The following is a 113,147-nucleotide window of genomic DNA, read 5'->3' as shown; positions in this document are numbered from 1 at the left end:
ACAACCTCTACACCCTGCTCGTCCGCGGGGCGGACGGCGACGCGCCGCGGGTGGTGGGCTCCTTCCTGGAGGCGCTGGTCATCCCGGAGGAGCCGGAGCGCGTGCTGGACCGTATGCTCGACCCGCGCGTCCGGATCGTCACGCTGACCGTCACGGAGAAGGGCTATTGCCAGGACGCCGCGACCGGCGCGCTGGACGAGGCGCATCCCGCCATCGTCGCCGATCTGGCCGGCACCACGGCGCCGCGCAGCGTTCCGGGCCTGCTGGTCGAGGGGCTGAAGCGGCGCTGCGACGCAGGCATGGAGCCCTTCACCGTGCTGTGCTGCGACAACCTTCCGCAGAACGGCAAGACGGTGCGCCGCATCGTCACGCGCTTCGCGGAGCTGCGCGACCCGGTGCTCGGGCGCTTTATTGCGGAACGCGTCGCTTTTCCCTGCACCATGGTGGACCGCATCACGCCGGCCACCCGCGACGAGGACAAGGTGGCGGTCGCCGCCGCGCTCGGCTGCGAGGATGCGTGGCCGGTGGTGACCGAGCCCTTCCGGCAGTGGGTGATCGAGGATGACTTCCCGCTCGGCCGCCCGCGCTGGGAGGAGGTCGGCGCCCTGCTGGTGGAGGATGTTCACGCCTATGAGGTGATGAAGCTGCGCTGCCTGAACGGCGCGCACACCGCGCTCGCCTACCTGGGCGTGGTGTCGGGCATCGAGACGATCTCCGATGCCATGCGCGACCCGCAGCTGCCATCGGTCATCCGCCGGCTGTGGGACGAGGACCTGATCCCGACCCTGCCGCCGATCCCCGGCGTCGACCCGGCGCGGTACACCGCGGCGCTGGAGGAGCGGTTCCGCAACCCCGCGCTTCGCCACCGCACCATCCAGATCTCGTCCGACGGTTCGCAGAAGCTGCCGCCTCGCCTGCTGGAGGCGGCGCTGGAGCATGTCCGCGGGGGACGCACGCCGCGCTTCATCGCGCTGGCCGTCGCCGCCTGGATGCGCTTCACGCTGGAGGAGACGGAGAAGGGCGCGGCCTACGAGATCGCCGATCCGCTGGCCGCCCGCCTGAGGGCCGCCGTGGCGTCGGCCGGGCGCGACGCCACGGCGCTGGCCGGCACGCTGTTCGCCATCGACGACATCTTCGCCCCCGAGTTGGTGGCCGACGCCGGCTTCGGCCTGGCAGTCGTGGCGGCGCTGGACAGCCTGCTGACGAAGGGCTGCCGGGCGACGTTGGCGGACATGCTGGGCTGACGGTTGGGGGTGCGCCGCACTGACGCGGCGCTGCCGAAAAAATGCGTGCGCCGCAAAAAAAGCGGGTGGTGACCCTCGCGCCGGCATGGTTATATACCTGCCATATATAGCGCCTGAGGCCATCCCGCATGCCGCCGCCCAAGCCCATCCATCCGCAGGTCTCCCTCGCCGGAGGCGGCGCTTCCCCGATCGGGGGCGAGCGCATCCGGCTGCTGGAGGCGGTGGGGCGCGAGGGCAGCATCTCCGGCGCGGCGCGTGCGGTCGGCATCACCTACAAGGCCGCGTGGGACGCCGTCGACGCCATGAACAACCTGTTCGGCCAGCCGCTGGTCGAGGCGCAGGCCGGCGGCCGGCGCGGCGGCGGCACGGCGCTGACTCCGGCCGGGCTGCGGCTGGTCGCCGCCTTCCACCGGCTGGAGGGGGAGATGGCGCGCGCCTTCAAGGCGCTGGAACCGGACCTGGACGGCACGGGGCTGTCCGCGGCCGGGCTGATGTGGGGGTTCTTCATGCGCACCAGTGCACGCAACGCCCTGCGCGGAACGGTGACCGCCATCGAAGACGGCGCGGTCAACGCGGAGGTCACGCTGACCCTGTCGGAGCGGACGGCCATCACCGCCGTCATCACCCGCGACAGCGTGCGCGAGCTGGGCCTGATCCCCGGGCGCGAGGCGACGGCGCTGATCAAGGCTCCCTTCGTCATTCTGGCCCCGGCCGACGAGGCCCGCCGCACCTCCGTCCGCAACCGGATCGAGGGCACGGTGACCCGGCGGGAGGACGGCGCGGTCAACAGCGAAATCACGCTCGACATCGGCGGCGGCAAGACGCTGACCGCCATCATCACGCGCCACAGCGCGGAGGACTTGGGACTCGCCGTCGGCGGCCCGGCCTGCGCGCTGATTGATGCGTCGCACATCATTCTTGCCGTCGATTGATTCAGTCATGGGGGTCAATGGAATGAAGCGCCTTCTGCTCGCCACCGTCGCGCTGCTGTCGGTCACCGCCACCACCGCCCGGGCCGGTGAAACCAACGTCGCGGTCGCCGCGAACTTCACCGCCCCGGCGAAGGAGATCGCCAAGGTCTTCGAGGAGAAGACCGGGCACAAGGCGGTCCTGAGCTTTGGCGCGACCGGGCAGTTCTATGCGCAGATCAAGCAGGAGGCACCCTTCACCGTCCTGCTGGCCGCCGACGACGAAACGCCGCGGAAGGCGGTGGAGGAGGGGCTTGCGGTCGCCGACAGCCGCTTCACCTACGCCATCGGCCGGCTGGTGCTGTGGAGCAAGAACCCGGCGACGGTCACCGGCGAGGACACGCTGAAGACTGCGTCCTTCGAGAAGGTCGCCATCGCCAACCCGGCGCTCGCCCCCTACGGCGCCGCGGCGGTGCAGGCCATGAAGAAGCTGGGCGTCTACGATGCGCTCCAGCCCAGGATCGTTCAGGGCAACACCATCGCCCAGGCCTACCAGTTCGCCGAGACGGGCAACGCGGAGGTCGGTTTCGTCGCCCTGTCGCAGGTGATCGAGAAGGGCGAGGGCTCCCGCTGGGTCGTACCGGAAAGCCTGCACGAGCCGATCCGCCAGGACGCCGTGCTGCTGAAGAAGGGCGCGTCGGACGAGGCGGCCAAGGCCTTCGTCGCCTTCCTGAAGGGGCCGGAGGCCGGCAGGGTGATCGCCAAGTTCGGCTACGGCACGGCCGTGTCGAACTAAGCCGGCCCGTCATGAACTGGCAGCCCATCGTCCTGACCTTGCAGCTGGCGACGCTGACCACCGCGATCCTGCTGGTGGTCGGCACGCCGCTGGCCTGGTGGCTGGCGCGGTCGCGCGCCTGGTGGAAGGAGGCGGTCGCCACGGTGGTGGCGCTGCCGCTGGTCCTGCCGCCGACCGTGCTGGGCTTCTACCTGCTGACCCTGCTGGGGCCGGACGGGCCCGGCGGCTGGGTGGCGTCGCTGTGGGGGGCGCGGTCGCTGGCCTTCACCTTCGAAGGGTTGGTCATCGGCTCCGTCCTGTACTCAATGCCCTTCGTGGTGCAGCCGATCCGCAACGCCTTTGAGGCGTTCGGCGACCGCCCGCTGGAAGCGGCGGCGACCCTGCGCGCCTCCCCGCTGGACATGTTCTTCACCGTGGCGGTGCCGCTGGCCCGCCGCGGCTTCCTGACCGGCGCGGTGCTGGGCTTCGCCCACACCATGGGGGAATTCGGCGTCGTCCTGATGATCGGCGGCAACATACCCGGCAAGACCAAGGTCCTGTCGGTGGCCATCTACGACCATGTCGAAACCCTGCAATGGGCGGAGGCGCACTGGCTGGCCGGCGGGATGCTGGTCTTCTCCTTCACGGTGATCCTGGCGATGATGACGCTGGAGAAGCGCATCGGGCAGGCGCGCCGATGAGCCTGACCGCGCGATTCCAGGGGACGCTCGGGCGCTTCGCGCTCGACGTCGCGTTCGAGGCGCCGGGGCGCGGGGTGACCGCCCTGTTCGGGCCGTCCGGCTGCGGCAAGACGTCGGTGCTGCGCTGCGTCGCCGGCCTGCAAAGGCTGGGCGGGCGCATGGCGCTGGACGGCGACGTCTGGCAGGACGAGCGCCACTTCCGCCCGACGCACAAGCGGCCGATCGGCTATGTCTTCCAGGAGGCGAGCCTGTTCCCGCACCTGTCGGTGCGCAGCAACCTGCTGTTCGGCCACCGCCGCACGGTCGGGCGCGGCGTGCCGGAGAGCATCCGCCTGGACGACGTGGTGGACCTGCTGGGGCTCGCGCGCCTGCTCGACCGCTCGCCGGAGCATCTGTCGGGCGGGGAGCGGCAGCGCGTCGGGGTGGGACGGGCGCTGCTGTCGCAGCCACGCCTCCTGCTGATGGACGAGCCGCTGGCGGCGCTCGACCGCTTCAGCAAGGAGGAGATCCTGCCCTACCTGGAACGGCTGCACGGCGTGCTGCCGGTGCCGGTGCTCTACGTCAGCCACGACATCGCGGAGGTGGAGCGGCTGGCCGACCATCTGGTGCTGCTGCGGGAAGGGCGGGTGGTCGCCGCCGGGCCGATGCAGGACCTCCAGGCCGACCCGTCCCTGCCCATCGCCCGCATGCCGGAAGCCGGCGTGACCCTGCCCGCGGTGGTGGAGGGGCATGAGGAGGCCTACGGCCTGACCGCGCTGCGCCTGGAGGGCGGGCGGCTGCTCGTGCCCGGGAACCTGGGCGCGGTGGGGGCCGGACGCCGGGTGCGCATCGCGGCGTCGGACATCAGCCTCGCCCGCCAGCCCTCGACCGGCAGCACCATCCTGAACTCCCTGCCGGCGCGCATCGTCGCGGCGGAGCGGCAGGACGAGGTGCAGATGATGGCGGTCGTGGCGCTGGGCGCCGAGGGGCAGGGCGCGCGCCTGCTCGCCCGCGTCACGCGCAAGTCGTGGGACGCGCTGGGGCTCGCCGCCGGGCAGGACGTCTTCGCCCAGGTGAAGGGCGTCGCGCTTGTCCAGGATGGGCTTCAGGCGGAGGGCTGATCCGGCGCCGGGTAGGTCCGCCCCTTCCACTGGCCGCCGCGGCCGCGCCAGTGGCGCAGCGCGGAGTCCAGGGTCATCAGGCTGTAGGCCAGCCCGGCCAGCGGCAGCAGCGCGCCGAGCAGAGCGGGTTGCCCGTAGAGCCGCAGGGTCGGCCGGAAGCTCACGATCATCAGAACCCACGCGGCGGCCCCGGCCAGGGCCGTACCCGTGCTGCCGTGCAGCGGCCAGGAAAGCACGGCCAGTGGCGGCACCAGATATGTCACGACCATGCCCAGCGTGGCGCCGGCCAGTTGCCAGGGCGAGTGGTTCAGCTGGGTGTAGGCGGTGCGCGCCACCATGGTCCAGATGCTGGACAGGGAACGGTTGTCGCGCAGGCTCCGGGCGGAATCGGCGAGGCCCAGCCAGATCTTGCCGCCGGAGCGCTTGACCGCCGCCGCCAGCGTGCAGTCGTCGATCAGCGCGCCGCGGATCGCGGCGATCCCGCCGATCCGCTCCAGCGCCGTGCGGCGCACCAGCACGCAGCCGCCGGCAGCCGCCGCGGTGCCGCGCTTGGCGTCGTTGACCCAGCGAAACGGGTAGAGCTTCTGGAAGAAGAACACGAAGGCCGGGATCAGCAGCCGCGCCCAGGGGCCGCGGTGGTCCAGTTCCACCATCAGCGACACGAGGTCGAGATCCTCCCGCACCGCCTTGGCGAGCAGACGGCGCACCGTGCCGGGACCCAACTCGATGTCGGCGTCGGTCAGCAGCAGATAGTCGGTGTCGGGAACCGCGCGCTCGGCGCAGCGGATGCCTTCCGCCACCGCCCACAGCTTCCCGCTCCAGCCCGGCGGCAGGGGGGCGGTGCCGGTGACGATCAGCCGGCCGGGATTTTCGGCGGCCAGGTCTTCGGCAATAGCGCGAGTGCGGTCATGGCTGTGGTCGTCCACCAGGACGGTCGTGAGCGTCACGCCGGTCTGCGCGAGCAGCGAGGACAGGGCGCGGCCGATGCCGTCCTCCTCGTCGCGCGCCGGAACGACGGAGGCGATCCTGACGGAGAAGGACTCGTCGCAGTCCGGGGGGAGCCGCTGGTCAGCCCGCCAGAAGCCGCCGCGGCCGAGGACCAGCACCAGCCAGATCGCCAGGGAAAGAAGCGCCAGAATCACCGCTGCATCAGCCATCCGAGTTTCCCGCCCGCGCGGCGGTACCATCCATCATGTCCGCCGGTACGGCGGACTGCGGCATTCTGCCTTGGCGGTGGTGGATGGTCTAGAACTCCCTCTCCCGCCCCGGGAGAGGGAAGGGGCCCGCGCGAAGCGTGGGAAGGGTGAGGGTCATGCGAGGATCAGTCGCCTATTCTCGCATGACCCTCACCCGCCCGCTTCGCGGGCACCCTCTCCCCGGAGGGGAGAGGGACCGTGGTTACCGGGCCAGCCAGCCGCCGTCCACGGGGAGGATCGTGCCGTGGATGTAGTCGGCGGCTTCCGACGCCAGGAAGACCGCCGGGCCGCCCATGTCGGACGGCACGCTCCAGCGGCCGGCCGGGATTCGGCCCAGGATCTCGGCGCTGCGGTTCTCGTCGGCGCGAAGGGCCGCCGTGTTGTTGGTGGCGACGTAGCCCGGTGCGATGGCGTTCACGTTGATGCCCTTGCCGGCCCACTCGCAGGCCAGAAGCCGGGTGATGCCGGCCACGCCGCTCTTCGACGCCGTGTAGGAGGGGACGCGGATGCCGCCCTGGAAGGACAGCATGGAGGCGATGTTGATGATCTTCCCCTTGCGGCCGGCGTTGATCGCGTAGCGGCCGAAAGCCTGGCAGAAGAAGAACAGCGTCTTGATGTTGATGTTCATCACGAGGTCCCAGTCGGCCTCGGTGAAGTCCACCGCGTCGGCGCGGCGGATCAGGCCGGCGTTGTTGACCAGAATGTCGAGCTGGCCGTAGCGGCCGACGGCCTCCTCGATCAGGCCTGGAACCGGGGCGATGCTGGTCAGGTCGGCCTTCAGGCCGAGGAAGCGGCGCCCGGCCGCCTCCACGAGGTCCTGGGTCTCGTCGAGCGGAGCGACGTCGACCGCCGCGATGTCGGCGCCGGCCTTGGCGAGCGCCACGGCGATGCCCTGGCCGATGCCGGTGTTGGCGCCGGTGACCAGCGCCACCTTGCCCGTCAGGTCAAAAGGATTGATCATAACGTGTGTCTCCGCTCAGCGCATCGTGGCCAGGGGAATTTGGTCCATATCGTCGAAGGCCTGGTTGTCGCCGCCCATGGCCCAGATGAAGGTGTAGTTGTGCGTGCCCACGCCGCAGTGGATCGACCAGGGCGGGGAAATCACCGCCTCCTCGTTCGCCATGACGATGTGGCGGGTCTCCGTCGGCTCGCCCATGAAGTGGAAGACGCGCGCGCTTTCCGGCAGGTCGAAGTAGAAATAGACCTCGTTGCGCCGGTCGTGCGTGTGGCACGGCATGCTGTTCCACATGTTGTTCGGCTTCAGCATGGTCATGCCGAGCACCAGCTGCGCGGTCTTGCAGACGTCCGGGTGGATCATCTGGAAGATCGTCCGTTCGTTGGACGTGGACGGGTCGCCGAGGTGGCGCTGCTTGGCCTGCGCGATGGAGATCTTCATGGTCTCGAAGCGCGCGTGGGCCGGCGTGCTGTTCAGGTAGAACTTGGCGGGGTTCCGGCGGTCCAGGCTTTCGAAGCGCACGTCCTCGCTCCCCATGGCAACATAGAGGCAGTCGCGGGTGTCCAGATCGTAGACGGCGCCGTCCACCGTGACGCGGCCGGGGCCGCCGACGTTGACCGCGCCCAGCTCGCGCCGGTCCAGGAAGTTCGGGGAGCCGATCTCCTTCGGGGCTTCGAGCTTCAGGGGGCCGGCGACCGGCATGGCGCCGCCGACCACGAAGCGCTCGATGTGGCTGTAGGTCAGGACGATGTCGTCGGGCTGGAACATCGACGACACCAGGAAGTGGTCGCGCAGCGTCGCCGTGTCGTAGCCGCGGACGGCGTCGGGATGGGACGGGTGGCGAACGGAAATCTTCATGATCGGAACTCTCGTTTGTGCCGCATTCAGCCGACGGTGATCTGGATGGCTCATTCCGCGGGGGCGACGGTCAGGGAGGCCTTGGTCGCCTCCGCCGCCTTGTAGCGGGGCGACAGGACGCCGTAGCGGCGCGCCCACCAAGCGGTCAGGACCGGGGTCAGCAGGGAGGTGACGACCACGCAGGTGGCGACGAGCGCGGTGGCGGCCGGGGCGACCGGGGCGAAGTTCGGCTCGATGGAGGCGATGATCGGCGGGACCGTCACGGCGGCGCCGGCGGTGGAGGCGGCGCCGATGCCGGCCGTGCCGTTGCCCTTGGCCAGGAAGATGTCGGCCAGCACCAGCGTGAAGCCCGTCACCGCGATCACCGCGAGGCCGAGCACGATGCCGAGCAGGCCGGTGTTCATGATGGTCGTGAAGTTCAGGTTGTTGCCCAGCGCGAAGGCGAAGAAGGGCACCATCACCGACACGCCCTGGCTGAAGAAGGCGCGCAGGTCCTTGTCGAGGTTGCCGAGCGCGAAGCCGATGACGAAGGGCAGCAGCGCGCCGACCATCGTCTGCCAGGGGAAGCTGGCGAGACCGGCGATGCCCAGCGTGACCATGGTCATGAACGGTCCGGATTCCAGGCACATCAGGCAGAAGGCGCCGGCCTCCTCCTTGGTGCCGTACTGCTGCATCAGCGCCATGTACATGCCGCCGTTGGTGTCGTTCATGGCGGCGATGATGGCCAGCACCGACAGGCCGGTGAAGAAGCCCGACGTGATGCCGTCGGCCGGGATGAACAGCGAGGCGATGACGCCGGCGAGCGCCGCGGTGATGATCTTGACCGACACCAGGACGCCGCTCTTGCGCAGGACCAGGGGGGTGGCCTTCAGGCTGATGCTGGCGCCGATGCAGAAGAACCAGACGGACAGGATCGGCAGGGTGCCGGTGATCAGGCCGTTGGTGAAGGAACCGAAGAACTTCCCGGTGTTCGGCGCGAAGGTGTTCAGGCAGGCGCCAAGGAACAGGGGAAGGATCATCATCCCGCCGGGGATGCGATCGATGCGCTTTTTGATGTCCATTACCGGCACTCCTGGTGGGCGGCTCCCGGATTTTTCTGTGGGAGCGCTGTGGCCGCGTTGTTCGACCGGTTGCCGCGGGGTTCCGGCCGGGCTGGGCTTCGTGCCCGCCCTGGCTGCCTTCCCGTGGCGCCCGGCGCTGATCTCTGTAAGCTAGAATACTAGTATTACAGACCGAGCCACAGCGCTGCGATGGGATGGTGACAGTTTGCCGCAGGGGGCACCGCGTCCGGGGTGTGCGCGACGCGGGTGCGGTGTGGCCGCCAGAAGACGCTATCGCGGCCGGATCCCGCTGTTGTATCTGTTGCTTGGCATTCCGGAGCCGCCCCGCCCTGGACGGGACGCAAAGGCGGCGACCAACAACAAGGATCGGCCAGCCGGCCCTGGACACGGGACCGACCGGCGAAGGACGGCGATGGACACGAACATGACGACCGGTGACGGGATGGGCGCGGCGGGAACCGCCGACGCGGAATCGGCGGCCAGCCGTCGCCGCGCGCCGCATCCGTCGCGGGCATCCCGCGGGCGCGGGGCCACGGCGGCGCAGAGCATCTACCAGCAACTCCGCGCCGAGATCATGACCCTGAAGCGCAAGCCGGGGGAGCCGGTCATCGAGAAGGATCTGCTCCAGACCTACGGGGTCAGCCGGACCCCGGTGCGCGAGGCCGTGCGGCAGCTGGCCGGCGAAGGGCTGCTGGAGGTGTTTCCGCAAAGCGGCACCTTCGTCGCCCGCATTCCCCTGGCGAACCTTCCGGAATCCATGAGGCTCCGCACGGCGCTGGAGGAGACGACCGCCCGCTACGCCGCGCAACGCGCGACGCCGCAGCAGGTGGCCCGCCTGCAAGACCTGATCGCGCGGCAGCGCGTGGCCGCCGAAACCGGCGACGCCGAAGCCTTCCACCGCGCCGACGAGGAGTTCCACGCGGCCATCGCCGACGTCGCCGGGCTGCCCGGGGTCTGGACGCTGATCCAGCAGGTGAAGGTGCAGATCGACCGCTACCGCCGCCTGACCCTGCCCGATCCGGGCCGCATGGTGCGTCTGGTGGACGAGCATGCGACGGCCGTCACCGCCATCGCCGAGCATCGGCCCGACGCCGCGGAGGCGGCGATCAAGCTGCATCTGGAGAAGCTGGCGGCCGAGTTCGGGGAACGCAGCAAGCAGCTGCCCGACTATTTCATCGCCGACCCGTGACGCGCGCGGCGTGACGGCAACAAAAAAGGAAGGGGGCTTTCGCCCCCTTCCGTCTTTGTTGGTGCCGCTGGACTGTGATGGCGCTTACGCGCCCAGCAGCCCTGCCAGGGCGCCGCGCATGCCCTTGGCCTGGATGGCGGCGAGGTGGGCGGTGGTGCGGACGGCGAGGCCGGGGATGAGGGTCAGGTCCTCGCCCCACAGCTTTGCGTCGGCCAGAATCGCCTTCACCAGCGCCGCCGGGTCGTTGCCGTGCGCCGCCCAGGCCGCGGCCATGGCCGCGATCACCGCCGCGTCGTCTCGGATCGGGTAGGCGCCGGCGTCGCGCGTGCCGGTGTAGGCGCCGTCCGCCAGCGTGCCCTGGTAGAAGCGCAGCAGGGCGGCCAGGGAGAAGGACAGCCCCTCCGGCGCCTCGCCCTTGGCGGCCACCGCGTCCTTCAGGCTGGGCAGCACGCGCACCGCCCACTTCGAGACGGAGTTCAGGGCGATCGAGATCAGCTCGTGCCGGATGTAGGGGTTGCCGAACCGCTCCATGATCGTTCGGGCGTAGTCCTGGCGCTCGGCCTCGGGCAGCGGGACGTAGGGGACGATGTCCTCGAACATCACCTTGGACAGGTAGGCCGACAGGGTGGCGTCGTCCATCATGCCCTTGACCGTGTCGATGCCGGCCCCAAAGGCGGCCAGCGCGCTCGCCGTGTGGGCGCCGTTCAGGATGCGCACCTTGCGGCTGCGGTAGGGCCTCAGGTCGTCGGTCCACACCACGTTCAGGCCGGCCTTGTGCAGCGGGAACTCCTCGGCCAGAGCCGCCGGGCCCTCGATGACCCAGACGTGGAAGGGCTCGCCGGCCACGGCCAGCGTGTCCTCGTAGCCCCACTTGGCCGTGAGTGCCGCGGCCTCGTCCCGCGGGTAGCCGGGGACGATGCGGTCGACCAGCGTGTTCAGGAAGTGGTTGTGCGCCTCCACCCAGGCGGCGAAGCCGGACTCCAGGCCCCAGCGCTTGGCGTGGGCCAGCACGATGCGCTTCAGGTTGGCGCCGTTGGCCTCGATCAGCTCGCAGGGCAGGAAGACCAGGCCGGTCGCGGCCGTGCCGCCCAGCGCCTTGAAGCGTGCGTGCAGAAGGGCGGCGACCTTGGCCGGGAAGCTCTGCTGGCAGGCGCCGGGGGTGTAGGGCTCCTCCACGTCGGCGATGCCGGCCTCGGTGGTGTTGGACACGACGAAGCGCAGCTGCGGCGCCGTGGCGTGGGCGACCATCCGCTCCCACTCGGCGTAGGGATCGAGCGCGTCGGACACGCAGCTGACCACCCGGCGATCCTCCACCTCGCGGCCCTGCTCGATGCCGCGCAGCAGGACGGTGTAGAGGCCGTCCTGGGCCTTCAGCAGGCCGGCGATGCCCTGGGCGAGCGGCTGGGCCACGGCGACGCCGGCGCCCATCAGGCCACGGCCGTTGGCGACGTCGACCATCCAGTCCACGAAGCCGCGCAGGAAGTTGCCGTCGCCCACCTGCAGGATGGTGACGGGAAGCACCGGCGCGCCGGCGGTGTGCGCGACGTCGAGCGCGCCGCCGGCGAGGAGGTCACGGGAGAGCTGGGCCATGATGGGGTTCCTTATCGGGGAGTTGGCGTATTATATTAATATATCAGTTATGGAGGCAAGGGGTTCTGGTGACGGAGCGTGCCTGCGCGTGGCGCGGTTTTGCGGTGTTTTCGTCGTGAAGCCAGGGTGCGGCAGAATGGCGCGGCGGCGCAGAACTCCCTCTCCCGCCCCGGGAGAGGGTGGCCGCAACAGCGGCCGGGTGAGGGTACCGGCAAGGATCAGGGCTTATTCTCGCACGACCCTCACCCTTCCCACGCTGACGCGCGGGCCCCTTCCCTCTCCCCGGAGGGGAGAGGGAACAGCTGGGCGGAGACTCAGTGCGTGGCGACCGACGTCACCGCAAAGGCGTCGGAGGCTGCCAGGATCGTCTCGATCAGGCGGTGCACCTTCAGCGCCTCGCGGCCGGTCACGCGCGGGCTGCCGCCCTTATCCAGCGCGTCCAGGAAGTCGGACAGCACGGCGCGGTGGTGGGTGTTGGCGAAGGCCATGGGGTCGGCGCCGCCGCCGAGCGTTCCGGCCGTCTCCCCGGCGCGGATCGTCTCCCCGCTGTGGAGCTGAACCTCCAGGTTGTCGCCTGTGAGGATGGCGGAACCCTTGGTGCCGGCGATCTCGATCCGCTCGGGGAAGCCGGGGAAGGCGACCGTGGTGGCGTCGACCGTGGCGAGCATCCCGGTCTCGAAGCGCAGGGACGCCGTGACCATGTCCTCGGTGTCGATGGGGCGCAGGCCGCTGGTCGCCGCGAAGGCGGCGACATGGCTCGGCAGGCCGAACAGGCTGACGAACAGGTCCAGCGTGTGGATGGCCTGGGTCAGCAGGACGCCGCCGCCGTCGCGCGCCTTCATGCCGCGGCCGGGCTGGGCGTAATAGTCGCCGTCGCGCCACCAGCGGATGATGACGGAGGTGGTCAGCGGGTCGCCCAACACGCCGTCGCGCAGCAGGTCGGTCAGCCGCTCCGCCGCCGCACGGAAGCGGTGCTGGAGGACGACCCCCAGCGTCAGGCCGGCCTGCTCCATGGTCTCGACCACGGCGCGGGAGCCCTCCGGCGTGGCGTCCAGCGGCTTTTCCAGCAGGACGTGCTTGCCCGCGGCGGCGCAGCGCGCGACCAGGTCGGCGTGGCTGTCCGGCGGGGTCAGCAGCAGGATCGCCGACAGGGTCGGGTCGTCCAGCAGCGTCTCCATGCGATCCACCACCGGCAGGCCGAAACGCGCGGCAAAGGCGGCGCGCCGGTCGGCCGAGGGGCTGAAGCAACCGGCCACCTCCACCCGCTCCGCCAGGTCCAGCAGGCTCTGGGCGTGGGGCGTCGCCGCCATGCCCAGCCCGATCACGCCGACGCGCCGCCGCACCGACTCAGCCCTGTGTCGCGAGGGTGGAGGCCTCACGGGCGAGGCGCTCGATGTCGGCCCAGCGGCGCTCCTTGACGGCGTCGGCCGGGGTCAGCCAGGTGCCGCCGAGCGCGAAGACGTTGGGCAGGCTGAGGATCTCGCGGACGTTCTCCGCCTTGATGCCGCCGGTCGGGCAGAAGCGGATTTCCGGGAGCAGCGGGGCCATGCCCTTGAGCGCCGGGGCGCCGCCGTTGAGCATGGCGGGGAAGAACTTCAGCTCGCGGAAGCCGTGCTCGTAGGCGATCAGCGCCTCGGTCACCGTGGCGATGCCCGGCAGATAGGGCAGGCCGGCGGCCTTGGCGGCCTCGGCCAGCCGGTCGGTCAGGCCGGGGCTGACGACGAAGCGGGCGCCGACGTCGCGGGCCTGGGCAAACTGCTCCGGCCGGATCAGCGTGCCGAGGCCGACCAGAGCGCCCGGCACCTTGGCGGCGATGGCCTCGGCGCAGGCGAGCGCGCCCGGCGTGCGCAGGGTGATCTCCAGCGTGGTCAGGCCGCCGGCGACCAGAGCCTCGGCCAGCGGCACGGCCTCGGCCGGGTTGTCGAGCACCAGCACCGGGACGATCCGGGCGCCGGTCAGGGAGGGTTCAAGGCGGGGAACGGTCATGGCTTGGCCTCGGGAAGAGAGAAATAGAGGGGTGTGGCGTGCCGCACGTCGTCGATGGTCAGCAACAGGCCATCGATATGGGCGCTGAGAGCACCGGCGGCAGCCTCGGGATCGCCGGCGGCGATGGCGGCGACGATCGTCTCATGCTCCGCGATCACGGTGGACATGCGGCCGCGCACGGGCAGGGTCAGGCGGCGGCAGCGGTCGATCTGCACCTTCACCTGCTGCACGATCGGCCAGAAGCCGGGGCAACCGGCGATCTCTGCGATCAGCGCGTGGAAGCTTTCGTCGGCCTGGTGGAAGCCGTCGGCGTCGTCGGCGACGTCCACCTCCTGCTGCCGTTCCAGGTTGGCGCGCAAGGCCGCGATCTGGCTGCGCGTGGCGCGCTCGGCGGCCATGCGCGCCGTCTGCTGCTCCAGCGTCTTGCGGATCAGGCTGGCCTCGGGCAGCGCGGCGATGGGGATGCGGGCGACGAAGGTGCCGGACTGCGGGAAGACCTCGATCAGCCCTTCGTCGGACAGGCGCAGCACCGCCTCGCGCACCGGCGTGCGGCTGACGCCGGCCGCTTCGGCGATCTGCTTTTCCGAAATGGGCTCGCCGGGCTTGCGGCGCAGCGACACGATCTCGGTGCGCAGGTCGCGGTAGATCGCCGCCGCCGCCGTGGTGCCGCGTTGGGCGGCGCGGGGGAAGGGGGCGGGTCCCATGGCGTTACCCGGCGTCCTGGGCGAGCACGGCGTCCGTCGCTTCGCGGGGAATGATGGCGCCGCGGTGCTGGATGACGACGGCGGCGATGCGATGGGCCGACCGGGCGGCCTCCACCGGGTCGCGGCCTTGCAGGCGTGCGGCGAGGTAGCCGGCGGAGAAGCTGTCGCCGGCCGCGGTGGTGTCCACGACCTTCGCCACCTTCTGGCTGGGGACCTCCTTCTGGAGCCCGTCGGATGTGGCGACGATGCAGCCGGGCTGCTCCAGCTTCAGCACGATCTCCGGCACACCGGCGGCGCGCACGCGGGCCAGTGCCGCGGCGGCGTCGGTGTCGCCGTACAGGCCGCGCAGGTCCTCCACGCCGGGCAGGGCGATGTCGGCGCGCTGGAACATGGCGTCATAGGCGCGCTGCGCCGTCTCCTTGTCCGGCCACAGGCGCGGGCGCCAGTTGGTGTCGAAGGCGACGCGGCCGCCGCGCGCCCGCAGGCGGTCGAGCAGGGGGAACAGAACCTCGCGCCCGCGCTCGCCCCAGATCGCCAGGCTGATGCCGGAGAGGTAGAGCAGGTCGTAGTTTTCGAGGTCGGCGATGAGCGCCGGCGACTGCGGCAGCACGAACAGCTCGCGCGCCGGGGCGGCGTCGCGCCAGTAGAGGAAGCGCCGCTCCCCCTTGTCGTCGGTCTCGATCATGTAGAGCCCCGGCACGCGGCCGGGCACGCGCAGCACGTGGCCGGTGCCGACGCCCTCCGCGGTCCAGGCGGCGACCATGGCGTCGCTGTTCGGGTCGTCGCCCAGCGCCGTGACGTAGTCCACCGGAGCGCCCAGCCGGGCCAGATAGACAGCGGTGTTCAGCGTGTCGCCGCCGAAGCCCATGGTGAAGGCGCCGTCGGGACGGCGGACCATCTCCAACATGCACTCGCCGAGTGAAGCCACCCGCTTCGCGGAAACGCTCATGTCATCCTCCGTCCGCCGGTCCTTTGGGGTCCGTATCCGGCGCCTCGGATCAATATATTAATATATCACGCCGCCATGCAAGGGATATCGGCCGTTTTGGCCGCTATCCTCCCTCCGTTCAGGCCGCCGCGGGGGCCTGGGACGCGGCGCGTTCCTTCTGCCGGATCCGTTCGCGGTGCGCGGTGTAGACGCCGCTCGCGATGATGACGCCGGCGCCGACGAAGGTCCAGTGGTCCGGCATCGCGCCGAACACAAGATACCCCATCATCGACGACCAGACGATCTGGATGTAGGAGTAGGAGGCCAGGACCGACGCGTCTCCGTAGCGGTAGGCCTGGACCAGCAGCCATTGCGCGATGGTGGAGACCACCCCGATCAGGCCGCCGAGCGCGACTTCCCGCCAGGTCGGCACGGCGAAGTCAAAGGGCAGCAGGGCCGTCAGCACGGCAAGGCCGGTCAGCGCGGTCCAGATCAGCGTGGTGGCCGGGCGTTCCTGCCCGGTCATCTTGCGGGTCATGACCACGCCGGTCGCCCAGCTCATCGCCGACAGGATGGGGAAGACGGCCGCGGGCTGGAACGCGGCGCCGCCCGGACGGATCACGATCAGCACGCCCACCAGGCCGACCAGAACGGCCGCCCAGCGCCGCACGCCGATCTTCTCGTTCAGGATCAGGATCGACAGGATGGTAACGAAGACGGGCGAGACGTAGCTGGTGGCCGCCGCCTCGGCCAGCGGCAGGTAGCGCATGCCCATGATGAAGAACAGCGCCGATCCCAGCATACCGAGCCCGCGCAGGATTTGCAGGCCGGGGCGCGCCGTCCGCACGACCTGCGGCCCGCCGCGCAGCATCAGCGGGAGGAGCAGGGTCGAGAAGGCGACGTAGCGCATCCACCCGATTTCGATGGAGGGCAGGGTCTGGCTGAGATACTTCGCGGTCGCGTCGGAACAGGAGAAGAAGAACACCGCGACGACGACCAGCAGGATCCCGCGCAGCGGGTCGTCCCGGCGGGCGGGCGTGACGGTGGTCGTGGTCGCGGAGTCTGCGGACAGCGCGGCGGAGGCGGGGCGGGAGCAGTCGGGCATGGCGGGTCAAGTCTAGGCAGGGAAGGACGGCAGCGCACGGGCGAATCTTGTGCAATGCAGCATGGCTGCCATTCAAAGGTCGCCGCGCGGTGTGATCGTCCGAAAAGAAAAAGGCCACCCGGGGGGAGCCCTGGTGGCCTTGAAGTCGCTTTTGGAGAAACGCCAACCGGTCGGACAGCTTGAGGGCTGTGACGGCCGAATGGGCTTCAAAGGATAACCGAACGAAAAAAGCTATACTAGTATATCACATTCGATGCAAGCCCATTTTGCACGGGCTAACGAAAATGTGTGCGGTCGGACGGGTCAGTTCGTGCCGCCGCCGAAGCCGCGCGGCGGGGTGGTGCGCAGCGCGTGGATGCGGTCGCGTTCTTCCAGGAAGAGCGCCGTCCAGCGCGGCTCGTTGGCGCGCAGGTCGTCGAGCAGACGGCCCGCCTCGGCCAGCGCGTCGGCCGACGGGGCTCCGGAGGCCAGCAGCTGCATGCGGGCGTCGATGTAGGTCAGGGTGCCGGCGATCGCGGCGGCGGTTTCCGGATAGTCGCTCCGGTAGCCGATCGGGCCGGCGAGGATCGTGTAGGCCGCCAGCTCCGTCTCGCAGGACGCGCGGACCCGGTCGAGCGTTTCGGCCAGCCTGACCAGCAGGCGTTCCCAGCGCTTCTGTTCGACGGTGTCGAATCCGATGACCTCGCCCATCAGCGCGGATCCCCAAATTCCGGACTTACGATGCCCAAAATGCGAACCATCTGGCTCATGACACGGCTGTGCTCCTGTTGCAAGCGGCTGTAGGCCAGAAGTAGGTCCCGGCAGACCGGCTCCCAGCCGTCGCTGGGCGTTTCGCCCGCGGCCAGCCGCTCCAGCCACCGTTCGGCGTCGAAGGTGTCCAAGGCGTCGCCATTCGTTTCCATCGGCTTCATCATGGGACCTCGCGTGCTGGTCGTGTGACTACGGTTGCGGCGTGCGGCCGCTCAGTTGACGCGGCGCGCGAGGTGCGTCGGCGCGATCGTCAGCACGGTGCGGAACTCGTTCCAGTTCGGGTCCACGCCTTCGACGAAGAAGCGGCGGCCGTCGCTGGTGATGTGGGCGGACTGGTCCAGCGCGTAGGTCTGGTCGCTGGCGGTCTGCACGGCTTGGTCAAGGGTGTTGAACGACATGATCTTTGCCATCGTGTGAGGGTTCGGCCGGTCCTTCGCTCCCAAGGCGCATCAGCAAGGGGTGCACGGGGGAAGGGGCCGTGGGAAAAGGGGGATCGGCGTGATCCGCGTCGCTGGGCGGGCGTGTGTCGGCCCGGGCAGCGGCTGTTGTGGTCATACCAGTTTCGGTGGGACGGGCCCTGTGAGGAATCCGGTCTGCGTCGAGTTGCCGCGGTGTCCCGGCGACTATCCGGAAATCACCAGAAGCGCCCCGTAGGCCGAAATGTGCATTTCGGCCCGGACGAGCTTGCCGTCGACGCCTTTCCACCAGCGTCCCGGTGCTTCGAGGAACTTGAACCCGTTGCGCTGCAGGAACGGGATCGCGTCCTGCGCGCTCAGGAAGTGCATCGTTTCTATGGACATGACTGCGTCTCGGCCGGCCATCCCCGTCAGAGGAGGGCGAGCAGCATCCCGAGAAGGGCGGCGATGACGACGAGGAAGATCGGATCGCCGGTGTGGAGCGCGGCTTCGATGCGCCGCAGGAGAAACGCCTTGTTCGGGCCTTTGCCGTGCGTCGGATCGGGGCGGAAGGGATAGGGATAGTAGTGCATGATTCAGACCTTTTCGTTCAGGGATGGGCCGCACCGACCCAGTCGGCGCCGGGCCGGTCGAGAAGGAAGCCGTTGGTGATGCCGGCCTCCCCGACGCGCTCCGCCACGCGGGCGTCCGCGTCGGCGCCGGACAGGGCACCGTCGAGCACGGCGCGGAAGAGGCGCGCGACCTCCACCATGTCGACCGCGTGGGGCGACAGGCGGAAGCGGGACACGCCCAGGCTCCGCAAGCCGTCCAGCCGGTCGGCGAGGGAGAGATAGCGGCGCGACAGCGTTTGCAGGCCGTTGACGGCCAGGAAGGGTTCGCCGTCCAGCGTGTCGACGGGAAGGCCGTCGGCGTCCTGCCCGCAGACGAACTGGCAGCCGTCCTTGTACAGCCCGTGCGACCGCGCGTGGTAGCAGCGGGCCGAGATGGCGAGCGGGATGCGGCCGAAGACCTGGACCTCCACCGCCACGCCGAGCGGGGCCGCCGCGGCGGCGATGGCGCGGATGGAGGCCTCCGGCAGTTCGGCGGGCAGCGTCACCGACGTGGCGCCGCGCCCGGCCAGCCACGCCAGGGTGCCCTCGTTGTAGACGTTGACGTACGGCCCGACCGCGTGCGGGCGCCCGGCGAGGTGGAGCAGGGCGCCAGTGTCGTTCGCCTCGAACGCGACGCCGTCCATGGACAGCAACTCGCGGACAGCCGCCCGCTCCTTGTCGGTCGTCACCAGGATCGGGGTTGACAGCAGGACGCGCTTGCCCGCGGCGGTCAGCCGCTCGATCACGTCGGGCAGGTGGTCGGCGAAGAAGGGCGCGCGCTTGGAGCAGACGATCTCGCCCAGATGGACGGAGTCCACCGGCGCCTCGTCGGCAATGCGTGCGTAGAAGTCGTGCCAGGCGGCGAGCGGCCAGTTGAACAGCAGGGGGCCCAGGGTCAGCTGTGCGTCGTTCATGGTGGCGGTCATCTCAGGGGCTCCTTCAACGCCAGCCGCGGGTGTAGGCACCGGTGGTGTCGCGCCGGCCTTCGATGACGTCGGCGAGCGTTGGGGCCAATTGCGGCACCTCGGCCCGGCCGGTGCGGTCGAAGCTGTCCAGCGCCTGGCGGTAGGCGCCGACGACGGCGGCGATGTAGGCCTTGCCGCGCTGCCGCCCCTCGATCTTCAGCGCGCGGACGCCCGCGGCCTTCAACTCCGGCAGCAGGGCGATGGCGTTCAGGCTGGTCGGCTCCTCGAACAGGTAGGAGGCTTGGCCGCGCGCGACGAAGCGGCCCTTGCACAGGGTCGGGTAGCCCGCGGGCTCGCCATCCTCGAAGCGGTTGATGGTGAAGTCGCCGAGCCGCGACACCAGGGTCGTGCCGCGCGGCTCGTACCGGACATGGCTGGCCGGGGAGCAGACGCCCTGCCGGTTCGGCGACTGGCCGGTCGCGTAGGACGACAGGGAGCAGCGCCCCTCCGCCATGGGGCAGAGGCCGCCGAAGACGAAGACCTCCGTCTCCACGCCGGTCTCCGCGGTCAGCCGGGCGATGTCCGGCACCGTCAGCACGCGCGGCAGCACCACGCGGCGGACGCCGAAGACGTCGCGGTAGAGCGTCACGGCGTCGGCGTTGGCGGCCGATGCCTGCACCGACAGATGCAGCTTCAGGCGCGGGTGCCGGCGCGCGGCGTAGTCGAGCAGCCCATAGTCGGCGAGGATCACCGCGTCGGCGCCGAGCGACGCCGCCTGGTCCACCGCCTGGTGCCAGGGGCCGGGGTTGCCGGCCGTGGGGTAGGTGTTGATCGCGATGAACAGCTTGCGCCCGCGGCCGTGGGCGTAGGCGATGCCCTCCGCCATCTCCCGGACGGAGAAGTTGAGGCCGGGGAAGTTGCGCGCGTTGGTCGCGTCGCGGAACCCGCAATAGACGGCGTCGGCCCCGGCATCGACGGCGGCGCGCAGGGCGGCCGGCGTGCCGGCCGGGCAGATCAGTTCGAAGTGGGCCACGTCACGGCTCCCGGGATTCGACGCGGGATTCGACGCGGGCGACGCGGCGTTCCAGCGCGTCGAGGCGCCGGGCCTCGGGGCGCAGAAGGGCCGACCGCAGGCCACTCAGCGTTTCGGCAACACGGGCGGCGGTTTGGGCGGCGTGCTGGCGGGCCTTGGGGCCGAAGCGGCCGATGGGGCCGGCGGCGGCGTCGATCTCGGCGAGGAGGTCGATGTCCTCGCCGTCCAGGGCGTTGCGCAGGGCGACCACCAGCGCGGTGTCGCCGGCGATGGTCAGGTCGCGCCGGAAGAACAGCGCGTCGCCGTCGATCCGCCCCTCCGCAAGGTCGAGCAGGGCGCCGAAGCGTCCGCGCACCATGGCGTCCGCGGTGGTGGCGGCGGCATCGCACAGGCGCAGGCGCAGCCCGCCGGGGCCGAGGCGGAGCAGCAGGCCTGAGGGCAGGTCCGTCGGATCGACCAGCACGGTGGCGGCGGGCAATTCCGCCAACGCCTCCGCCGCGCGGGGATGGCGCCGGGCGAAGACCTGGGACAGCCGGTCGAGGACGGGGTTGCCGAGGCGCGGGCCGGCCACGCGGGCCAGCCGCAGGGCAAGCGCCGCGACGGCCGTTTCCAACGGGCGTCCGGAGCGGGAAGGGCCCGCGGCCTCGTCATGGCTCTGTATCAACATCGTGGGTCCTTTTGCGCTTGCGGGGCGTCGGAGGACGCGAGGGCCGCCGGGCGCGCAGTCGCGGGCGGAACAAGTTACGGGCGGAACACAGGGCTGCGGTGTGCAGGCGATGGCGGTTCCGCTCGACGTAGGCGGGGACTAATATATCAGTGCATCGGCGTCGAGGGGGACGCGTTAAGGTGTCGCAGGGGGGCGCGGGGAATGTTCCCCGTCCCGGCCGCGGCGATGGTGCATAAAGCGCATCCCCCCGGCGCGGGCCGTCCGCGCCTTCCGGTTCGATGAGCATACCGTGCGCCGTTGCGATGTCGTGGTGGTGGGCGGCGGGGCCGCCGCGCTGTGCGCCGCCATCGCCGCCCGGCGGTCGGGCGCCTCCGTCCTGCTGCTGGAAAGCGCGCCGAAGGATCTTCGCGGCGGCAACGCCCGGCATTCCCGCAACTTCCGGATCATGCACGACGGGCCGACGCCCTTCATCCAGGGGCGCTACGACGCCGACGACTACCGGTCCGACCTGCGCCGCGTGACCGGCGGGCGGATGGACGAGACGGTGGCGGACCGGCTGATCGGCGACTCCGCCGGGATCGTCGGCTGGCTGGAGGAGAACGGTGTCCGCTTCCAGGACGCGGGCGACGGGAACCTGCCCTTTTCCCGCAAGACGGCCTTCTTCCTGGGCGGCGGGAAGTCGCTGGTGAACGCGCTGTACGCGACGGCCGGGCGGCTCGGCGTCGAGGTCCGCTACGACAGCGAGGTGCGCCGGCTGGAACCGGGCGACGGGTGGGCGCCGTCGGTCACCGTGCGTTGCCAGGGGGGCGAACAGGTCCTGTGCGCAGGGGCCGTGGTGGCCGCGTCCGGCGGGTTCCAGGCCAACCGGGACTGGCTGCGGGAGTGTTGGGGCGCGGTTGCGGACCAGATCGTGACGCGCGGGACGCCCCACGCCACGGGGACGGTGCTTAAGGGCCTGCTGGACCTCGGGGCCGCGCCGGTCGGGGATGCGGGGTATGGGCACATGGTGGCGGTGGACGCGCGGTCGCCACGCTTTGATGGGGGGATCGTCACGCGGCTGGATGGGCTTGCGCAGGGGATCGTGGTGGACCGCGATGGATGCCGCTTCGCGGACGAGGGGTCGGACATCGGGCCGACGCGCTTCTCCGTCTGGGGCGACCGCATCGCGCGCTGTCCGGGGGGAGTGGCCTTTTCGATCTTCGATTCGGCGATCGAGCGGCGCTTCCGCCCGTCGATCTTTCCGACAATCCGCGCCGGGAGCGTCGGGGACTTGGCGGTGGCGCTGGGGATCGCACCGGAGGCATTGGAGCGGACGGTGAGCGCCTACAACGCCGCCATTCGAACCAGCGGCGGGAATACGGAGGGGCTCGACCCGCCGAAGAGCCGGGTGGCCGCGCCCATCGCCGTGCCACCCTTCGGCGCCTATCCGGTGCGGGCGGGGCTGACGTCTACCCATCTCGGCGTCCGCGTGGACGAGCGGGCGCGGGTGCTGGACCGGGACGGGATCCCGTTGGACGGGATCTTCGCCGCGGGCGTGATCATGGCGCCCAACGTCATCGGCCGGGGTTACCTTGCCGGCATCGCCATGACCATCGGCGCCGTCTTCGGGCGCATCGCGGGGCGGGAGGCCGCGGCCCATGCGCTGCGATGACGCCTCCGCCATGTGGGACCAGGCCCGCCGGGCGCTGGAGATCTGCAACGCCTGCCAGTTCTGCGACGGCTATTGCGCGCTGTTCGGGGCGCTGAAGGCGCGGCGGGATCTGTCCCTGGTGGACTTGGCGTTCCTGTCCAACCTCTGCCACAACTGCCGGGCCTGCCACCACGCCTGCCAGTACGCCCCGCCGCACGCCTTCCAGCTGAACCTGCCGCGCAGCCTCAGCCGCGTCCGGCACGGCACCTACCAGGACCATGCCTGGCCCCGGCCGCTGGGGCGGCTGTTCCAGAAAAATGAGCGGTTTGTCCTGGCCGTCACGCTGATTGCGGTGGCGGCGTGCCTGGCGCTTGGGATGTTGTGGGTGCCGCGGGAGGCGCTGCTGGGCGTCGGCGCGGAGCCGAAGGCCTTCTACCGGGTCGTGCCCTGGGGCGTCATCGCGGGAAGCGCCGGGGTAACGGCGGGCTGGTCGCTGCTGGCGATCGGGATGGCGGTGCGGTCCTATTGGCGCAGTCTTGGGCCGGTGCCGGGCGGTGCCCGGTGGCTGCCGGCGCTGCGCGACGCCCTGCGCGATGCGGTAACGTTGCGGAACCTCGGCGGCGGGGCGGGGTGCAGCGACCGGGATGAGCGCCTCTCGCGGGCGCGGAGGCGGTTCCATCACGCCATGGCCTATGGCGTGGCGGCCTGCTTCGCGGCGACGGCGGTGGCGACGGTGTTCGACCACGCGCTGGGCTGGGCGGCGCCGTACCCGCTGCTCAGCGCGCCGGTGCTGCTGGGAACGCTGGGCGGGGTGGGCATCCTGGTCGGGACCGCCGGGCTGGCGTGGCTGAAGCGCGGCGCCGATCCGGAACCCCTGGCGCCGGAACTGGCCGGGGCCGACTTGGCGCTGCTCGCCCAGCTGTTCCTGGTGTCGGCCAGCGGGCTGGCCTTGCTGGCGGTGCGGGAGACGGCGGCGATGGGGCCGCTGCTGCTGGTCCATCTGGGCAGCGTGCTGGGATTCTTCGCGACGCTGCCCTACGGCAAGTTCCTGCACGGCCCCTTCCGCGTCGCCGCCCTGCTGCGGGCGGCGCTGGAGCGGCATGCGGCCGATCGCTGAAATCAGTGGCAGCCGCCCCCGCCGTTCGGGCCGCAGCCGGTGCAGCGGCCACAGGGGTTCGGCGCCGGATCCGGCTTCGTTGTTCGCCGGAGGGTCGGTAGGAAGCGCCGCGCGAGCCAGCCCGCGGCCAGCGCGACGATCAGGTACACGATCAGGTCTTGTCCCATGGCTGTCCCCTCCGTCACAGAAGGCCGGAGGCGACGCGGAAGACCACGAAGGCCGCGCCGTAGGCGAGCGCGATCATGTAGGCGAACATCACGGCCGGCCAGAACCAGCCGTTCGTCTCGCGCCGCACGACCGACAGGGTCGCGAGGCATTGCGGGGCGAAGACGTACCAGGCGAGCAGGGCGAGCGCGGTCGGCAGGCTCCAGGATTCCGCTAGCGCGCCGGCGAGGGAGGCGTGCAGCGCCTCGCCGCTGCCGCTCAGCGCGTAGATGGTGCCCAGCACGCCCACCGCGACCTCCCGCGCCGCGATTCCCGGCACCAGCGCCACGGCGATCTGCCAGGGGAAGCCGATGGGGGCCAGCAGCGGCTCCAGCGCGTGGCCGATCATGCCGGCGGCGGAGTAGTGGATGGCCGGCTCCGTCGCGTCCGCCGGGGCGCCGGGGAAGCTGGCGAGGAACCACATGACGATCATCAGCGCGAAGATCGTCGTGCCGGCCCGCGTCAGGAAGACCTTCGCCCGCTCGAACAGGCCGAGTGCGATGTCGCGCGGGTTGGGCAGGCGATAGGCCGGAAGCTCCATCAGCAGCGGCTCGCGCGCGCCTTTGAAGACGGTGCGCTTCAGGACGAAGGCCACGGACAGGGCCGACAGGATGCCCGCCGCGTAGAGCGCGAACATGACCAGCCCCGGCAGCCCGACCATCCCGCCCAGCACCGGCTTGTCCGGCACGAAGGCGGCGATCAGCAGCGTGTAGACGGGCAGGCGGGCCGAGCAGGTCATCAGCGGCGCGATCATGATGGTCGCCAGCCGGTCGGCCCGGTTCTCGATGGTGCGCGCGGCCATGACGCCGGGCACCGCGCAGGCGAAGCTGGACAGCAGCGGGATGAAGGCGCGCCCGTGCAGCCCGACCCCGCCCATCAGCCGGTCCAGCAGGAAGGCGGCGCGGGCGAGATAGCCGGTCGCCTCCAGCACCAGGATGAAGAAGAACAGCACCAGGATCTGCGGCAGGAAGATGACGACGCTGCCGACGCCGGCGATGATTCCGTCGGTCAGCAGGCTGCGCAACGCGCCGTCGGGCAGGGTTGTGTCGACCCAGTCCTTCACCCCGCCGATGGCGCCGTCGATCAACTCCATCGGGGCCGCCGCCCAGGCGAACACCGCCTGGAACATCAGGAACAGGACCGCGAACAGGAAGAGCAGCCCGAAGACCGGGTGCAGCAGGATCGTGTCCACGCGCTGCGTCGCCAGCGGCGGCAGGCCGGCGTCGGTCACGCAGCGGGCGAGGATCGACTCCACCTCCTGGTGGTAGGCACGCAGGTCGCGCGAGGATGGCTCGCTCCAGGAACAAGGCTCCGCGCACTCGAATGCGGACGCGACCGTCCGGTCGATCTGGTTCAGCAGGCCGGCGACGCCACCGCTGCGGATGGCGACGGTCGGCACCACCGGCACGCCGAGCATGGCGGACAGGGTTGCCACGTCGATGCGGCAGCCGCGCTTGTCGGCCGCGTCCATCATGTTGAGCGCCAGGATGATCGGGCGGCCGAGCCGCTTCAGCTCGATCACCAGCCGCAGGTTCAGACGCAGGTTGGTGGCGTCGGCGACGCAGACCAGCGCGTCCGGCCCCTCCTCGTGCGCGAAGCGGCCGAGCACGACGTCGCGCGTCACCTCCTCGTCGGGGGAACGGGCGCGCAGGCTGTAGGTGCCGGGCAGATCGATCACCTGCACGCGGCGGCCGAGCGGGCTGACGGCGTGGCCGGTCTTCCGCTCCACCGTCACGCCTGGGTAGTTCGCCACCTTCTGGCGGGAGCCGGTGAGCGCGTTGAACAGCGCGGTCTTGCCGCAGTTGGGGTTGCCGACCAGCGCGATGCGCGGCGGCTCGATGCGCGGAGGTTGGGCGGCGGATGCCTGGACCGACATGGCCGGTCTCCTTGAATTTTCGGGGTGTGTGGCCGGGCCTCAGGCCAGGGGGGCCACGCGCACGGCGCGGGCCTCGGCCCGGCGGAGCGCCAGGGTGTGCTCGTTGACGCGGATGGCGATGGGATCGCGGCCGGGGAACCCTTCGTGCAGGATCACCACGCGGGAACCTTCGACGAGGCCCATTTCGATCATGCGCCGTTCCAGTTCCCCGGCGGGCAGGGTGGTGACGACGACGGACTCATCGACGCCGGTCACGGTGGCCGGCTGGCCTTTGCGAAGCTGGTGGAGGCGGAGATCCCCATCGGACGGGGATGGGAGGGTCATGATGGCACCTGAAGACAGCCGGAGTCCGAAAGGATGGCGGACTGCCACGGCGACGGCATGGTGTTGCGAATGGTTATCAATCGTCGATAGGGCGATGTGTCGCAGGTGCCGTAGGGCACGGAAAATCAGGAAGCGCAACGCGTTGGTATCGGAAAGAGGGAGAGGCGGCCCGCTGTGGCCGCCTCTCGCCCTTGCCCTGGGAAACCCGACCTTGCTCCGTTTCCGCAATGACTGCCGCGCTCGTGGACGAAGCTTGGTATGCCCGGACTGGCCGTGAGTCCGCCGAGATTGGAGCGCTATATATACTAGTATATTAGATTGAACGTTGTTGCAAGAGGGCGAGTTGGATGCTGAGGCAATTGCGATTGCAGCGCCGGGCCTTAGCCCCTCCAACCAAGCGCGACATTTTGTCCTTTGCCGGTACGACGGTCGGATCTTCCTTGCTTGCGAATCTAATATATTAGTATGCAGGAACGGAACCGACCAACGGTTCAGGAGGAATTGCGTTCCCGGAAGACGGGCGGCCCACCGTTCGCTCCGCAGCATGGAAAAGCAATGACCGATTCCGTTCTGGAAACCCAGTTTCTGCTCCGCGCCACCCTTGTGCTCGGACTGATGACCATCGGCCTTTGGTTCGCCTGACCGTTCGGTGCTTCCGCTGTTCGATGTCCGGGCAAGGCCGACCGGTGTTTCGCGCTCGCTTGAGGACTCACGCGATGTTTCAGGTTCGCATCCATGGCCGGGGAGGGCAGGGGGTGGTGACCGCCACGCGCAGGTCTATCCCAGCTTCGGGTCGGAGCGCACCGGCGCGCCGGTCGTCTCCTTCTGCCGCATCTCCGACCGGGAGATCCGGCTGCGCGAGCCGATCATGGAGCCCGACGCGATCATCATCCAGGACCCGCGGAGCGTGCCCGCCAGCGACATGGCGCGGCTGCACGTCGGCCGGCCGCTGCCCAACGCGGCGCTGCGGCGTGTGCGCCGCGGAATGCCCGTGCGGCGCCATCGACATGGTCGCCGAGGAGGTCTGAGGCCGGCATGACACCCGAACAGTGCCGCATGGCCTGCAATCTCCTGGACTGGAGCCTGGGCGACCTTGGTCGGCGGCCGTACGCCGACGGCGTGCCTTCGAGGCGGCGGGCGTGGAATTCGTGGGTTGGGGGGTCGGGGTCCGCCTGAGCTGAATGAAGGTGAGTTGAAATGGACGTCATCACCAACCTGCTCGTCGCGATGCCGCCCATCGCGCGGGTGGTCTTCATGCTGGGCGTGGTCTCCGCGGCCGGGCTGGCGCTGGGGCACATCCGCATCCGCGGTGTGGGGCTGGGCATCGGCGGGGTGCTGTTCGCCGGCATCGCCGGCGGGCACGTCGCCAACGTGACGGGGATCAGCTTCAACGCGGAGATGATGGACTTCATCCGCGACTTCGGGCTGATCCTGTTCGTCTACACCATCGGCATCCAGGTCGGCCCCGGCTTCTTCGCGGCGTTGCGCGCGTCGGGCCTGAAGCTGAACGCGCTGGCGCTGCTGATGGTGGTGCTGAGCGTCGCGGTGTCGGCGATGCTGGCGGTCAGCGGCGCGCTGCCGCTGGGGGTGACGCTGGGCGTCTTCGCCGGCGGCGTCACCAACGCCCCGGCGCTGGCCGCCACGCAGCAGGTGCTGACGGAGGTGGGGGCGGACGCCTCGGTGATGGTTTTGCCGGGCCTCGCCTTCGCGGTGACCTATCCTTTCGGCATCGTCGGCAACTTGCTGACCATGGCGCTGGTGCGCATCGTCTTCCGCATCGACCCTCAGCGCGAGGCGCAGGCCTTCGACGCGGAGCGGCGGCGGGAACTGGCGGAGCTGCACACCATGGACGTCGCCATCCGCAACCCCAGAATCGACGGGCTGGAACTCCGCCGGTTGTCGACCCTGCCCAGCCTGGGCGTGGTCGCCTCGCGGCTGCTGCGCGACGGCACGCTGGTGGCGCCGAAGCCGGAGACGGTGTTGCAGGTGGGCGACGTCGTCCATCTCGTGGGGCCTCGCCCGAAGCTGGAGGAGCTGTGCCGGCTGCTGGGTGAAGAATCGGGCGTGACGCTGACCACCAAGGGCACCGACCTGAAGTGGGAGCGGCTGGTGGTCACCGGCAACGCGGTGCTGGGCCGGCCGATCGCCGCGCTGAACCTCCAGGGCCTCTATGGCGTGGTGGTCAGCCGGGTGAACCGGGCCGGCGTGGAGCTGGTGCCGAACGACGCGCTGAAGCTGCAATTCGGCGACATCCTGACGGTGATCGGCCGCCCGGCCGGTCTGTCGTCGGTGGCGCAGCTGATCGGCAATTCGCCGCGCCGCCTTCAGCAGGTGGAGATGGTGCCGATGTTCCTGGGCATCGCGCTGGGGGCGATCGTCGGCTCGATCCCGCTGTTCCTGCCGGGCATGCCGGCGCCGCTGCGGCTGGGGCTGGCCGGCGGGCCGCTGATCGTGGCGATCCTCCTGGCGCGGCTGGGGCACCTGGGGCCGCTGGTGTGGTTCATGCCGCCGGCCGCCAATCAGGCGCTGCGGGAGATCGGCATCGTGCTGTTCCTCGGCGTGCTGGGCATCGCGTCGGGCGCCCGCTTTGTCGACACGCTGGCGAGCGGGGCGGGGCTGCCCTGGATGGCCTGGGGCGTGCTGGTCACCGCCATTCCGCTGGTCGTCACCGGCCTGCTGGCGCGCGGCGTGCTGAAGCTGAACTTCCTGACCATCTGCGGATTGCTGACGGGGGCGCAGACCAACCCGCCGGGCCTCGCCTACGCCAACGCGGTCGCCGTGTCGGAGGCGCCGGCGCTGGCCTACGCCACCGTCTACCCGCTTGCCATGTGCCTGCGCATCCTGGCGCCGCAGATCCTCGTGCTGATGCTGTGGTGACGCGCTCCGCTCCGCCTCGACCACGGTGAGCGTTCCGTCCGCGTCCGCCGGATGGGCGCCGGCCATGCGGGCGATCGACGCGCCGCGGTTCTGCTTCAGGAACTCGACGAAGGGCTCCGGGCCGCGGCCGTCGACACGGCCGGCCCATAGCCGCGGCGTATATGCCGGCGGCCCCAGCCGCCCCATCGCTTTTATACGGCTCTCCGCCCTTTTCTTGAGGGAACGGACACCGGCGGCTTTGCACCGCCGGTCCCGTGAACCCAGGAAGGGGATGGCGACCATGCTTCCACACTCCACGGCATCGCATCGGACGAACCGCAGTGCGATCAAGGGCCAGGCTTCCGTGCTTCCCGCTTGGCCCGCAACCGGGTCCGGGACGACCGGCCCGGTGCCCACACCCGGCGACGTGTTCGGGGAGATCGGGGTCGTGGTCGCCGTCTTCCTCACCCTGGCCTGTGCGGCGACGGTGCTGCTGGACGCCTTCGGCCTCTGACCGGGGCGTCCCGGCATATACGCCGCCCATATGGCGACGCCCCGGCGCGCCACCTCGAATCTATACGCGCCGGTGGCGCATCCTCCGACCGTGACGGACGCGCGGTGCCGCGTCCGCGCTTGATCCAGTTTAACGCGCGTTCCGCCGCAGCCGCAAAGCTGTGGCTCGGGACGCCGTCAGGAGAGCAACCATGCTGGACATCATCATGCTGGCGATCACCGCGGCCTTCTTCGCCGGGGCGATCGCCTATGTGCACGCCTGCGACCGATTGTGAGGACATGAAACATGATCCTCGATTACGCGACCCTCGATTACGCGTTGGGCGGCCTCGTGGCCGCCGGCCTGCTGGCGTATCTCGTCTACGCCCTGATCCACCCGGAACGGTTCTGAGGAGCCCCCGATGACCGTCAACGGCTGGATCCTGATCCTCCTGTTCGCCGCCCTGGTCGCCGCCGTCGCGCGACCGCTCGGCGGTTTCATGACGCGCGTCTTCACCGGCGAGCGCACGCTGCTGTCGCCGGTGCTCCGCCCCGTCGAGCGCGGCCTGTACCGGCTGGCCGGCGTGGACGAAAAGACCGAGCAGCACTGGGTGACCTACGCGGTTGCCATGCTGCTGTTCAACCTCGCCGGCATGCTGCTGCTCTATGGGATGCAGCGGGTGCAGGGGCTGCTGCCCTTCAATCCGCAGGGCATGGCGGCGGTGCCCGCCGACCTCGCCTTCAACACCGCCGCCAGCTTCACGACCAACACCAACTGGCAGAACTACGGCGGCGAAGGCACGATGAGCTATTTCGTGCAGATGGCCGGGCTGACGGTGCACAACTTCGTGTCCGCCGCCACGGGCATCGCGCTGGCCGTCGCGCTGGTGCGCGGCTTCGCCCGCGCGGGCTGCCGCACGGTCGGCAACTTCTGGGTCGACCTGACGCGTTGCACGCTCTACGTCCTGCTGCCGCTGTCCTTCGTCGTTGCGCTGTTCCTGGTCTGGCAGGGCGTGCCGCAAACGCTGGGCGCCGCTGTGGACGCGACCACGCTGGAAGGCGCCAAGCAGACCATCGCGCTCGGCCCCGTCGCCTCGCAGGAGGCGATCAAGATGCTGGGCACCAACGGCGGCGGCTTCTTCAACGCCAACTCCGCCCACCCCTTCGAGAACCCGACCGCGCTGACCAACCTCATCCAGATGCTGTCCATCTTCGCGCTGGGCGCCGGGCTGACCAACCTGTTCGGCCGCATGGTCGGGGACGAGCGCCAGGGCTGGGCCATCCTGGCCGCCATGGGCGTGCTGTTCTTCCTGGGGGTGACGCTGGCCTATTGGGCGGAGGCGCAGGGAAACCCGGCGCTGACCGCGCTGGGCATCGACACGGCGGCCGGCAACATGGAGGGGAAGGAGACCCGCTTCGGCATCGCGGCATCCGCCCTGTTCGCCGTGGTGACCACCGCCGCCTCCTGCGGTGCGGTCAACGCCATGCACGACAGCTTCATGCCGCTGGGCGGCATGGTGCCGATGATCAACATGATGCTGGGCGAGATCATCATCGGCGGTGTTGGCGCTGGCCTCTACGGCATGCTGCTGTTCGCCATCATCGCCCTGTTCGTCGCCGGCCTGATGGTCGGGCGCACGCCGGAGTATCTGGGCAAGAAGCTGGAGGCGAAGGAGGTCAAGATGACCATGCTCGCCGTGCTCTGCCTGCCCGTGATGATGCTGGGCTGGACGGCCTTAGCCGTGGTGCTGGACACCGGCACGGCGAGCATGGCGAACGCCGGGCCGCACGGCTTCTCGGAAGCGCTCTACGCCTACGTCTCGGCGGCGGCGAACAATGGCAGCGCCTTCGCCGGGCTGACGGGCAACACGCTCTGGTACAACCTGACGCTCGCCGTGGGCATGCTGGTCGGGCGCTTCTTCGTGATCGTGCCGATGCTGGCCATCGCCGGATCGCTGGCCGCCAAGACGCGCGCCGCCGCGTCGGCCGGCACCTTCCCGACCCACGACACGCTGTTCGTCGGCCTGCTGGTCGGCGTGATCCTGATCGTCGGCGGCCTGACCTTCTTCCCGGCCCTCGCCCTCGGCCCCGTGGTCGAGCATCTGGCGATGAACGCCGGCACCCTCTTCTGATCGGGGCGATCCAACCATGGAATCCCAAAAGAAAACCGGCCGCCGGTCGTCGGCCTCGACCATGCTCGACCCGGCCATCCTGGTGCCGGCGCTGGGAGATTCGGTCCGTAAGCTCGACCCACGGCTGATGGTCCGCAACCCGGTCATGTTCTGTGTCGAGGCGGTGGCGGCGCTGACCACGCTGCTCCTGCTGCGCGATCTCGCGACCGGGGCCGGCAACATCGGCTTCGCGGTGCAGATCGTCGTCTGGCTGTGGTTCACGCTGCTGTTCGCGAACTTCGCGGAGGCGGTGGCGGAAGGGCGCGGCAAGGCCCAGGCGGCCAGCCTGCGCAAGACCAAGACGGAGACGAACGCCAAGCTCCTGCCAAACAACGGTGAGGGCGGCACCGACCGCTGGCAGACCGTGCCGGCCACCCGGCTGAAGACCGGCGACCTCGTGCTGGTGGAGGCCGGGGACCTGATCCCGTCGGACGGCGAGGTGGTGGAGGGCGTGGCCTCCGTCAACGAGGCGGCCATCACCGGCGAATCCGCCCCCGTGATCCGCGAGAGCGGCGGCGACCGGTCCGCGGTCACCGGCGGCACGCAAGTGATCTCCGACTGGATCAAGGTGCGCATCACCGCGGCGCCCGGCTCCACCTTCCTCGACCGCATGATCGCGCTGGTGGAAGGCGCGCAGCGGCAGAAGACGCCGAACGAGATCGCGCTGAACATCCTGCTGGCCGGCATGACGATCATCTTCGTCATCGCGGTGGCGACGATCCCCAGCTTCGTCGCCTACGCCGGCGGTTCGGTCAGCGTGCTGGTGCTGGTGGCGCTGTTCGTGACGCTGATCCCGACGACCATCGGCGCGCTGCTGTCGGCCATCGGCATCGCCGGCATGGACCGCCTCGTCCGCTTCAACGTGCTGGCCATGTCCGGCCGCGCGGTGGAGGCGGCGGGCGACGTGGACACGCTGCTGCTCGACAAGACCGGCACCATCACGCTGGGCAACCGCCAGGCGTCGGAGTTCCTGCCCGTGTCCGGCGTGGCGGAGCGCGACCTCGCCGACGCCGCGCAGCTCGCCTCCCTGGTCGACGAGACGCCGGAGGGGCGCTCCATCGTGGTGCTGGCGAAGGAGAAGTACGGAATCCGCGGCCGGGACATGGCCGACCGGCACGCGCACTTCATCCCCTTCTCGGCGCAGACCCGCATCAGCGGCATCGACGCCGACGGGTCCGCGATCCGCAAGGGGGCGGTCGATGCGGTGCTCGCCCATGTGCGGGGTGCGGGACCAACGGTCGCCGCAAGCCGCGGCGGTGCCGTCGCGGCGATCCGCCCGAACGCGCTGGCCGACGCGGCGGAACGCGAGGTGACGGCAATCGCGGAGCGCGTCGCCAAGGCCGGCGGCACGCCGCTGGCCGTCGCGCGGGACGGGCGGCTGCTCGGCGTCATCCATCTGAAGGACGTGGTCAAGGGCGGCATCCGCGAGCGCTTCGCCGCACTCCGCCAGATGGGCATCAAGACGGTGATGATCACCGGCGACAACCCGATGACCGCCGCCGCCATCGCCGCGGAGGCCGGCGTGGACGACTTTCTGGCCCAGGCGACGCCGGAGGCGAAGCTGCAGCTGATCCGCGACGAGCAGGCCAAGGGAAAGCTGGTCGCCATGTGCGGCGACGGCACCAACGACGCGCCCGCCCTGGCCCAGGCCGACGTCGGGGTGGCGATGAACACCGGCACCATGGCGGCGCGCGAGGCCGGCAACATGGTGGATCTGGACAGCGACCCGACCAAGCTGATCGAGATCGTGGAGATCGGCAAGCAGCTGCTGATGACGCGCGGCGCGCTGACCACCTTCTCCATCGCCAACGACGTGGCGAAGTACTTCGCCATCATCCCCGCCATGTTCCTGGCCTTCTACCCGCAGCTGGGCGCCCTGAACGTCATGGGGCTGGCGAGCCCGGAGAGCGCCATCCTGTCGGCGATCATCTTCAACGCGCTTGTCATCGTCGCGCTGATCCCGCTTGCCCTGCGCGGCGTGCGCTACCGCCCGGTGGGAGCGGCCAGCCTGCTGCGCCGGAACCTGCTGGTCTACGGGCTGGGCGGCATCGTCATTCCCTTTGCCGGCATCAAGGCGATCGACCTGATCGTCAACGCCATCGGCCTCGTCTGAACGGCGGACAAAAAGGACATTCGTCATGATCAAGGAACTGCGCCCCGCCTTCGTGATGATCGTAGCATTGACGGTCATCACCGGGCTCGCCTACCCGCTGGCCGTCACCGGCATTGCCCAAGCCGTGTTCCCGCATCAGGCCAACGGCAGCCTGATCGAGCGGAACGGAACGGTGATCGGGTCGGCGCTGATCGGGCAGGGCTTCACCCATGATGCCTATTTCCACCCGCGGCCCTCGGCGACCACCGGTCCGGACCCGGCCGATCCGGCCAAGTCGGTGGCCCAGCCCTACAACGCCGCCAACTCCATGGGCTCCAACCTCGGGCCCACCTCCAAGGCGTTGGCCGAGAGGGTGCAGGCTGATGCGGAGGCGCTGAAGGCGGGGAATCCCGGCGCGCCCGTGCCGGTCGACCTGGTGACCACCTCCGGCAGCGGCCTTGACCCGCACCTGTCGCCCGCCGCCGCCGACTTCCAGGTGCCGCGGGTCGCCCGGGGCCGGGGAATGACGGAGGAGGCGGTGCGGCGGGTTGTTGCGGAGCACACGGAGACGCCCGCGTTGGGGATCCTGGGCGATCCCGTGGTGAACGTGCTGCGGCTGAACCTTGCCCTGGACGAGGCTGCGGGGAAGCATTAGCTGAAGTGTAGCAACGACTTGCCCCCACCCTCCCGCTCCGCGGGTCCCTCCCTCCCCCGCTGGGCGGGGGAGGGCCTGTTTGCGGAGCCTGCGGCAGTTCCCTCCCCTGCGCAGCGGGGGAGGGTTAGGGTGGGGGCAAAACCTCCGACGAAGAAACCACACATCCCATGCCCAGCGACCGCCCCGACCCCGCCCGTCCCTCGCCCGAGGCGCTGCTGCGCCAGGCGGCGCGGGAGGAGCGTGGCCGGCTGAAGCTGTTCCTCGGCGCAGCACCCGGCGTCGGCAAGACCTACGAGATGCTGACGACCGCCCAGGCCAAGCGGCGGGACGGCGTCGACATCGTGGTCGGCGTGGTCGAGACCCACGGCCGCAAGGACACGGAAGCGCTGCTCGCCGGGCTGGAGGTGATCCCGCGCCGCCACGTCGAGTACAAGGACCGCCGGCTGGACGAGATGGACCTGGACGCCATCCTCAATCGGCGTCCGCGGGTCGTGCTGGTGGACGAGCTGGCCCACACCAACGCGCCCGGCAGCCGGCACGCCAAGCGCTATCTGGACGTCGAGGAATTGCTCGCCGCGGGGATCGACGTCTACACCACGCTGAACATCCAGCATGTGGAAAGCCTGAACGACGTCGTCGCCAAGATCACCCGCGTCCGCGTGCGGGAGACGGTGCCGGACTCCATTGTGGACCGCGCCGACGACATCGAGGTCATCGACATCACGCCGGAAGACCTGATCCAGCGCCTGAAGGAGGGGAAGGTCTATGTCCCGCGCACGGCGGAGCGGGCGATCCGGCATTACTTCTCCGCCGGCAACCTGACGGCGCTCCGCGAACTGGCGCTGCGCCTGACCGCGCAGCGGGTTGACGACCAGCTGCTGACCCACATGCAGGCCCACGCCATCGCCGGGCCCTGGGCGGCCGGGGAGCGCCTCCTGGTCTGCGTCAACGAGCATCCGAGCTGCGCCGCCGTCGTCCGCTACGCGCGCCGGCAGGCGGAGCGGCTGCGCGCCCACTGGACGGCGATCCATGTGGAGACGACCCACGCGCTGCGCCTCAGCGAGGTGGAGCGCGACCGCATCGCCGACGCGCTGCGGCTGGTGGAGAAGCTGGGCGGCGAGGCGGTGACGGTGCCGGGCCGCGACGTGGCCGACACGGTGGTGGACTACGCCCGCGCCAACAACGTCACGCACATCGTCATCGCCAAGTCGAGCCGGCCGCGCTGGGCGGAGCTTCTGCACGGGTCGGTCGCGTCCGCCCTGATCCGCCGGGCGGGCGACATCAGCGTGCACGTCATCGCCGGCGATTCCGGCGGCCCGATCCCGCCGAAGACGGTGCGGACGGCGCCGCGGCGCGCCCCGGCGGTCGAGTGGTGGCCCTACCTCGCCAGCACCGGATGGGTCGCGGCGGCGCTGGTGGTCGGCAAGGTGCTGCAACAGGTGCTGGGCCTCAGCAACGTGGCGCTGGTCTTCCTGACCGCGGTGCTGACCAGCGCCGTCACCGGCGGTCTGCTGCCCTCGCTCTACGCCAGCCTGATCAGCGTGTTGGCCTTCAACTACTTCTTCCTGCCGCCGCTCTACACCTTCACGATCACCGAGCCGGAGAACATCGTCGCGCTGTTCTTCTTCGCCGTGGTCGCGCTGATCGCCAGCAATCTGACCGCGCGCGTCCGCGCCCAGGCCGTCGCCGCGCGCCGGCGCGCCAAGACGACGGAGGATTTGTACCAGTTCAGCCGCAAGCTGGCCGGCGTCGTCACCATGGACGACCTGCTGTGGGCAACCGCCTACCAGATCGCGGCGATGCTGAAGGTGCATGTGGTCCTGCTGCTGCCGGACGGGAACAGCGTTGAGGTGCGCGCCGGCTACCCGCCGGAGGACATCCTGGAGGACGCCGACCTCGCCGCCGCGACATGGACGTGGGAAAACAACCGCCCCGCCGGACGTGGCGCCGACACGCTGCCGGGGGCCAAGTGGCTGTTCCTGCCCATGCGCACGGGACGTGGTGCCGTCGGCGTGACCGGCATCGACACCGGCCGTCCCGGCGCCCTGCTGACACCGGACGAGCGCCGCCTGCTGGACGCGCTGATCGACCAGGCGGCGCTGGCCATCGAGCGGGTCAACCTGGCGGAGGACGTGGACCGGGCGCGGCTGGCCGCGGAGACGGAGCGGCTGCGCTCAGCCCTCCTCACCTCCATCTCGCACGACCTGCGCACGCCGTTGGCCTCCATCCTCGGTTCGGCGACCAGCCTGACCAGCTACGGGCCGATGCTGGACGAGGAGTCGCGCCGGGATCTCGCCTCCACCATCCAGGAGGAGGCGGAGCGGTTGAACCGCTTCATCGCCAACCTGCTGGACATGACGCGGCTGGAGTCTGGGGCGATCCGCCCGCGCACCAGCCCGGTCGATCTGGCGGAGCTGGTGGGCAGCGCCTTGGAGCGGGCGGGCAAGATTCTGGCCGGCCACACGGTGGAGGTGGATCTGGCCGCCGACCTGCCGATGCTGGAGGTCGACTCCGTCCTGTTCGAGCAGGTGCTGTTCAATCTGCTGGACAACGCGGCGAAATACGCGCCCGCTGGGTCGCGGATCGACGTCAGGGCTCATCAGGAGAACGGCCGGGTGCGCATCGAGGTGCTGGACGAAGGGGACGGGATCCCTGGGGCTGACGTGGAGCGGATCTTCGACAAGTTCTACCGGGTCCACGCCCAGGACCGGCAGCGGGCGGGGACCGGGCTCGGCCTCGCCATCTGCCGCGGCTTCGTCGAGGCGATGGGGGGAACCATCGTCGCCGGCAACCGCACCGACCGCCGGGGCGCCGTCTTCACGCTGTCCATCCCGGCGGCGGCGGAGCTGGCGCGCATCGACGAGGAGGCTGCGGAATGAGGTCGGAGTCCATGCCGCTGCGCGTGCTCGTCGTCGATGACGAGCCGCCGTTCCGCCGCTTCCTGCGCACCAGCCTGACCGCGCAGGGCTACGACGTCACGGAGGCGGAGGACGGCGCCAAGGCGCTGGAGGAGATGCGGCGCCGGCCGCCGGACCTGCTGGTGCTGGATCTCGGCCTGCCGGCCATCGACGGGCTGGAGGTGATCCGCCGTTTGCGCGGCGACGGCGTGACGGCGCCGATCATCGTGCTGTCGAGCCGGGTGGACGAGGCCGGCAAGGTGGAGGCGCTGGACCTCGGCGCCGACGACTATGTGACCAAGCCCTTCGGCATGGACGAGCTGCTGGCCCGCATCCGCACGGCCATGCGCCACCGCCTGCAGCAGCAGGGCGAACGGCCGCTGTTCCGCAGCGGCGACCTGACGGTCGATCTGGTCCGCCGCATCGTCACGGTGCGGGGGAACGAGGTGAAGCTGTCGCCGCGGGAATACGACCTGCTGCGGCTGCTGGTTGCCCACGCCGGCAAGGTGCTGACCCACCGCTTCATCCTGAAGGAGGTCTGGGGCGGCGAGACCGACGTGCAGTACCTGCGCATCTACATCCGCCAGCTGCGCCAGAAGATCGAGCCGGACCCGGAACGGCCCTGGCACATCATGACCGAGACCGGGGTCGGCTACCGCCTGCGCGCGCCCGAATGATTCAAAACCGGAATGACCTGGGTCCGGAACGATCCGCCTGCGGAATGGCGATATGAAATGGGCCGCCCCGTCGCGGAGCGGCCCAACTTCCACGGTCGGCGCCGGTCAGTGGAGCCTTTCGTGATCGATCTGCTCCTTCACGTAGAGCTTTTCCAGCTTAAGACGCTTCAGGGTCATGTCGTCGGGTCTCGGGCGGGCATACTCGGCGTGAAGCTGGGCTTCAAGTTCGGCATGCCGATGACGCAGGGAGGCGACCGCCTCCGTTTCCGATGTCTCCATGGAAGCACCTCTGGTCTGGATGTCCAGCGGGCCTGGTTTGGCCCACCCAAGAGGTAGGACCATCCGCCGGCAAGTCCACCGGCAGCTTCGCCGCGGGGCGCTTAATCCAGGTTAACGCGCGTCCGTGGGATTGGCGCGATACCCGTTCCGGGACATCCGCCATCACAAGAAACAGGAGGACCCCATGGCTGAAGCGAACGCGACGGACAAACCCAAACAGGGCATGACGTCCACGCCGGAGGAGGGACGCAAGGACGTCGCCTCCACGGGCACCTCCACAGGCGCCGCCGCCCGCGCGATGGCCGAGCGCAACCGGCATCCCCTCCTTACCTTGCGCGACGAGTTCGACCGGCTGTTCGACGAGGCGTCGTCCATGTTCCGGTTCCCGTGGAACCGGCGCTCCCCCTTCGACCTTGAACCGCTGCTGCGCTCGGACATGGAGCGCATGGCCTTCGCACCCCCGGCCGAGGTGGAGGAGCGCGAAGGCGAATACCGGGTGACCATGGAAATGCCCGGGATGGACGAGCAATCCGTCGACATCAGCGTCCAGGACGACGTCCTGTCGATCCGGGCCGAGAAGCGCGAGGAGACGGAGGAGAAGGGCGGCAACCGCTATTTCTCCGAACGGCGCTACGGCGTCTGCGCGCGCTCCTTCCGGCTGCCCGCCAACGTGGACCAGGACCGCATCGCGGCGACGATGAAGAACGGCCTGCTGACGGTCACCCTACCGAAGGCGGAGACGAGCCGGCGGTCCGGGAAGAAGATCGAGATCGGCAAGGCGTAGGGTGGAACGCCTGGATGGCACGCTGCGGACGCTCGCCACCTTCGCAGGGTTTCAGCGACCCTCTCCCGAATAAGCCTGTGTCCGGGGCTGGTCGGTGCTCCGGCGCGGAATACATGCCCACCCGATAGGGAGGAGCCGATGCAGCGTGCCATCCACGAGCAAGGCCGGGAGTTCGACGGCTATACGACCTTTGCGGTGGGGTTGCACTGGGTCATCGTTCTGCTGCTGATCGTGCAGTACGCGATCGGCTGGACGATGCCGGACATCCGCCGCGACATGCAGCCGGAAACGCTGATCAACCTGCACCTGTCCTTCGGCGCCGTGATCCTGGCCTTGCTCCTCCTGCGGCTGGTCTGGCGGATCACCCATGCCGTTCCGCCGCCGCCCGCCGGCCTGCCCGGGTGGCAGAACGCCGCGTCGTCGGCCATCCACTGGCTTCTCTACCTGCTGCTGATCCTCGTGCCCCTGCTCGGCTGGATGAACGCGTCGGCCCGCGGCTGGTCCATCACCCTGTTCCAGGTCGTCCCGTTGTTTCCGCTGGTGGAGAAAGGATCGTCCCTCGGCCGGTCGGCGGGGGACATCCATGTGGTGCTGAGCTACGCGCTGCTGGCCGCCGCGGGGCTGCACATCCTGGGGGCGCTCTACCACCGCTTCGTGCTGCGCGACGAGGTGCTGAGCCGAATGCTGCCGGGGGCGTGAGATCGCAGGGACGCGGGTGCCTACATCTGCACCGTGGCGCCGCCGTCCACCACCAGCACATGGCCGTTGACGTAGGACGCCGCGGATGATGCCAGGAAGACGGCCGCCCCGGCGATCTCCTCCGGCCGGCCCCAGCGGCGCAGCGGCGTGCGGTTCTCGAAATAGGCCGACGCCGCCGGATCGCCGGTGATTCCCGCGTTGGTCTCCGTGGCGAAGAATCCGGGGGCGATAGCGTTGCTGGTCAGCCCCTGCGGGCCGTATTCGACGGCGAGCGCGCGCACCATGCCGGTCAGCCCGGCCTTGGCGGCGCTGTAGACCGCGTCGTTCGCCTTGGCGACATGCCCGCCGGCGATCGAGGTGACGGTGATCAGCCGCCCGGACCCGCGCGGCAGCATCAGCCGCGCCGCCTCCCGCGCCAGGATCAGGGCCGAGGACAGGTCGACGTCCAGCAGCGCCCCGATTTCCGCGTCGGTGAAGTCGGCCAAGGGCTTGCGGTTGCGCTGGCCGACATTCTGCACCAGCACGTCCAGCCCGCCGTGGTCGCGCGCGATGCGGGCGAAGGCGTCGCGCACCGCCGCGCGGTCGGCGACGTCGAAGGCCAGGACGGACGCCGCGCCGCCCGCGGCCCGGAGGTCGGCGGCGCGGGCCTCCAGCCGTTCCGCGTCGCGGCCGTTCAGCAGGACATGCGCGCCGGCGCCGCTGAGCGCGCGGGCAATCTCCAGCCCCAGCCCGCGTCCGGAGCCGGTCACCAGGGCGACCTTGCCCTCCAGCGAGAAGGCGGACAGGGTGGGCAGGAACGAGCCGGTCATGGTCACCGCGGGCGGTCGGATGCGAAAGGGCGCACTATACAAGCACGCATTGGCCACCGGCGTAAATCACACGCGCGTGGGTCACAGGGCTCCGAACTTAGGTTAACGCTGGTTTACGGCTTGCGCGAAGCGTGATTCTCTGGATGGCCCTGATTCGGAGAAGCCGAGATGCCCGAGCCCGCTTCGGTTTTTGGTGAGAAGTCGCGCCTTCGTGCCTTGCTCGACCATTTTTCGGTGATCGATGATCCCCGCGAGCCCTGGCGGGTGGCGCACCCGTTGCCGGAGGTGTTGCTGCTGGTGGTGTGCGGCACGATCGCAGACTGTGACGATTACGATCACATCGCCGCCTGGGGGGAAGCGCATCTGCCATTCCTTCGAGAGATGCTGCCCTATCATCATGGCGTGCCGGGGGGCCGTTGGCTGACGCTGCTGATGAACCGGATCGATCCGGGGCTGTTTTCGAGTTGCTTTACCGCTTGGGTGCGCGCGACATGGCCCGAGCGGCCCGAATTTGTCGCCATCGACGGCAAGACATCGCGGCGCAGCCATGACCGGGGCCATGGCCAAGCACCGGTGCACCTGGTGTCCGCCTTCGCCACCACGGCGCGTCTGGTGCTCGGCCAGGAAGCGGTCAGCGACAAATCCAACGAGATCACCGCCATTCCGGTCCTGCTGGAGCGCCTGTCAGCCAACGGCGGCCTGACGGGTGCAACGGTGTCCATCGACGCGATGGCCTGCAACGCGACGATCGCCGGCGCCATCACCGCGGCCGGGGCGCATTACCTGCTGGCGGTGAAGGCCAACCAACCGACCCTGCGCGCGGAGATCGAGGCCTACTTCGCCACGGCTCCGGCGGAGGCCGTCTGCGTCGCCAGCGACCTCGACAAGGGCCATGGCCGTATCGAGGAGCGCACAGTCTGGATCAGCCGCGAGACCGACTGGCTGGCCGGAGACCGCCGGTTTCCGGGCGAACTGCGCCTTCCCGGCGCCACGACCATCGTCAAAGTCTGTTCGCGCACCGAACTCAAGGACCGCTGCCGCACCGACACCCGCTACTACATCTCCTCCGCCGCCCTGACCGCGCAAGCGGCGGCCGACGCGGTGCGCGGTCACTGGGGCATCGAAAACCGGCTCCACTGGGTGCTCGACGTCGTCTTCGGCGAGGATCAAGCCCGGCTGCGCACCGGGCACGGCGCCAAAAACATGGTCGTCGTCCGCCACTTCGCCATCAACCTCGTCCGCGCCGTAACCGACAAAAAGAGCATCAAGCTCAGACGCAAGGCCGCGGCATGGGATGCCCGCTATCTCGCCTCAATCCTGGGCCTCTCCACTCGTTAACCTGGATTCGGAGCCCTGGCGTGGGTCATAGGACGATCCTCCGGATTCTGCCGATGGTTTTGCCCTGTGGTTTTGCCCTGTGGTTTTGATGGTGCAACGGAACCCGGCTGTGTCAGACTGTCGCGGTGGAGAGGCATCGAGGGGCGTCCGGATGGAGAGCCGTCGCAATCAGCCGCAGAGACACATCGTTCTCGCCTCGCATCCCGGTGGCGCAAAGCCGCGCTATACACCGGTCCATTGGGGGGCGGCCACGGCCGCGGAGCGCGGACCGGTGGTGGCCTCGCTGTCCGACCCGGCCCACCGCAACTCCATCGGCGCGCACGCCGGCAGCTACGCCGTCTACCGCGCGCTGGCGGTCGCGGCCGGACAGCTCAGCGCCTACCATGTGCCGGACCTGACGAACACATCGCCGGCCGAGGCGATCGGCCCGCACCCGCAGTGGTTCGACCCGGACAAGATCGTCTCCATGGACCCGTTCGGCCACATGGTCAGCGAGCTGTTCGGCGACCATCTGGAGCGCGGCGTGGACGTGCGGCCGACCGTCGCCGTCACCAAGGCCCGCATCAAGATGCCGGAACTGATGGACGCGATGAAGGCAGGCCGGCTGTCCGCCGACGGGTCGATCCTGCTGGAGAGCGGCGACGCCAAGGTCACCAAGGTCGCCATCGAGCCGGTGTGGTTCCTGCCCGGCATCGCCAAGCGCTTCGACATCGCGGAGAGCGCGCTGCGCCGCGGCCTGTTCGAGCATACCGGCGGCATGTTCCCGGAGTTGGTGACGCGGCCCGACCTGAAGGTCTTCCTGCCGCCGATCAACGGCCACACCATCTACATCTTCGGCGACGTCGCGGCCATCACCGACCCGGCGCGCAAGGTCGCCTGCCGCGTCCACGACGAGTGCAACGGATCCGACGTGTTCGGGTCGGACATCTGCACCTGCCGCCCCTACCTGACCCACGGCATCGAGGAGTGCATCCGCACCGCGCAGGAGAACGGCGTCGGGCTGGTCATCTACAACCGCAAGGAAGGCCGGGCGCTGGGCGAGGTGACCAAGTTCCTGGTCTACAACGCGCGCAAGCGCCAGCCCGGCGGTGACCGGGCGGACGCCTATTTCGAGCGGACGGAGTGCGTGGCCGGCGTGCAGGACATGCGCTTCCAGGAGCTGATGCCCGACATCTTCCACTGGCTGGGCGTCACCCGCATCGACCGCATGGTGTCGATGAGCAACATGAAGTCCGACGCCATCCGCCGCGCCGGGATCGAGATCGTCGAGCAGATCCCGATTCCCGACGAGCTGATCCCCGACGACGCCAAGGTGGAGATGGACGCCAAGAAAGCCGCCGGCTACTTCACGCCCACAGTTCCGACCGCGGAGGAACTGGCAACCGCCAAGGGCCGGGGGCTGAAGGATTGAGCGCCGCGAAGGACGCCGCGAAGGGGACGGACAGTGCGGCGTGGCTGCTGTCCGCCCAGGCGGTGCGGGAGCGTGCGCACGCGCTGCTCGCCGACGCCGAGCGCGGCAAGCTCGACCATTTCGAGCTGAAGCCGAAGCGGCTGGCGGACGCCGCCGACCTCGTGGCGCAGGTCACGCGGGAGGCCTACCCGGACCTCGCCGTGCCCTACCACAGCCGCTGGCGGCATTTCGTCGTGCTGGGGGTGGACCGCTGGGCGGCCCTGGCCGGGAAGCTTGATCCGGCCATCGGGGGCGATCCTGACGAAATGGCGCGCATCCGCTTCGACCTTGCCGTGACCAGCGTGCTGCTGGACGCCGGGGCGGGGGAGCGCTGGCGGTACCTGGATTCCGGCGGGACGGTGCTGGCGCGGTCGGAAGGGCTGGCCATCGCCAGCTTCGACCTGTTCCGCTCCGGCGCCTTTTCCGACGATCCCGCCCACCCGTTGCGGACGGACACCATGGCGCTGGCGCGGCTTGGCGCCGACACGCTGGCCCGCGGCTTCCAGGTGACGGAGGACAACCCGCTGGTCGGGCTGGAGGGGCGGGCGGCGCTGCTGCGCCGGCTGGGTGCCGCGCTGGCCTCCGCCCCCGCGCTGTTCGGCCATCCCGGGCGCGTCGGCAACCTGTACGACGTGCTGAAGGGGCAGGCCGAAGGCGGCAAACTTCCGGCCACCGCGATCCTCGACGCCGTCCTGCGCGGTCTCGGGCCGATCTGGCCGGGCCGGATCGAGCTGGAGGGCGTGAATCTCGGTGACGTCTGGCGCCATTCCGCGGTCGGGCTGGTGCCCTTCCACAAGCTGTCGCAGTGGCTGAGCTATTCCCTGGTGGAACCGCTGGAGGAGGCGGGCATCCGCGTCACCGGGCTGGACCGGCTGACCGGCCTGCCGGAATACCGCAACGGCGGCCTTCTGGTGGACACCGGCGTGCTCGTGCCGAAGGACAAGCGCATCCTGGAGAAGCCGCTGGAGGTCGGGGACGAGGCGGTGGTGGAGTGGCGCGCGCTGACCGTCGCCCTGCTCGACCGCATCGCCGACGCGGTGCGCGACCGGCTGGGCGTGCCGGCGGAGGACTTCCCGCTCGCCAAGGTTCTGCAAGGCGGGACCTGGACGGCCGGACGCGTGATCGCCCGCCGCCTGCGCCCCGACGGCGGCCCGCCGATCCGCATCCGCAGCGACGGTACGGTTTTTTGATGCGCGTTTAAACCCCTCTCCCGCCGGGGGCGGGAGAGGGGTGTGAAACAGGAAAGGACCCGCATGACCATTCCGACGCTCACGCTCATCGACCACCCCTTGGTGCAGCACAAGCTGACCCTGCTGCGGCGGCGGGAAACGCCGACCGCCCGGTTCCACGAGGTGATGCGCGAACTGGCGCAGCTGATGGGCTATGAGCTGACGCGCGACCTGCCGATCGAGGAGCGTCCGGTGGAAACCCCGCTGACCAGCTTCGACGCGCCGCTGCTGACGGGCAAGAAGCTGTGCCTGGTCGCCATCATGCGGGCGGGACAGGGGCTGCTGGACGGCATGCGCACGCTGCTTCCTTCGGCCCGGATCGGCCACATCGGCCTGTACCGCGACCAGGAGACGCTGTCCCCCGTCGAGTATTTCTTCAAGGTGCCGGAGGACGTCGAGGAGCGGCTGGTCATCCTGGTCGATCCCATCCTCGCCACCGGCCGCACCGCGGCCGCAGCGGTGCACCGGCTGAAGGACGCCGGGGCCGCGTCGATCAAGCTGGCCGTGCTGGTCGCCGCCCCCGAAGGCCTCCGCGCCTTCTACGACGAGCACCCGGACGTGCCGGTCTTCGCCGCGGCGGTGGACGAGAAGCTCGACGCCAACGGCTACATCCTGCCCGGCATCGGGGACGCCGGCGACCGCTTGTACGGAACGCGGTAGCGCCTTCATAAGACTGTCATGGCTGTGGAGTAAGGTCCGGGTCCGGCGCGTTGCCGTCTCATTGGCGCGAGGAAGGACCCGGTGCCCGACACGTTCCCGACCATCAGCATCCGCCCTTCCACCGAGGAGGACGTGGCGGCGATGCTGGCGATCTACAGCTACCATATCCAGCACGGCCTGGGCCCCTTCGACGTCGAACCCCTGCACCCGGAGGAGCTGAAGCGCCGCCGCAAGGCGATGCTGAAGCGCAAGCTGCCGCACCTCGTCGCGGAGGAGGCCGGCGCGATTCTCGGCTACGCCTACGCGGCGCCGTTCCGCAAGCGGCCGGCCTACCGCTACACGGTCGAGCATTCCATCTACATCCACAAGGACCACCAGGGCCGCGGCATCGGCCGCCGCCTGCTGCCCGCGCTGATCGAGGCCTGCGCCGCCGCCGGCGCCCGCCAGATGGTCGCCGTGGTGGACAGCGCCAACACGCCCTCGCTGCGCCTGCACGAGGCCTGCGGCTTCACCCAGTCCGGAATCCTGCGGTCGGTCGGCTTCAAGTTCGGGCGCTGGACCGACAGCGTCTTCATGCAGCGGGCGCTCGGCCAGTCCGATATGGCCCTGCCCGACGACCATCTGGGCGGCATCGTCCAGGCCGGCGACTGACGGTCCTTTCCGTTCCCATCCTTTCAGCCTTCCGGAGCCCCGGCCCATGGATTTCTTCCGCCGCTTCACGTTCCTGGTCTGCGCGCCGGCCTTCGACGCCGACGAGCTGGAAGGAATCCGCCTCCAGCAGATCACCGCCGAGATGGAGCGGATGGGATTCGAGGTGATCCGCGCCCGCCGGGTGGAGGACGCCGAACTCGCCATCCGCACGGATTCGGCCATCGGCTGCATGGTGGTGGACTGGGGCAAGCGCGGGCTGGACGGCAAGACGGCGTCGCTGATCGCGCTGGCCCGCCGCCGCGGGCTGGAGATGCCGATCATCCTACTGGTGCGCCGCCAGCGGCTGGAGAACATTCCCGTGGACGTGCTGAACCAGGTGGACGGCTACGTCTTCCTGGCAGAGGAGACGCCGGAGTTCATCGCCAAGAACCTCGTCAGCCGGCTGAAGCAATACGCCGACACGCTGAAGACGCCCTTCTTCGGCGCGCTGGTCGATTATGCGGAGGAAGGCAACCAGCTGTGGACCTGCCCGGGCCACAACGGCGGCATCTTCTACAGCCGCAGCCCCATCGGCCGCATCTTCGTGGAGCATCTGGGCGAGGCCGTGTTCCGCGACGACATCGACAATTCCGTGCTGGAGATGGGCGACCTGCTGGTCCATGAGGGCCCGGCGCTCCAGGCGCAGAAGGAGGCGGCGCGCATCTTCGGGGCGGAGCGGACCTACTTCGTGCTGAACGGCACGTCGGCGTCGAACAAGATCGTGCTGTCGGCACTGGTGGCGGAGGACGACCTCGTCCTGTTCGACCGCAACAACCACAAGGCCGCCCACCACGGCAGCCTGTTCCTCGGCGGCGGCATCCCGGTCTTCCTGGAGACCGACCGCAACGCCCACGGCCTGATCGGCCCCATCGACCCCGGGGCGCTGGACGAGGAGCGCATCCGCGAGAAGATCCGCCGCAACCCTCTGGTCAAGGATCCGAATGCCTGGAAGCGGGAACGGCCCTTCCGCGCCGCGGTGATCCAGCAGTGCAGCTACGACGGCACCATCTACAGCGCGGAGGCGATCCTGGCGAAGATCGGCCATCTCTGCGACTACATCCTGTTCGACGAGGCCTGGGCCGGCTTTCTGAAGTTCCACCCGCTGTTCAAGGGCCGCTTCGCCATGGGGCTGGAGGGGCTGCACGACGGCCACCCCGGCATCATCGCGACGCAGTCCACGCACAAGCAGCTGGCGAGCTTCTCCCAGGCCTCGCAGATCCACGTGAAGGACAGCCACATCAAGGGGCAGCGCCGCCGCGTGGAGCACCGCCGCTTCAACGAGACCTTCCTGCAGCACGCCTCCACCTCGCCCTTCTACCCGCTGTTCGCGTCGCTGGACGTGGGCGCGCAGATGATGAAGGGCCGGTCGGGCGAGGTGCTGTGGGACGACACGATCCGGCTGGGCATCGAACTGCGCAAGAAGATCCGCGCCATCCGCAAGGAGTTCGAGGAGCGGGAGAGCGATCCCGCCCGCCGCTGGTTCTTCGACCCCTTCGTGCCCGACCGGGTGAGTGTGAGCGGCGAGGACGTTGCCTGGGAGGAGGTGCCGACCGACGCGCTGGTCGCCGACGTCCGCTATTGGGAACTGACGCCGGGTGCGGACTGGCACGGCTTCCGGCGGGTGGAGCCCGGCTACGCCATGACCGACCCGAACAAGCTCACGCTGCTGACCCCCGGATTCGACCGGCGGACCGGCGCCTACGAGGAGCACGGCATCCCGGCGCCGGTGCTGGCGCAGTATCTGCGCGAGAACCGGATCGTGCCGGAGAAGAACGACCTGAACTCCATCCTCTTCCTGCTGACGCCGGGTGTGGAATCGAGCAAGGCGGGGACGCTTCTGAGCGGGCTGGTCGCCTTCAAGCGCCTGCACGACGACAACGCCCTGCTGGAGGACGTGATCCCGGAGTTCGTCGCGCGCCGGCCCAAGCATCACGCCGGGCGCCGCCTGCGCGACCTGTGCAACGCGATGCACGCCTTCTACCGGGAACGCGGCACCAGCGACCTTCAGCGCCGCATGTTCCGGCCGGAGCACCTGCCGGAGATGGTCATGCCCCCGCGCGAGGCGGTGCGCCATCTCGTGCGCAACGACGTGGACTACCTGCCGATCGACCAGGTGGCGGGGCGGATCGCCACGACTCTGTTCGTCGTCTACCCGCCGGGCATCGCCACCGTCGTTCCCGGCGAACGGCTGGACGAGCGGGCGCGGCCGATGATCGACTACCTGAAGGTCTTCCAGGACGGGGCCAACCGCTTCCCCGGATTCGACAACGAGATCCAGGGGCTCTACCGCGAGGTGGAGAGCGACGGGACGACCCGCTTCTACACCTACGTGGTCCGGGAGTGAGGGAATCGACAGTGCCGGCGACCGGGTGACCCGGCGCCGGCACTGTCGGAACGGGTGTCGTGGGGAGTGTTCGGCTCAGGCCCGTCCGTGCAGGGCGGAGGCGGCGATGGCCGGCGGGAAGGGGAGCCGCGGCCCTTCGTCGCAGCGGAGCTGCCGGGCCACCGCGTGCAGGGTGCCGTGGTGCAGGCGGCACAGAACGCCGCTGGCGTCGCGGTGATACAGGCGGACGAAATGCGCGGCCGGGGTCCCCGGCTCGGCGTGCACCTCGACCTCCACCAGCGAGCTGCAGAAGGTGCAGGCGGTCAGCGGGTCGGTGGAATCGAAGGCGATGCCCGCGTCCAGGCAACGGCGGGCGAAGGATTCCAGCAGCACCGACGCGCTGTCGGCTTCCTCCAGGCTGCGCAGCACGCGCACCACCTCGTGCATGTGGGAGAAGCCCGTCAGCAGCAGGCCGGCGGCGGAGTTCCCGTCATGGACCACCAGCTTCATCATGACGCGCGCGCCAGCATCGGCGGGGCGTCGTCGTTCGACGCGACGGCGGCGTTGATCACGGCGTTCCGGCTCCACACCCGTTGGCGGATGCGCATCTGCGTGCGGCAATCGGCCGAGCAATAAAGCGGCGCCGGGCCACGCTGCGAGGTCCGCGCGAAGGGGCGGGCGCAGCACGCGCAATGGAGCCCGCAATGGAGCCGATGACCGTTTTGTGAAGACATGTGCATGGACGTTGTCGTGGCCTGTTTTCGAATTGGCCGCACTATACGGATGCACTGTTACAGTTTTAGACGCGGTGACGGGGTACCCCTTTAGAATCTAGCTGGCTGCTTTGCCGTCCTTTGCCGGGCAGCCCGGTCATTCGGCGTAGGCGGGCGGCTGGTACTTCCGGCCGGGGATGGTGAACAGCCCCGCGGTCAGGCTGCGCGCCATGTGGTTGGCCTTGGCGACCGCCTGTTCGGCGTAAGCGGGCGGCAACACGGCGTCCGCCGCGTCCTTGAACAGCGCGAGCCAGCGCGTGAAGGACTCCGGCGTCAGGTCCAGGTTGACGTGCGCCATGAAGGGGTTGCCCTTGTAGCTCTTGGTGCCGAGCAGGGCGGAAGCCCAGAAGCGCTCGATGACCTCGAAATGCTCCTCCCAGTCGGCCACGCCGGCGAAGCTCGGGCCGAGGACCGGATCCGCGCGGGCCGCGTCGTAGAAGCGCCGCACCAGCGCGGCGATGGCCTCTGGCGTCAGGGCGGGGTTGGCCTCTCCGGTCATGGTGTCGGGCATGTGGGCGCTCCTTCGTGTGCGGGATATCCTACGCCACGCGGTCCGGCGCACCCCCGCGGCAAATGGCCCGCGTCAAAGTGTTGCTGCCCTTTCCGCCCTCTTCCATGGAGCCGCGAAAAATAATCTTTTATTATAGCCAAATGCGTAGAACCACCGGCGTAGCCTGGGGCGGCGCATCCGTTTCCGGACCATCCATTGGATCGAGACCATGCTGAAGTCGCTGATTGCCGCCGTTTCGCTGGTCGGAGCCGTGCTGGCGGGCACGGCGCCGGCGTGGTCCCAGGCTCAATCCCCGTCCGCGGATACCACGCCGCTGCGCATCGGCATCGCGCCGCACACCAGCGCCCGGGTCATCATCGAGCAGTACCAGCCGGTCCGCCTTGCGGTGGAGAAGGCGATGGCGCAGCCGGCGGAGATCGTCACCGCCCCCGACTTCACCGCCTTCGCCCGCCGCGCGCTGGACCAGGAGTACGACATCGCCGTCACCACCGGGCACCAGGCGCAGCTGCTGCGCCAGGACGCCGGCTACAAACCGCTGCTGACCTACAAGGCCGACTTCAAGTCGGTGGTCGTCGCGGCGGCCGGGTCGCCCTACGCCGATGCGGCGTCGCTGCGCGGCACCACGGTGCTGGGGCTGAACCCGTCGTCGCTGGTGACCCTGTGGGGGCAGCACTGGCTGAAGGACAGCAAGGTCGAGGCCCAGCTCCGCTACGTCAGCGCGGCGGACAGCGTCGCCCAGATCGTGCTGGCGGGCGACGCGTCGGCCGGCTTCATGTCGCTGGCGAACCTGCAGAAGCTGGCGCCCGACGTGCAGGCGAAGCTGAAGGTCATCGCCGAAAGCCAACCCATGGCCGGCCGGGTCTATCTGGTGAACGCCCGCCTGGCCGACCGCTGGCCGGCGCTGCACGAGGCGCTGATGGCCTTCGCGGAGACGGCGGAGGGCAAGGCCTACTTCAACACCAATGCACTGGGCGGCTATCGCGAGGTCGGCGGCGAGGAGCTGGCGGCCATGGAGCCGCTGGCCGACGAGGTGCGCCACGTCCTGAAGGCCGTGAAATGAGCGACGGGCGGGGCGGCCCCTGGCACACGCTGCGCGGGCGGATGCTGCTCGCCGCGGTGTTCGTCGAGGCGCTGATGCTGACGCTGCTGGTCGCCAACAGCGTCCGCCTGCTGTACGGCAGCCTCGCCGAGCAGGCGCAGCTGCACGCCAGCCAGGTGTCGCCGGTGCTGAACGCGGCGCTGGTCGCGCCGCTGGCGCAACGGGACTACGCGACGCTCCAGGCCGTGCTCGACGAAAGCCGGTCGGTCGGCGGGGTGGAGTATCTGGCCGTGCAGGACAGCACGGGCAAGCTGGTCGCCATCAGCGGATGGCCGCGCGAGCGCGCCCTGCCGCCCCCCGACGAGGCCTTCAGCCTGGCGGACAAGGACACCGGCGCGCGCTTCGACGTCCGTGCGCCGATCGCGCTGGCCGGGCAGAGGCTGGGGAGCGTGCAGTTCGGCCTCGACCTCGCCCACATCGTCGCGGCGCGGAAGATGCTGGTGACGCAGGGCGTGGCCATCGCTCTGGTCGAGGTGCTGCTGTCCACGGGGCTGCTCACGCTGATCGGATTCTTCCTGACGCGCCACCTGACCGCGCTGACGCGGTGCAGCGAGGAGGTGGCGCGCGGCAACTACGCCCCGCACGCGCTGGCGGAAGGCGACGACGACATCGGGCGCCTGGGGGCGGCCTTCAACGCCATGTCCCGCGCCATCAAGGAGCGGGTGGACGAGCTGACGCAGGCGCTCGACACCCGGGAGAAGCTGGCCCACGACGTGGAGCAGGAGCGCGCGCGCCTGTCCGCCCTGCTCGCCGCCATGGACATCGGCATCCTGTTCGCCGGCAGCGACCGCCGCATCGCCTACGCCAACCCCGCCTTCTGCCGCTTGCTCGGCGTCGACCAGGAGGTGTGCGGCACATTGGTCGGGGCTGGGCTGGACGACGTGATGGCCACCTCCCGCAACGCATCCGCCGCGGCCGCGCTGGCCGGCGTGGAGGAGGACGAGGTGCGGGAGATGGCGCTGGAGGACGGCCGCATCGTCTCCTGGCACAACGTCCCGGTTCGCAGCGCCGCGGGGGCGCCGATCGGCAAGCTGTGGATCTGCATCGACGTCACCGAACCGCGGCTCGCCTCCCAGCAGCTGCTCCAGGCGAAGGAGGCGGCGGAGGCGGCCAGCCGCGCCAAGACGGAGTTCCTGGCGACCATCAGCCACGAGCTGCGCACCCCGATGAACGGCGTGCTCGGCAACCTCGCGCTGCTCGCCGACAGCGTCCTCGCCAGCGAGGAGCAGCGGCTGGCCATGGTGGCCCGCCAGTCGGCGGAAAGCCTGCTGCGGCTTCTGGACGACATCCTCGACCTGTCGAAGCTGGAAGCCCGCCGGTTCGAGCTGGAGGAGGCGGACTGCGCGCTTGCCGACATCGTGGAGACCGTGCTGGAGGTCATGCGTCCCCGCGCCTTCGAGAAAGGGCTGGTGCTGACCTCGCACATGCTGCCGACGGTGCCGGACGTGGTGGTGACCGACCCGGCGCGGCTGCGGCAGATCCTGTTCAACCTCGTCGGCAACGCGGTCAAGTTCACCCACGCCGGGCACGTCGCCGTGCGGGCGCGGCGCGGGCGCGACATCGACGACACCCATTTCCTGCTGGAATTCGAGGTGGAGGACACGGGCATCGGCATCGCCGCCGACGCCGTGCCGATGCTGTTCGAGCGCTTCACCCAGGCGGACAGCTCCATCACCCGCCGCTACGGCGGAACCGGTCTCGGCCTCGCCATCTGCCAGGAGCTGTGCCGGGCGCTCGGCGGCGCGATCGAGGTGGACACCGCACCCGGCCGCGGCAGCGTCTTCCGCTTCTCCGTGGCCTCCCGCGTGGGCGACCCCGAGGCCCTGCTGAAGAACCGAAGCCCGCTGCACCACCCGGACGCGGTGGTTCCGGCCGGCCTGCGCGTCCTGGCCGTGGACGACAACCAGATCAACCGCGACATCGTGCGCGGGATCCTGGAGCGGTCCGGCCACAAGGTCACGCTGGCGGAGGACGGCAGCGAGGCGGTCCGCCTGGCCGGCGCGCAGGAGTTCGACCTCGTCCTGATGGACATCCAGATGCCGGACATGGACGGCCTGACGGCGACTCGGCTGATCCGGAAGATGAAGGGGCCGATCCGGCGGGTTCCGGTGATCGCGCTGACCGCCCACGCGTCGGGCAGCTCGCGGCCGGAATGCCTGGACGCGGGCATGAACGGCTTCGTGCCGAAGCCCCTGCGCCCGGGCGAACTGTTCCGCGAGATGGCGACGGTCCTCGGCGCGCCGGCGGCCAAGCCGGAAGGGGCCACGCCGGACGGCGCCACTGAAGCGCCCGCGGCGGTCGCCCTGGAAGAGCTGATCGACGTGGAGCAGGTTCAGGTGCTGGTCGACGCGCTGGGCGCGGACGGCTGGCAGGAAACGCTCGGCGCCTTCTCCGACAGCGCGCGGGAACACATCCGGCAGATCGGGGAGTTCCTGAAGGCCGGGAAGGAGCACCACCGCGCCGCCCACACGCTGAAGGGGCTGTCCTGGAACGTGGGGGCGAAGCGCCTGGGCGATCAGGCGCTTGCGCTCGAAAAGGCCGGGCTGGACGACGCGCGCGCCCTGGCCGCGGAACTGGACGGCATCCTGGGCGAAACGCTGGGCGCCTTCGAGACGGTCTGACCGGCGAAGGTGACTTATCCGGCGACCAGGACGGCGAGCACCTCCGACACCAGGACGGCCGGCTTGATCGGCTTGCGCACGACGCGGCAGACGCCCAGCCGTTCGAAGGCCGCCATGCTCAGCTCCGGCGGGACGCGTTCGTCGATGCCGGACAGGACGATGACCTTCAGCTTGGGGCGGAGGCTGCGGGCGGCCTGGATGACCTCGAAGCCGTCATGCTCCGGCATGATGATGTCGGTGACCAGGAGATCGAACTCCTTGAAGGTCAGCTCCTCGATGGCCGCCGGCGCGCTGGCGCAGGCGGTCACGGTGTGCTCATCCTTCTCCAGGATTTTCGTGACGATGTTCCGGGAGACCGGATCGTCGTCGACCACAAGAATGTTCGCCATCGTTCCCCGTAGGTCCTTCTGTCGGCGGCCGCGCAAGCGGAGAGAAATGGCGGCTCGCGTGTCGGTTCTGCGCCTCTGCTGAAAGTGGAAAGGTTGGTCCTTTTTCTCCACTTTTTCGCTAAGACGGCGGTTCATGTTCAATTGCGCTGACATTAGCGCTGCTTTCTCCGCGCCACAAGGCGATGCCGCATGGCGGCGGAAACCCATCCCCGGCCGGCGTCGCAGGTCCGTTGACAGCCGGATTTCCGCAAGTAAACTGTACAAGCCTTAAGAAAAGGCAGCCGGCTGCCCATGACGGGGGCCGGCCGATCGGTCATATCGCTTGCATGAGGATGTGACATGAGCACCGCGCTCACGTTGTCGACGCCGTCCCTGGCCGTGCCGCTGGCCGGCGAGTCCCTGTCCCGTTACATCAACCAGGTCCACCAGTTCCCCGTGCTGGGCGCGGAGGAAGAGTATGTGCTGGCGACCGCCTGGCGGAAGCACGGCGACGTCGACGCCGCCCGCAAGCTCGTCACCAGCCATCTGCGCCTGGTCGTGAAGATCGCCACCGGCTTCCGCGGCTATGGCCTGCCGATCATGGACCTGATCGGCGAGGGCAACCTCGGCCTGATGACCGCCGTCCGCAAGTTCGAGCCGGACCGCGGATTCCGCCTGTCCACCTACGCGATGTGGTGGATCAAGGCCTCCATCCAGGAATACATCCTGCGCTCCTGGAGCTTGGTGAAGCTGGGCACCACGGCCGCGCAGAAGAAGCTGTTCTTCGGCCTGTCCCGCCTGAAGCGGAAGCTGGGCGAGTTCGGCAGCGGCGACCTAAAGCCGGAAAGCGTCAGCCGCATCGCGCAGGAGTTGGAGGTTCCGGAACAGGACGTGGTGGAGGTCAACCGCCGTTTCGTCCAGCCGGTTTCCTCCCTCAACGTCCCCCTGGCGGAGGAGGGGGCCGCGGAGGTGCAGGACCTGCTGCCCGACGAGCGCCCCACCATCGAGGATGCCCTGGTGGAGCGCGGCGAGGCGGAACTGCGCCGGTCCATGCTGAACGAAGCCCTGGGCGAACTGAACGAGCGCGAACGCACCATCCTGGTGGAGCGGCGGCTCAGCCCGCAGCCGAAGACGCTGGAAGACCTCGCCGTCGTCTACGGCGTCAGCCGGGAGCGCATCCGCCAGATTGAGGAGCGGGCCTTCCAGAAGGTGGCCCAGCGCGTCCGGACCCTGGCGTTGGCCGCCTGACGGGTCAGCCCGTCCGCCATTCCGGCGGCGGGTTGTCCCGTGCGAAGCGGATCAGCGCCTGCAACGCCGCCGGCACGTGCCGGCGGCTGGGGTAATAGAGGAAGGGGCCGGGGAAACGGACGCTCCAGCCCTCCAGCACCTCGACCAGCCGCCCGGATTCCAGCGCGTCGCGCAGGAAGCCTTCGAAGCCATAGACCCAGCCCAGACCGTCCTCCGCCGCCCGGACGGCGAGTTCGGTGCTGTTGACGACCAGGGTCGCGTCCGGATCGAGCATCACCGTTTCGCCGCGGCCGTCGTCGAACTCCCAGGGGGACAGCGCGCCGCTGGGGAAGCGGTGGCGGATGCAGGGGCGCGACAGCAGGTCGGCCGGCCGCTCCGGACGGCCGTGCCGGGCGATGTGCTCCGGCGACGCCGCTACGGCGTAGCGCTGCTCCCTGGGGCCGAAGGGCACGGCGATGACGTCCTTCGCCAGGCTTTCCCCATAGCGGATGCCCGCGTCGAATCCGGCGGCGAAGACGTCCACGAAGGCGTTGTCCTCCACGATTTCCAGCCGGACGCCGGGATGGGCCAGCAGGAAGGGGGCGGCGATCGGCGCCAGGACCAGCTTGCCGGCGGCGGCCGGAATGTTGAGCCGCAGCGTGCCGGTGGGCGTGTCGCGGAAATCGTTCACCGCGTCCAGCGCGTCGGCGAGTTCGGCGAGCGCGGGCGCCAGACGGTCGAGCAGCCGCTGCCCGGCCTCCGTCGGCGTGACGCTGCGGGTCGTCCGGTTCAGCAGCCGAACGCCCAGCCGCTCCTCCAGCCCGCGGATCGCGTCGCTGAGCGAGGAGGGGGACACGCCGCGCTCCCGCGCCGCGCGGCGGAAATTGCGATGCCGCGCCACCGCGGCGAAGGCGTCGAGATCGGAGAGGTCGGGGCCGCGCATTGTTCGCCTGCTCGGACAAGCCATTCGTGAATGGACGGATTATCGCACGATCCGATCAGCGCCATCATCCCTTTCGTCAGGCCGGCCGGGCGCCGGTCTCTGCGACACAAGAGGAGGGGATCATGGCGAACACGGACACCAGCGTCGGGCAGCGCCGTTTGGGAACGGGCGGGCTGGAGGTGTCGGCCCTGGGACTGGGCTGCATGGGCATGTCGGACTTCTACGGGCCGGCCGACCGCACGGAGAGCATCGCGACGATCCACGAGGCGCTGGACTCCGGCATCACGCTGCTGGACACCGGCGACTTCTACGGCATGGGCCACAACGAGATGCTGATCGCCGAGGCGCTGAAGGACCGGCCGCGCGACAAGGTCGTGCTCAGCGTGAAGTTCGGGGCGCAGCGCGATCCGGCCGGCAACTGGCTGGGCTACGACTCGCGCCCCAACGCGGTGAAGACCGCGCTCGCCTACACGCTGAAGCGGCTGGGCACTGATTACGTCGACGTGTACCGGCCGTCGCGGCTCGACCCGGCCGTTCCCATCGAGGAGACGATCGGGGCCATCGCCGACATGGTGAAGGCCGGCTATGTGCGCCACATCGGGCTGTCGGAAGTGGGCGCCGCCACCATCCGCCGTGCCGCCGCCGTCCACCCGATCTGCGACCTGCAGATCGAATATTCGCTGCTGTCCCGCGGAATCGAGGCGGACATCCTGCCGGCCTGCCGGGAGCTTGGCATCGGGATCACCGCCTACGGCGTCCTGTCGCGCGGCCTGATCAGCGGCCGCTGGTCGAAGGACCGTGGTGCCGCCAAGGACTTCCGCGCCGCCAACCCGCGCTTCCAGGGCGAGAACCTGGAGCACAACCTGGCTCTGGTCGACGCCTTGCGCGGGATCGCCGACCGGCTCGACGTGTCCGTCGCGACGGTCGCCATCGCCTGGGTCCTGTCGCGTGGACCGGACATCGTCCCGCTGGTCGGCGCGCGCCGCCGCGAGCAGCTGGCGGACGCCCGGCGCGCCGCGACCCTGTCCCTGGCCGCCGACGACCTCGCGGCGATCGAGGCGGCGGTGCCCAAGGGGGCGGCGGCCGGCGAGCGCTACCCATCGGCGCAGCTGCTTCACCTGGACAGCGAGCGCGGGGCGTGACCGGCCGCACCCGCGGGGCAGGCCGTGACAAAGGAGAACCGACGGGTTGATCCTCTTCCGCCGGTCGTCTATACCGAAGTGGCTAAGACTTTGGCTCGGATCGACCGTGCCGAGGTCTTGGTCCGCCGGCCCCGACGTGCAATTGCGTACGCCGGTGTGGGATTGCGCGGAATGGCTGCATGGCCGCTTCGAATCGTTGGAATACGGTTCGCAAGTGGTCATAATGACACTTCGGTGGCGGCCGCTTCCCGTGTGATGCAATCCGGCAGCGCCGACGCGAGCGACGACTTGGAAAGCGGGTACGGTTTTGTCGAACGAGCCTCCGGCACAGCCCCAGGATTGCGACGGACGGCCGGACGCCGCGATGGTGCCGGCGCTGTCGCGCGCGCCGGACTTCCTGGCCTCGTTGGCGTCCAGCTTTCTCGACCACGCTGCCTTCGTCCTCGTCTACCTGGACGGCGACCACCGCGTCCTGCACGCGGACGAGCGGTTTGCGGCCATGCTGAAGGCCGGGCCGGACGGCCTGCCCGGCCGGCGGGTCGTCGAGATCGACCACCCCGTTGCCCAGGCCCTGTCCCGCGCGGTGGAGCAGGCCGCACGGACCGGGGCCGCCGCCCCGCTGGACTGCGAGGGGGAGCGGCCGGGGGTGGGACGGACCCTGCTGAGCGGCTTCGTCCTGCCGCACCGGGGTCCGGACAAGGGCGGGCAGGAGGGTACGGTCGAGGGCTTCCTCGGCGTGTTCCAGGACGTGACCGATCCGGAGCGCATCGCGGATTTCGTGATGCGCCGCGATCCCTTTGTGGCGACCCTGCTCGACGCCGCGGTGGACGGGGTCGTCGTGTCGGACCGCGGCGGGATCATCCGCAAGATCAACCGCGCCTGCTGCACCCTGTTCGGCTACGAGGAGGAGGAGCTGGTCGGGCGGAACGCCTCCGTCCTGATGCCGCCGCCCTTTTCGCGCGACCACGACAAGTACATCCATTCCTACCTGGACACCGGCCGCGCCAAGATCATCGGCATCGGGCGGGATTCGCTGGGCAAGCGCAAGGACGGGACCGTCTTCCCGATCCACATCAGCGTCGGCCAGGCGCGGATGGGCGGCGACGTCACCTTCGTCGGCATCATCCGCGACATCTCCGAACGGCTGGCGGCGGAACAGCGCGCCTCCTACCTGGCGCGGCACGACCCGCTGACCGGCGTGCTGACCCGCACCGCCTTCCTGGAGGAGTGCGAGGCGGTCCTGGTGAACCATGATCCGGCCGATCCGGGGGCCGGGCTCTACGCGCTCTACGCGCTCGACGTCGACCAGTTCAGCGACATCAACGAGGCCTTCGGCTTCCACGTCGGCGACGCGGCGCTGAAGGCGATGGTCAGCCGCGTGAGCGAGGTCCTGCCGCCGCAGACCTACGTGTGCCGCATCGCCGCGGACGAGTTCGCCGCTCTGTCGCGGGTGGAAAGCGCGGAGCACGCGCAGACCCTGGCCGACCTGCTGCACGACCGGCTGACCGCGTCCATCTACGCCGACCGGCACTGGGTGCGGCTGCGCCTGTCCATCGGTGCGGCCGTGCAGGACGCCGAGGTGCGCACGCTGGAGGAGCTGAACGCCAAGGCGAAGCTGGCCTTGCAGGCGGCGCAGCACGACGGCGGCAACAAGGTCTGCCTCTACACCCACGAGATGGCCGCGGCGGCGACCCGCCGCATGTTCCTGACCATGCACCTCACCCACGCCATCGAGCGGAACGAGCTGCACATGGTCTACCAGCCGATCGTCGACGCGCGCTCCGGCCGGGTGGTCAGCGCGGAGGCGCTGCTGCGCTGGACGCACCACACGCTGGGGCCGGTGTCGCCGGGCGAGTTCATACCGGTCGCCGAGGAAAGCGGCCTTATCGTGCCGATCACCGACTGGGTGCTGTCCACGGTGGTGCGGCAGATGGCGGACTGGTTCGAGGCCGGCGTTCTGCCCGACCGCGTCTTCATCAACATCTCCGGCCAGCAATTCCTGCGCGGCAACCTGACCGGCCGGCTGGAGGAGCTGCTGAACCAGTATCCGGCGCTGCACAAGCGCCTGGGGCTGGAGATCACCGAGCAGGCGGCGGTCCGCGACCTGAAGGCCGCCGTGCGCACGCTGACGGAGCTGGAGGCCATCGACGTCCAGGTCGCCATCGACGATTTCGGGTCGGGCTATTCGTCGCTCAGCTACGTGCAGCAGCTGCCGGTCGCCAAGCTGAAGATCGACCGCGCCTTCATCATCGACGTGCCGGAGAACACCCGGAACAACGCGCTGGTCCGCGCCGCGGTCGGCATGGCGCACGGTCTCGGCCTCGTCACCGTCGCCGAGGGCGTGGAGACCGAGGAACAGCGGGATTTCCTGGTGTCGATCGGCTGCGACCTGCTTCAGGGCTACCTGTTCGGCCGCCCGATGCCGCCGGACGCCCTGGCGGACATGGTGCGCAAGCAGATGGAAACGGTGTAGGGCCGGTGGTAGCCGGCGGTAATGGCCGGCCCACCCACCGGGAACGGTCACGCAGCGTCGGGCAGGGTCTCGGCCGCGAAGTCGAGGATGCAGTCCAGACGTTCCGGCGTCAGCGCCTCGATCCCTTCATGCCACATCACGTCGCAGAACAGGTCGTGCGCGGCGCGGCGGCGTTCCGGCGACAGCGCCGCGACGCGGTCGCCGCAATATTCCGTGAACAGCGCGTCCTCATAAATACGGTCTTCGCTGGTTTGGTGTGCGGTCGATTGGCTCATGGCCGCCTTCTCCTTCAGGCGTTGGGGCGTCCGTGTCGGACGCCGGTCATGAGCCACGCTATGCCGCCTTGCAGCATGGGGGATTGAGGGGGATCAACCGACCGCAATGGTCACAGGCAGATCAGCCATGCTGCTTTTCGGGTTCCTTTTCGCTCTCGGATACGGGCGGCGGGGGAAGCGGAGCGGGCCGGCGTTCGCGCCGGTGCTCGCGGCGCTGCCAGCGCCGGAAGGACTGACGGCTCCACCAGGCCAGCACGCGGCCCCAGATCTGGCGCGGGCGCTGGAACAGCGGCACGCGCGGCTTCGTCACCGCGCTCGGCTCCAGCGCCAGCCCGACGGAGGTGATCCGACCGTCCTCCATGTCGCGGACGATCAGCTCCACCCCGCCCATGCGCACGCGGTCGCCCAGCTCGCAGGCGCCGCCGAACTCGTTGCGCAGCAGGTCGCGCAGGGTCAGCGTCGCGTTGGACAGCGACAGCGGCAGGCCGTACATCTCCGCGATCTGCTCCACCGTCGCGTCGGGATTCAGGACGAGGTCGCCGTAGAACTCCCGGTCGTCCTGGTCCAGAGCGCGGCTGCCGGCGAACAGCTTGTCGATCAGCGGCAACTGGTCCGGCGGGGAGAACAGGTAGATGCGGTCCCCGGCCTGGAGCGTGCGCGCCTTGTGCAGCGGCACGACGCGCCCTTCGCGGATCACCAGCGACGGGCGGGCGAAGCGCGGCATCCGCTGCCCGCGGGCCGCCGGGCTCTTGGCGTGCACGGTGTAGGCGACCAGCTCCTGGTCGGCGTCGCCGGGCAGTTCCAGTTCCACGCGCTCCACCGGGCCGCGGCGGGGCGGCACGATCAGCTTCAGCCAGCGCGCCATCGGCCCGATGGTCCAGCCCTGCACCAGCAGCGAGACGATCACCACGATGAAGGCCGTGTTGAAGATGATCTGCCCGCCGGGCAGGTTGGCCGACACCGGCACCAGGGCCAGCAGCATGGACACCGCCCCGCGCAAGCCCACCCAGGCGACGAAGGTCGTCTCGTTGGCGGTGAAGCGGAAGGGCATCAGGCACAGCCACACCGCCAGCGGGCGGGCCACCAGAATCAGCAGGGCGGCAAGGCCGAGGGCGGGAAGGACGATGGACCCGAACTCCCGCGGCGTCGCCAGCAGCCCCAGCATCACGAACATCACGATCTGGCTGAGCCAGGTCAGGCCGGAGTGGAAGCGCCGCAGGTCGACCGCGCCGCGCAGCTTCACGTTCCCCGCGACGAGGCCGGCGACGTAGACGGCCAGGAAGCCGCTGCCGCCCAGCACGTTCGTCCCGGCGAAGATGAACAGCGCGAAGGTCAGCGTAACCACCGGGCTGAGGCCGGGGTCGAGCCTGGCGTTGTTGATGAAGGCGGCCAGCGTCGCGCCGCCGAGCAGGCCCAGCGCCGCGCCCTCCACGATCTGCAGGACCAGGAAGCTGCCCAGCTCCACGGGCGTGCCCCAGCCGTGCTGGGCGGCTTCCACCAGCATGATGGTCAGCAGGATCGCGGTCGGGTCGTTGCTGCCGGACTCGATCTCCAGCGTGGAGCGCACGCGGTCGCGGATGGTGATGCCGCCGACGCGCAGCAGGAAGAACACCGCCGCGGCGTCGGTGGAGCTGACCACCGCGCCGACCAGCAGGGATTCCACCCAGGGCAGTTCGAGCAGGTAATGCGCGGCCGTGCCCACCACGCCGGTCGTCACGCCGACGCCGACGGTGGCGAGGCTGAGCGCCGGCCAGGCGGCCGCGCGGTAGCTGGAGAATTTGGTGTCGAGCCCGCTTTCGAACAGGATGACGGCGAGCGCCATGGAACCGATCAGGAAGGCGGTGTCCGGGTCGTTGAACGAGATGCCGCCGATGCCGTCCTCGCCGGCCAGCAGGCCGACGGACAGGAAGATCAGCAGCAGCGGCGTGCCGATGCGCAGCGCCAGATAGCTCGTCAGGATGCTGACGATCAGCAGCGTCGACCCGATCAGGATGATGTAGCTGGTCGCCTCCATATGCCTCGTGCCATTGAGTGGTGCTGCGGGGTGGTGCTGCGGGGTAGTGCTGTAGGGGGTGCGGAAACCGTTGGTTCGGTCTTTTGAGATTTTGGCGGTTTCGTGGCGGCGGCGCAACGTGGCCGGAGGGCGCATCCGCGCCTACGACCCCGATTGTTCCGCTGAGACCAGAATTGTCTCCCGCAGTGCACAATGGCCGATGTTACGGTCCCGTCCCAGGCACGCGAAACGAGACGGAACCCCATGGCTCGCACACGGAGTCTTCCGCCACTGATCCTATCGCTTCTGCTGACGCTCAGCCCTTTTGCGACTCAGGCGGCCTCCGAACTTCCCAACGTCGACCCGCGCGCGGACGAAACTGTCCCGGTTGACGCGTCGTTCGAGAAGCGGGCGTTCAACCTCGGCCCGTGGGGCGCCATCGAGATCGGCCAGACCGAAAGCGCCCAGCGCCGGCTTGTGGTGACCAGCCCCGTGCGCGATCCCTGGTTCACCGACAGCTTGTTCGTGGACGACGGCGCCTTCGGCAGCCCCGACGCGCGCGCCACCTATTACTCGCCCCGGCTGTCGGGCTTCCGCGTCGGGCTCGGCTACACCCCGATCCGGACGGAGCCGGGCGTTTCCGACCCCGTCGCCCGCCATCTGATGGAAGGCGTCATCCGCAACGAAGGGAAGGTCGGCGCGGCCAGATACCGCCTGACCGTGGGGGCCGGCAAGGCGCAGATCACCGACAAGGAGCGGGGGACGCCGCGGCAGTCCTGGGTCATCGGCGGCCAGCTCGCGCTGCGCGGCCTGACTCTCGGCGCCGGTTACCGGGAGCAGATGCCGGACATCGGTCCCCCGCGCCGCACCTTCAACGCCGGCCTGATGCTGGAACGGGGAACGACGCTCCAGGGCTGGAGCCTGACCGGCCGCCTCGCCCACACGCAGCTGGGCGACGAGCTTCCGCAGGAGGCTTGGTCGACGGGCTTGCGCTACCGCATGTCGCCGCAGGTCAGCGTCTCCGCCGACCTTGGCACCATGACCTACGACGGCGGGCCGGCCACCAGCACCATGCTGCGCCTCGGCACGCGGGTCCTGTTCTAGCCGGACTTAGCTCACCAGCTGCCAGGTGCCGTCGGACTGCTTGCAGGCGGTGCCGCGCGCGGTCTCGCGCTTGCCCTCCACGTTGATGGTGTGGGTGTAGTCGCGGCAGGTCTGCCCGCTGGCGTTCTCGTAGGTGCGCATCGGCCGGACGGACCCGCGGCTGTTGTTCTGCGGGTTGTTCCAGGTGATGGTCTGGTTCCGGGCCACGGCGTCGCGCTCCGCCGCCATGGCGTGGCTCTCGCTGTTGGAATCGAGCCTGCGGGCGATCTCGCGGCCGGCGAAGGCGCCGACCAGCGTGCCGATGGCGGTCGTGGCGAGCTTGCCGGCGCCGCCGCCGAACTGCGAACCGATCAGGGCGCCGCCGGCAGCACCCCCGAGCGTGCCGACCGTTTCCGACGTGCTTCCCGTCTGGCACGCGCCAAGCGATAAGGCAACCACGACGCAGATGGCCGGTTTGCGAATGGCCCATGTGCCGATGAACGATTGGATGGTCATGGGAGTTCTTCCCGATTCGACGGATCTGTGGCGGATCTGTAGGTGACCTGTCGAGAAAACCCACGGCGTAGGCAATGGTTCCGCGGGCGAATTTGTTCAGTCTGGAAGCAAAACGTGCCTTGGCGTGTTTATCCCGGTGAAAGAACACCACGAGGAGGGTTTAGACATGTCTCGTTTGCGTCTGATCGGGACCGCCATTGCGCTCTTGACGCTTGCCGCCTGCTCGACCGGCGGCGTGGTCGGCGGAACGGCCGGTGCGGCCGGCGGCTATGCGCTTGACGGCAAGCGCGGCGCCGTCATCGGCGGTTTGGGCGGTGCCGCCCTGGGCACGGCGCTCGACAACTAAACGCGGCAACTTACCCCCGCAGCGGCTCCCGTGGGCCGTTGCCGAAGACGGCGAGCGCGTCGTGCAGATCGGGCAGGGCGCGCTCGACCGCCGCTTCGCCTTCACGGATGCAGTCGTCGGCGCGGTCGAACTCCGACAGGCCGATGTGGCCGAGGCGGGGCGTGATGTGGACGTCCGGGGGCTCCCCCGCCAGACGTGACCGCGTGATGCGGTCGGTGACGATGCCCAGCGACGAGATCATGACGCCGAACAGGCTCGGCCCCTCATAGTCGCGCCGGAAGATGCGGCGGGACAGGGCGCCGATCGGCGACTTGCGCTTGGCGTCCGGCTCCTGCTCCTCCACCAGCTTCAGCAGGTCGAAGCCTGCGGCCGTGGGCACGGCGGCGCCGGGCTTGCGCGCCTTGCCCAGGATGTCCGCGGCGAGGTTGACCGCGATGACCATCTGCGCGCCGAGCGCCCGGCAGGCTGACACCGGCACCGGGTTGACCAGCGCGCCGTCCACCATCCAGCGCCCGTCCACCTGCACCGGCGGGAACACCCCCGGCAGCGAGATCGAGGCGCGCATCGCCTCCACCAGCGGCCCGTTGCGGATCCACACCTCGTGCCCGGTGACGAGATCTGTGGCGATGGCCACGAAAGGGATGGGCAGTTCCTCCACCTCCACGTCGCCCAGATGGTGGCGCAACTCCGCCAGCAGCCGCTCGCCGCCGATCAGCCCGCCGCCCTGGCGCAGACGCAGGTCCAGGTAGCCGACAATCTTGAGCCGGGTGAGGGCGCGGACCCAGTCCTCCAGCGCGTCGAGCTTCCCGGCGAGGTGGACGCCCCCGACCAGCGCGCCGACCGAGGTGCCGCAGACGATGTCCGCCTCGATGCCGTAGCGCTTCAGCGCGCGCAGCACCCCGATGTGCGCCCAGCCCCGCGCCACCCCGGCGCCGAGCGCCAGCCCGATCTTCGGCCTGTGCCGCCCGTTTCCACCGTCGTTCGCCATGGCGCCTCCTTCGCACAAGGATATGGCCGGATTGCATCCTATTATGGCATCGGGCCGGTTAAGGAAGCTTGATCGGGCGACCCCGGTGGACAAGCGCGGGCTCCTTCGGCTAAGCCATGCTTTCAGCCCCTCTCCCTTGAGGGGAGAGGGGGTGGGGTGAGGGTGGCGCCGGCGGAGCCGGCCGGAAATTCATGTCCGCTCTACCGAGCGTAACGACCCCTCATCCCAACCCTTCTCCCCCAAGGGGAGAAGGGCTTAGAGGTTTGATACAGGAAGTTCGGCACGTGAGTAAGAAAAGCGGTGAGCGGCTGCGGTTCGATGCGGCGACGGAGCGGCTGGTCGTCCGCATGCTGCGGGAATGGGTGCGGCCCTACGCGGGCAAGCTGCTGATGTCCTTCCTGCTGATGGCGCTGGTCGCCGCGACGACAGGCGCCTATCCGCTGCTGATCGACCAGGCCTACGCCATGTTCTCGGCGCAGGACCGGACGATGCTGCTGGTCATTCCCGTGGTGATCGTGCTGGTCACGGCGGTGAAGGCCGTGTCCATGTACGCGCAGACCGTGCTGACCACCGACATCGTGCAGCGCATCATCACCGACGTGCGCCTGTCGATGTTCGCGCATCTGCTGACGGCGGACACCGCGCAGCTGCACGCCGCCCCCACGGGCACGCTGACTTCGCGCTTCATCAGCGACGTGGACCTGATCCGCAACGCGCTGACTCGCACGCTGACCAACCTTGTCCGCGACATCCTGACGGTCATCACGCTGGTCGGGGCGATGTTCTACCTGGACTGGGTGATGTCGCTGATCGTCTTCGTCATCTACCCGATCGCCGCCGTGCCGATCGTGAACATCGGCAAGCGGCTGCGCCGCGTCTCGCGCGACACCCAGGCGCAGATGGGCGACATGACCGCGCTGCTGACCGAGAGCCTGGCCGGCGCCCGCATGGTCAAGACCTACAGCCTGGAGGATTACGAGCGCGCCCGCGCCGCCCGCGCCTTCGAGGACAACTACGACCTGACCATGAAGGCGACCCGCGCCCGCTCGCGCATCGACCCGATGATGGAGGTGCTGGGCGGCGCCGCGGTCGCCGGCGTCATCGCGTTTGCCGGCTACCGCATGGCGATGGGCGAGGGCTCGGTCGGGGCCTTCTCCGGCTTCGTCGGCGCGCTGCTGATGGCGGCGCAGCCGGTGCGCGCCATCGGCACGCTGAACGCCGTCCTCCAGGAAGGCCTCGCCGCCGCGCAGCGCATCTTCGAACTGATCGACGAGCGGCCGACCATCACGGAGCGGCCGGACGCCAAGCCGCTGGCGCTGGACCGCGCGGCCGTGTCCTTGCGCGGCGTGCGCTTCGCCTACGAGGAAGGGGTGGAGACGCTGAAGGGCATCGACCTCGACGTGCCGGCGGGCGCCACCGTGGCGCTGGTCGGGCGCAGCGGGGCCGGCAAGTCCACCGTCTTCAACCTGATCCCCCGCCTGTACGACGCCACCAGCGGGGAGGTGATGATCGACGGGCAGGACGTCCGGTCGGTGACGCTGAAGAGCCTGCGCGGCGTGATCTCCCTGGTCAGCCAGGATACGGTGCTGTTCAACGACACGGTGCGCGCCAACATCGCCTTCGGCCGGCTGGACGCGCCCTTCGACGACATCGTCGCCGCCGCCAAGGCTGCCGCGGCGCACGACTTCATCGCGCGCCTGCCGGAGGGCTACGACACGGTCATCGGGGACCGCGGCGTGAAGCTGTCCGGCGGCGAGCGTCAGCGGCTGGCGCTCGCCCGCGCCTTCCTGAAGGACGCGCCGATCCTGCTGCTGGACGAGGCGACGAGCGCGCTGGACAGCGAATCCGAACGGCTGGTGCAGGGGGCGCTGGAGCGGCTGACCAAGGGGCGCACGACGCTGGTCATCGCCCACCGCCTCGCCACCGTGCGCAACGCCGACCGCATCGTGGTCATGGAGGGCGGGCGCATCGTGGAGCAGGGCACCCACGACGCGCTGATCGAGCAGAACGGCACCTACGCGCGCCTCAGCAAGCTGCAGTTCGGCGAGGATGGCGAAGCGGCGCTGGTGTGAGGGTCGTAGGTTGGGTGGAGCGTCAGCGCAACCCAACACACCCGGCGTTGCGGAGGATGTTGGGTTGCGCTGCGCTCCACCCAACCTACGGGTCTACGGTTTATTCGCGGCCCAACACCCGGTCAACGACGGTGTCGGCCCATTCGCGGGAGCGGAAGCTGGCCTTGGCCTCCACCGGGTCGTAGATGCGCTCCACCCAGTCCCAGAAGGGGATGGGGCGCTTCTCGTTGTAGGCGGCGTACAGCTCGAAGAAATAGTCGAGGATGCCGGTCTTGGCCTGCTTGAAGTGGCCGTACTTCCAGTGCAGCTGCTTCACCGCGGTTTCCAGCGGGACGCCTTCCTGCACGAACAGGTACAGCGCCGACATGAAGCCGGCGCGGTCGGCGCCCGACTTGCAGTGCATCAGCGCCGGGTATTCCATCGTCCGGAACAGCTCCCGCGCCTTCAGAAGCGTGTCCTTGCGCGGCATGTCGCGGGAATTGACCGGGAAGTCCACCAGCGTCAGGCCGGCGGCCCGGCAGGCCTCCGCCTCCAGGATGTAGGAGGCGCAGTCGCGGCCGCCGCGCAGGTTCAGGATGGTCTTCACCCCGTGCTTCGCCGCGGCGCGGATGTGCGACGGGGAGGGCTGGCTCGCCCGGTACATCCGGTCCGACACGCGGAAGGTGTTCGAATAGATCAGCCGGAAGCAGGCGTGGTCGATGAACACGCTCTCGATATGGCCGAGCAGGCGCTGCCACGGGTTTGCCATCAGGCCACGCGCCCGCTTGATGCCATCGGCCGCGGCGGTGGTGGTGTAACGGCGCAGGATCCACTTCTTGGCCAAGCGGCACCTTCAAGTAGGGCAAGGCCGCCAACATAGGCACGCGTGGCGGCGCGTCAAGATCATCGGTGCAAAGGAAGCAGGATGGGCCGGTCAGCCGGCCCGCTGCTTGCGTCCATAGATGTCGTAGCGGGCGGCCACCGACAGCACGATCTCCATGTAGAGGTTGATCAGTCCGTTGGCGTAGAAGGCCGGGCAGCCGGTGTAATGACGCTCGCCCGGCTGGGCGGTCGGCTCGATCAGGTCGGCGTTCAGCACGATCATCCCGCCCGGCGCGTCCTCGTCATAGACGAAGGCGGTCTGGTGGGCCGGCAGCGGGTGGATCGCCTGATGGTCGTCCGCCTCGATGGATCCGGCGCCCATGAACTGGCAGAGCATGCCGAGGCTGCCCATGGATAGGGGCAGCACCTGCTTCAGGCTGCGCCGCGACAGGTCGTCGTACTGGTCGAGCGTCAGGCCGGGCTTCAGCATCGGGGCCGATTCGCACAGGTTCCAGCAGACGTGAAGCGCGGTGTGGCTGCCCGTCTTGGTGATGGACAGCATGTCGTAGCCGGACGGCGCGTGCAGGACCGAGCTTTCCAGCGTGTTGGCGAGCACGAAGCTGGCCGCCGCCAGCGGGGTGATCGACCCCTCCGCCCGGCAGCGCTCCTCCTCCGCCATCACCTTGATGGCCCAGTCCTTGATGATGGCGTCCAGCAGGTGGCAGATGCTGTCGCGCAGGAAGCCGATCAGCGTGTCGACGGGCGCCGCGTCCAGCCCGGCGCTGTCCGCGATGTCGAGGCCGTGCGGCGAATCCGGCGGGTTGCTGAGGATGATGTGCCCCGCGGCGTCCAGCGGCATGCGATTGACGATGTGTTCGCGCAGGTCGTTGTAGAGGAAGGCCAGCAGCGTGTTGATCGCGACCTTCTCGTAATCCTCCTTGCGCGTGTCGGCGTGGGCCGGGCACTGGCCGGCGAGCCGCTGCAACTCCTCAGAGAAGAGATAGTTCGGGTCCTCGGCGATCCGGTGCAGGACCGGGGCGAGGTTGATGCGGGCCATCCCGGCCTGCTCGTGCGCGGCGAGGTAGGTCAGGGCGAAGTCGTTGGAGCGGGCCATGGCTGCACGGGTCGGCTGGGAGGGAAGGGAATTGGTGGTCAGCGGCTGCGGAGCCGGTCGTAGACGCCGTAGTCGAGCGCGATGCTGGCGACGATGTCCAGGTACAACTTGATGAAGCCGGGCGTGTAGAAGGCCGGGCAGCCGGTGTAGTGCTTCTCCTCCGGCTTCGCGAATCGCGTGATCGGCTCCGGGTTCAGGGCGATCAGCCCGTTCTCGTCCAGCACGAAGGCCGTCTGGTCCTTGGGCAGCAGGTGGATGGCGAGGCCGTCGTGGGGCTCGATCCCCGACGCCTCCATATAATGGACGAGCATGCCCAGGCTGGCCATGGACAGCGGCACCACCTGCTTCAGGCTCTTGCGGACGAGGTCGTCGTAGGCCTCGGCGTCCAGCCCCGGCTTCAGCAGCGGTGCGGCCTCCACCATCGCCCAGCAGATGTGGATGGCCGTGTGGCTGCCGGTCTTGGTGATCGACAGCATGTCGTAGCCGGCCCGCTGGTAAAGGGCGGAGTCCTCCAGCACCGTGCGCAGGACGAAGGTGGCCGCCGCGTCGGTCGAGATCTCGCCGGAGCCCTTGGCGCGGTAATATTCCTCCTCCGCCAGAAGCTCCGCCGCCCAGCCGGTGATCAGCCCGTCCAGCAGGTGGCAGGTCGCGTCGCGCAGGACCGAGGCCATGACGTCCAGCGGTGCCGCCGCCATGGCGGCGCGGTCCGCCGGGTTCAGCCCGTGCGGCGACCGCGGCGGGATCGGCAGCATCACCTGCCCGCGCTCGTCCAGCGGCAGGACCTTGGCGACGTGGTCGCGCAGCCGTTCGAACAGGAAGGCCAGCAGGCTGTTGACCGTCACCTTGTCGGCGTCGTCGGTGTTGATGGCGGCGCCGCCACCCGCGTGCATGGGGCATTGGCCGGCGCCCTGGCGCAGCTCCGCGCTGAACAGGAAGGACGGGTCCTTCTGGATCGTCTGCAGGATGTGTGCGACGGACACGCGGGTCAGCCCGGCCTCGGCATGGGCCTTGGCGAAAGCGGCGGCGAAATCGTTGGACCGGGACATCGGGGCCTGCGTGTTCGTAAGCGGACAAGCCACCCTAGGGCGAGAAAAACCCCGGCGCAACGTCAAGATCTGTGACCGCTGGCCGCTCCACGGCCGTTTTGGGCCGTTTTACGCCTCCGGAACCAGCCAATCGACCTTCGCCCCGCCGCCGGTGGAGGGCAGGGCGGCGTGCAGGGCCGGCAGCATGTCCCGCAACGTCTCGTCGAGCTTCCAGGGCGGGTTGACGATGAGCAGGCCGGAGCCGTTGAGGCGGGTGTGGGTGTCCTCCGGGTGCCAGGTCAGCTCGACCATGAGGATCTTGCGGATGCCGGTGTTCTCGACGGCCTCCTGAAACCGCCAGACGGCCGGCCGCTCCTTGATCGGGTACCAGAGCGCGTAGACTCCGGTCGGCCAGCGCTTGTGCGCGGTGGCCAGCCCCTCGGCCATGCGGGCGAACTCGTCGGGCTGCTCGAAGGGCGGGTCGACCAGGACGAGTCCTCTTTTCTCCCGGGGCGGCAGGTTGGCCTTCAGCGCGTGGTAGGCGTCGGTGTGCTGGACGGAGACGCGGCGGTCGCCGGCGAACTCCGCCTTCAGGGTCTGCCAGTCGTCCGGGTGAAGTTCGTTGACGACCAGCCGGTCCTGGTCGCGCAGCAGGGCGCGCGCCAGACGGGGGGAGCCGGGGTACCAGCGGAGATCCCCGTCGGGGTTCAGCGCGGCGACCGCGTCCAGGTAGGGCTGAAGCGCCGGGTGGGGCGCCGGACGGCCGAACAGGCGGCCGATTCCGTCCTTGAACTCCAGCGTCTTCCGCGCGGGCTCGGAGTCGAGGTCGTAGCGGCCGATCCCGGCGTGGGCGTCCAGCACGCAGAAGGGGGCCGGCTTGGCGCGCAGGTGATCGATGATGAGCGCCAGGACCGCGTGCTTCATCACGTCGGCCGGGTTGCCGGCGTGGAAAATGTGACGGTAGTTCATGGACCGGGGATGTAGCCCAGTTTGGCGCCCGGCGCCATCCCTGCAAACCAGCGGAGCCCCGGCTCAGTCCAGCGCGGCGACCTGCTGGGCGTTGCGGAAGGTGCGGCGGGTGGCGGGCGCGATGCTCGCGGGCTCCTCGTTGCCGCAGCGGGGCGATTCCAGCAGCTTGGCGCTCTTGGCGTCCAGCTCGTTCAGGTGCTGCCAGATCTTGCAGACATAGCCCTGGGCCTGGCGCATGGAGCCGCCGTTGTAGCGGGCGACGGCGGTCTTCCAGCTGCCTTCCTCGCCGTGCAGGCGGAGCAGCAGGCGGCCGGCGTAGAAGACGTTTTCCTTGGGCTCGACGATGCGCTCGACCGGGGAGAACTGACCGCGGTGGGTGCCGAGCGACAGCTGCATGCAGCCGACGTAGACGTTCGATTTCAGCTGGCCGCGCTTGTCGCGCAGGTGGCGGGCGGCGTCGTTGACGTTCCGCGCGTAGACCGGGCGGCCTTCCACGCTCATCACGAAGGGGCTCGGCGTGCCGTCCTGCCCGCTTTCGACCAGGGAGATGGCGACCAAGAGGCCGGAGGGAATGTTGAACTTGCGTTCCGCCTCGATGGCGTGGGTAACGCAGCTATCCTGCGTCTGGGCCTGGGCCTGAACCGGCTTCGCGAAGATCGGTGCGGTGCAGAGTCCGATAGCAAGAGCGATCCAGCCCCCTTGCGTGCGTCGCACGCGCTGTTGTCGTTCCCGCATGTCCTACCCCCTATCCGTTGCCGCCGTTCGGCCGGCTTCATTTTGGCCCCCTGCGCGGAGCCGTCGTTCCGGTCACCGAGTCGCTTACGGTGACCGCCTCCTACCCAAAAGTTCAACGCCCACCATCGGGCGCCGAAGCCACACTTCCAAAAATTTTATTCAGCGTCAATCGAATTGCAGCCCGGTAATACCACACCAATCCGTCGCCCGATGTCACAGGGTGGAGGTCAGGCGACGTCATAGGACCGTGCCTGTGACGAATAAGGTACTGATTTTAAACACTTTGCAAAAACGGTTAAGGGCGCCAGGCGGGGCTGAGAAAAAGTTTCCTTCGAAAGGGGTACTGCGACCGTCTGTCGCCCGGATGAGAAGCGGTGGTGACACAGCGATTCGCTCTTGCGCGCCGCAACAAGGCAGGGCAATAGACTGGGCTTTCCTTGTGCCCGCGCCCCGGTGTTGGACAACGGTTTCGACCGCTTGGCGACGGGAACGGGAAGCGACCTCAGGACTGCGTCAGCGTGTCATTCGATCCGACGGTTCCGGCCCCGATTTCGGCCGACCGGGAGGGATCGCCGGCCCCCATTCCGCCCGGCGTCGTTCCCGACCTGCTCTTCCAAACCGGTTACGACCGCCTCTATGCCGACGATCCGGCCGGTGCCGCGCGCGCGTTCCGCATGGCCTGCGCCGCCGATCCGGCGTTGGGTGACGCCTGGGCCGCCCTTGCCGACGCGGCGCAGGCGTCCGGGGACACGGCAACGGCGGTTCATGCCTACGGGTGGGCCGTCGTGCTCGATTCGGGTGTGTGGACATGGCGAGTCGGCCTCGCCGATTCCCTGTTCCGCGCCGGACGGACGGCCGACGCCGTCGCCGCCTACGGCAGCCTTGCCGCGGAGCGGCCCGACGCCGCGCTGGTCCGGCTCGGCCTCGCCCGCGCGCTCCTGGCCGAGGGTCGCAAGGACGAGGCGTTGGAGGAGTTCCGCGAGGCCGCGGCCCTGCGCCCGGACGATCGCGACGCGGCGCTCGACCTGTCCGCCGCGCTGATCGAGTCCGGCGACGCGCTGGGCGCCGTCGAACGGCTCCAGCCGCTTGCCCGCCGCGATCCGGACGACGCCGTCCTGCACCACACCATCGGGCGCGCCTGGATCGCGCTGAGGGAGCCGGACAAGGCCCTGGCGGCGTTGCGCAAGGCACGGGACCTGGATTCGGAGGACAGCCTCGGCAGCGCGGCGCTGATCGCGGCGCTGGAGGCGGGGGAGGGGGCGGACCTGTCCGCCGCCTATGTCCGCGCCCTGTTCGACCGCTACGCCGACCGATTCGACCAGGATCTGGTGGGCAAGCTGGGCTATGCGGCGCCGGAGCTTCTGCGCCGGGCGGTGGACCGGCTGGGCGGCGGCAGCGGCCTGCGCGTGCTCGATCTCGGCTGCGGCACCGGGCTGGCCGGCGTGGCCTTCCGGCCGCTGGCCAGCCATCTCGCCGGCGTGGACCTGTCGCCGCGCATGGTCGACAAGGCACGGGCCCGCGCGCTGTACGACGAGCTGTGGGTGGGCGACGTCGTCGCGGCGCTGGACGCGGCACCGGCGGGCTGGGACCTGCTGGTCGCCGCGGACGTGCTGGTCTACATCGGCGACCTCGCCCCGGTGTTCCGGGCGGCGGCGGAGGCGCTCCGCGCGGGTGGCCGATTCGCCGCCACCGTGGAGCGGCTGGACGGCGAGGGCTTCGCGCTGGGTCCAACGCGCCGCTACGCCCACGCCGAGGCCTATCTGCGCGCCACGGCGGAGGCGGCGGGCTTGCGCATCCTCCTGCTGGAGCCCTGCGCACCCCGCCGGGAGAAGGGCGTGGACGTACCGGGTCTTCTGTTCGTGGTGGACCAACCGATCTGATTGGGCCGCTCTGACGGGGCAGGTCAGATCACCTGCGCGTAGCGGTTCGGCTGCCCCTCGGCCGACCAGCGGGCGTGCAGCTGCCCCTTGCCGTCGAAGACCAGGGACAGCCAGTTGCGCTGCCGGATGATCCGTTTGCCCGACTCGGGGAAGCGCGGCATTTCGAAGCGGTAGCCGTCGAACGGGCTCTCCTTGCGCCGGGCGAGCCATTCCAGCGCCGCGGCGGTCATGGTGTGGGGCGGCGGGTGCACGATGCCCGACGCGATGAGCTGCCACATCTCCACCCCGCCGCCGCGCAGCACGCCGCGCCCGCCGGCGTGGATCTCGCCGGACACCGCGGTGACCCGGCAGCCGGTGCGACGGGAGAAGTCGGCCAGAAGCTCGATCAGGGATTGCCATTCCTCGGCGTGGGCGTGGCTGCGCCATTGGTCGCGCAGGTCGTCCTCGATCCCGATCCGCCCCGGCAGCCGGCCGATCACCCGCTCCAGCCCGCCGGTGTCGACGAACAGCAGCGGCACGCTGGACATCAGGACGAGGTGCCGGCAGCCGTCGAAACGGTCGAGCCAGGCCGGCAGCAGCGCGCGGCTCTGGTCCGACATGACCCGCCGCGGCGTGCGCTCGGTCCGGAGGTCCAGCGCCAGCACCCCGACGTCCTTGATCCGGAAGCCCTGGGTGAAGGTGGACCGCTGCGCACCCCACACGCATTCCGGCAGCGCCTCGGCCAGCGCGCCCAGCTGGAACAGGGCGAAGTGGCGGCGGGCGGCCGTGTAGACGCCCCGCCACACCTGCGACTGCATCTCCTCGTCGGGGTGGGAGCCCCAGCCGTCGAAGATGTCGTGGTCGTCCCACATCATCACCGACGGGATGCGGGCCAGCACGGCGGCGGTCTCCGGCTGGCCCCAGCTGCGCAGGTACAGGTCGAAGTAGAAGGCCATCGCCTCCTCGGCCATGGCCGGGGTGAAGGTCTGGGCCAGCCGCTCCCTGTCCGTCCGCGCGGCCCATTCGGACAGCAGCGGGCCGCTTCGCCACACAGCGTCGGCATAGAGCTGGTCGCCGCCCTGGAGCAGCAGGTGGTAGCGGTCGGCCTCGTGCCTCTGCCGCAGGTCGGCCCACAGCGCGTTGCGCGGGGCATCCAGCGCCGCGAGGCGGGATTCGTCCTCCACCCCGTTGCAGGAGACGTAGGCGAAGCGCGGCTGGGTCAGGCGGCCGGGGACGGTCAGGGTCCAGGACTGGTCGCCGTCCATGAAGCCGTAGGCGACCTCCTGGTCGCGCGTCGCGCGCGGCACGGCGAAGTCGAAGCGCCAGACGTGGTGGCCGCGCCAGCGCAGCAGGTGCCGTGGCGGGACCGGAAGGGTGACGCCGTCCACGCGCAGGTCGTCGGGCTCCGCATCGCCGTCCAGCACGAACAGGGCCGACAGCCACCAGCGATCGCCCTGCTCCCCGCGGAAATAGAGAATGGGTCCCAGGATGACCTTCGGTTCCACCCGTCCACGCGCCATGCCGTCCGTTCCAATCCCTTGCCATGCCGCGGGGGTACGCTGCCGAGCCCCCGCTCAGGTGGTGTTATGGGGAAGGCCGTGACGGATCGAAAGGGGGCAGATCGAAAGGGGCCAGATCGAAAGGAGAAGTCGCGAAGGAGCCCGCGTCGGGATCGCCGCCCCGGAAAAAAGAAAAAAGGCGCCCGGTTCGCCCGGTCGCCTTTTGTGACGATGGAACGCGGGAAAGGGGAGGGTTAGCTTGGGCGGCGTTGTCGCAAGAGTTCGAGCATGCGCGACGGCACCGGCTCTTCGAGCACGGGGTCATACAGCCGGTGCAATTCATCCACATGGCTTTTGTGGAAGGTCAGCACGGCCTTTGCGTCGGCGTCGTCCTGGATGGACTGCTCGAACTCCTGACGTTCCTTGTCGTCCAAGGCGCCATCAAGATATGCGTTGATATGGTTCATCGTCACACGCTTCATATCTTTTCGTTCCCGGAACGTCCCCGGGGGCTGATCCCCTTGAGACGGAAACGGTCCGTGACACAGTGAACAATATAGTACGGCATTCTGAGCATCGGGAGTCGCCGTCTACCTCTTCTTATGGGGAACGCATCGGTGACCGCCAAGTGGCGAAAATGGCGGAACCGAACGTCCGGTCCGGGTTTGGGCTGCTCCGTCGAAGCCGTCTACGTCTCGCACGACCGAAGTAACAGCGGCTCCCAGCGGTTGTTCCAGCGGTGAATTGTCAGGAACGCAAGGAATTTCCGACTGTTGTCCGCCGACACGGCGTGTGCGGGCTACCCAGCCCGGAAAACACCAAAGCGGATGAATCCGCCGGAAGGAGAACCACATGGCTCAGCAGGAGGGGGCTCAACAGGAGGGCCGCCAGCCGCCGCAGCACCAGAACACCCAGCCCGGCCACCAGGACGCCATGACGCCCCAGCCCTCGTCGGCGCGGACCGAGTATCGGGGCAGCGGCAAGCTGCGCGACAAGGTCGCGCTGATCACCGGCGGGGACAGCGGCATCGGACGCGCCGTCGCCCTGCATTTCGCGAGGGAAGGGGCCAAGGTCGGCATCGTCTATCTGAGCGAGGACGAGGACGCGGAGGAAACCCGCCGGCTCGTCACCCACGAAGGCCAGCCCTGCACCGTCGTGCGCGGCGATGTCGGCGACGAGGAGACCTGCCGCCGCGCGGTGGCGCGGATGGTGGAGGAGCATGGCCGGATCGACATCCTCGTCAACAACGCGGGCGAGCAGCATCCGCAGAAGTCGCTGGAGGACATCACCGCGGAGCAGTTGGAGCGCACCTTCCGCACCAACATCTTCGCCTATTTCTTCATGGCGAAGGCGGCGTTGCCCCACATGAAGGAGGGCGGGGCGATCATCAACACGACGTCGGTCACCGCCTACAAGGGCAGCCCGATGCTGTTGGACTACTCCTCCACCAAGGGGGCCATCGTGTCCTTCACGCGGTCCCTGGCCCTGTCGCTGGCGGAGCGCGGCATCCGCGTCAACGGCGTGGCGCCCGGCCCGATCTGGACCCCGCTGATCCCCTCCACCTTTCCCGAGGACAAGGTGGAGAAGTTCGGCAGCGACGTGCCGCTGAAGCGCGCCGGCCAGCCCGACGAGGTGGCGCCCAGCTTCGTCTTCCTGGCGTCGGCGGACTCGTCCTACATGTCCGGTCAGGTTCTGCACCCGAACGGCGGGAGCGTGGTGAACGGATAACGCGTCGCCCTCTCCCGCGTCCATGGCGGCGCGGGAGAGGGCGAATGCCCCTTTAAGCCGCCATCAGCGTGTTCAGGCGCTCGCGGGCGCGGCAGAGGCGGGAGCGGATGGTGCCGATGGACACGTTCAGCTTCTCTGCCGCTTCCTGGTAGGGACGGCCCTCGATCGCCACCAGCTTCACGACCTTCCGCTGGCTGGGGGTCAAGGCGCCGAAGGCACGGTCGACGTCGCGGAAGACGAGCCGGGCGATCTGGGAGGCCTCGACCGACATGGCGCCGTCCCAAAGCTCGACCTTGGTGACGTGCTTCTCGCGCTGGAGATTGTTGAAGTGAAGGTTCTTCAGCATGGTGGTGAGCCATGCCTGCATATTGGTTCCAGGCTCGAAACGATGCTGCCGCGACAAGGCGCGCGCAAGGCAATCCTGGGTAAGGTCTTCGGCGGCGCTGACATCGCGGGTCAGCTTGCAGGCGTAGCGTTGCAGGTTCGGCATGCAGCGGATCAGTTCGGATTCGAAACAGTACGCCATGATCTCTCTTCCTCCAACCTTCTCTTTGACCGGTGGGCGGCCGTTCTCCGGCGCCCCTTTGCGGAGACCTTCTTCGAGGATGACGAACCCCGTCCGGCGCGCGCGGTGTCGCGCCGGTCCAGCAATGCCCTTGGCGGTTTTCTTTAGGGTGCGGTGCCGCCTACCTGGCCCGTGATGTCGGGCTGGCGATGCACGCGGAGCAGGCTGTCGTCATCAACGGTCTCCCGCTTTCCAACTGGGCAACCCGAAAACGCCGCAGCGCTTCGGAGGTGCTCCCGTTCGTGGTGACGTTGAGGTCTTAACGCGGGGGGGAAGGGGTTGTTCCCCGGCTGCAACAGCCGAAAGTTTCTTTCGGAATAAGAATTTGCGGGATCAGGTTACGCCCACATAGCAGTTGCGGTTGTAAGTACCTCGATCACAAGCGCTGGGGCCCCTATTTCTTGGGCCGGCTTTCCAGGCGGCGCAGAAAGTCCCGCATAACAAGGCGGTACAGCTCATCCTTGAGCTTGGCGTCTTCGACGCCGAGGTCGATGCTGGGGTTGTCGTTGATCTCGATGACGAACACGCCGCGGTCGTTCTGCTTCAGGTCCACGCCATAGAGCCCGTCGCCGATCAGGCCCGCCGCCTTGACCGCGATGTCGATCACCTCCGGCGGCGCCTCCTCCACGGCGAGCGTGCGCGAGGATCCCTGCTCCGCCCGGCCGTTGCCGCCGTGCTTGACGATCTGCCAGTGCTTCTTGGCCATCAGGTACTGGCAGACGTAGATCGGCTGCCGGTTCAGCACGCCGATGCGCCAGTCGAACTCCGTGTACATGAACTCCTGGGCCAGGATGACGTCAGACTGCTCGAACAGGCCCTCCGCCGTCGCCTCCAGCTCGCTGCGGTTCTGCACCTTGAAGACGCCGCGGGAGAAGGAGCCGTCCGGAATCTTCAGCACGATGGGGTAGGGGATCTCCTGGTCCAGCGTGGCGAGGCCGCGCTTGTCGAAGATGACCGTCTTGGGCGCCGGGATGCGGTTGGCCTTCAGCAACTCCGCCAGATAGACCTTGTTCGTGCATTTCAGGATCGAGTTCGGATCGTCGATCACCGGCATGCCTTCCGCGGCCGCCTTCTTGGCGAAGCGATAGGTGTGGTGGTCGAGGTTCGTCGTCTCGCGGATGAACAGCGCGTCGAACTCCGCCAGCCGCAGGTAATCCTTCTTCTCGATCAGCTCGACGGCGATGCCCAGGCTCTCCCCCGCCTTCACGAACTTCTGGAGCGCGCGCGGGCTGGAGGGCGGCAGCTCCTCCCTGGGGTTGTGCAGGATGGCCAGCGTGTAGCGCGCCGGCGCCCGGGCCGCCGGCTCGCGCCAGGAGGCGCGGGTGTAGGCCTCCAGCGCCGCTTCGAACTGGGCCTCCTGGTCAGGGCGCAGGTCGGCCAGCGACAGCGCCTCCAGCGTGTGGACGGTCCAGGTTTCCTTCAGCCGGACCTGAACCTTCAGCAGCGGGCAGCGGAACAGGTCGAAGATCGACCGGGCGATGTCCTGGAACCGTGCGTCGTCGGCCTGGCCGAAGAAGACGGTCAGGTTGAAGGATGCCCCGGGCGGGTCCGACAGCCGCTTGATCGTGCGCCGCAGCGCCTCGTTCACCTCGCCCAGCTGGGCGCGGTAGAAGTCCTTCTGCGACAGGTCGAGGATCGTCTTGACCGAGGGGATCACCCGCTCCCCCCGCGCTTCCGCCAGCAGGGAGCAGTAATAGCCCGTGCCGAGGTAGCGGTGGCTGCGCGACAGGTTCAGGATGCGCGCGCCGCGCGGGATCTTCACCGTCTCCGGCTTGGCGATGTAGTCGCGGGCGCTGACGACCTGGAGGGTGTCCTTCGCCCATTTCAGGTCGGCGCGCCGGTCGACGATGAGGAGATGGGCCGGCATCAGTCGGCGGACCGCCCGCTGAGCAGAATGGTTGCCTTGAGCTGCGCCTTGCCGTAGCGGGCCATGCGCTCGAAGTCGGCCTTGGGGATGGGCATGTTCATCCGGTCTATGTGCGCGTGATGGCGATCATACACGAGCGGGTCGTGAACATAAAGGAAACGGTCGTCCGCCCCGGTCACCACGACCCAGTGCGGGAATTTTTCGTGGTAGATGCGGTACGAACTGATCAACACGATCGGAATGGCGCCGCGCTTGACCGCCTCGGCCATGTCCTCCGCGGTCAAGGGGCTGTGGTGCACGGTGACGTCGGACCCGTCCAGCTCCTCCAGGAAGTCCTCGTGCACGATGCGCATGACCTCCTTCTTGTCGTCGCTGCGCACGCTGTCGAGGAAGGGCGTGGTGCTGTCCTTGACGTAGATGTCGGCCTTCAGACCGCGCCGCGCCGCCGCCAGCGCCAGCCCGAAGGGGCCGCAGCCGCCGTGGCCGGAGGTCATGAACACCGTCGTGGATTCGCGCCACAGGCGGATTTCAAGCTTCCGTCCCAGCTCGATCTCGGCCGGCTTCAGCGCCTTCATGGCCATCATCAGCGCCGATGGGCCGCAGGTGAAGTCCAGCGTCTGCTGGTAATAGGGCACCATCGGGCCGCCCAGCGGCGCGCTCGGCCCCGCGGTGCCCAGGCGCTTTTCCAGGCGCAGCGCCTCCATGTGGTCTTCGTAGTAGTCCGTGTAGACGCCGAACTCGCGATACCCGCTTTTTTTGTAGAGGTTGATGGCCGGAGTGTTGTCCCGGCGCACTTCCAAGCGAAGATAGATGCAGTCGCGCGACCGCGCGGCCTGCTCCGCCGCTGCCAGAAGGCGCTTGGCGACGCCCTGCCCCCGGAAATCCGGGTCCACCGCGAAGGAATACAGCCGCGCCAGGGAGGTTCCGGAATGGAAGGACACCAGCGCGTAACCCACCACCCGACCGCCCCCTGGACCGCCATGTGCTTCAACAAGGGCTGTGGCCTTGGCTTTTGTCAGCAAATATTGAAAACTGCGTCGGGTCAGCCGGTCGGTGGCGAAGCACCGCTCCTCGATGGCGAGCAGCGCCGGAATGTCCGACGGCTGGGCTTGCCGCAGAAGGATGGTGTCGGTGTCGCCCTGATGGGGGACGGCGTGGTTCGGATTCAGTTCGTCGAGCATCTGGAGGTTCAAAGCGGCCGGCGCACGTGCCATCTTACTCCCTTCCACCGGTCTGGAAAGCGATCAGGTTGCCGGGAGGGAGGTCAGCGTTCAGAACGCCTCTGCCGTTCGGCCTGACCGTTTGGCATATGGGCCGTTTGGCTTAGGAGTTGCTTAACCATAATTCCGGAAACTGCCGCCGATGGAAGGCCGGCCTGTCAACCGCCCGCTCCAGTTGGCCCTGGACAGAAGAAAGTCAAGACATGGACGCTCGGTATAAGTCGCGCGAGATCGAACGCCGCAGTCTGGATGTCGACGGGCTGAAACGCTCGTTTCTGGAATGGCTGGTTTATTCCGTCGGCAAGGACGCCCGGGCGGCGACCCGGCGCGACTGGTTCCACACCGTCGCCCTGGCTGTGCGCGACCGCCTCGTCGACCGCTGGATGGACACCACGCGGACCTATTACCAGAAGGACGCCAAGCGCGTTTACTATCTGTCGCTGGAGTTCCTGATCGGCCGCCTGCTGAGCAACAGCCTCGCCAACCTGGGCATCACCGAGGAGTGCCGGAAGGCGCTCGACCAGATCGGGATCAGCCTGGAGGACGTCGTGGACGCGGAGCCGGACGCGGCGCTGGGCAACGGCGGCCTCGGTCGCCTCGCCGCCTGCTTCCTGGACAGCATGGCGTCGGAAGCGCTTCCGGGCTACGGCTACGGCATCCGCTACGAGTTCGGCCTGTTCGAGCAGCGCTTCGAGCATGGCTGGCAGGTCGAGTATCCGGAGCAGTGGCTGCAGTTCGGCAACCCGTGGGAGTTCCCGCGGCCGGAGGTGCTGTACCCCGTCCAGTTCTACGGCCGCGTCGAGGAGTTCCGGGATTCGGTGGGCGAGAAGGCCTACCGCTGGGTGGATGCCGAGCGCGTGCTGGCCATGGCCTACGACACGCCGGTGGTCGGTTACGGCGGCAACACGATCAACACGCTGCGCCTGTGGTCGGCGCGCGCCACGCGCGACTTCAACTTCGGCCACTTCAACGACGGCGCCTACATGAAGGCGGTCGAGCAGAAAGTCCTGTCGGAGAACCTGAGCCGCGTCCTCTACCCGAACGACGCGACGGAGGGCGGCAAGGAGCTGCGCCTGAAGCAGGAGTATTTCTTCACCTCCGCCTCGCTCCAGGACATCCTGCGCCGTTACCTGCAGCACCACACCACCTTCGACAACCTGCCGGACAAGGCGGCCATCCAGCTGAACGACACGCACCCGGCCATCGGCATCGCCGAGCTGATGCGGCTGCTGGTCGACCAGCACGGCGTGGTCTGGGACAAGGCCTGGGACATCACCCGCGCGACCTTCTCCTACACCAACCACACGCTGCTGCCGGAAGCGCTGGAAGCTTGGCCGGTCCGCATGGTGGAGCGCGTTCTGCCGCGCCACATGCAGATCATCTACGAAATCAACGCCAAGTTCCTGAACCGGTCCAAGGCGCGGGCGGCCGGCGACAACGGGCGCCTGTCGCGCCTGTCGCTGATCGACGAGCGCGGCGACCGCCGCGTGCGCATGGGCAACCTGGCCTTCCTCGGCTCGCACAAGGTCAACGGCGTCTCGGCGCTGCACACCGACCTGATGAAGCAGACGGTCTTCGCCGACTTCCACGCGGAGTTCCCGGACCGCATCAACAACAAGACCAACGGCATCACGCCGCGCCGCTGGCTGCACCAGTCCAACCCGCCGCTGGCCGCGCTGATCACCAGCCGCATCGGCCAGGGCTGGATCAAGGACCTGCCGCAGATCAAGGCGCTCGCCGAGAAGGCCGACGACGTGGTCTTCCGCGAGGAGTTCCGCCGCGCCAAGCGCAAGAACAAGAAGCGGCTGGCCGCCTTCATCGCGCGCCAGACCGGCATCGAGGTGCAGGTCGACAGCCTGTTCGACGTGCAGGTCAAGCGCATGCACGAGTACAAGCGCCAACTCCTGAACATCCTTCAGGCGATCGCGCTGTACAACGAGATGCGCGACAACCCGACGATCGCCTGGGTGCCGGTCACCAAGATCTTCGCCGGCAAGGCGGCGCCGAGCTACCACATGGCCAAGCTGATCATCAAGCTGATCAACGACGTGGCCAAGGTGGTCAACCACGACCCGTCGGTGCACGACAACCTAAAGATCGTGCTGCTGCCGAACTACAACGTCACGGCGGCGGAGATCATCATGCCGGCGGCCGACCTGTCGGAGCAGATCTCCACGGCCGGCATGGAGGCGTCGGGCACCGGCAACATGAAGCTGGCGCTGAACGGCGCGCTGACCATCGGCACGCTGGACGGCGCCAACGTCGAGATCCGCGAGCATGTGGGCGAGGACAACATCTTCATCTTCGGCCTGACCGCGGAGGAGGTGAACGACCTGCGCGCCAGCGGCGGCTTCAACCCGCGCGAGGTGATCGCGTCGAACCCCAGCCTGAAGCGGGCGCTCGACATGATTTCCACCGGCGTCTTCTCGCCGGACGACCCGAACCGCTACCACCCGATCCTGCAAGCCCTGACCGACGGCGGCGACCACTTCCTGGTCACGGCGGACTTCGCGGCCTATTGCGAAGCCCAGGAGCAGGCGATGGAGCTGTATCGCGACCAGGAGGAATGGACGCGCAAGGCCATCCTGAACACCGCGAACATGGGCTGGTTCTCGTCGGACCGCACGATCATGGAATACGCGACGGAGATCTGGGACGTCCACCCCGTGAAGCCGGAGCACGTCGAAGACGGCGAGGACTGAGCCGGTCTAACAAAATTGCGATGGAAAGGCGCGGGCGCTTTACAAGCCCCGCGCCTTTCGTTTATCTAACGGGCTATGAATCGCTCGCTCGCCATCACCACCACCACTACCAAAACGACCCGCTCCGGCGGGCCGTCGGATGGTGGCGTGCGTTGATCGAGTAGAGACGCTTCACCCACCACGAAGGCCCCGCCGGACACGGACGGGGCCTCGGTGTATCTGGGGGCCGCCGTCCCGCTCGATCCGGGCATGACACAAGGACGGACCACACCCATGAGCACCCCTTCCGCCTCTCCCCGTCGCGTCGCGATTGTTGGCGCCACCGGCGCCGTCGGCCGCGAGATGGTCGATGTCCTCCACCGCCGTTCGTTCCCGGTCGCGGAACTCGGCCTGTTCGCGTCGGAGCGCAGCGCCGGCCGCACGGTCGAGACCCCGTTCGGCACGAAGACCCTGGAGGCGTTCGACGCCGAGAAGGTGAAGGGCTACGACATCGTCCTGCTCGCCGTGTCCGGCGACTTCGCCAAGGCGCACGCCCCGGCCCTGACCGAGAAGGGCGCGCTGGTCATCGACAACTCCTCGGCCTTCCGCTACGACGACAACGTCCCGCTGATCGTGCCGGAGATCAACGCGCACGCCATGGGCGACGCGAAGCTCATTGCGAACCCGAACTGCACCACGGCCATCGCCGTCGTGGCGCTCGGCCCGCTGCACAAGGCCTTTGGCCTTCGCCGTGTCATCGTCTCCACCTACCAGGCGACCAGCGGCGCCGGCGCGGAGGGCATGGCCGAGCTTGAGGAGCAGACCCGCAACCAGCTCGAAGGCAAGCCGGTCACCAACAGCGTCTTCCGCCACCCGATCCCCTTCAACCTGATCCCCCAGATCGACGCCTTCCAGGAGAACGGCTACACGAAGGAGGAGATGAAGGTCACCTGGGAGACGCGGAAGATCCTGGAGATCCCGGACCTGCCGGTCAGCTGCACCGCGGTGCGCATCCCGACCTACCGCGCCCATTCCGAGGCGATCACGGTCGAGACGCTGTCGCCGGTGACCCCGGACGCCGCCCGCGCCGTGCTGGCCGACGCGCCGGGCGTGGTGGTGAAGGACGTGCCGGCCGACGGCATCTACCCGATGCCGCTGAACGCCACCGGCCAGTTCGACGTCGAGGTCGGCCGCATCCGCACCAGCCTGATCTTCGGCGACCACGGCCTGGATCTGTTCGTCTGCGGCGACCAGCTGCTGAAGGGTGCTGCGCTCAACGCCGTGCAGATCGCCGAGCTGACCCTCTAAGGTGGTCCGCCCATCCCCTTCCGCACCATTGGCGGGAGGGGATGGCTCGCCCCCATCAGGCCTTCTTTACGAATTCCGACTTCAGGTTCATGGCCCCGATGCCATCGATCTTGCAGGCGATGTTGTGACCGTCGGCACCGTCCGTCAGGCGGATGTTCTTCACCTTCGTCCCGCCCTTGACGACCAGCGACGATCCCTTGACCTTCAGGTCCTTGATCACCGTGACGCTGTCCCCGTCGGCCAGCGGGTTGCCGTTGGCGTCGCGCACCGCGTCCGCGCCGGACTCCTCCGCGACGGCCGCCAGCGGGTTCCATTCATGGGCGCATTCCGGGCAGATCCACAGCTCCCCATCCTGGTACGCGTATTCGGAGTTGCATTTGGGGCAGTTCACGTGAGCATCCTTTGCGTGTCTCGCGGTTGGGGCGTCGTGGCTTAGCACAGGCGCCACTCCTTCCGCCATCGCGTCACCGTCGCACGAGGACTGGAAGCGGGGCCGCGACACTGCTATCTATAGCGCCGAATCACGAGGGCCGTGGGCGCCGACGCTCCCGGCCCTCGTTGTCGTTCCTTTTCGCTTGTTACGGGATCCGCGCATGTCCGAGCTTCTGGACGCTGTTTCCCGGCGTCGAACCTTCGCGATCATCGCGCACCCGGACGCCGGCAAGACCACGCTCACCGAAAAGCTGCTGCTGTTCGGCGGCGCCATCCAGATGGCGGGCGCCGTCAAGGCACGCGGCGAGCAGCGCCGCGCCAAGTCGGACTGGATGAAGGTGGAGCGCGAGCGCGGCATCTCCGTGACCGCGTCGGTGATGACCTTCGACTACGAAGGCCGCACCTTCAACCTGCTGGACACGCCGGGCCACGAGGACTTCTCGGAGGACACCTACCGCACGCTGACCGCGGTGGACAGCGCGGTGATGGTCATCGACGGCGCGAAGGGCATCGAGAGCCAGACCTTGAAGCTGTTCGAGGTCTGCCGCCTGCGCGACGTGCCGATCATGACCTTCTGCAACAAGATGGACCGCGAGGCGCGCGACCCCTTCGACCTCATCTCGGAGATCGAAAGCTCGCTGGCGCTGGAGGTCACGCCGGCCAGCTGGCCGATCGGCATGGGCCGCGACTTCCTCGGCTGCTACGACCTGATCCGCGACCAACTGATCCTGATGGACCGCACAAAGGGCGACGAGATCGATTCGGGCATCCAGTGCAACGGCCTGGACGACCCGAAGCTCGACGAGCTGCTGCCGGCCCACGCCGTCGCGAAGCTGCGCGAGGAGGTGGAGATGGCGCGCGGCCTTATGCCGCCCTTCGACCTGGAGTCCTACCGCGCCGGCCACCTGACGCCGATCTATTTCGGGTCGGCGATCAACAACTTCGGCGTTCGCGAGCTGCTCCAGGGCCTCGCCGAGAGCGCCCCGCCGCCGCGCCCGCAGCCGGCGGAGCAGCGCTCCGTCGAGCCGGACGAAGGCAAGTTCAGCGGCTTCGTGTTCAAGGTCCAGGCCAACATGGACCCCAACCACCGCGACCGCATCGCCTTCGTGCGCATCTGCTCCGGCAAGTTCAAGCGCGGGGCGAAGCTGAAGCATGTCCGCTCCGGCAAGCTGATGGCGGTGAACAACGCCGTGCTGTTCCTGGCCCGCGACCGCGAACTGGCTGAGGAGGCCTGGCCCGGCGACATCATGGGCATCCCCAACCACGGCAGCCTTCGCATCGGCGACACGCTGACCGAGGGCGAGGACCTGCGCTTCACCGGCGTGCCGAGCTTCGCGCCGGAACTGCTGCAGCGCGTCCGCCTGGACGACCCGATGCGCGTGAAGCACCTGCGCAAGGCGCTGGAGCATTTCGCGGAGGAGGGCGCCTCCCAGGTGTTCAAGCCGCTGACCGGGGCCGACTGGGTCGTCGGCGTCGTCGGCCAGCTGCAGTTCGAGGTGCTGGCCGCCCGAATCGAGGCGGAATACGGCATCTCCGCCCGCTTCGAGGGGGCCGGCGTGGACGCCGCGCGCTGGATCGAAACGGAGGATGACGACCAGCTGAAGAAGTTCCTCGACCTGAACCGTTCCGCCGCGGCCGAGGATCATGACGGCGCGCTGGTCTTCCTGGCGAGAAACGCCTGGCACCTGAACCGGACACAGGAAGACTTCCCAAATCTCCGCTTCCTGAAGACACGCGAACAGAACCGCAAGGTTCACACGGCCGCCTAAGCAATTCGGGATGCGTTCCGGGCGCGGTACTCCCAGCGGGTGCCGCGCCTTTTTTCATGCCACCCCCAAATGGCCTCAACACCCCACCTTTCCGAAAGTCAGATTGACTTTCCGCATGGTGTGTCTGACTTTTGACGCCATACGGTTGCAGCCGATGTGCGTCATTGGACGACCGTGCCCGGACCTCCTCGCGCCGGGGGCGCAACGGCTCGCGACGGCGTCGCCGGCGGGTTGGCCCGTGCAGACAGAAGACCGAGGGGGAATCATGTTCGCCGGCTTACAGGGCTTCTTCGACACCAGCGGGTTCATTCCCCACGGGGTGTGCCTTCTCTGGAAGCCGGAGATCCTGGCCCTGCACATCGGCTCCGACGTTCTGATCGGTCTGTCCTATTATTCGATCCCCATCGCTCTGGTCTATGTGGTGCTGAAGCGGCGCGACGTGGCCTTCAGCTGGATCTTCTGGCTGTTCGCGGCCTTCATCCTCGCCTGCGGAACCACGCACTTCTTCAGCATCTGGACCCTGTGGAACGCCGAATACGGGCTGGAAGGCTTGGTAAAGGGGGTGACCGCGGTCGCCTCCGTGCTGACCGCCATCGCGCTGTGGCTGCTGATGCCGCGCCTGCTTGCCCTGCCGAGCCCGGCCCAGATGGCGGCGGCCAACGACGCGCTCCAGCGGGAGATCGAGGTGCGGCGCCAGGCGGAGCAGCGCTACGCCGGCTTCTTCAACAACCTTGCCGAAGGGCTCTTCGTCGTCACGGTTCTCGCCGACGGGCGCTTCGCCTTTGACACGCTCAACCCCGCGCACGCGCGGGCGACCGGCATCGATCCCGACACGATCCAGGGCCGCCTCGTCTCCGAAGCCCTGCCTCCCGAGACGGCGCAGGCGGTCACCGCGCGCTACGCCGCCTGCGTCGCGGCCGGCGGCCCCATCGATTACGAGGAAACCCTCGATCTGCCGGTCGGACGCCGCGTCTGGCACACGGTCCTCGTCCCGGTTCGCGACGCCGGCGGAACCATCGTCCAACTCCTCGGCAGCTCCCGCGACATCACCGAACGCAAGCAGCTGCAGGAAGAACTGGTGCAGACCTCCAAGCTCGCCACGCTCGGCACGCTCGCCGCGGGCATGGCCCACGAGATGAGCCAGCCGCTGAACATCATCCGCATCTGGGCGGAAAACGCGCTGTCCCGGCTGCGCGACGGCGACACCGACACGGCACGCCTGGACAAGGTGCTGACCATCGTCGCCGACCAGACGGAGCGCATGGGCAAGATCATCGACCACATGCGCACCTTCAGCCGGCGCGACGGCGGGGAAACGCAGCTGTTCGACCCCACGGCCAGCGTCCGCGCCGCGGTGGACCTCGTCGCCCACCAGTTCGCCTTGGAAAACATCACGATCGACGCCGACCTTGAAATCGGTGAGACGGTCGCGCGCGGCCGCCCATTGCAGCTGGAGCAGGTGCTGGTCAACCTTCTGTCCAACGCCCACGACGCCATCGTCGAACGGCGCGCGGCGGATGGCGAGGGATCGCCCGCCGGCGGGCGGATCGAGGTCCACGTGCGCCGGGGCGGCAGCCCGGGCACGGCTCTGATCGCGGTGACCGACGACGGCGGCGGGATCGACCCGGGCGTGCTGCCGCGCATTTTCGATCCCTTCTTCACGACGAAGGAGGTCGGCAAAGGCTCCGGCCTCGGCCTGTCCATCGGCTATGGGATCATCGACGCGATGAACGGCCGCATCGAGGCGGCCAACGTGGACCACGGCGACGGCCGTCGCGGTGTCCGCTTCACCATAACCCTGCCCGTATCGCGACCCTCGGCCACCGAATTGGAGCGCACCCATGCCTGAACCCGCGCACATTCTGGTCGCGGAGGACGAACCCCTGGCGGCGATGGCCATGGAGGACTTCCTTCAGCGCAAGGGGTACCGGGTCACCCTGGCCCAGGACGGGCTGGAGGCGCTGGAACGCTACCGCAACGATCCCGCGGACCTCGTCATCACGGACATGCGCATGCCGCGCATGGACGGCCGCGCGCTGGTCCGGGAACTGCGCGGATTGAGCGCTGCCTTGCCGTTGCTGGTCGTCACCGGCTTCATGCCGATGGAGCCGGGGCAGGACGACCTGACGTCAGACATCTGGAAGCCGCTGGAAATCCTGCGCAAGCCGGTCAGCCCGCAAGTCGTCCTGGACACGGTGCACCGCCTCATGACGGCCCGGCCCACCGCCTGACGGAAAGCGGTCAGCCGGCGGAGTCCAGCGGCTCGACGTCCACGCTGACGCTGAGCGAGTGGCCGGCCCCGCCCATCAGCACGCCGCGCGCCGGGCTGACGTCGTCGTAGTCGCGGCCCCAGGCGATGGTGATGAAGTCCTGGTCGGCCGCGCGGGCGTTGGTCGGGCACACGTCCAGCCATCCCGTCGGACCGCACCACACCGATGCCCAGGCGTGGCTGACGTCCGCGCCGACGAGGCGCGGCCGGCCCGGCGGGGGCAGGGTGCGCAGATAGCCGGAGACGTAGCGGCCGGGCAGGCCGACCGCGCGCAGGCAGCCGACGACGATGTGGGCGAAGTCCTGGCAGACGCCGCGCCGGTGGCGCATCACGTCGGCCAGCGGCGTCGCCACCGTCGTCGCCGTCGGGTCGAAGGTGAAGTCGCCGTGGATCCGCCGCATCAGGTCCAGCGCGGCCTCCGCGACCGGCCGGCCGGGCGTGAAGGACTGGGACGCGTAGTCCAGCAGCACGGGGGAGACGGCGACCAGCGTGCTGTCGAAGCTGTACTGGACGATCTCCGCCCCGTCGTCGGGGTCGGACAGGCTGTGCAGCGACTCGCGCACCCGTTCCCAGGGCGGGGTGGATGCCGCGTCGAGGACGGGCGGGGTGAACACCTCCACCTCGCTGTCGGCGGTGATCGTGAAGGTCCGGTGCGGCTCCTGCACCGCCACGTAGGTGACGGTGTTGCCGAAATAGTCGGTGTGGTCGGACCGCACGGCGGGCGCCGGCTCGATCGTCAGGCAGCAGCGCCGCACGCGCTGCCGCGGGTGGGGACGGGCGGTCAGGTGCAGCAGGTGGTGCGAAACCGACACGTCCTCCCCATAGTCGTAATGGGTGACATGGCGCAGGCGGTACCGCACGCCGCCGCGATCCGCGGGGCCGGAGTCCTGGTTGAAAGGGGCGTCAGGCCGATCGGGCAAAGGCATGGCTGAAATAGGCGTGCGTGAGAAGGTTCGAGATGTCCGGAAGCGACGTCGCCAGCGTGTCGAGCAGCGTGTTCAGCGCTTCGCTCGACCGCAGGCTCTCCGGGTTGCGCAGGGAGGCGCGGGCCGCCTGGACGATGGACAGCGCGCTTGCGGTGGGGGCGCCAGGGCCGGGCTTTGCGGTTCCGGGGAGCGCGGTCACGTGCTGCTCCAGCGCGGCGAGCTGGAAGGCCAGCGCGCGCGGGTTCGATTCGTCGCTCAGCAGCAGTTCGAGCACGGGCGTCCGCCGGACCGTCGTCAGGTAGCGGCTGCGGTATGTCATCACGCTCTCGCCCAGTTCGAGCAGGACGGCCAGCGTCGCCGCCTGCGTGCCCTCCTCCTGCCGGTCGAGGCCCTGGACGTTCAGGCCGCGCATGATGGAGATGGTGTGCAGCGCCCGTTCGATGCGGCGGCCGATGTCGAGGAAGCGCCAGCCGGGGCCGCGCGTCATGCTCTCCTGCTCCATGCCCGCGATGGCCGCGAGGATGGTGACGAGGTCGTCCAGCCGCAGCAGCATCGCCGCGGCGTCGAGCTTCTGGCGCGGCGTCTGGCTCTGCCGTTCCAGCATGGAGATCACCCGCCACATGTCCAGGGACAGGCGGTCGCGCACCGAATAGGCGGTGCGGTGCAGGCGCAGCACCTGGGCGCGCAGGCTGTTGGGATGGTCCGGATCGACCACCGACGTGTGCAGCGCGTTGCGCAGGGCGCGCCCGCTTCCCAGTTCCGACACGCGCGTCAGGTCCCAGGGGATCACGCCCTCCCAGGCCATCAGGCAGAGCAGGGGGCGCAGTTGCGCCGTAGCGCCGGGCATGTTGCCGTCGGTCAGGCGCGTGTGCGTGGCGCGCAGCAGCCGGACCACCCCCTCCGACCGCTCCGCGTAGCGGCCGAGCCAGTAGAGGCTGTCGGCGACGCGGCTCGGCAGGTCGTTGGCGGCCGGGCGGAGCACCGGCTCCGTCGCATCCTGTCCGGCCTGCGGGCGCGGTTGGGCCGGGGCGCTGTCGCTGCGCCGGCCGGCGAGGATCCAGGTGTCCTTGCTGCCGCCGCCCCGCTGCATGGAGACGACCAGCTTGCCCGATTCGGTGGACACGCGCGTCAGCCCGCCGGGCATGACCGCGTAGCTGCCGTCGCGCCGGGCGCAGAGGAAGACGCGCAGCACCAGGGGACGCGGCTGGAGGCGGCCGCCCTGCCACACGGGCGCGGTCGACAGGGCCAGCCGTTCCTGCGCGACGTAGCACCAGGGGCGGGCGTTGATCCGCTCGACCAGGGCCATCCGCTCCGCCGCGGACAGGTCGGCGCCGAAGATCGGCTCGAAGGCGAGCGACGGGAAGGCCGGCTTGACGACGAGCCCGTCCAGGTGGTCGATGACGTAGGCGCGCTCCGCGTCGTCGCCGCACCACCAGACGGCGACCCCGGGCATCTTCAACTCCTCGCCCAGCAGGTGGCGGCAGAGCATGGGCAGCGACGGCTTGACCGCCATCGATTCCATGAAGCCGGAGCCGAGGGAGTTCGCCAGGGCGACGTTGCCGGCGCGCACCGCCTCGATCAGTCCGGCGACGCCCAGCGAGCTGTCGGCGCGCAGTTCCAGCGGGTCGGCGAAGTCGGCGTCCAGGCGGCGCAGGATCACGTCCACCCGCTCCAGCCCCGACAGGGTCTTCAGGAACACCTGCCGGTCGCGCACGGTCAGGTCCGCCCCCTCCACCAGCGTGATGCCGAGGTAGCGGGCGAGGTAGACGTGCTCGAAATAGGTTTCGTTGTAGGGCCCCGGGGTCAGCAGCACCACGCGCGGGGTCTCGCGCCGCGGGCTGAGCGAAAGCAGGGTGTCCTTGAACGCCTCGAAGAACGGCGACAGCCGCTCCACCTGGCAGTGGCGGAAGCTGTCGGGCAGAACCTTCGCCAGCACCGCCCGATTCTCCAGCGCGTAGCCGCTGCCGCTCGGCGCCTGGGTGCGGTCGGACAGGACCCACCAGCGCCCGTCGGGCGCGCGGGCGAGGTCGGCCGCGTAGAAATGCAGGTGGATGTCGTTGGGGACGCGGATGCCGTGGACCGCGCGGCGGAAGCCGGGGTCGGCGTGGATCACGGCCGGGGACAGCCGCCCGCTGCGCGTCAGCGTCTGCGGCCCGTAGAGGTCGGCGAGCACCGCGTTCAGCAGCGTGGCGCGCTGCACCAGCCCCGACTCGACGGCCTTCCACTCGTGCGCCGGAATCAGCAGCGGCACCATGTCGAGCGGCCAGGGCCGCTCCATCCCCTTGGGGTCGCCGTAGATGTTGTAGGTGACGCCGTTCTGGTGCAGGAGGCGCCGCGCCTCCTCCCACCGCTCGGCCATCAGCTCCGGGTCGAGCGGACCCAGCGTGCCCATGAAGCTCTGCCAGTGCGGGCGAAGCCGGCCCTGGCCGGTGACCATCTCGTCGTAGACCTGGCCTGTGCCATAGCCCAGGGCATCGGCCTCGCCAAACAGCGACCCCTGAAGGAACGGCACCGGACGCAGCCCCACGGGCGTGGGGGCGCTGGGGTCGGGAAGGGTGGGGTCGCGGTTGGGCAAGGTGGGGTCGCGTGCTCACATTTGGTGCATGGCGCTCGGAGTGTGAACGCGCGTTCCCGCCGATGCAAGGGGCGGTTCGGGGAAGCTTCCGGCCGGATGCGGGATCCGACCGGAAGAACCACCACTCCTTGGCCAGTCCTTGACCAGCCCCGGCCGCTTCTCAGCCCCGCCGCAGGTCCAACGTCATCGGGAACTGCGGGTTTCGCTCCTCCGCCGGGATCGGCATCGGGCCGGGGGTGTGGCCGAAGGGGAAGAAGCGGGCGAGGCGCCGCCCCTCGGCCTCGTTCGCGTTGACCGGGAAGGTGTCGTAGTTGCGGCCGCCCGGATGCATGACGTGGTAGGTGCAGCCGCCGATCGACCGGCCGGCCCACAGGTCGACGATGTCGAAGACCAGCGGCGTGTGCACGGGGATCGTCGGGTGCAGGCAGGAGGGCGGCTGCCACGCCCGGTACCGCACGCCGGCGACGAACTCCCCTTCCATGCCCGTGGGGATCAGCGGCACGCGGCGACCGTTGCAGGTGACCGCGTAGCGCGCGTCGGTCAGGCCGGTGACGCGCACCTGCACCCGCTCCACCGAGCTGTCCACGTAGCGCACCGTGCCGCCGCCGCCCGGCTCCTCGCCCAGCACGTGCCAGGGTTCCAGCGCCATGCGCAGCTCCAGCGAGATGCCGCGCTGGTTGACGTGGCCGTAGACCGGGAAGCGGAAGTTCATGTGCGGGTCGAACCAGCGCTCCTCGATGGGGTAGCCGTGGTCGCGCAGGTCGGCCACGACGTCCGCGATGTCCTGCTGCACGAAGTAGGGCAGCATGAAGCGGTCGTGCAGCTCCGTCCCCCAGCGCACCAGCTTACCCTTGTAGGGAGACTTCCAGAAACGGGCGACCAGCGCGCGCAGCAGGAGCTGCTGCGTCAGGCTCATCTCCGCGTGCGGCGGCATCTCGAAGGCGCGGAACTCAACGAGCCCCAGACGTCCGGTCGAACTGTCCGGGGAGTAGAGCTTGTCGATGCAGAACTCGGCCCGGTGGGTGTTGCCCTGGACGTCGGTCAGCAGGTTGCGCAGGACGCGGTCGACGATCCAGGGCGGGCAGTTGCCCTCCGCCGCGGCCTTGTCGATCTGGTTGAAGGCGATCTCCAGCTCGTACAGCGTGTCGTCGCGCGCCTCGTCCACGCGCGGGGCCTGGCTGGTCGGGCCGATGAACAGGCCGGAGAAGGCGTAGGACAACGACGGGTGGTTCTGCCAGAAGGTGATCAGGCTGCGCAGCAGGTCGGGCCGGCGCAGGAACGGGCTGTCGGCCGCGGTGGCGCCGCCCATGACCACGTGGTTGCCGCCGCCGGTGCCGCAATGGCGCCCGTCGATCATGAACTTCTCCGCCCCCAGGCGGGACTGGCGCGCGTCCTCGTAGAGGTCCTGGGTGTTGCGCACCAGTTCGTCCCAGCTGTGGGACGGGTGGATGTTCACCTCGATCACGCCCGGATCCGGGGTGACGGCGAGCGAGTTCAGGCGCGGATCCTTCGGCGGCTGGTAGCCCTCGATCACCACGGGCATGTCCAGCTCGACCGCGGTCGCCTCGATCTCCGCCAGCATCGCCAGATAGTCCTCCAGCGTGTTCATCGGCGGCATGAACAGGTGGATGCGGCCGTTGCGGGCCTCGCAGGTCAGGGCGGTGCGGACGATCCACCAGGCGGACTTGCCCTCCTCCGGCATCTCCGCGCGCACCTCGGCCATCGCGCGCTGGATGTGGGAACGGCGCTTTCCCATGGCGCTCTCGCCGCCGTCCGCCTCGTCCCGCAGCGCGTGCTGGCGCAGCGGCACCCGGTTCGGCGGCAGGGGAGCGCGCTCCTCGAACGGGTCGGTCTCCCAGGAATAGGGATAGTCCTGCGGCGCCACCCAGGGCAGGGAGCCGAGCGGCAGACGGTAGCCGACCGGGCTGTCTCCCGGCATCAGCAGCAGCCGCTCCTGGCGCAGCGGCCAGGCGCTGGACAGCCACACCGGCCCCTGCTGCGTCATCTTGCGGTTGATCGGCAGGGCGAAGCCCACGGGCTCGTTCAGGCCGCGCGTGAAGACGCGGGCCAGCCGCGCCCGCTCCTCCTTGTCCTCCAGCTTGCTGTCCAGCGGATCGACGTTGACCGGCAGCAGCGATTCGCGGCGCAGGTAATGCCAGGGGTCCTCATAGGCCGCCAGCACCAGCGCCGGGTCGAGCCCCAGCTTCTTCGCCAGGGTCACCAGGAAGGTGCCGGCGTCCTCCGCCGTGTGGCCGTAGTCGGTGTCCTCGCGCGCCAGCAGGTCGGTGTTGGCCCACAAGGCCTCCCCGTCGCGGCGCCAGTAGACGGTCATGGCCCAGCGCGGCAGCGATTCGCCGGGATACCACTTGCCCTGCCCGAAATGCAGCAGGCCGCCGGGCGCGAAGCGCTTCATCAGCCGGTGCACGAGGTCGGCGGCCAGCTTGCGCTTTTGCGGGCCGAGCGCCGTGGTGTTCCACTCCGCCCCGTCCATGTCGTCGATGGACACGAAGGTCGGCTCGCCGCCCATGGTCAGACGGACGTCGCCGGCCTGCAGCTCCTCGTCGATGCGGTGGCCGAGCGATTCGATCTCCGACCACTGCTTGGGCGAGTAGGGCTTGGTGACGCGCGGCGCCTCGTAGATGCGGGTGACCGACATCTCGTGCCCGAACTCCACCTCGCACTCGTCCACCAGGCCGGAGATGGGGGCGGCGGAGGAGGCGTCCGGGGTGCAGGCCAGCGGGATGTGCCCTTCGCCGGCCAGCAGTCCGGAGGTGGGGTCCAGGCCCACCCAGCCGGCGCCGGGCAGGAACACTTCCGTCCAGGCGTGCAGGTCGGTGAAATCGGCCTCCGGCCCCGAGGGGCCGTCCAGCGCCTTCTGGTCGGCGGTCAGCTGGATCAGGTAGCCGGAGACGAAGCGCGCCGCCAGCCCGAGGTGGCGGAGGATCTGCACGAGCAGCCAGGCCGAATCGCGGCAGGATCCGGTGCGCTTGCCCAGCGTCTCCTCGCAGCTCTGGATGCCCGGCTCCAGCCGGATGACGTAGCCGATGTCGCGCTGGAGCCGCTGGTTGACGTCCACCAGGAAGTTGATGCTCGCCGTCGGCTCGCGCGGGATGTCCGCGAGGTAGGCGGCCAGCCGTTCCCCGGGCACCTCGGTCTCCAGGTAGGGGCGCAGCTCGCGCTCCAGCCAGGGTTCGTAGGTGAAGGGGATCTTGGACGCCTTCTCCTCAAGGAAGAAGTCGAAGGGGTTGATGGCGGCGATCTCGGCGACGAGGTCGACCTCCACCACGAACTCCCGCGTCTTTTCCGGGAAGACGAAGCGAGCCTGGTAGTTGGACTGCGGATCCTGCTGCCAGTTCAGGAAGTGCTGCTTCGGCGACACGCGCAGCGAGTAGCTGAGGATCGGCGTGCGGCAATGCGGGGCGGGGCGGAGCCTGACGATCTGCGGTCCCAGATTGATCAGGCGGTCGTAGCGGTAGACGGTCTTGTGATTGAGAGCGACGTGGATCGCCATGAATGCCCCACCCGTGGTCCAGCGGCAGCGGCTGCCGGTCGGAATTGTCCGGCACGCGGACGGGAAGGATACCATCAACCATTTCGCTCGGACAGAGTGCCTTCGCACCTGCGGGATCGTCCGGTGGGACAAAAGCCCTGCGACATCCCGCTTTACCGGAGCCGCTTTTCCACTTGTGCACGTGACCGTATAAAGGTCAGTGTTTTCTTTCTCTGGCAACGGTGTACACGAAACAATTCGCCCGCAAGGCGCGTGGGTGGTTGCGGGCAGGGCGCAGGAAAGGGTCTGGCGGCGGATGGATTTGGTGTCGGCGACGTCGATGGGCGGCGGAGCGCGCGGGGGCGGCATGGTCCCCGGCGGAGCCGCGCGCGGCGTGGTCACCGGCAAATACTTCAACTTCAACCCGCTGCCGCCTCCGGCCGACATCCTCGGCAACCCGCTGGCCGTTCCGGACCTGCCGACGCACAAGATGCCCAAGGAAACCTGGCGCAGCCGCCTGCAACGCCGGCTGGCCAGCTTCAACCTCGGCAAGCAGTCGTCCCAGATGGCGATGCGCTGGAAGCTCCAGGACACGGCCTTTTCGGTCATCGCGTCGGTGTCGGCGTCCCGGTCCACCCCCGCCAGCCGGCGCGCACCGGGACGGAAGGTCGGCAACGTCCCGGTCATCGTCGTGCGCCATCCCTACCACCTGCGCCACGTCTTCGAGCTGATCATGCAGGTGCCGTCTGAGCTGGCGGCGGAGCGGCGGTTCCTGGAACTGCTGATGGGCCGGATCCTGCGCAAATACGGGGAGCAGATGGCGCTCATGCGCGGTTCCCCCTTTTCCTTCGAGAACGAGGCGCGGGAGTATTTCTACGCCGGGTTCAAGCTGGAAAAGCAGGTGAAGAAGATCAATTCGCCCGACGAGCGCTTTGCCGCGTTGCAGGCCATCTACACCAACTATTTCCATGGCCGGAATTACTACTATTATGGGCTGTTGCGGCGGGAGAGGATGGCGCCGGACAACAAGTTGTTCATGCTGTACTCGCGCGCAGCCTATTTCATGGCCCGCATCGACTGGAACGGGGAGCTTCTGGACAAGCCCAACCAGCGCTCCCTGCCCAAGCGCGAGGACATGCTGTTCTTCGTTCAGCGTGACAAGACGGTCCTGACGCGCTATCGCAGCGACCAGGATTTCCAGCGGCAAGTGAAGGCCGTGCTGGAAGCGTTTCCGGCGTAAGGGATTTTTCGATGCGGGCAGCGATTGTTCTGGCGGGGTTCCTGGCGGTTGGTTCGGCGGTGCCGGCCGTCGCGGCGGACGCCGCGGGCCAGACACCGTCCACGGCCACCTCCACAGCCGGCGCCCCGGACTGCGCCACGGCCAACACGCCCGCGGGGCAGCTCGTCTGCCGGGATCCGGCGCTCGCCGCCGCGGCCGGCAAACTCGACGCCGTGGTGAGGGCCTTCGCGGATGAGACCGGCGAGCCCGGGAAGGAGGCCCTGGCCTCCGGCCAGCGGATGTGGGTGCAGCGGCGGGACGCGGCCTGCCCGGTGACGGAAGCCGACCTGAACGACCCGAAGAAGGCAAAGGACCGTGCCGCCTGCCTCGCGCGCCAGTACGCCGACCGCGCCAGCGCGCTGGACGACGAGCGGGCGGCCCGGCGGGCGCCGGTGGCGGACCAGCCCGTGACCATCACCGAGGCGGCACCTCCCCGCGCGGTCCAGCCGCCGCCCCGGGCCTTCCTGCCGAAGCAGCGGCAGCCCGGCGTCGCCGGACTGGCCGGCCGCTGGGCCAAGGCCGACCCGGCCACCCGCACCCCGATCGACGATTGCCGCAGTTCCTACCTGGAAATCTCCAAGGCGGAGACGGCCAAGGACATGGCGCTTGGCCTCCACGACCCGCGAATCGCCGGCCTGCCGGTGGAAGGGCGCGTGACGGTGGAGGACGGCGGCCCGGGGCAGGGAATCGCCTTCCGGGCGGAAGCGCCGAAACCCGACTCCGTCGGCATCGCCGGAACCCTCCGCCTGGACACCGCCGACATGCCGCGGCTCGACCGCCTGTTCCTGCGCCTGGACAAGCCCATCGCCTTCGGCGCGACCTTTGTCCGCTGCCGCTGACGCCGGGCCGCTGATACCGGAAGGCTCCGTCAGCCGCGGAGCGGGGACAGGGTGAGCCGCATCGTGCCGCGCAGGCTCTCGCCGGGGGCGAGGACGCGCAGGCCGGCGTCCACCTCCTGCCCGCGGTTGACCGCGTCGGTCATGTGGCTGACCGGCTCGACGCACAGGTAGTCCTCGCCCGGCGGGGCGTAGATCACCAGATGCCCGAAGGGGCCGTCGGCCGTCATCGTCAGGCGCAGGCCACGGCCCGGCCAGTCCAGCGTCGCGCGGCCGTCCCAGCCGGTGAAGCCGTTGTCCAGCACCGTCCGGTCCATCACCACGCCGTCCGGGAAGCGCCACTCCTCCGGCAGGGCGGCGCGGTCCCTGGGCAGGAGCGTCGCGTCGTTCATCCACACTCCGCCGACCCGCGCCGACAGCCGGGTGCCCGGCGGCTTCGGTAAATAGGGGTGCAGCCCAATTCCGGCGGGCATCGGGCGATCATCCTCGTTGGTCACGTCCAGCACGACGGTCAGGCCGTCCCCTTCCAGCGCGATGTCCTGGACAGCGCGGTAGCGCCACGGCCAGCCCTGTCCGCCGTGGCGGAGGACGAGCCGCGCCGCCCAGTCGGTCCGTTCCGCCACGGACCAGTCGGCTTGCCAGCCATCGCCGTGGATGGCGTGTGGGCAACCGCTCATGTTCAGCGGCAGCTCGACGGTCCGTCCGTCGAAGTCGAACCGGCCCGCGGCGATGCGGTTGGAAAAGGGGACGAGCGGGAAGCAGCCCATGTCGACGGCCGACCCGTGCTGCAAGGCCCAGCCGGTCGCCGGCCGAAGGAGGTCGACGGGACCGTCCGGGCCATGGAGCGTCAGCCGGGCGATGGAGCCGCCCTTGTCCGGACACAGAAGGCATTCCATGTCCCCATGCCCGCCCCCAAGGCCGCCAAATCGGCCCCCTCTGGGGCGGCGCAGCGTTAGGATGTCCGCGTCGATGTCCGTGCCCAAGTCGGCCTCCTGGCGGTCGAGACTCGGGTATCGCACAGCCGGCGAGCGATGGGAAGCGCGTCGGCCCGCGCGGACGGGTATGAACGGTCGGACAGGCGACGCGATTCGGAGGCAGCCGGCGGTGGGTGATGCCCGGCCGCGTGCACAACCCCCGCGTTTGCCGTCGTCGAGCGATGTATACGCCCTGTTTACCGGATGCGGTCGACAATGCGCTTTCAAGGCTTCGGCCGCTCCCCGTCGTTTCGCTCCCGCACATAGGCACAGCGTGTCCAGGCCGATGCCCACCCTTCAAGCCGGTCCGGTCGGCGCGTTCGACGAGGCGGACATCTGCACCACCCTCGCCGATTACCACGCCCCGCAAAGCCGGATCGTGATCGGCGCCGCCCTGCGCCAGTATCTGGATTCGATGGTGCTCACCCCGACCGAGGTGATCCACGGCGCGAAGGCTCTGCGGCAGCTGCTCGACCAGGGCCCCCTCGTGGAGGTGGCCGTCGGCAAGATCGCGACCGTCCAGGCGCGCACCCCCGGACATGACCCGAAATCCCGGCGCAGCGCGATCCAGGACGCCATCGCCGAAACCAACGCCAAGGCGCGCGTCGCGCAGGTGGCCTTCGGCACTCTGCCCAAAGGACGGCCGCCCATCGACGCGGTGCTGGCCGGCGGGCCCGGCCGATCCCCGACCGGTGACGCATCGTACGACCTGCGCGTCGCGATCAGTCTGGAATTGGCCGATCACCGGACCTGGTCGGCCAAGCTCGACCGCCTGATCGAGCTGTTCCAGGGCGATGCCGACGCGCGCCTGTCCGCCGAGGTGGACGGGGTGATCGGCGACATCCTGTGCTCGGTCGCCGCGACGCAGGAGCTGTTCGGCGCGGCACTGCCGCCCGGCGGGCTGCTGGTGAGGCTGTGCGACACGATGTTCGGCCGTGTCCCCATGGAGGCCATGGGGCCGAACCGCACGGGGATCCTGAACGGCTGGTTCCGGCAGGGCAAGCTGCCGGTCGCCCGCTCCATGGCGCTGGACCGGATCCGCCGGCAGTTGCGCGCCCCGCAGCCGCTCGGCCGGGGCACGGCGGACCAGGAGGCCGAGCTTCTGCGCGTCCTGTCCGGGCATCTCCTGACGCCGATGGAGGTGATGGGCGGCGGCGCCATGGCCGACGCGCTGACCGTCCGCTATTCCCGCCGGCTGGAGCAGGGTGGGGCCAGCGCCTACCGGCGGTCGATCGTCGGGCTCAGCGAAACGCTGGCCGACCTGATGGCGCGGATTCACTATCTGGCGGCGGTCTCCACGGTGCCCGCCGCCGAACGGCACATGGGGGAGATCGCCGACGCGCTCGACGCCGCGCTCGGGAACGAGCTGCTGGTGGAGAACACCATCGTCCAGACTCCGGACACGCCGCGGTTCCAGCAGGCCATCGCGGGCGCCGTCGCGGCCATCCGCGCGTCCGGCCTGCCGGAGGAAACGCGCGTCCGCATCGCCGGCCGCACCGAGTTCATCGTGGACGAATTCGCCAAGCGGGGCCGCCTGGCGCAGCGCCTGCGGCAGGTGGAGCCAATGCTGCGCCGCCGGACCATCCGTCTGGCCGAAATCGCCTGCTCCGGCCTCGTGCGGGAGGAGGGGGCGCTTCCGCTGCTGCGCCAGCACATCCTGGAAATCGTGCGGCAGCCGCAGTTCCAGACCGACCTGGTCACCGCCCAGCACGACGAGCTGGCGCAGGCGGAGGTTCGGCGCCTGTACGAGCTGCTCGACCAGCTGCGCCAAGCCCCGCCCCCGTCGCCCTGCCAGCCCGCCCCGCAACCGCAATCCCAGTCCCGACCCGAGCCGCCGGCGTCGCGTCCCCGGCCCGCGGAGTCGGCGCCGGTTTCGTCGCGGCCGTCGCAACGATCGACCGCGCCACGGCCCGGCACGCACACCGCGCTGACGGCGCCGGCCCCGGGAGTGGCGCCAGCGGCGGCTCGCGGCCCCGCCGCCCCGTCACCGGCCGCCCCGTCACCGACCGCCTCGTCGTCCGCCGATGCGGCGATGTGCCCCAGCTGCTTCGGCCGGACGGTCGTCCAGGGGATGTGCCGGGGCTGCGGCTACCCAAAGCAGTCCGACAACCGGAACGGCGTCCATCTCATGCCGGGAACGGTCCTGCTCGGCCGCTATCGGGTCGGGCGCGTGCTGGGGCAGGGGGGCTTCGGCGCGACCTACCTGGGATGGGACGACCGCCTGCGCATCAAGGTCGCGGTGAAGGAGTTCTACCCGGCCAACCTGATCTCGCGCGTTCCCGGGGCGTCCGGCGTCATTCCCTTCTCCGACGAGCACGCGCGCAGCTTCGCCGCCGGCCTGTCGAAGTTCCTGGAGGAGGCGCGGCTGCTCGCCCGGCTGCGCGACGTGAAGGAGATCGTCAGCGTCCAGGACTTCTTCGAGGAGAACGACACCGCCTATCTGGTGATGGAGCTTCTGGAAGGCCGGACGCTGAAGAAATACGTGGCGGAATGCGGCGGGCGCATCGACGCGCGGCGAACCCTGACCATTCTGGCGCCGATCATGAAGGCGCTGCACGCGGTGCACGAGCAAGGGCTGATCCACCGCGACATCAGCCCCGACAACATCTTCCTCACCACGGGCGGCGAGCGGAAGCTGCTGGATTTCGGGGCCGCGCGCCAGGCGGCGGGCCAGGATTCCAGCCTGACGGTGATCCTGAAGCCGGGCTACGCCCCGCCGGAGCAGTATTCGCACGACGGCCGGCAGGGTCCGTGGACGGACGTCTACGCCATGTGCGCCACGACCTATCAGGCGCTGACCGGCAAGGCGCCGCCCGACGCGACCAGCCGATTCATGAACGACAAGGTGGCGAAGCTGTCGGAATGCGGGGTGTCGGTGCCGCCGGCCTTCGAAAGCGTGCTGTTCGCCGGCCTGTCGATGCGGTGGCAGGAGCGGCCGCAGAGCATGCGCCACCTGCTGCGCGCGATGACCGGAACGCTGGACGCGCCCTGAAGCGGGGCCGAGAAACAGCACGGGGACCGGAAAGGCGCGCGAAGCGCCCCTTCGGTCCCCGAACCGTGTGGAACCGGTCCGCGTCAGGATTGGCGGCGCTTACTTGGCGTCCGCGGCGACCTGCATCTTGACGATCTTGTCGGGACCGTCGACCTGGCCGTTGCGGGCCTGGCTGCCCTTCTTGATCTTGTCGACGAATTCCATGCCCTCGACGACCTTGCCCCAGACCGTGTACTGGCGGTCCAGGAAGGAGGCCGGCGCGAAGCAGATGAAGAACTGGCTGTCGGCGCTGTTCGGGTCCGGCGTGCGGGCCATCGACAGGGTGCCGCGGACGTGCGGCTCGTTCGAGAACTCGGCCTTCAGCTTCTTGCCGGAGCCGCCGGTGCCGGTGCCGGTCGGGTCGCCGGTCTGGGCCATGAAGCCCTCGATCACGCGGTGGAAGACGACGCCGTCGTAGAAGCCCTGACGGGTCAGCTCCTTGATGCGGGCGACGTGGTTCGGTGCCAGGTCCGGGCGCAGTTCGATGACCACGCGGCCGTCCTTGAGGTCGAGGTAAAGGGTGTTTTCCGGATCCAAGGCTTTGGCCTCCCCCTGAACGAAAAAGAATGTGGCGATCAGCGTCGCCATGAGAATGCGCGTCCACCGCAACATGCGAAACTCTCCGATGTGCCGATTCCGCGGTGCCGACCATAGGGGAAACAGCCGCCGATGCAAAGCCACCCTGCGGCCCACCCCGTTCAGCCAGTCGCATCGATGTCGCACAGTCGTCCCCTCGCGCGGCCCGGCGTATGGAAGATAAGCTTGCGCTCGGCTGTTCATGACGGATGAAGGGACGATGGCGGGGGGACGGATCTTGCGGCGCGGGGTGGCCTTGATCGCGGTCGGCGGTGGCGCGCTCGCCCTGCTGGCGGTCTACCGGACCGAACTGGCCGAGGCCGGCGCGACCTGGGCCCTGCGCCGCGCCGGCTTTCCCGATGCGACCGTCAGCGTCGCGGAACTCCTGCCGGAGCGCAGCCGGGCGACGGTCCGGCTGGACAAGGCGGGGACCGTGGCCGGGGTGGTGACTCTGGACCATCCGCTGGCGTCGCTGCTGGAGGGCCGGTTGGCCGCGGTCACGCTCACGGACGGCCGCCTGACGCTGGACGCGGGAAAGGACGGCCGCCTGCGGCTCGCCGGCATGGTGTTGGGCGGCGGCGGGCCGGCGGGTGAAAAGGCCGGCCAGCAGGACGGCATGGCCGCTCTGCCGGTCGACACGCTGCGGGTCGACGATGCGGCCGTGACGCTGGTCACGCCGAAGGGGCGGGCGAGCGGCACCCTGCGGCTCACCGCGGCGGGGCAGGGCGACAGCCTTCTGGGGCAGGCGACCCTCTCCGCCCCGGCCAAGAGCCTGCCGCCGGTCGCGGCGTGGCTGGGCACGGTGGCGGTCAGCGAGCCGGCCGGCAGCCTGACCGCCAAGCTGCGCTTCCGGCTGGACTCCAAGGGCGTGGCGGCGCAGGGCGACGTCCGGCTGACCGACCTGGGCGGCCGGTTCGGGCCGGTCGCGGTGTCGGGGGTCAACGGCGTGCTGACCCTGTCGAGCTTCACCCCGCCCGTGCTTCCGCCCGGCCAGACCCTGGCCGTGAAGCTGCTGGACGTCGGGCTGCCGCTGACCGATGGGACCGTCCGATTCGGCTATGGCAAGACGGGCGCCCTCGCTGTGGAGCGCGCGGAGTGGCGCTGGGCCGGCGGGCGGCTGCGGGCGGAGCCCTTCGTCATCGCCCCTGGTGCCGGGGAGCGCACCGTCGCGCTGCGCGCCGACGGTGTTCATCTGGGACCGCTGCTTGCCCTCGCCGCCGTGGAGGGGCTGGACGCCACCGGCACGGTGAGCGGTCGCCTGCCCGTGCGCATCGCGAAGAACGCCGTCCATCTCGACGGCGGCGTGCTGGAGGCCGACGCGCCCGGCACCCTGCGCTACGACCCGGCACACCCGCCGAGCTTCCTGGAGGGGGAGGAGGGCAGCCCGACGGATTTGCTGAGGAACGCCCTGACCGATTTCCGATTCGAGACCCTGCGGGCCACGGTGGACGGGCAGGCGGGCGGCGACCTGCGGGTCGGGATCGCCATCCGCGGGGCCAACCCGGCATTCTACGATGGCTATCCGGTTGCGCTTAATCTTAAGGTGAGCGGCGCGCTCGACCGGATCCTGCGGCAGAGCCTCGACGCCTACCGCATCCCAGACGCGGTCCGCGACCGCATGACGGAGTTCGAACGAAAAAATCCATGAGACCGACCAGTCCTCTCCGCCGCTCCGCCATCCTGGGCTTGGCCATCGGCGGCCTGTCCACCGCCGGCCTGCTGGCCTGCGCGCCCACCGTGAAGATCGAGGCGCCGGACAAGCCCATCGAGATCAACCTCAACATCCGGATCGAGCAGGAAGTCCGCGTCAAGGTCGAACGCGACCTGGACAAGGCCATAGCCGACGATCCGGCCCTGTTCGGCGTGCCGCCGGCGGGGGCTGTCAAAGGAGGGAAGACTCCATGAACCGGATTCTCGCCGCGATCGGGCTGGTGCTGACGCTGGCCCTGGCGGCGCCCGCGCCCGGCCACGCCCAGGACGCCTTGGCGGCCGCCAAGGCCGCAGGCCAGATCGGCGAGCGGCCGGACGGGCTGGTGGGCGCCGTCACCGGCGCGCCGGCCTCCGCCGCCCAGTTGGCCGACCAGGTGAACGCCCAGCGCATGGCCCGCTACCAGGAGATCGCCAAGAGCAACGGCACCTCGGTGGACAAGGTCCAGGCGCTCGCCGGGCAGCAGTTGATCGAGCGCACGCCGGCCGGCCTGTACGTTCTGTCCGGCGGACGCTGGGTCCGGAAATAGGCGGCCCCCGCGTGCCGACAGACCTCCAGGCCCGGATCGACGAGGCGCGGCGGATGCTCGCCGCGTCTCCAAGCGACGGCGGGCTGTTGGAGGCGCTGTTCGCCGCTTTGGACGCGCTGGACGAACCGGGCACGCCGGAGGAGGCCGTGGCGCGGTCCAACCACGGCGAGGCTTTGCGCCGACAGGGCAAGCCGGCGGAGGCCCTGGCGCATCACCGCCGCGCCCTGGCCTGGCTGCCGGGGTTCGGGGGCGTGCACTTCAACCTCGGCCTGACCTTGCAGGCGCTGGGCCGCCTGGATGAGGCGGCGGACGCCTATGGCGCGGCGGCGCGCCTGATGCCCTCGTTCGCCGCCGCGCCTTGCAACCAGGGCGTCCTGCTGCGCGCGCTCGGCCGGCTGGACGCGGCGGAAGCGGCGTTGCGCGACGCCCTGGCGCGCGACGGGACGCTGATGCCCGCGTGGCTGAACCTGGGGGCGGTCCTGCAGGCGGCGGGACGGTCCGAACTGGCCGCCGCCGGATTCCGCAACGCCCTCGCCCTGCGCCCGGATCTGGCGGAAGCCCACGCGAATCTGGGGATCGCGCTGAAGGAAGCGGGCCGGATCGCGGAGAGCGTCCCCGGCCTGGAACGGGCGCTCGCGCTTGGCCTTCCGGACGTCGGCGGCGTCCTGGCGCAGCTGGTGCAGCAGCAGCGGCACCTGTGCCGCTGGGACGGGCTGGCCGAACGCTCCGCCCGGCTGGTCGCCATGGTCCGGGACGGCGCGACCCAGCAGGCGCACCCCTGGATCCTCCTCGGCGAAGGCGCCGGCCCTGCGCTGGAGCGGGCCTGCGCCGAGCGGTACAGCGCGTGGCGCACGCGAGCCGTTCCGGCGCCCGGCTTCCGGCATGGGCGCGGCGCCCGCGACCGGTTGCGCGTCGGCTATCTGTCGTCCGATTTCCAGGAGCACGCCACCGCCGCGCTGCTCGCCGAACTGATCGAGCGGCACGACCGCCGCCGGGTGGAGGTGATCGGCTATTCCTACGGCCCCGACGACGGTGGGCCGATGCGGCGGCGCTTGGTCGCCGCCTTCGACCGCTTCGTCGACCTGTCGGCCGTTCCCCACGCCGAGGCGGCCGCGCGCATCCACGACGATGGCGTGGACATCCTGGTGGACCTGAAGGGGCACACCCAGGGCGCCCGCATCGAGATTCCGGCGCAGCGCCCCGCCCCCGTGCAGGCGCAGTGGCTGGGCTATCCCGGCACGATGGGGGCGCCCTGGTTCGATTACGTGATCGGCGACCCCGTCGTGACGCCGTTCGACCGGCAGGCGGACTTTTCGGAGCGGATCGTGCAGCTGCCGTCCTGCTACCAGCCCAACGACCGCCGCCGGCTCATCGGCGCCACCCCGACGCGCGCCGCCTGCGGGCTGCCGGAGCGCGGCTTCGTCTTCTGCTGCTTCAACGCGCCCTACAAGATCACGCCGGTGCTGTTCGACCTCTGGTGCCGCCTGTTGACGGCCGTCCCGGAGAGCGTGCTGTGGCTGCTCGACGGTGCGCCGGAGGTTGCCGGCAACCTTCGCCGGGAAGCGGTGCGCCGGGGCGTCGCGGCGGAGCGGCTGGTCGTCGCGCCGCGCCGGCCGCCGGCCGACCATTTGGCGCGCTATCGGCTCGCCGACCTGTTCCTGGACACCACGCCGGTCGGCGCCCACACCACGGCCAGCGACGCGCTGTGGGCCGGCCTGCCGGTCCTCACCGTGCCGGGGGACGGCTTCGCCTCGCGCGTGGGAGCCAGTTTGCTGCGCGCCGTGGGGCTGCCCGAATTGGCCGTTCCCGACCTGGACGCCTACGAGGCGGCAGCGCTGCGCTTGGCCCGACGGCCGGATGAGCTGGCCGGGTTGAAGGCGCGCTTGTCATCGGGCCGCGACCGCGCCCCGCTGTTCGCCACGGACCGCATGGCCCGGGCGCTGGAGCGCGCCTATGAGACGATGTGGGCCATCCACGCCGCCGGAGAGGCCCCGCGCTCCTTCACGGTGCCTGAGGACTGACGTCTCTTACGGGAAGGGGCAGCGGTCGGCCGTGACCTCGACAAAGGAACGGGCGCCGGCGGTGAAGGTGAAGCGGTACTCGGCGTTGTCGACCACGACGGCGTGGTGCAGCGGTAGCACGCCGGTGGCGACCGTCTGTTTGCCGCCGATGGACGTCACCTTGATGGTCACGGGCTGCGCCGGGTCGAACCAGCTTTCCTGGGCGCCCTGGGGATTGCGGGCCGACTGGCCTTCGCCGCTGACGGTCACCGTGTTGTTGCCGAAGGTGACCGCTCGGTTGCCGGTCTTCAGAAGCGGTGTCGCCAGGGCGAAGCGCTTGTTCTCCGGCTGCTGGCAATTGCGCACCGGCTGGGCCTGCGTGATGACGAAGGCGAGCCGGTTGGCGTCCATGCCGCCCTTCAGCCGCTCGCCGATCAACCCCGCCAGCCGGGCAAGGTCGCCCGTGGGAACCTCGCGCTGCAGGCGGGCCTCCAGCTCCGCGGCCTTGGCTTCCGCCGTCCGCGCGGCGTGCTGCATCTGGCTGGCGAGCAGTTCCAGCTCCGCCTTCTGGCGCGACAGGGCGGCATTCTCCTCCCGCAGGGTCACGTCGCGGCCCTTCAGCTGCTCGATGCCCATCTGGTAGGCGAAGAGGCCGACGCCCAGCAGAACGACGGCGAACATCGCGAACTTCCCGAAACGCGCCCAGAATCGGCGCCGGTAGCGACGGTCGTAGTCGTAGCGTCCCAGGGACATGGTGCGTGTGATCCGCTCGGAAGGAGAGGGTGCTATGGCTAGCGGGATCGGGCCTTCGATGCAACCCCTTGACCTTCGGCCGATCCTCTGCTCTCGGCGGGGGCTGCCTGCTCCCCCGCGCGACGGGGGAGCAGGACCCGGTCACCGGGCGCTGTTGTTGGAGTTGGTGGCCCCGAGGAAGCTGGAGCTGAAGCCCGGCGTGCGGAATTCGCCGATGTTCTTGAACACGAAGCGGAAGAAGAGCGTGTTGCCGTCGGTCTGTCCGGACGCGGTCGTCGTGTAGTCGCGCTGCGCGATGGTCTCGAAGATCAGGCATTCGTCCTGATAGCGCAGGATCGCCGCGCTGGAGCGGGCGCCGGGCTGCGGCCGCATGGCCTGGAGGTGCGCCAGGTTGATCGACCAGTTGTCCGTGAACTTGGAGCTGAGCCCGAAGGACGCCTGCTCCACGATGTCCTTCTGGATCGCGTAGCGGCTCTGCGTCTGGTCGATGTAGGTGTAGGCCGTGGACAGCGTCAGCTCGGGAACGCCGACCGCCGCGTTGACCGAATGCCGCAGCGGGTCCAGCGTGTCGTGGTCGATGCGGAAACCGTAGTTGATGTCCATCCAGTTGGCCGGACGCAGGTCCACGCGGCCCACATAGTCCGACCGCTGGTCTTCAAGGCCCGATCCGCTCTGGAACTGGTTGGACTTCGAGAAGCGGATGCTCTGGCCCAGGAACACGCTCGCCGATCCGGTCTTGTAGCCGGTGATCGAGGAGCGCAGGCCGTAGGTGAAGCGCGACCCGCCATCGAGCCGGTCAATGCCGGTGAAGCGGTTCGGCATGAACAGGTTCACCTCGTCGAATTCGACGTCCAGGCTGTCCTCGTTCGGATAGGCCGTGTGGTCGCCCACGTTCGGCGCCACGGTCAGCTGGCCGATCGGTTCGATCAGCTGCTGAGAGCTTTCGCCGTAGCGGACGAACGGATAGCGGACCGTCGCCTGGGCCTGCGGGAAGAAGCGCAGGCGGCTGATGCTGTTGTTGCCGGGCGACGTCGGCTCGACCGGGTTGAACTGGTCGGCGCTGTAGCCGGCGACCAGCACGGACCCCGACAGGGTCGTGACGAAGCCGGCGTTCGACACGAATTCGCGCTCCCAACCGGGAATCACGGCGATGCGCCGTGTGTTCGGCCCGTCCTTGCCGATCCGGTTCACGCCCAGGAGGCTGCTGTTCAGCGACCAGCGGCCACCCAGAAAGCTGCCGGGCTCGCCGAAGGCGAGGTAACGCGCGTCGGGCAGGACGTACGGTTCCGGAACGGTGTTGCCGTAGCGCAGGTCCTGGAAGCTGTAGGTGTTGGCCACCGCGTAGTTGCGGCCGTTGAACCCTTCGATGAAGCCGCGGCTGGTCAGCACCTCGTCGCGGTTGTTGAAGAAGCGCCGCAGGTAGTAATCGTCGCTGGCCCGCTTGACGTCGAAGCCCCAGCGCCAGGTGTCGTCGATCTCGAACCGCCCGCGCGAGAAGAAGTGGCCGCGCAGGCGCCGGTCGTTGGCGCCCGACACCGAGCCGTTGGGGATCTCGCCTTCGGTGAGCGACCCGTCGAGCTGCAGCGATCCCTTTTCGAAGCGCTGACGGTACTGGCCTCCCACATAGGGGCCCTGCTGCGTGTAGCCGCCGAAGTCGATCGTCGCGTCCTTGTCCGGCGCAATGTCCCAGTAATAGTGGGACACGATGCCGAAGCCGAGTTCCGAGCTGTTGCGGAAGCTCGGCGTCAGGAAGCCGGACTTGCGGTCGACCGTCGGATCGGGATGCGACAGGTAGGGCAGGTAGAAGAACGGGACGCCGAACATTTCCATGACGGCGTCGCGGTACCGGACCTCGTGCTCCTCGTTGTCCTGCACGACGCGGGCGGCGCGGAGCTGCCAGACCGGCGCGCGGGTCGGGTCCTCCTTGCAGAGTTCGCAAGGGCTGTAGACGGCGCGGTTCATGCGGATCAGCCGCCCCTCGCGCCGTTCGCCCTCGGTACCGGCCATGCGGCTGTTGTCGGTCATCAGGACGCGGATGTTCTCGACGAACAGGTTCTTCAGGTCGTCGGTCAGTTCCGCGTAGTTCGAGAACAGGATGTCGCCCGACGGCTCGACCAGACGGACGTTGCCCGTCGCCGTCACCACCTTCGTTTTCTGATTGTAGGTGATCGTGTCGGCGCGGACGCTGCGCGCGCCCTGGGACAGCTCCACATTGCCCGACGCGGTGACGAGCCCGAGGTCCTGGTCGAAGGTGACCGTATCCGCGTTCAGCAGGACCGGCGGGTCCTGCTGCGCCGGCTGCTGCGGCGCGCCCTGGGCCGGTGATTGCTGCGCCGGCGGCTGCTGCGCTTCGGCGAGGTCGGACACGGCCACGCCGCACGCGACCATCAGGGCGATGATGCCGGAGCGGGCGATCAGCGAGTGGCTCGTCGCTGGACCACGCTTCGTCGGGGAGGCGCCGGGGCGCCGGGCATGTCGGGGCGGGAACTGGGACATGTCCGAACGTTTGAGGTAACGATCCGGCCAAGTCAACGGTTTCGCTGAGACCCCCGCGAATTGTCCGCGAACTGTGACCGCGCGGCGGAAAAGCTCCGCCGCGGCGGGCGGAGCTGCACCGGGATCACCCGAAAAAGCTGTGTCAGGCGAAGGCTTTGTAGGCGATGAGGGTGAAGGTGTCGCGCACGCCGCCCAGGGTCTGGATGTTCTCGGTCACGAATCGGCCGATGTCCATGTCCTGGGTCAGGTAGCACTTCATCAGCAGGTCATACTGGCCGGAGATGGAGTGCACCTCCGACACCTGCTCGATCTCCTGCACGGCCTGGTCGGCCACCTGATAGGCCTTGCCCAACTCGCACTTGACCATGACGAAGATGGTCTGCATCGCGCTCAGCCCTCCTGCGAGGATTGCTCGATGGTCTCGGCGGCGGGCTCCGCGGCCATCGGGCGACGGGCGGAGCGCAGCATGAAGGCCGGCATATGGTCGCCGAAGCCGATCACGGGTGTATCGTCCTCGTCCTCGTCACGGCGACGACGGCGGTCACCACGGTCGCGGTCGCGATCACGGTCCCGCTCGCGGCGCGGATCCGGACGTCGGCTCTCCGCCGCGGCGATCGATTCGCGCGGCTGACGCTCCTCGCGAGGCTGACGCTCTTCGCGGGGTTGGCGCTCTTCGCGGGGTTGGCGTTCCTCACGGGGGGCGCGCTCCTCGCGCGCTGCCTTCTCCTCGCGCTCGCCACGCTCCCGCGGGGCCTTGTCGCGCTCACGATCACGCTCGCGGTCGCGCTCCTTCCCGCGTCCCCGGCCGCCACGGCCGCGGCGCGCCTCGTCCTCGCTGAGGAACTCGGCCGACTCGAGGCCATCGATGGCGATCAACGGAATCTCCCGCTTGATGAGGCGGCTGATGGCCGCGACCTGCTTGCCGTCCAGCGGACTGGCGAGCGTAAAGGCGCGCCCCGTCTTGCCGGCACGCCCCGTGCGGCCGATGCGGTGGACGTAGTCCTCCGCGCTGACCGGGACGTCGAAGTTGAAGACGTGGCTCAGGCCCTGGACGTCCAGGCCGCGCGCGGCGACGTCGGAGCAGACGAGCAGCGTGATCTCGCCCTTCTTGAAGGCCTCCAGCGTCTCCGTGCGCTTGGACTGCACCATGTCGCCGTGCAGCGCGCCGGCGTTGAAGCCGTGGCTCTCCAGCGACTTCTGCAGGATCGCGACGTCGCGCTTGCGGTTGCAGAAGATGAAGGCGTTCTTGACGTCCTCGGTGCGCAGCAGGTGGCGCAGCGCCTTGCGCTTGTCCTCCTCGTGCACCAGGGCCATGGCCTGGGTCACCGTCTCCGACGGGGAGGCGGGCGGGGCGACGGTCACTTCCTTCGGGTTCATCAGGAAGGCGTCGGCCAAGCGGCGGATTTCCGGCGGCATGGTGGCGGAGAAGAACAGCGTCTGGCGCATGCGCGGCAGCTTGCTGACGATCCGCTCGATGTCCGGGATGAAGCCCATGTCGAGCATCCGGTCCGCCTCGTCGATGACGAAGACCTTGATGTCGTTGAGCATGATGTTGCCGCGCTCGAACAGGTCGATCAGGCGGCCGGGGGTCGCGATCAGCACGTCCACGCCGCGGTCGAGCCGCTTCACCTGCTCGGTGAAGGTCTCGCCGCCGATCAGCAGCGCCATGCTGAGCTTGTGATGCTTGCCGTAGGTCTCGAAGCTTTCCGCCACCTGGGCGGCCAGCTCGCGGGTCGGCTCCAGGATGAGCGAGCGGGGCATGCGGGCCCGTGCCCGGCCGGAGGCCAGGATGTCGATCATCGGCAGGGTGAAGCTGGCCGTCTTGCCCGTGCCCGTTTGCGCGCAGCCGAGCACGTCACGGCCTTGCAGGACCCAGGGAATCGCCTGTTCCTGAATCGGCGTCGGCTGGGTGTAACCCTTATCCTCGATTGCGCGGAGGACGTCGGGTCCAAGCCCAAGTTCCGAAAATAGCATCCAACCTGTTTCTGTCTGGAGTACGAAAATCGAGCCATCCCGGCCCGACGATTAGATGGGGCCGCAGAATATGAAGTCAAAGGGCGCTGTCAATAGACCTTGTGCTGAAAACGCGCATTGCGCGTGACGAAGTGGGGTAGCTTGGCGGACAGGACGCGCTCCGGTAGGCTCCGCAACCACCTTTCGGACGGTTTGGACGCCCGTCCGGGCCCGCCGGGGCGGCTCCGCGGCTCCGGAGTCGCGGCGCGAACGACGGGCTTCGGTCCACGTAAAGAACGAAGAGAATGGCGGCGCCATGCTTTTGAATTCGGAACAGTCCCTTCTGCTGGTCGTCGACGTCCAGGAACGGCTGATGCCCGCCATCCTCGATGCCGACGGGGTCGCGGCGAACGTCGCGATCCTGGTGAAGGCGGCCAAGCTCCTGAACGTTCCCGTGCTGGCCACCGAACATTACCCGAAGGGACTTGGACCCACCGTCGCGCCGATCCGCGAACTTCTGCCGCCGGGAGCCGTGGTGGAGAAGATCAGCTTCTCCGCCGTCGGGGAGCCATCCTTCCTGGAGCGGTTGGAGCGGGCCGGCCGGCGCCAAATCCTGCTGGCCGGGGCGGAGACGCATGTCTGCGTGATGCAGACGGCACTGTCGTTGCGCGCGCTCGGCTACGACGTGGCGCTCGCCGCGGACGCCAGCTCGTCGCGCAAGGCGTCGAACGTCGCCCTGGGCCATGCCCGCCTGCGCGCGAACGGCGTGGAGGTCGTCAGCACCGAAATGGCCGTGTTCGAATGGCTGGGGCGCGGCGACGCGCCGGCCTTCAAGTCCGTGCTGAGCCTCATCAAGTGACCGTGCCAGAGAGACGAAAGACCGAGGGACGAATGACCGAAAGACTGCCCTTGATCCTGCTGCCCGGGATGCCGCTGGACGCGGCCCTGTGGGAGCACCAGACGCAGCACCTTGGGGAGGTCGCGGACGCCGCCGTCGGCGACCTGACCGGCCACGACAGCGTGGCGGCCCTGGCCCGCGCCGTGCTGGACTCGGCACCGCCGCGCTTCGCGCTCGCCGGCCTGTCCATGGGCGGCTACGTCTCCTTCGAGATCCTGCGCCAGGCGCCGGACCGGGTGGCGAAGCTCGCCCTGCTCGACACCAGCGCCCGCCCGGACACGCCGGAGCAGACGGCCACCCGCAAGGACGGCATCGCGCTCGTCCGCCAGGGCCGGCTGCGTCAGGTCATCGCGGCCGGGCTGCCGCGGCTGGTCCACCAGGACCGCCTGAAGGACGCGCCCCTGGTCGAGTCGATCCAGGCCCAGGCGCAGCGGATCGGGCCGGACAACTACGCGCTCCAGCAGACCGCCATCATGAACCGGCCGGACAGCCGGCCGGGCCTGCCGGCGATCCGTTGCCCGACGCTGGTGCTGTGCGGCCGCCAGGACGCCATCACGCCGCCGGAGGTCCATGCGGAGATCGCCGCCGGCGTTCCCGGCGCGCGACTCGCGGTTGTGGAGGATTGCGGCCATCTCTCCGCGATGGAGCGGCCCCAGGCGGTCACCGCGCTGCTGCGGGACTGGCTGCTGTACGGCTAACGGTGCCTAACAGTCCGGCCCCCCGGAGCATCCCCCGTCGGCCCGGTTCGATGGGAACAGAGAGAAGGTCATGTCGCTGATCAGCTGCCGGAAATCGGGATCGGCCGGTCCCTGCGGACGGTCCAGCCACCCCGTCGCGGAGGACAGCGGGCCGCCGCCGCGGCAGAAGGCCCCCTGGACCACGATGGGCCCGCCCGGCGGGCTCGTCCGGATCGGCTGGCCGGCGCACAGGTAGGAGTTC

The 113,147-nt window shown here is 69.4% G+C and carries 101 protein-coding genes (2 of these 101 only partly in view); 49 read left to right on the top strand and 52 right to left on the bottom strand.

From position 1 onward, the window contains the following. From J2851_RS02130 to modC, 5 genes are all read left to right on the top strand, one after another. Positions 1-1,244 carry the 3' portion of a mannitol dehydrogenase family protein gene (locus J2851_RS02130; protein WP_209763087.1) on the top strand. 262 nt of this gene lie to the left of the window's left edge, so the window shows 1,244 of its 1,506 coding nt (coding positions 263-1,506); the start codon falls outside the window, past its left edge; it ends in the stop codon at positions 1,242-1,244. 128 nt (positions 1,245-1,372) lie between these two features. After that, positions 1,373-2,176, top strand: a complete 804-nt coding sequence (locus J2851_RS02125) for a TOBE domain-containing protein (protein ID WP_209763085.1) — start codon at positions 1,373-1,375, stop codon at positions 2,174-2,176. 22 nt (positions 2,177-2,198) lie between these two features. Continuing rightward, the gene (gene modA / locus J2851_RS02120; protein ID WP_209763083.1) at positions 2,199-2,948 is read left to right on the top strand and encodes a molybdate ABC transporter substrate-binding protein; all 750 of its coding nucleotides are present in this window, start codon (positions 2,199-2,201) and stop codon (positions 2,946-2,948) included. 11 nt (positions 2,949-2,959) lie between these two features. Further along, the gene (gene modB / locus J2851_RS02115; protein ID WP_209763081.1) at positions 2,960-3,628 is read left to right on the top strand and encodes a molybdate ABC transporter permease subunit; all 669 of its coding nucleotides are present in this window, start codon (positions 2,960-2,962) and stop codon (positions 3,626-3,628) included. Next, a complete protein-coding gene (gene modC, locus J2851_RS02110; RefSeq protein WP_209763078.1) occupies positions 3,625-4,728 on the top strand; it encodes a molybdenum ABC transporter ATP-binding protein in 1,104 nt (367 codons plus the stop codon). Before modB ends, modC begins: the two co-directional genes overlap by 4 nt. Here modC and J2851_RS02105 read toward each other — a convergent pair. The 4 genes from J2851_RS02105 to kdgT all read right to left on the bottom strand — a co-directional run bounded on the left by J2851_RS02105 (position 4,713) and on the right by kdgT (position 8,798). Further along, entirely contained in the window at positions 4,713-5,885 is a 1,173-nt protein-coding gene (locus tag J2851_RS02105) for a glycosyltransferase (RefSeq protein WP_209763076.1), read from the bottom strand. The two genes, modC and J2851_RS02105, sit on opposite strands and share 16 nt — an antisense overlap. Positions 5,886-6,126: 241 nt before the next feature. Further along, the gene (kduD, locus tag J2851_RS02100; RefSeq protein ID WP_209763074.1) at positions 6,127-6,885 is read right to left on the bottom strand and encodes a 2-dehydro-3-deoxy-D-gluconate 5-dehydrogenase KduD; all 759 of its coding nucleotides are present in this window, start codon (positions 6,883-6,885) and stop codon (positions 6,127-6,129) included. Positions 6,886-6,900: 15 nt separating this feature from the next. Further along, positions 6,901-7,737 carry a 5-dehydro-4-deoxy-D-glucuronate isomerase gene (gene kduI / locus J2851_RS02095; RefSeq protein ID WP_209763072.1) on the bottom strand — a complete coding sequence of 279 codons (837 nt, stop codon included), beginning with the start codon at positions 7,735-7,737 and terminating at the stop codon, positions 6,901-6,903. A 50-nt stretch (positions 7,738-7,787) separates the two neighbouring features. Beyond that, positions 7,788-8,798 (bottom strand): 2-keto-3-deoxygluconate transporter, encoded by a 1,011-nt coding sequence (kdgT, locus tag J2851_RS02090; protein WP_209763071.1) that lies wholly within the window; start codon positions 8,796-8,798, stop codon positions 7,788-7,790. A 412-nt stretch (positions 8,799-9,210) separates the two neighbouring features. Between kdgT and J2851_RS02085 the strand changes: the two genes are divergently transcribed. Continuing rightward, on the top strand, positions 9,211-9,987 hold the full coding sequence (locus tag J2851_RS02085; RefSeq protein WP_209763069.1) for a GntR family transcriptional regulator: 777 nt from the start codon (positions 9,211-9,213) through the stop codon (positions 9,985-9,987). A gap of 84 nt (positions 9,988-10,071) precedes the next feature. Here J2851_RS02085 and J2851_RS02080 read toward each other — a convergent pair whose 3' ends face one another. The 14 genes from J2851_RS02080 to ubiT form a co-directional block, all read right to left on the bottom strand. Then, positions 10,072-11,577, bottom strand: a complete 1,506-nt coding sequence (locus tag J2851_RS02080) for a tagaturonate reductase (RefSeq protein WP_209763066.1) — start codon at positions 11,575-11,577, stop codon at positions 10,072-10,074. Between the two features lie 314 nt (positions 11,578-11,891). Further along, on the bottom strand, positions 11,892-12,920 hold the full coding sequence (locus J2851_RS02075) for a Gfo/Idh/MocA family protein (protein WP_209763064.1): 1,029 nt from the start codon (positions 12,918-12,920) through the stop codon (positions 11,892-11,894). A 4-nt stretch (positions 12,921-12,924) separates the two neighbouring features. After that, positions 12,925-13,563 (bottom strand): bifunctional 4-hydroxy-2-oxoglutarate aldolase/2-dehydro-3-deoxy-phosphogluconate aldolase, encoded by a 639-nt coding sequence (gene eda, locus J2851_RS02070; RefSeq protein ID WP_209763062.1) that lies wholly within the window; start codon positions 13,561-13,563, stop codon positions 12,925-12,927. Then, positions 13,560-14,267, bottom strand: coding sequence for a GntR family transcriptional regulator (locus J2851_RS02065; RefSeq protein WP_209763060.1), 708 nt, complete (start codon positions 14,265-14,267; stop codon positions 13,560-13,562). The genes eda and J2851_RS02065 overlap by 4 nt, the downstream gene beginning before the upstream one ends. A 4-nt stretch (positions 14,268-14,271) precedes the next feature. Further along, positions 14,272-15,216: a sugar kinase gene (locus J2851_RS02060; RefSeq protein ID WP_209763058.1), complete on the bottom strand. Its 945-nt coding sequence runs from the start codon at positions 15,214-15,216 to the stop codon at positions 14,272-14,274. A 118-nt stretch (positions 15,217-15,334) separates the two neighbouring features. Continuing rightward, on the bottom strand, positions 15,335-16,300 hold the full coding sequence (locus J2851_RS02055; protein WP_209763056.1) for a DMT family transporter: 966 nt from the start codon (positions 16,298-16,300) through the stop codon (positions 15,335-15,337). Positions 16,301-16,603: 303 nt separating this feature from the next. After that, positions 16,604-16,990 (bottom strand): hypothetical protein, encoded by a 387-nt coding sequence (locus tag J2851_RS02050; protein WP_209763054.1) that lies wholly within the window; start codon positions 16,988-16,990, stop codon positions 16,604-16,606. Continuing rightward, positions 16,990-17,214 carry a hypothetical protein gene (locus J2851_RS02045; RefSeq protein WP_209763052.1) on the bottom strand — a complete coding sequence of 75 codons (225 nt, stop codon included), beginning with the start codon at positions 17,212-17,214 and terminating at the stop codon, positions 16,990-16,992. The genes J2851_RS02050 and J2851_RS02045 overlap by 1 nt, the downstream gene beginning before the upstream one ends. Before the next feature lie 48 nt (positions 17,215-17,262). Next, positions 17,263-17,448: a hypothetical protein gene (locus J2851_RS02040; RefSeq protein ID WP_209763050.1), complete on the bottom strand. Its 186-nt coding sequence runs from the start codon at positions 17,446-17,448 to the stop codon at positions 17,263-17,265. A gap of 225 nt (positions 17,449-17,673) precedes the next feature. Continuing rightward, a complete protein-coding gene (locus J2851_RS02035; RefSeq protein WP_209763048.1) occupies positions 17,674-17,850 on the bottom strand; it encodes a hypothetical protein in 177 nt (58 codons plus the stop codon). Positions 17,851-17,876: 26 nt separating this feature from the next. After that, positions 17,877-18,038, bottom strand: a complete 162-nt coding sequence (locus J2851_RS02030; RefSeq protein ID WP_209763046.1) for a hypothetical protein — start codon at positions 18,036-18,038, stop codon at positions 17,877-17,879. Between the two features lie 17 nt (positions 18,039-18,055). Then, a complete protein-coding gene (ubiV, locus tag J2851_RS02025; protein WP_209763044.1) occupies positions 18,056-18,982 on the bottom strand; it encodes a ubiquinone anaerobic biosynthesis protein UbiV in 927 nt (308 codons plus the stop codon). A 13-nt stretch (positions 18,983-18,995) separates the two neighbouring features. Next, positions 18,996-19,994 carry a ubiquinone anaerobic biosynthesis protein UbiU gene (gene ubiU, locus J2851_RS02020; protein WP_209763041.1) on the bottom strand — a complete coding sequence of 333 codons (999 nt, stop codon included), beginning with the start codon at positions 19,992-19,994 and terminating at the stop codon, positions 18,996-18,998. Position 19,995: 1 nt separating this feature from the next. Next, a complete protein-coding gene (ubiT, locus tag J2851_RS02015; protein ID WP_209763039.1) occupies positions 19,996-20,607 on the bottom strand; it encodes a ubiquinone anaerobic biosynthesis accessory factor UbiT in 612 nt (203 codons plus the stop codon). 343 nt (positions 20,608-20,950) lie between these two features. Here ubiT and tcuA point away from each other — a divergent pair, with 343 nt between their 5' ends. Then, positions 20,951-22,312: an FAD-dependent tricarballylate dehydrogenase TcuA gene (gene tcuA, locus J2851_RS02010; RefSeq protein WP_209763037.1), complete on the top strand. Its 1,362-nt coding sequence runs from the start codon at positions 20,951-20,953 to the stop codon at positions 22,310-22,312. Further along, on the top strand, positions 22,299-23,408 hold the full coding sequence (tcuB, locus tag J2851_RS02005) for a tricarballylate utilization 4Fe-4S protein TcuB (protein ID WP_209763035.1): 1,110 nt from the start codon (positions 22,299-22,301) through the stop codon (positions 23,406-23,408). Before tcuA ends, tcuB begins: the two co-directional genes overlap by 14 nt. Positions 23,409-23,410: 2 nt before the next feature. Here the strand turns inward: tcuB and J2851_RS02000 are convergent, their stop codons facing one another. From J2851_RS02000 to J2851_RS01990, 3 genes are read right to left on the bottom strand one after another with little or no spacing between them, the layout of a single operon-like run. Beyond that, the gene (locus J2851_RS02000; RefSeq protein ID WP_209763033.1) at positions 23,411-23,575 is read right to left on the bottom strand and encodes a FeoB-associated Cys-rich membrane protein; all 165 of its coding nucleotides are present in this window, start codon (positions 23,573-23,575) and stop codon (positions 23,411-23,413) included. Positions 23,576-23,589: 14 nt separating this feature from the next. Beyond that, positions 23,590-25,488 carry a ferrous iron transporter B gene (gene feoB, locus J2851_RS01995; RefSeq protein ID WP_209763031.1) on the bottom strand — a complete coding sequence of 633 codons (1,899 nt, stop codon included), beginning with the start codon at positions 25,486-25,488 and terminating at the stop codon, positions 23,590-23,592. 39 nt (positions 25,489-25,527) lie between these two features. Then, positions 25,528-25,812 carry a FeoA family protein gene (locus tag J2851_RS01990; protein WP_209763029.1) on the bottom strand — a complete coding sequence of 95 codons (285 nt, stop codon included), beginning with the start codon at positions 25,810-25,812 and terminating at the stop codon, positions 25,528-25,530. A gap of 649 nt (positions 25,813-26,461) precedes the next feature. Between J2851_RS01990 and J2851_RS36645 the strand changes: the two genes are divergently transcribed. The 8 genes from J2851_RS36645 to J2851_RS01950 all read left to right on the top strand — a co-directional run bounded on the left by J2851_RS36645 (position 26,462) and on the right by J2851_RS01950 (position 37,652). Beyond that, positions 26,462-26,851, top strand: a complete 390-nt coding sequence (locus tag J2851_RS36645) for a 2-oxoacid:acceptor oxidoreductase family protein (protein WP_370881305.1) — start codon at positions 26,462-26,464, stop codon at positions 26,849-26,851. Positions 26,852-27,009: 158 nt separating this feature from the next. After that, a complete protein-coding gene (locus J2851_RS01980; protein ID WP_246500348.1) occupies positions 27,010-28,689 on the top strand; it encodes a putative transporter in 1,680 nt (559 codons plus the stop codon). A 778-nt stretch (positions 28,690-29,467) separates the two neighbouring features. Beyond that, positions 29,468-29,572, top strand: a complete 105-nt coding sequence (gene kdpF, locus J2851_RS01975; protein ID WP_209763026.1) for a K(+)-transporting ATPase subunit F — start codon at positions 29,468-29,470, stop codon at positions 29,570-29,572. 10 nt (positions 29,573-29,582) lie between these two features. After that, positions 29,583-31,292: a potassium-transporting ATPase subunit KdpA gene (kdpA, locus tag J2851_RS01970; protein WP_209763024.1), complete on the top strand. Its 1,710-nt coding sequence runs from the start codon at positions 29,583-29,585 to the stop codon at positions 31,290-31,292. Positions 31,293-31,308: 16 nt separating this feature from the next. Continuing rightward, a complete protein-coding gene (gene kdpB / locus J2851_RS01965; protein WP_209763022.1) occupies positions 31,309-33,444 on the top strand; it encodes a potassium-transporting ATPase subunit KdpB in 2,136 nt (711 codons plus the stop codon). Between the two features lie 25 nt (positions 33,445-33,469). Continuing rightward, positions 33,470-34,078, top strand: coding sequence for a K(+)-transporting ATPase subunit C (locus J2851_RS01960; protein ID WP_209763020.1), 609 nt, complete (start codon positions 33,470-33,472; stop codon positions 34,076-34,078). Between the two features lie 167 nt (positions 34,079-34,245). Beyond that, a complete protein-coding gene (locus tag J2851_RS01955) occupies positions 34,246-36,957 on the top strand; it encodes a sensor histidine kinase (protein WP_209763017.1) in 2,712 nt (903 codons plus the stop codon). After that, positions 36,954-37,652 (top strand): response regulator, encoded by a 699-nt coding sequence (locus J2851_RS01950; RefSeq protein WP_281415951.1) that lies wholly within the window; start codon positions 36,954-36,956, stop codon positions 37,650-37,652. Before J2851_RS01955 ends, J2851_RS01950 begins: the two co-directional genes overlap by 4 nt. 105 nt (positions 37,653-37,757) lie before the next feature. Here the strand turns inward: J2851_RS01950 and J2851_RS01945 are convergent, their stop codons facing one another. Next, on the bottom strand, positions 37,758-37,931 hold the full coding sequence (locus J2851_RS01945) for a YdcH family protein (protein WP_209763015.1): 174 nt from the start codon (positions 37,929-37,931) through the stop codon (positions 37,758-37,760). Between the two features lie 184 nt (positions 37,932-38,115). Here J2851_RS01945 and J2851_RS01940 point away from each other — a divergent pair, with 184 nt between their 5' ends. Both J2851_RS01940 and J2851_RS01935 read left to right on the top strand, forming a co-directional pair. Further along, positions 38,116-38,715 (top strand): Hsp20/alpha crystallin family protein, encoded by a 600-nt coding sequence (locus J2851_RS01940; protein ID WP_209763013.1) that lies wholly within the window; start codon positions 38,116-38,118, stop codon positions 38,713-38,715. A 138-nt stretch (positions 38,716-38,853) separates the two neighbouring features. Next, positions 38,854-39,414 (top strand): cytochrome b, encoded by a 561-nt coding sequence (locus J2851_RS01935; RefSeq protein WP_209763011.1) that lies wholly within the window; start codon positions 38,854-38,856, stop codon positions 39,412-39,414. A 20-nt stretch (positions 39,415-39,434) separates the two neighbouring features. On the opposite strand, the gene J2851_RS01930 is transcribed toward J2851_RS01935, so the two are convergent. Further along, positions 39,435-40,223 carry an SDR family oxidoreductase gene (locus tag J2851_RS01930; protein ID WP_209763009.1) on the bottom strand — a complete coding sequence of 263 codons (789 nt, stop codon included), beginning with the start codon at positions 40,221-40,223 and terminating at the stop codon, positions 39,435-39,437. A gap of 168 nt (positions 40,224-40,391) precedes the next feature. Between J2851_RS01930 and J2851_RS01925 the strand changes: the two genes are divergently transcribed. From J2851_RS01925 to J2851_RS01900, 6 genes are all read left to right on the top strand, one after another. Continuing rightward, complete coding sequence (locus J2851_RS01925; protein WP_209763007.1) at positions 40,392-41,561, top strand: ISAs1 family transposase; 1,170 nt, start codon at positions 40,392-40,394, stop codon at positions 41,559-41,561. Between the two features lie 151 nt (positions 41,562-41,712). Continuing rightward, complete coding sequence (locus tag J2851_RS01920; protein ID WP_209763005.1) at positions 41,713-42,972, top strand: GTP cyclohydrolase II; 1,260 nt, start codon at positions 41,713-41,715, stop codon at positions 42,970-42,972. Then, positions 42,969-44,201: a URC4/urg3 family protein gene (locus tag J2851_RS01915; protein WP_209763003.1), complete on the top strand. Its 1,233-nt coding sequence runs from the start codon at positions 42,969-42,971 to the stop codon at positions 44,199-44,201. Before J2851_RS01920 ends, J2851_RS01915 begins: the two co-directional genes overlap by 4 nt. 63 nt (positions 44,202-44,264) lie before the next feature. Next, complete coding sequence (gene upp / locus J2851_RS01910; RefSeq protein ID WP_209763001.1) at positions 44,265-44,900, top strand: uracil phosphoribosyltransferase; 636 nt, start codon at positions 44,265-44,267, stop codon at positions 44,898-44,900. Between the two features lie 81 nt (positions 44,901-44,981). Next, on the top strand, positions 44,982-45,551 hold the full coding sequence (locus J2851_RS01905) for a GNAT family N-acetyltransferase (RefSeq protein ID WP_209762999.1): 570 nt from the start codon (positions 44,982-44,984) through the stop codon (positions 45,549-45,551). Between the two features lie 46 nt (positions 45,552-45,597). Beyond that, entirely contained in the window at positions 45,598-47,934 is a 2,337-nt protein-coding gene (locus J2851_RS01900; protein ID WP_209762998.1) for an Orn/Lys/Arg family decarboxylase, read from the top strand. Positions 47,935-48,009: 75 nt separating this feature from the next. Here J2851_RS01900 and J2851_RS01895 read toward each other — a convergent pair whose 3' ends face one another. Beyond that, entirely contained in the window at positions 48,010-48,426 is a 417-nt protein-coding gene (locus J2851_RS01895) for a hypothetical protein (protein WP_209762995.1), read from the bottom strand. Here J2851_RS01895 and J2851_RS01890 point away from each other — a divergent pair. After that, on the top strand, positions 48,406-48,549 hold the full coding sequence (locus J2851_RS01890) for a hypothetical protein (protein WP_209762993.1): 144 nt from the start codon (positions 48,406-48,408) through the stop codon (positions 48,547-48,549). The genes J2851_RS01895 and J2851_RS01890 overlap by 21 nt on opposite strands. A gap of 234 nt (positions 48,550-48,783) precedes the next feature. Here J2851_RS01890 and J2851_RS01885 read toward each other — a convergent pair whose 3' ends face one another. Then, positions 48,784-49,197, bottom strand: coding sequence for a group III truncated hemoglobin (locus J2851_RS01885; protein WP_209762991.1), 414 nt, complete (start codon positions 49,195-49,197; stop codon positions 48,784-48,786). Positions 49,198-49,405: 208 nt separating this feature from the next. Between J2851_RS01885 and J2851_RS01880 the strand changes: the two genes are divergently transcribed. After that, a complete protein-coding gene (locus J2851_RS01880; protein ID WP_209762989.1) occupies positions 49,406-50,257 on the top strand; it encodes a phosphate/phosphite/phosphonate ABC transporter substrate-binding protein in 852 nt (283 codons plus the stop codon). Further along, complete coding sequence (locus tag J2851_RS01875; RefSeq protein ID WP_209762987.1) at positions 50,254-52,917, top strand: hybrid sensor histidine kinase/response regulator; 2,664 nt, start codon at positions 50,254-50,256, stop codon at positions 52,915-52,917. Before J2851_RS01880 ends, J2851_RS01875 begins: the two co-directional genes overlap by 4 nt. A gap of 14 nt (positions 52,918-52,931) precedes the next feature. Here J2851_RS01875 and J2851_RS01870 read toward each other — a convergent pair whose 3' ends face one another. Beyond that, entirely contained in the window at positions 52,932-53,306 is a 375-nt protein-coding gene (locus J2851_RS01870) for a response regulator (RefSeq protein ID WP_209762985.1), read from the bottom strand. A 339-nt stretch (positions 53,307-53,645) separates the two neighbouring features. On the opposite strand from J2851_RS01870, the gene rpoH reads away from it, so the two are divergent. Next, positions 53,646-54,533: an RNA polymerase sigma factor RpoH gene (gene rpoH / locus J2851_RS01865; RefSeq protein WP_209762983.1), complete on the top strand. Its 888-nt coding sequence runs from the start codon at positions 53,646-53,648 to the stop codon at positions 54,531-54,533. Positions 54,534-54,537: 4 nt separating this feature from the next. Here rpoH and J2851_RS01860 read toward each other — a convergent pair whose 3' ends face one another. Next, positions 54,538-55,455 (bottom strand): LysR family transcriptional regulator, encoded by a 918-nt coding sequence (locus tag J2851_RS01860; protein ID WP_209762981.1) that lies wholly within the window; start codon positions 55,453-55,455, stop codon positions 54,538-54,540. Positions 55,456-55,577: 122 nt separating this feature from the next. Between J2851_RS01860 and J2851_RS01855 the strand changes: the two genes are divergently transcribed. Together J2851_RS01855 and J2851_RS01850 are read left to right on the top strand one after the other, a co-directional pair. Beyond that, positions 55,578-56,597, top strand: coding sequence for an aldo/keto reductase (locus tag J2851_RS01855; RefSeq protein WP_209762978.1), 1,020 nt, complete (start codon positions 55,578-55,580; stop codon positions 56,595-56,597). Positions 56,598-56,961: 364 nt separating this feature from the next. After that, positions 56,962-59,070 carry a putative bifunctional diguanylate cyclase/phosphodiesterase gene (locus tag J2851_RS01850; RefSeq protein ID WP_209762976.1) on the top strand — a complete coding sequence of 703 codons (2,109 nt, stop codon included), beginning with the start codon at positions 56,962-56,964 and terminating at the stop codon, positions 59,068-59,070. Positions 59,071-59,117: 47 nt separating this feature from the next. On the opposite strand, the gene J2851_RS01845 is transcribed toward J2851_RS01850, so the two are convergent. After that, positions 59,118-59,345, bottom strand: coding sequence for a hypothetical protein (locus J2851_RS01845; RefSeq protein ID WP_209762974.1), 228 nt, complete (start codon positions 59,343-59,345; stop codon positions 59,118-59,120). 121 nt (positions 59,346-59,466) lie between these two features. Further along, a complete protein-coding gene (locus J2851_RS01840; RefSeq protein ID WP_209762972.1) occupies positions 59,467-61,359 on the bottom strand; it encodes a potassium/proton antiporter in 1,893 nt (630 codons plus the stop codon). A 243-nt stretch (positions 61,360-61,602) separates the two neighbouring features. On the opposite strand from J2851_RS01840, the gene J2851_RS01835 reads away from it, so the two are divergent. Next, positions 61,603-62,442: a porin gene (locus J2851_RS01835; RefSeq protein ID WP_209762970.1), complete on the top strand. Its 840-nt coding sequence runs from the start codon at positions 61,603-61,605 to the stop codon at positions 62,440-62,442. 6 nt (positions 62,443-62,448) lie between these two features. Here J2851_RS01835 and J2851_RS01830 read toward each other — a convergent pair whose 3' ends face one another. Then, positions 62,449-62,937 (bottom strand): RT0821/Lpp0805 family surface protein, encoded by a 489-nt coding sequence (locus J2851_RS01830; RefSeq protein ID WP_209762967.1) that lies wholly within the window; start codon positions 62,935-62,937, stop codon positions 62,449-62,451. Positions 62,938-63,103: 166 nt separating this feature from the next. On the opposite strand from J2851_RS01830, the gene J2851_RS01825 reads away from it, so the two are divergent. Beyond that, the gene (locus tag J2851_RS01825) at positions 63,104-63,283 is read left to right on the top strand and encodes a hypothetical protein (protein WP_209762966.1); all 180 of its coding nucleotides are present in this window, start codon (positions 63,104-63,106) and stop codon (positions 63,281-63,283) included. A 10-nt stretch (positions 63,284-63,293) separates the two neighbouring features. Here J2851_RS01825 and J2851_RS01820 read toward each other — a convergent pair whose 3' ends face one another. Further along, positions 63,294-64,271, bottom strand: coding sequence for a patatin-like phospholipase family protein (locus J2851_RS01820; RefSeq protein ID WP_209762964.1), 978 nt, complete (start codon positions 64,269-64,271; stop codon positions 63,294-63,296). A gap of 284 nt (positions 64,272-64,555) precedes the next feature. Between J2851_RS01820 and J2851_RS01815 the strand changes: the two genes are divergently transcribed. Further along, positions 64,556-66,343 (top strand): ABC transporter ATP-binding protein, encoded by a 1,788-nt coding sequence (locus J2851_RS01815; RefSeq protein ID WP_209762962.1) that lies wholly within the window; start codon positions 64,556-64,558, stop codon positions 66,341-66,343. 100 nt (positions 66,344-66,443) lie between these two features. Here J2851_RS01815 and J2851_RS01810 read toward each other — a convergent pair whose 3' ends face one another. The 5 genes from J2851_RS01810 to J2851_RS01790 form a co-directional block, all read right to left on the bottom strand. Then, positions 66,444-67,166 carry a protein tyrosine phosphatase family protein gene (locus J2851_RS01810; protein ID WP_209762960.1) on the bottom strand — a complete coding sequence of 241 codons (723 nt, stop codon included), beginning with the start codon at positions 67,164-67,166 and terminating at the stop codon, positions 66,444-66,446. A 90-nt stretch (positions 67,167-67,256) separates the two neighbouring features. Next, positions 67,257-68,258, bottom strand: coding sequence for a hypothetical protein (locus tag J2851_RS01805; RefSeq protein ID WP_209762957.1), 1,002 nt, complete (start codon positions 68,256-68,258; stop codon positions 67,257-67,259). Between the two features lie 38 nt (positions 68,259-68,296). Next, positions 68,297-69,304, bottom strand: a complete 1,008-nt coding sequence (locus tag J2851_RS01800; protein ID WP_209762955.1) for a hypothetical protein — start codon at positions 69,302-69,304, stop codon at positions 68,297-68,299. Between the two features lie 108 nt (positions 69,305-69,412). Further along, on the bottom strand, positions 69,413-70,252 hold the full coding sequence (locus tag J2851_RS01795; RefSeq protein WP_209762953.1) for a 23S rRNA (adenine(2030)-N(6))-methyltransferase RlmJ: 840 nt from the start codon (positions 70,250-70,252) through the stop codon (positions 69,413-69,415). 63 nt (positions 70,253-70,315) lie between these two features. After that, positions 70,316-70,987: a transglycosylase SLT domain-containing protein gene (locus J2851_RS01790; RefSeq protein ID WP_209762951.1), complete on the bottom strand. Its 672-nt coding sequence runs from the start codon at positions 70,985-70,987 to the stop codon at positions 70,316-70,318. Positions 70,988-71,505: 518 nt separating this feature from the next. Between J2851_RS01790 and J2851_RS01785 the strand changes: the two genes are divergently transcribed. Continuing rightward, positions 71,506-72,867 (top strand): tetratricopeptide repeat protein, encoded by a 1,362-nt coding sequence (locus J2851_RS01785; RefSeq protein ID WP_307419187.1) that lies wholly within the window; start codon positions 71,506-71,508, stop codon positions 72,865-72,867. A 23-nt stretch (positions 72,868-72,890) separates the two neighbouring features. Here J2851_RS01785 and J2851_RS01780 read toward each other — a convergent pair whose 3' ends face one another. Both J2851_RS01780 and J2851_RS01775 read right to left on the bottom strand, forming a co-directional pair. Next, positions 72,891-74,366 carry an alkaline phosphatase D family protein gene (locus tag J2851_RS01780; protein ID WP_209762949.1) on the bottom strand — a complete coding sequence of 492 codons (1,476 nt, stop codon included), beginning with the start codon at positions 74,364-74,366 and terminating at the stop codon, positions 72,891-72,893. A gap of 233 nt (positions 74,367-74,599) precedes the next feature. Then, entirely contained in the window at positions 74,600-74,827 is a 228-nt protein-coding gene (locus J2851_RS01775; protein WP_246500347.1) for an anti-sigma factor family protein, read from the bottom strand. A 370-nt stretch (positions 74,828-75,197) separates the two neighbouring features. On the opposite strand from J2851_RS01775, the gene J2851_RS01770 reads away from it, so the two are divergent. After that, positions 75,198-76,073 carry an SDR family oxidoreductase gene (locus J2851_RS01770; RefSeq protein WP_209762946.1) on the top strand — a complete coding sequence of 292 codons (876 nt, stop codon included), beginning with the start codon at positions 75,198-75,200 and terminating at the stop codon, positions 76,071-76,073. Between the two features lie 52 nt (positions 76,074-76,125). Here the strand turns inward: J2851_RS01770 and J2851_RS01765 are convergent, their stop codons facing one another. From J2851_RS01765 to J2851_RS01755, 3 genes are all read right to left on the bottom strand, one after another. Beyond that, entirely contained in the window at positions 76,126-76,599 is a 474-nt protein-coding gene (locus tag J2851_RS01765) for a sigma-70 family RNA polymerase sigma factor (RefSeq protein WP_209762943.1), read from the bottom strand. Between the two features lie 433 nt (positions 76,600-77,032). Next, positions 77,033-78,505, bottom strand: coding sequence for a RimK family protein (locus J2851_RS01760; RefSeq protein ID WP_209762940.1), 1,473 nt, complete (start codon positions 78,503-78,505; stop codon positions 77,033-77,035). Continuing rightward, positions 78,505-79,719, bottom strand: coding sequence for a GNAT family N-acetyltransferase/peptidase C39 family protein (locus J2851_RS01755; protein WP_209762937.1), 1,215 nt, complete (start codon positions 79,717-79,719; stop codon positions 78,505-78,507). Before J2851_RS01755 ends, J2851_RS01760 begins: the two co-directional genes overlap by 1 nt. Positions 79,720-79,928: 209 nt before the next feature. Between J2851_RS01755 and J2851_RS01750 the strand changes: the two genes are divergently transcribed. Continuing rightward, positions 79,929-82,427 carry a glycogen/starch/alpha-glucan phosphorylase gene (locus tag J2851_RS01750; protein WP_209762934.1) on the top strand — a complete coding sequence of 833 codons (2,499 nt, stop codon included), beginning with the start codon at positions 79,929-79,931 and terminating at the stop codon, positions 82,425-82,427. A gap of 273 nt (positions 82,428-82,700) precedes the next feature. Further along, positions 82,701-83,714: an aspartate-semialdehyde dehydrogenase gene (locus J2851_RS01745; protein WP_209762931.1), complete on the top strand. Its 1,014-nt coding sequence runs from the start codon at positions 82,701-82,703 to the stop codon at positions 83,712-83,714. A gap of 55 nt (positions 83,715-83,769) precedes the next feature. On the opposite strand, the gene J2851_RS01740 is transcribed toward J2851_RS01745, so the two are convergent. Continuing rightward, positions 83,770-84,174 carry a zinc ribbon domain-containing protein YjdM gene (locus J2851_RS01740; protein WP_209762928.1) on the bottom strand — a complete coding sequence of 135 codons (405 nt, stop codon included), beginning with the start codon at positions 84,172-84,174 and terminating at the stop codon, positions 83,770-83,772. Positions 84,175-84,307: 133 nt separating this feature from the next. Between J2851_RS01740 and J2851_RS01735 the strand changes: the two genes are divergently transcribed. From J2851_RS01735 to J2851_RS01725, 3 genes are all read left to right on the top strand, one after another. Beyond that, positions 84,308-85,915: a peptide chain release factor 3 gene (locus J2851_RS01735; RefSeq protein ID WP_209762925.1), complete on the top strand. Its 1,608-nt coding sequence runs from the start codon at positions 84,308-84,310 to the stop codon at positions 85,913-85,915. Between the two features lie 265 nt (positions 85,916-86,180). Beyond that, positions 86,181-87,764: a sensor histidine kinase gene (locus J2851_RS01730; protein WP_209762922.1), complete on the top strand. Its 1,584-nt coding sequence runs from the start codon at positions 86,181-86,183 to the stop codon at positions 87,762-87,764. Continuing rightward, on the top strand, positions 87,757-88,146 hold the full coding sequence (locus J2851_RS01725) for a response regulator (protein WP_209762919.1): 390 nt from the start codon (positions 87,757-87,759) through the stop codon (positions 88,144-88,146). The genes J2851_RS01730 and J2851_RS01725 overlap by 8 nt, the downstream gene beginning before the upstream one ends. Positions 88,147-88,156: 10 nt before the next feature. Here J2851_RS01725 and J2851_RS01720 read toward each other — a convergent pair whose 3' ends face one another. From J2851_RS01720 to J2851_RS01710, 3 genes are all read right to left on the bottom strand, one after another. Continuing rightward, positions 88,157-89,044, bottom strand: coding sequence for a transglutaminase family protein (locus J2851_RS01720; RefSeq protein ID WP_307419179.1), 888 nt, complete (start codon positions 89,042-89,044; stop codon positions 88,157-88,159). Positions 89,045-89,087: 43 nt separating this feature from the next. Further along, complete coding sequence (locus tag J2851_RS01715) at positions 89,088-91,685, bottom strand: circularly permuted type 2 ATP-grasp protein (protein ID WP_246500346.1); 2,598 nt, start codon at positions 91,683-91,685, stop codon at positions 89,088-89,090. 160 nt (positions 91,686-91,845) lie between these two features. Continuing rightward, complete coding sequence (locus tag J2851_RS01710; RefSeq protein ID WP_209762914.1) at positions 91,846-95,196, bottom strand: transglutaminase family protein; 3,351 nt, start codon at positions 95,194-95,196, stop codon at positions 91,846-91,848. Positions 95,197-95,491: 295 nt separating this feature from the next. On the opposite strand from J2851_RS01710, the gene J2851_RS01705 reads away from it, so the two are divergent. Beyond that, a complete protein-coding gene (locus J2851_RS01705) occupies positions 95,492-96,415 on the top strand; it encodes a hypothetical protein (RefSeq protein WP_209762911.1) in 924 nt (307 codons plus the stop codon). 11 nt (positions 96,416-96,426) lie between these two features. Beyond that, the gene (locus tag J2851_RS01700) at positions 96,427-97,293 is read left to right on the top strand and encodes a lysozyme inhibitor LprI family protein (protein ID WP_209762908.1); all 867 of its coding nucleotides are present in this window, start codon (positions 96,427-96,429) and stop codon (positions 97,291-97,293) included. Positions 97,294-97,322: 29 nt separating this feature from the next. Here the strand turns inward: J2851_RS01700 and J2851_RS01695 are convergent, their stop codons facing one another. Continuing rightward, positions 97,323-98,186 (bottom strand): aldose 1-epimerase, encoded by an 864-nt coding sequence (locus J2851_RS01695; protein ID WP_209762905.1) that lies wholly within the window; start codon positions 98,184-98,186, stop codon positions 97,323-97,325. Positions 98,187-98,550: 364 nt separating this feature from the next. On the opposite strand from J2851_RS01695, the gene J2851_RS01690 reads away from it, so the two are divergent. After that, complete coding sequence (locus tag J2851_RS01690; protein ID WP_209762902.1) at positions 98,551-101,256, top strand: serine/threonine-protein kinase; 2,706 nt, start codon at positions 98,551-98,553, stop codon at positions 101,254-101,256. Between the two features lie 99 nt (positions 101,257-101,355). Here J2851_RS01690 and J2851_RS01685 read toward each other — a convergent pair whose 3' ends face one another. After that, positions 101,356-101,907 carry a peptidylprolyl isomerase gene (locus J2851_RS01685; protein ID WP_209762900.1) on the bottom strand — a complete coding sequence of 184 codons (552 nt, stop codon included), beginning with the start codon at positions 101,905-101,907 and terminating at the stop codon, positions 101,356-101,358. 184 nt (positions 101,908-102,091) lie between these two features. On the opposite strand from J2851_RS01685, the gene J2851_RS01680 reads away from it, so the two are divergent. From J2851_RS01680 to J2851_RS01665, 4 genes are read left to right on the top strand one after another with little or no spacing between them, the layout of a single operon-like run. Further along, positions 102,092-103,519: an intermembrane phospholipid transport protein YdbH family protein gene (locus J2851_RS01680; RefSeq protein WP_209762897.1), complete on the top strand. Its 1,428-nt coding sequence runs from the start codon at positions 102,092-102,094 to the stop codon at positions 103,517-103,519. After that, positions 103,516-103,776, top strand: a complete 261-nt coding sequence (locus J2851_RS01675) for a YnbE family lipoprotein (RefSeq protein WP_209762894.1) — start codon at positions 103,516-103,518, stop codon at positions 103,774-103,776. The genes J2851_RS01680 and J2851_RS01675 overlap by 4 nt, the downstream gene beginning before the upstream one ends. Then, positions 103,773-104,108, top strand: coding sequence for a YdbL family probable chaperone protein (locus J2851_RS01670; protein WP_209762891.1), 336 nt, complete (start codon positions 103,773-103,775; stop codon positions 104,106-104,108). The genes J2851_RS01675 and J2851_RS01670 overlap by 4 nt, the downstream gene beginning before the upstream one ends. 11 nt (positions 104,109-104,119) lie before the next feature. Beyond that, complete coding sequence (locus J2851_RS01665) at positions 104,120-106,129, top strand: O-linked N-acetylglucosamine transferase, SPINDLY family protein (RefSeq protein WP_307419172.1); 2,010 nt, start codon at positions 104,120-104,122, stop codon at positions 106,127-106,129. Positions 106,130-106,135: 6 nt separating this feature from the next. On the opposite strand, the gene J2851_RS01660 is transcribed toward J2851_RS01665, so the two are convergent. From J2851_RS01660 to J2851_RS01645, 4 genes are all read right to left on the bottom strand, one after another. Further along, the gene (locus J2851_RS01660; RefSeq protein WP_209762888.1) at positions 106,136-106,861 is read right to left on the bottom strand and encodes a hypothetical protein; all 726 of its coding nucleotides are present in this window, start codon (positions 106,859-106,861) and stop codon (positions 106,136-106,138) included. A gap of 141 nt (positions 106,862-107,002) precedes the next feature. Next, the gene (locus tag J2851_RS01655; RefSeq protein ID WP_209762885.1) at positions 107,003-109,357 is read right to left on the bottom strand and encodes an LPS-assembly protein LptD; all 2,355 of its coding nucleotides are present in this window, start codon (positions 109,355-109,357) and stop codon (positions 107,003-107,005) included. Between the two features lie 142 nt (positions 109,358-109,499). Continuing rightward, positions 109,500-109,742 (bottom strand): Lrp/AsnC ligand binding domain-containing protein, encoded by a 243-nt coding sequence (locus J2851_RS01650; protein WP_209762882.1) that lies wholly within the window; start codon positions 109,740-109,742, stop codon positions 109,500-109,502. Between the two features lie 5 nt (positions 109,743-109,747). Further along, a complete protein-coding gene (locus tag J2851_RS01645) occupies positions 109,748-111,331 on the bottom strand; it encodes a DEAD/DEAH box helicase (protein ID WP_209762879.1) in 1,584 nt (527 codons plus the stop codon). A 295-nt stretch (positions 111,332-111,626) separates the two neighbouring features. Between J2851_RS01645 and J2851_RS01640 the strand changes: the two genes are divergently transcribed. Together J2851_RS01640 and J2851_RS01635 are read left to right on the top strand one after the other, a co-directional pair. Next, on the top strand, positions 111,627-112,169 hold the full coding sequence (locus tag J2851_RS01640; RefSeq protein ID WP_209762876.1) for a hydrolase: 543 nt from the start codon (positions 111,627-111,629) through the stop codon (positions 112,167-112,169). Positions 112,170-112,201: 32 nt separating this feature from the next. Next, positions 112,202-112,906, top strand: a complete 705-nt coding sequence (locus J2851_RS01635) for an alpha/beta fold hydrolase (protein ID WP_209762873.1) — start codon at positions 112,202-112,204, stop codon at positions 112,904-112,906. Between the two features lie 6 nt (positions 112,907-112,912). Here J2851_RS01635 and J2851_RS01630 read toward each other — a convergent pair whose 3' ends face one another. Then, a protein-coding gene (locus J2851_RS01630; RefSeq protein ID WP_209762870.1) for a hypothetical protein crosses the window boundary here: on the bottom strand, positions 112,913-113,147 show its final stretch. It continues 320 nt past the right edge of the window; only the last 235 of its 555 coding nucleotides appear in the window; its start codon lies beyond the right edge, outside the window — the gene reads right to left on this strand; the stop codon is at positions 112,913-112,915.

Source organism: Azospirillum rugosum, assembly GCF_017876155.1.
Classification (GTDB): Bacteria; Pseudomonadota; Alphaproteobacteria; order Azospirillales; family Azospirillaceae; genus Azospirillum; species Azospirillum rugosum.
This window is presented reverse-complemented; position numbering and strand designations above follow the sequence as displayed.

Excerpts from the sequence above, each read along its gene's own strand:
- kdpA (WP_209763024.1), top strand. The coding sequence starts at position 29,583 with ATGACCGTCAACGGCTGGATCCTGATCCTCCTGTTCGCCGCCCTGGTC.
- J2851_RS01735 (WP_209762925.1), top strand. The coding sequence starts at position 84,308 with ATGTCCGAGCTTCTGGACGCTGTTTCCCGGCGTCGAACCTTCGCGATC.
- J2851_RS01685 (WP_209762900.1), bottom strand. The coding sequence starts at position 101,907 with ATGTTGCGGTGGACGCGCATTCTCATGGCGACGCTGATCGCCACATTC.
- J2851_RS02065 (WP_209763060.1), bottom strand. The coding sequence starts at position 14,267 with ATGGGACCCGCCCCCTTCCCCCGCGCCGCCCAACGCGGCACCACGGCG.
- J2851_RS02030 (WP_209763046.1), bottom strand. The coding sequence starts at position 18,038 with ATGCACTACTATCCCTATCCCTTCCGCCCCGATCCGACGCACGGCAAA.
- J2851_RS01880 (WP_209762989.1), top strand. The coding sequence starts at position 49,406 with ATGCTGAAGTCGCTGATTGCCGCCGTTTCGCTGGTCGGAGCCGTGCTG.
- J2851_RS01825 (WP_209762966.1), top strand. The coding sequence starts at position 63,104 with ATGTCTCGTTTGCGTCTGATCGGGACCGCCATTGCGCTCTTGACGCTT.
- J2851_RS01740 (WP_209762928.1), bottom strand. The coding sequence starts at position 84,174 with ATGGCGGAAGGAGTGGCGCCTGTGCTAAGCCACGACGCCCCAACCGCG.
- J2851_RS01680 (WP_209762897.1), top strand. The coding sequence starts at position 102,092 with ATGGCGGGGGGACGGATCTTGCGGCGCGGGGTGGCCTTGATCGCGGTC.
- J2851_RS01955 (WP_209763017.1), top strand. The coding sequence starts at position 34,246 with ATGCCCAGCGACCGCCCCGACCCCGCCCGTCCCTCGCCCGAGGCGCTG.
- modB (WP_209763081.1), top strand. The coding sequence starts at position 2,960 with ATGAACTGGCAGCCCATCGTCCTGACCTTGCAGCTGGCGACGCTGACC.
- kdgT (WP_209763071.1), bottom strand. The coding sequence starts at position 8,798 with ATGGACATCAAAAAGCGCATCGATCGCATCCCCGGCGGGATGATGATC.
- ubiV (WP_209763044.1), bottom strand. The coding sequence starts at position 18,982 with ATGACCGCCACCATGAACGACGCACAGCTGACCCTGGGCCCCCTGCTG.
- upp (WP_209763001.1), top strand. The coding sequence starts at position 44,265 with ATGACCATTCCGACGCTCACGCTCATCGACCACCCCTTGGTGCAGCAC.
- J2851_RS01895 (WP_209762995.1), bottom strand. The coding sequence starts at position 48,426 with ATGATGAAGCTGGTGGTCCATGACGGGAACTCCGCCGCCGGCCTGCTG.
- J2851_RS02105 (WP_209763076.1), bottom strand. The coding sequence starts at position 5,885 with ATGGCTGATGCAGCGGTGATTCTGGCGCTTCTTTCCCTGGCGATCTGG.
- J2851_RS01700 (WP_209762908.1), top strand. The coding sequence starts at position 96,427 with ATGCGGGCAGCGATTGTTCTGGCGGGGTTCCTGGCGGTTGGTTCGGCG.
- J2851_RS01655 (WP_209762885.1), bottom strand. The coding sequence starts at position 109,357 with ATGTCCCAGTTCCCGCCCCGACATGCCCGGCGCCCCGGCGCCTCCCCG.
- J2851_RS02055 (WP_209763056.1), bottom strand. The coding sequence starts at position 16,300 with ATGCCCGACTGCTCCCGCCCCGCCTCCGCCGCGCTGTCCGCAGACTCC.
- J2851_RS01990 (WP_209763029.1), bottom strand. The coding sequence starts at position 25,812 with ATGACCCTCCCATCCCCGTCCGATGGGGATCTCCGCCTCCACCAGCTT.
- J2851_RS01855 (WP_209762978.1), top strand. The coding sequence starts at position 55,578 with ATGGCGAACACGGACACCAGCGTCGGGCAGCGCCGTTTGGGAACGGGC.
- J2851_RS01845 (WP_209762974.1), bottom strand. The coding sequence starts at position 59,345 with ATGAGCCAATCGACCGCACACCAAACCAGCGAAGACCGTATTTATGAG.
- J2851_RS01935 (WP_209763011.1), top strand. The coding sequence starts at position 38,854 with ATGCAGCGTGCCATCCACGAGCAAGGCCGGGAGTTCGACGGCTATACG.
- J2851_RS01745 (WP_209762931.1), top strand. The coding sequence starts at position 82,701 with ATGAGCACCCCTTCCGCCTCTCCCCGTCGCGTCGCGATTGTTGGCGCC.
- J2851_RS01765 (WP_209762943.1), bottom strand. The coding sequence starts at position 76,599 with ATGGCGTACTGTTTCGAATCCGAACTGATCCGCTGCATGCCGAACCTG.
- J2851_RS01725 (WP_209762919.1), top strand. The coding sequence starts at position 87,757 with ATGCCTGAACCCGCGCACATTCTGGTCGCGGAGGACGAACCCCTGGCG.
- J2851_RS02080 (WP_209763066.1), bottom strand. The coding sequence starts at position 11,577 with ATGGCCCAGCTCTCCCGTGACCTCCTCGCCGGCGGCGCGCTCGACGTC.
- eda (WP_209763062.1), bottom strand. The coding sequence starts at position 13,563 with ATGACCGTTCCCCGCCTTGAACCCTCCCTGACCGGCGCCCGGATCGTC.
- J2851_RS01780 (WP_209762949.1), bottom strand. The coding sequence starts at position 74,366 with ATGGCGCGTGGACGGGTGGAACCGAAGGTCATCCTGGGACCCATTCTC.
- J2851_RS01835 (WP_209762970.1), top strand. The coding sequence starts at position 61,603 with ATGGCTCGCACACGGAGTCTTCCGCCACTGATCCTATCGCTTCTGCTG.
- J2851_RS01940 (WP_209763013.1), top strand. The coding sequence starts at position 38,116 with ATGGCTGAAGCGAACGCGACGGACAAACCCAAACAGGGCATGACGTCC.
- kdpB (WP_209763022.1), top strand. The coding sequence starts at position 31,309 with ATGGAATCCCAAAAGAAAACCGGCCGCCGGTCGTCGGCCTCGACCATG.
- kduD (WP_209763074.1), bottom strand. The coding sequence starts at position 6,885 with ATGATCAATCCTTTTGACCTGACGGGCAAGGTGGCGCTGGTCACCGGC.
- J2851_RS01830 (WP_209762967.1), bottom strand. The coding sequence starts at position 62,937 with ATGACCATCCAATCGTTCATCGGCACATGGGCCATTCGCAAACCGGCC.
- J2851_RS01925 (WP_209763007.1), top strand. The coding sequence starts at position 40,392 with ATGCCCGAGCCCGCTTCGGTTTTTGGTGAGAAGTCGCGCCTTCGTGCC.
- J2851_RS01760 (WP_209762940.1), bottom strand. The coding sequence starts at position 78,505 with ATGCCGGCCCATCTCCTCATCGTCGACCGGCGCGCCGACCTGAAATGG.
- tcuB (WP_209763035.1), top strand. The coding sequence starts at position 22,299 with ATGCGCTGCGATGACGCCTCCGCCATGTGGGACCAGGCCCGCCGGGCG.
- J2851_RS01755 (WP_209762937.1), bottom strand. The coding sequence starts at position 79,719 with ATGGCACGTGCGCCGGCCGCTTTGAACCTCCAGATGCTCGACGAACTG.
- modA (WP_209763083.1), top strand. The coding sequence starts at position 2,199 with ATGAAGCGCCTTCTGCTCGCCACCGTCGCGCTGCTGTCGGTCACCGCC.
- J2851_RS01875 (WP_209762987.1), top strand. The coding sequence starts at position 50,254 with ATGAGCGACGGGCGGGGCGGCCCCTGGCACACGCTGCGCGGGCGGATG.
- J2851_RS01790 (WP_209762951.1), bottom strand. The coding sequence starts at position 70,987 with ATGCGGGAACGACAACAGCGCGTGCGACGCACGCAAGGGGGCTGGATC.
- J2851_RS01945 (WP_209763015.1), bottom strand. The coding sequence starts at position 37,931 with ATGGAGACATCGGAAACGGAGGCGGTCGCCTCCCTGCGTCATCGGCAT.
- J2851_RS01635 (WP_209762873.1), top strand. The coding sequence starts at position 112,202 with ATGACCGAAAGACTGCCCTTGATCCTGCTGCCCGGGATGCCGCTGGAC.
- J2851_RS01805 (WP_209762957.1), bottom strand. The coding sequence starts at position 68,258 with ATGGCCCGCTCCAACGACTTCGCCCTGACCTACCTCGCCGCGCACGAG.
- J2851_RS02040 (WP_209763050.1), bottom strand. The coding sequence starts at position 17,448 with ATGTCGTTCAACACCCTTGACCAAGCCGTGCAGACCGCCAGCGACCAG.
- J2851_RS01675 (WP_209762894.1), top strand. The coding sequence starts at position 103,516 with ATGAGACCGACCAGTCCTCTCCGCCGCTCCGCCATCCTGGGCTTGGCC.
- J2851_RS02085 (WP_209763069.1), top strand. The coding sequence starts at position 9,211 with ATGGACACGAACATGACGACCGGTGACGGGATGGGCGCGGCGGGAACC.
- rpoH (WP_209762983.1), top strand. The coding sequence starts at position 53,646 with ATGAGCACCGCGCTCACGTTGTCGACGCCGTCCCTGGCCGTGCCGCTG.
- J2851_RS01690 (WP_209762902.1), top strand. The coding sequence starts at position 98,551 with ATGCCCACCCTTCAAGCCGGTCCGGTCGGCGCGTTCGACGAGGCGGAC.
- J2851_RS01840 (WP_209762972.1), bottom strand. The coding sequence starts at position 61,359 with ATGGAGGCGACCAGCTACATCATCCTGATCGGGTCGACGCTGCTGATC.
- J2851_RS01920 (WP_209763005.1), top strand. The coding sequence starts at position 41,713 with ATGGAGAGCCGTCGCAATCAGCCGCAGAGACACATCGTTCTCGCCTCG.
- J2851_RS01800 (WP_209762955.1), bottom strand. The coding sequence starts at position 69,304 with ATGTCCCGGTCCAACGATTTCGCCGCCGCTTTCGCCAAGGCCCATGCC.
- J2851_RS02035 (WP_209763048.1), bottom strand. The coding sequence starts at position 17,850 with ATGTCCATAGAAACGATGCACTTCCTGAGCGCGCAGGACGCGATCCCG.
- kduI (WP_209763072.1), bottom strand. The coding sequence starts at position 7,737 with ATGAAGATTTCCGTTCGCCACCCGTCCCATCCCGACGCCGTCCGCGGC.
- J2851_RS01950 (WP_281415951.1), top strand. The coding sequence starts at position 36,954 with ATGAGGTCGGAGTCCATGCCGCTGCGCGTGCTCGTCGTCGATGACGAG.
- J2851_RS01870 (WP_209762985.1), bottom strand. The coding sequence starts at position 53,306 with ATGGCGAACATTCTTGTGGTCGACGACGATCCGGTCTCCCGGAACATC.
- J2851_RS01660 (WP_209762888.1), bottom strand. The coding sequence starts at position 106,861 with ATGTCCCTGGGACGCTACGACTACGACCGTCGCTACCGGCGCCGATTC.
- J2851_RS02050 (WP_209763054.1), bottom strand. The coding sequence starts at position 16,990 with ATGGGCGAGGTCATCGGATTCGACACCGTCGAACAGAAGCGCTGGGAA.
- J2851_RS02000 (WP_209763033.1), bottom strand. The coding sequence starts at position 23,575 with ATGGGACAAGACCTGATCGTGTACCTGATCGTCGCGCTGGCCGCGGGC.
- J2851_RS01695 (WP_209762905.1), bottom strand. The coding sequence starts at position 98,186 with ATGGAATGCCTTCTGTGTCCGGACAAGGGCGGCTCCATCGCCCGGCTG.
- J2851_RS01705 (WP_209762911.1), top strand. The coding sequence starts at position 95,492 with ATGGATTTGGTGTCGGCGACGTCGATGGGCGGCGGAGCGCGCGGGGGC.
- J2851_RS01645 (WP_209762879.1), bottom strand. The coding sequence starts at position 111,331 with ATGCTATTTTCGGAACTTGGGCTTGGACCCGACGTCCTCCGCGCAATC.
- J2851_RS02060 (WP_209763058.1), bottom strand. The coding sequence starts at position 15,216 with ATGAGCGTTTCCGCGAAGCGGGTGGCTTCACTCGGCGAGTGCATGTTG.
- modC (WP_209763078.1), top strand. The coding sequence starts at position 3,625 with ATGAGCCTGACCGCGCGATTCCAGGGGACGCTCGGGCGCTTCGCGCTC.
- J2851_RS02045 (WP_209763052.1), bottom strand. The coding sequence starts at position 17,214 with ATGATGAAGCCGATGGAAACGAATGGCGACGCCTTGGACACCTTCGAC.
- J2851_RS01775 (WP_246500347.1), bottom strand. The coding sequence starts at position 74,827 with ATGAAGCGTGTGACGATGAACCATATCAACGCATATCTTGATGGCGCC.
- J2851_RS01750 (WP_209762934.1), top strand. The coding sequence starts at position 79,929 with ATGGACGCTCGGTATAAGTCGCGCGAGATCGAACGCCGCAGTCTGGAT.
- kdpF (WP_209763026.1), top strand. The coding sequence starts at position 29,468 with ATGATCCTCGATTACGCGACCCTCGATTACGCGTTGGGCGGCCTCGTG.
- J2851_RS01650 (WP_209762882.1), bottom strand. The coding sequence starts at position 109,742 with ATGCAGACCATCTTCGTCATGGTCAAGTGCGAGTTGGGCAAGGCCTAT.
- J2851_RS01730 (WP_209762922.1), top strand. The coding sequence starts at position 86,181 with ATGTTCGCCGGCTTACAGGGCTTCTTCGACACCAGCGGGTTCATTCCC.
- J2851_RS01795 (WP_209762953.1), bottom strand. The coding sequence starts at position 70,252 with ATGAACTACCGTCACATTTTCCACGCCGGCAACCCGGCCGACGTGATG.
- J2851_RS01710 (WP_209762914.1), bottom strand. The coding sequence starts at position 95,196 with ATGGCGATCCACGTCGCTCTCAATCACAAGACCGTCTACCGCTACGAC.
- J2851_RS01980 (WP_246500348.1), top strand. The coding sequence starts at position 27,010 with ATGGACGTCATCACCAACCTGCTCGTCGCGATGCCGCCCATCGCGCGG.
- J2851_RS01890 (WP_209762993.1), top strand. The coding sequence starts at position 48,406 with ATGGACCACCAGCTTCATCATGACGCGCGCGCCAGCATCGGCGGGGCG.
- J2851_RS01930 (WP_209763009.1), bottom strand. The coding sequence starts at position 40,223 with ATGACCGGCTCGTTCCTGCCCACCCTGTCCGCCTTCTCGCTGGAGGGC.
- J2851_RS01640 (WP_209762876.1), top strand. The coding sequence starts at position 111,627 with ATGCTTTTGAATTCGGAACAGTCCCTTCTGCTGGTCGTCGACGTCCAG.
- J2851_RS01960 (WP_209763020.1), top strand. The coding sequence starts at position 33,470 with ATGATCAAGGAACTGCGCCCCGCCTTCGTGATGATCGTAGCATTGACG.
- J2851_RS01770 (WP_209762946.1), top strand. The coding sequence starts at position 75,198 with ATGGCTCAGCAGGAGGGGGCTCAACAGGAGGGCCGCCAGCCGCCGCAG.
- J2851_RS02125 (WP_209763085.1), top strand. The coding sequence starts at position 1,373 with ATGCCGCCGCCCAAGCCCATCCATCCGCAGGTCTCCCTCGCCGGAGGC.
- J2851_RS01850 (WP_209762976.1), top strand. The coding sequence starts at position 56,962 with ATGGTGCCGGCGCTGTCGCGCGCGCCGGACTTCCTGGCCTCGTTGGCG.
- J2851_RS01670 (WP_209762891.1), top strand. The coding sequence starts at position 103,773 with ATGAACCGGATTCTCGCCGCGATCGGGCTGGTGCTGACGCTGGCCCTG.
- J2851_RS01885 (WP_209762991.1), bottom strand. The coding sequence starts at position 49,197 with ATGCCCGACACCATGACCGGAGAGGCCAACCCCGCCCTGACGCCAGAG.
- J2851_RS01900 (WP_209762998.1), top strand. The coding sequence starts at position 45,598 with ATGGATTTCTTCCGCCGCTTCACGTTCCTGGTCTGCGCGCCGGCCTTC.
- J2851_RS01860 (WP_209762981.1), bottom strand. The coding sequence starts at position 55,455 with ATGCGCGGCCCCGACCTCTCCGATCTCGACGCCTTCGCCGCGGTGGCG.
- J2851_RS01820 (WP_209762964.1), bottom strand. The coding sequence starts at position 64,271 with ATGGCGAACGACGGTGGAAACGGGCGGCACAGGCCGAAGATCGGGCTG.
- feoB (WP_209763031.1), bottom strand. The coding sequence starts at position 25,488 with ATGTCGGTCCAGGCATCCGCCGCCCAACCTCCGCGCATCGAGCCGCCG.